Genomic DNA, 115,172 nt, shown 5'->3' on the forward strand with positions numbered 1-115,172 from the left:
GTCGCGCCACATACCAGAATCGCGCCATCCATCTGCGCCGCACCAGTGATCATGTTTTTCACATAGTCAGCGTGCCCTGGGCAGTCAACGTGCGCATAATGACGTGCTGGCGAATCATACTCAACGTGAGAAGTCGCGATAGTGATACCACGCTCACGCTCTTCTGGCGCATTATCAATACCATCAAACGCAACAGCGTTACCGCCCCATACTTCTGCGCATACGCGAGTCAGTGCTGCGGTCAGGGTAGTTTTACCGTGGTCAACGTGGCCGATAGTACCTACGTTTACATGCGGTTTGGAACGTTCAAATTGTGCTTTAGCCATGATCCATTCTCTACGTTTGAGTTGCGAAGCGCCAAATATAGCAAAGGGCAGATATATTGCTATATCTACCCTTCAAATATGGAGCTCAAGAGCGGAATTGAACCGCCGACCTCACCCTTACCAAGGGTGTGCTCTACCCCTGAGCTACTTGAGCATAAAGTGCTGGAGCGGGTAGCGGGAATCGAACCCGCCTCTTCAGCTTGGAAGGCTGAGGTAATAGCCACTATACCATACCCGCCTTGCTGTCGAATGGTGGTGAGGGGTGGATTCGAACCACCGAAGCTCGCGCGTCAGATTTACAGTCTGATCCCTTTGGCCACTCGGGAACCTCACCATCGTTTCGATGCTTCGTTGTTGAAATGGTGCCGGCACCAAGAGTCGAACTCGGGACCTACTGATTACAAGTCAGTTGCTCTACCAACTGAGCTATACCGGCTCACAACAACGAAGTGGCGCGTATATTACTCAGTACGTTTCAGGCTTTCAACCCCTGCACACACTTTTTTTCGAATTTTTAGCTCAACCAACTCGGATGCAACTATTTCTTTGATTTTATTGAATAAAATTTCATCAATCCCCGAATCAAACAGCACCTTAAAAGTCACCGCATAAGGACTGTCTGACACTACCGACGGCTGCACATCCAATAATCCCAGCAAGGCTCGGGCCTGATCTGCATCACGCTCAGAATCATACACCGATAGCGTCCGACGCATACCAGACATGTCCGCCTGAACACCTGCCAAGTCATGCTTTCTTAATGCATCCAGCAACCTCAGCCGCTCAGAGATCGAAACGCCCGCCGGCAACTGCAGCAAGTAACGTCGCTGCAATTCAGTACGTTCTGACTCAACATAGGCGGTAACCTGCCTGTCCTGAAGCCATTGTTGCTGGGCCAGCGCCCTGCTTTGCCGCTGGTAACCACTGATCTCATAACACCAGCCTGAGATATTACCCTGCGCAACTTCTGCCAATGGCTCCTGCTTGGGTTGCAATTCCGTTGCCTGAATCTCATCCAGCAAGCGCAACCGCTGCAAGTCTGCCGCAGCCCGTTGCGCCTCCTCATTGCTGCCTGCCTGCATAGAGAACCAGAAAAACAGCATACAGTTGGCCAGCAATAACAACAGCAAACCCCAGCGCAGCAAAATCATGCCTGGCACCAACGTAAACCATCCAATACCAGATGCTCCCGCAGCTCACCGTGATTGGCCAACTGACGAAACAGCAAACCATCGCCGCCGGTAATGAACAATGTCATTTCAGCCGACAATTCCGACAGTACCTTCTCCTGCAGTGCCGCAAACAAAAAATTAACCCCGTGCCCCACCGCGCTAGCGGTGTCTGTCCCCGGTGTTGTCAGGTGCGCTGTCATCTCTTGCTCTGCAAACCGTACCCCGGCTGTATCTTTAAGCAAGCTCTCGGTCATCAGCCGGATACCCGGCAATATATAACCACCCAGATGCTGACCTTGTGCCGAAAGATAATCCACCGTGACCGCGCTACCACAATCAACGATACAACAGGCACCACGACATTCATTAAACGCCGCTAGCATCGCCAGCCAACGATCGACACCCATACGGGACGGATCAGCATAACTATTCGTCACACCGGCACAGACCGCACTGGTATGGGCGAAATATAAAGGAGAAACAGTGAGCGGCTGCAGCCATTGCCGTAAAGAAGACTCCACAGCCTCCCCTGCCACTGAAGCAATCCTTACCAAATCGAACGTAGTAGACCACGCGTCAGGACGACGCTGTAATAGAGATGTATAAGTCTCGCGACCACTCGAAACACCGCCATCAGATGTAGTGCAGCGCCATTTGAGAAAACTGTTGCCAGCATCAATTTCCAGAATCATAAGCTACGCTGAATACTGATTTCGCCGCCATGATAAGTCTGAACTCCCTGCCCCGTCTCCAGCAACAGGGCTCCGGAAGCATCGACACCCTGACAGACGCCTGCAACCTCTTCTTCACCCACCTTCAGAATAATCGGCTGACCCTGATGCGCATTGTAATTCTGCCAGTGCTCGGCAAACTCGACAAAACCACGTTCACTGAATTGCACCAACAGAGGAATCAACTCATTCAGGCATGACGCCAACACCTGATTACGCAATAAACCCTCGCCACGCATTTCTGTGGCCAGGTCGGTCCATGGCTGATCAATCTGCTCGCCTTGAACATAAGGCATGGCGACGTTAATACCCACACCTATCACCACCTGGCAAGCACCAGAGGTTTCGCCGTTAATTTCCAGCAGAATGCCCGCCAGCTTACGGCCGTTAACCAACAAGTCATTAGGCCACTTAAGTTGAGCACCAGACAAACCCATTCGTTCCAGCGCCTGAACCAATGCCAGGCCCACCACTAGGCTTAACCCTTCCAACGCCCCGATACCCTGATCAAAGCGCCAGACCAGCGAAAAATACAGATTGCGACCAAACGGACTGACCCAGGTACGCCCCCTGCGGCCACGGCCTGCGCTCTGCTGTTCAGCAAGATAAAGATTGCCGTGACAATTCCCACGCAAACAATCACTCATGGCCGCCGCATTGGTGGAAGCCGTATTCAACTGCAGATCAACCTGACCTAATTGCTGACGCAACGCAGGTGCCAACAGCTGATCCAGCTGCCCAGTATTAAGCAGATCCAGTCCGCCTGGAATTCGATAACCGCGCCCTTTGACGCTGTAAATCTCCAGGCCGTCTTCTTCCAGCCGACGCATATGCTTCCAGATTGCGCTGCGACTGATTCCCAGGTGTTCACCCAGCTCCTGACCGGAATGAAACTTACCGTCAGACAAAATGGATAACAGTGATCTGACTGTCATGGCTGTTAGCTAGTCCTTTTCATAAACCAAGAAACTGTAGGCATAGGGATTATCCCCGGAAGGGGCAAAATCCTCACGCGCCACCTCCTGCCATAGTGAATAATCAACTTCGGGAAACCAGGCATCGCCTTCAATATCCGCATCTACCTGGGTTATATAGAGCCGATCCGCCTGCGGCAGCGCCTGACCATAAATTTGGGCACCGCCAATTACCATAACTTCATCCTGCCCATTAATCAGACAGATATCTTCTGCCAAGGCGCAGGCCTCCTCTATGGATGGCACAACCCGCACCCCAACCGGGGCATAATCTGCTTGTCGACTGATAACAATATTTTCCCGGCCCGGTAACGGCCGACCAATCGACTCATACGTTTTGCGCCCCATGATAATCGGTTTAGCCATGGTAACCTGTTTGAAATAACGCAGATCCTCTGGCAGGTGCCACGGCAACGTATTGTTGACACCGATAACCCGGTTTTTTGCCTGAGCGACAATAATCGCCAGTTTCATAAACACTCCTAACAGGGCAAAACTCTGACTTGACCATCACCAATCCGGCCTTTGTCAAAGCAAAGAGCTTTGGTAACATGGCGGGGCAAACGTAAATTTAACCACAGGTGTTAATAACAAACCAATGAGACAGTACCTAGATCTTTGCCAGAACATAATTGATGAAGGTGTCTGGGTTGAAAACAAACGCACCGGAAAGCGCTGTTTGACTGTTATTAACGCTGACCTGACCTACGACGTAGGCGCAGGCCAGTTGCCAATGGTAACCACCCGCAAAACCTTCTATAAATCAGCCATCGCTGAAATGCTGGGTTATCTGCGCGGCTATGACAATGCCGCTGATTTTCGCAATATTGGCACTAAAACCTGGGATGCCAATGCTAATGAAAACACTGACTGGCTTGCTAACCCCTACCGCAAAGGGACCGATGACTGCGGTTTTATCTATGGCAAGATCGGGCGCAATTTTCCTAAGCCTGACGGTGGTAGCATTGACCTGTTGCGCAAAATAGTTGATGACCTGAGTCAGGGCATTGATGATCGCGGTGAAATCTACACTTTTTACCATCCAGGCGCTTTCCATATGGGTTGCCTGCGCCCATGCATGTACAGCCACCACTTCTCCCTGCTAGGAGACACCCTGTATCTGAACAGTACGCAAAGAAGCTGCGATGTGCCGCTGGGCCTCACGTTCAATATGATCCAGGTCTATTTCCTGTTGGCAATCATGGCGCAGATTACCGGACACAAACCCGGCAAGGCGTACCATAAGATTGTCAACGCACACATCTATGAAGATCAGGTGGCACTGATGCGGGATGTTCAGTTGCAACGGGAACCCCTCGACCTGCCGACCTTAAAGATCAATCCTAAGATCAAAACACTGGAAGACCTGGAGACCTGGGTCACCGTGAACGACTTTGAAGTTGAAGGTTACCAACACCACGACCCTATCCAGTACCCCTTCTCTGTATAGATAGCGCCTGTACCGCATAATCTCCTAACAGCACCTGATTAGGCTTGCTGCTGTGCCCAATCAACCTCTGGCAACCCAAAATCATTTCCGGTTCCTACAATATTTACCGGAAAAACTCTCAAGTCGGCACCCCTCCTTACGCTTGCTAACACACCACCCGGTTCTAAACTAATATTCAATAAAGCTAATAGAAAAGCTTATTGCAGCGATGTTAGGCGTGAGGATAAAAACAATGAAAGCCATCGACAACACTGAAACCGCAAGCTGCTTAACCAACCCTGGACGACGCAGAGTTTTACTGGGAGGAGCGGGTACTTTTGCCGCGTTGAGTTTAATCCCTCTCTCTCCGTTGGCACGCGCAGAAGAAAAATTGGCGCTGCCCGATTATGCCGTCTGGAAAGAAGCTGATGCGGTTATTGTTCACAGTAAAAAAACCATTGAAACCAAGCGCGATGCCATTGGTAGCGGCGGCATCACATCCACTGACAGGCTATATGTGCGTAATAACCTGCCGCCACCAAGCGCCGAGGTCATGACCAATGCCGATGCATGGGAAATACGCATAGAAGGGGTCAACCGCCCTGCCACCTTAACCGTCGCAGAGCTTAAAAAGATCGGTGTTGAGACAGTGGTTGCTGTTTTGCAATGCTCAGGCAATGGCCGCGCCTTCTTTGAACATGGCCCCGGGGGTACGCAATGGGCTACAGGCGCAGCCGGGTGCGTTGCCTGGACGGGTGTGCCCTTAAAACAAGTGATCGACAGACTGGGGGGGTATCAAGCCGGCATGCAATATATCACCAGCACCGGCGGAGAAACCCTGCCAGAAGGGCTTGATCAAAAACTCGTGGTAGTCGAACGCTCAGTTCCGCTTCGTGCGCTGGATCATGCCATCCTTGCCTGGGAGATGAATGATGAACCCTTGCCCCTGGCTCATGGTGGCCCGTTACGGATAGTCATACCGGGATACTTTGGTGTTAATAACGTCAAATATGTAAAACAGATCGCCTTCACTGAACAACAAACCACCGCAAAAATTCAGGCCTCTGGCTACCGCATCCGCCCCGTTGGCGAAAAAGGTGCACCAGACCAGCCTTCCATGTGGGAAATGCCGGTGAAATCCTGGGTGACATCACCGGTTAGCCGCAGCAAAGCTGGCATCAACATGATCTACGGTGTCGCTTTCGGGGGCACCGTTCCACTCGAGAAAATCGAACTCTCTATGGATGCAGGCAAAACTTGGCAGGCAGCACGTTTTCTCGGTGCTGATATGGGTCCTTACGCTTGGCGGCCCTTTGTTTTTGCCACTGACCTGAAGCCGGGAACCTACGAAATTGTCAGCAGGGCAACCGATATAAATGGGCAGACTCAGCCCAAGCATCGCACAGACAACGAGCGAGGCTATGGCAATAACAGCTGGTCCGACCACGGTCTTTCATTACAAGTCAGCTGAAGTTCACATGCCTGAAGATGGCATCTTCCAAGCAGGTGCCATCTTCAGGCAACTTTATAGAGGAACTCGCATGCGCACATGCCTATTGCTCGCAAGTACCGCTGTTGTTTGGACTGGCCAACTAGCGGCAGGTGATGCTTTTCAGACGGGACGAGCCCTGTTCACCGCAGTCGCCAGTCCTTCATGCAGCATCTGTCATACGCTGAAAGATGCCGATGCCAGTGGCGATATAGGCCCCAACCTGAATGAGCTGAAACCGACTGTGACTCAAGTGATCAATGTGGTAACCAGTGGCAGCGGAGTCATGCCATCCTTCAGCGAGTCCCTTACCCCAGCGCAGATCAAGGCCGTTGCACACTACGTCGCAACCGCCAGCCGTCTGGAGTAGCAAATGACAGGCGAGGGGTGTTACAGAAACGAATACAGCTTATGTAGAAGTGTCCGCCGATTGCCGATAAGCCAGCACCAGAAGTACCACGCCTAGCACAATCATCGGTAATGAAAGTAACTGGCCTTGGGTAACCCAATCCAAAGCAACAAAACCCAATTGCGCATCGGGTTCGCGGAAGAATTCAACAACGCTTCTGAAGACCCCATACAACAACAGAAACAAGCCTGAAACCGCCATCACAGGACGCGGCTTATGGGAAAACCACCACAGCAATAAAAACAGACAAACACCTTCCAGCGCAAACTCATAAAGCTGTGACGGGTGCCGCGCCAAACCATCACCTGCGCGAGGGAAAACCACCGCCCAGGGCACTTCAGCCGCGCGTCCCCAGAGTTCGCCGCCGATAAAGTTACCAATTCGCCCCGCACCCAAGCCAATAGGCACCAACGGCGCGAGAAAATCGGTCACCTGCATCCAGGTTTTCCCCTGTTTGCGGGCAAACAGAAACATGACACAAACCACGCCAAGCAAGCCGCCATGAAAAGACATACCGCCCTCCCAAATAGCGAACAGCCAGAGCGGTTCCTGCAGAAACTGGTCAAAGTTATAAAACAGCACATAACCCAGCCTGCCCCCTAGAATCACCCCGATGGCACCCCAGAAAATCAAATCAGATACCTGATCTTCAGTCCAACCTGAGCCTGCACGACGAGCACGACGAGCCCCCAACCACCAGGCAGCAGCAAACCCCAACAGGTACATCAGGCCATACCAGTGGATCTGCAGAGGCCCCAGGTTTAAGGCAACAGGATCAATGTTATGCACCCACACAATCACACTCCATTATTATCAGATGTTGGTGATCAAAAATCGCAAACCAACCACAACCAAAAAGCCTGCAAAAATCCGTTTGAGTAGCAGCGGAGGCAGGCTGTGCGCCAGCTTCGCGCCAAACCCGGCAAACAGCGAGCTGGTTAACACAATACCCATAAACGCTGGCAGATAAATATAACCCGCACTCCATTCAGGCATCTGCGGTGCGTGCCACCCGACCCATATATTGGTAATGGCCGCCGCAATCGCAATTGGCAAACCGCAGGCCGCTGAAGTCGCCACCGCGTGTTGCATGACTACCCGCCGCCAAGACAAATACGGCACCGTTAAAGTCCCGCCGCCAATACCAAAGATGCTCGAGACCCAACCGATAACCGCACCTGCGACCGATAGCCCCGGCTTAGAAACGGCTGTTTCACCTGCGTCTGGCTTGAGGTTCAGCGCCATCTGCACGGCAACGGTTAAGGCAAAGCAACCCAGTGCTATTTGCAACCAGCTGCCCGGCAACTGCACCGCCGTATTCACACCCAACACTGCCCCCAGCAAGATACCACCTGTCAGCGGCCAGAATATATCCCAGCGCACCGCTTGTTTTTTCTGGTGTGCCCGCATGGAGCTGATGGATGTAATCACTATGGTTGCCAACGAAGTGGCAACCGCCGCATGGGTAAGCACCTCTGGCGGCATGCCCTGAGCCTGAAACGTAAAAACCAACACCGGGACTATCAGCAAACCACCGCCAATACCAAACAAACCCGCCGCCGTTCCGGCCAGTGCACCAAGCACCAGATAAGTGATAAGGGTCAGCAGCATAGGAGATACCTGTAATAAGGGGGTCAAAAATTGTATCGCTCACTTAGCAGTGATGCGTGCTATCTTATCGGAAATATGCTGATTTTACTTCTGCCATGTGCCTCATCGTCTTCGCTTACCGCTGCCACCCTGATTACCCCTTAATACTGCTGGCAAACCGGGATGAATTTTACGCCCGTCCCACCCGTGCCATGCAATTTTGGCCGGAACAACCTGACTTACTGGCAGGCAAAGACTTACAAGCCGGCGGCACTTGGATGGGCATCAATACACAAGGGCGTTTTGCCGCAATCACTAATTATCGACAGGGCAAAGCAACCAGCATTGAAGGCTACTCACGAGGGCAGTTGCCCGGAGATTTTCTAACCGGCAGCCAGAATTGCACCGACTACCTGACCCAGCTACAGACGACTGCGCACCATTTCCCAGGCTACAACTTACTGCTGGGAGATACCTATGGCTTGTACTATCACTCCAACCAAAACTCCGCGATTAAACAATTAACGCCAGGCGTTTATGGGCTGAGCAATGCTTTACTAGACACACCCTGGCCCAAACTTGAGTTAGCCAAGCAGCGATTTGCTGAGTTACTGAATCAGAAGCTGTTAGACAGCGACTTATTATTAAACCTAATGACAGACCGACACCAACCCGATCCTGGGCTACTACCTGACACTGGCGTAGGGGCAGAGCTGGAACACTTATTGGCACCGGTTTTTATCCAGTCAGAACTGTACGGCACACGCTCTACCAGTCTGTTAGTGCAACACACTTCGGGCCACACAGACCTATATGAAAAGACATACCCCGCTGCGTCATACGACGAGCCTGTGCATTTCACATTACAGGTTCCGCCACTGGGGTAATTAAGAAGGGGCTAAGCTTGGCCTAGCCGGGGATAAAGGGCAGGTAACGCTGGGCAACACCCTGCTCTGCCAGACGCCGGGCAATTACCTGCTGAATCATCTCGGCATCGTCCATCGACATGACCTCTTTCAACAGTGCCTGAGCATCGGTCAGGTTAATCTTACGAATCGCTGCTTTCACTTTCGGTAGGTTAGTGGCGTTCATCGATAATGTGTCGTAGCCCATGGCCATGAGCAACAGCGCACCACCGGGCTCACCCGCCAACTCTCCGCAAATGGATACCGGCACCCCCTCTTTATGCGCTTCTCGAACGACAAAACGTAGCGCCTGCAACACTGCAGGATGATAGCCATTGTACAGATCGGATACCCGCGGGTTATTGCGATCCACTGCCAACAGGTACTGCGCAAGGTCATTGGAGCCAACCGAGATAAAATCTACCAACCGGGCAATTTGACGTATCTGATAAACGGCCGCAGGCACCTCAACCATGACACCAACTTCAGGTCGCTCAATGGCACAGCCTTCCTCTTGCAGCTCCAGCACCGCACGACCAATCTGACGGCTAGCTTCCTGAATTTCATGCATGCTGGTAACCATCGGCAACATGATACGCAGATTATTCAGCCCCTCACTGGCCCGTAACATGGCCCGCACCTGCACCATGAAGATCTCCGGATGATCCAACGTAACACGGATACCACGCCAGCCAAGGAAAGGGTTATCTTCTTCTATCGGGAAATAGGACAGGCTCTTATCACCACCTATATCCAGGGTGCGCATGGTCACCGGCCGTGGACTAAACGCCTTCAACTGGCGATGATAGGTCTGCCGTTGCTCTTGCTCACTAGGAAAGAAGTCGCGGGTCATAAACGGAATTTCGGTACGATACAAACCAATACCTTCAGCACCGCGCTCCAGAGAACGACCAATATCCGCCAACAGGCCCGTATTCACCCACAACGGGATGTGGTGCCCATCTTTCGTTTCAGCAGGCAGGTTTTTCAGCGTTTGCAGTTCTGCCGCTTGCTCTTTTTCATCCCGCAGAATCTCTGCATATGCCGCCCGCAGCTCTTCGCCTGGCTGCACATACACGCGCCCTGAATAACCATCCAGCACCAGTTCACGACCATCCATTTTGGTATAGGGAAGGTCGACCACACCCATAATGGTCGGAATGCCAAGCGAGCGCGCCAAAATAGCGGCATGCGAATTACTGGAACCATGCACAGAGACCAATCCCACCAACTTATCAGTGGGCACTTCACCGAGCATGGCGGGCGTAAGCTCATCCGCCACCAGAATAGTCGTATCGGTAAATTCCTGGGGGCGGGTATTAGACTCCTGAAGATAGGCAAGAATGCGGCGGCCAAGATCACGTATATCGGTAGCACGCTCACGAAGATAGGGGTCTTCCATCATGGAAAACTTACGCACGTGTTCCAAGATAACGTCGCGCAATGCAGATTGTGCCCACACCCCTTGCCGGATCCGTGCCACCACCTCACCCGCCAGGGCGTTGTCTTCCAACATGCGCAGATATACATCAAACAATGCCTGTTCCTGCGAACGCAGGCGCTTAGCCAGGCTCAGGCTGACTGCACGCACATCGCTGCGCACCTGCTCCAGCGCTGCAGCAAAGCTCTCAACCTCTTCCTCAATATCACCCGCAGGTTTATCCGGTACAGAGTTAAGGTCTGCCGGTGGAGCCACCACCACACCCTGACCTATGGCAACACCTGACGAACCCGGTACACCATCAAAATGCAGTTCAACCTTAGTGGCTTCAGGTTCACCGATTCTACCCAGCGAACCCGTGGCTTCAGCATGGGCAATGGCGCCTGCCAGCTGCGCTGACAAGGTGACCAGAAACGCTTCTTCGCTTTCGTCAAAGCGGCGCTGCTCTCTCTGCTGCACAACCAATACACCCAGCACATCGCGGTGATGAATAATGGGCACACCCAGAAATGAGCTGAAGCGTTCCTCTCCGGTGGTTTCAACATACTTAAACGCAGGGTGTTCGTCAGCTTTTTCCAGATTGATAGGCTCAGCGCGCTGCACCACCATACCGACCAAACCTTCACCGGCAGAAAGGCGAACACTGCCAATCGCTTCCTGATTCAGGCCTTCGGACGCCATCAGCACATAGCTGTGCTCATCCGCATCAAACAGATATACCGAGCAGACTTGAGTCTGCATCGCATGCCGAATGCTTTTTACCAGCATATCGACCACTGATTTTAGATCGGGCGCGAGGCTTACCTCTTGCACAATCTTTCTCAGCACTTCCAGCATCTGCTTCGTCCCGGGTTAAAAGTTATGGAAGCGAGTCAACTTCGGAGACAACTCCTTCATGGCTTTACGATAGACCTCTCGCTTAAAAGAGACCACCTGTCCCAATGGATACCAATAACTAACCCAACGCCAGCCATCAAACTCCGGCGAGTCAGTATGATCTATTGTTACTGCACTGTCGGCACTCAACATGCGCAACAGGAACCACTTTTGTTTCTGGCCCACACACACTGGTTGGGTATGGCGCCGGATCATGCGTTTGGGCAGACGGTAGCGCAACCAACCTCGGGTTACCGCTACAACTTCTACATCCTCTGGAGACAGCCCAACTTCCTCACGTAGCTCTCGATACATTGCCTGCTCAGGGGTTTCATTTTCATTGATACCACCCTGAGGGAACTGCCACGCATCCTGTCCAATCCGTCTTGCCCAAAGAACCTGACCCAACGAGTTTGCCAGAATGATACCGACATTCGGTCTGAACCCGTCTGAATCAATCACCGTTGATATCCTAACAACTGTTTTAAAACCTATTGTTCCACATTTCATTATTTTTCAGCAAATTAACTTCACATCAAGCATTTCTCCTAGGGTCACGCCCTGCATTCTCCACATTGCAATACGCCAACAAGCACCCTATGCTTGCCGCGTCTGCAGCATATAACGGGTAGGAGAGCACCTTGGCACTGGCAATATTTGATCTTGATAACACCTTGTTGGGCGGCGACAGTGATCACGCCTGGGGGGAGTTCCTGTGTGAACAGGGTATCGTGGATACCGATGAATACCGCCATGCCAACGATCACTTCTACCAATGCTATCAACAGGGTACGCTGGATATTAATGAATTTCTGGAATTTGCCCTGCGGCCACTGGCTCAGCTCGGCATGAACCAGCTGCAGACCCTGCATCAACAATTCATGCAACAAAAAGTGGCGCCAATGATGCTGGAGAAGGCAGAGGCACTACTGCAGAAGCATCGCGATCAGGGTGACTTTCTACTTATCATCACCGCTACCAACCGATTTGTTACCGGACCTATCGCAGCGAAGCTGGGCATTGATGCGTTACTGGCCACCGAGCCGGAGCAAAATGCCGGAGGCTATACCGGAAAGGTTACCGGCACCCCCTGCTTCCAACACGGCAAGGTTACCCGGTTGCACGAGTGGCTGGATGAAACCCAGCATTCGCTGGATGGCAGCTATTTCTACAGTGACTCAATAAACGATCTGCCCCTGTTGGAGCAAGTGACATTCCCAGTGGCTGTCGATCCCGATGCGAAACTGCAGGACACCGCAACCTCCCGTGGTTGGCCAGTCATTAGCCTACGCTGAGACTCAGGCAACAACTTTGCAGTGTTTCAGGGAGCTATTTAGCTCCCGCATCACCATGCTGCGGGTAATCAAACCCACCAGCCGACTTTCCTCGACTACTGCATATACCTTCGGCCGGTTTAGCCCCATCTCTTGTGCCAGGTCGACAATACTCTTGTTGGGCGACACGGTCAGCGGCCTGTTATACATGATGTCACTCACTTGAATACGACTGTCGCAGTGATAACTGCCGGTCACCAGAAACGGCAGACAATCGTGCTCCGATAAAAACCCTACCACTTGATGGTCATGATCGACCACCGGCAAGCCAATCACACCGGCATCGAGAATGCGATCCACCGCCTCAACCAGTCCCATGTTGGGCGCAAGCGGTTGGTTCACCGGATACATGGCATCCTTTACCTGTAACATGATGAAACCCCATATTTGCTTAGCTCACTTACAGTGTGGCAAATAACCTGATAACCGCCAGCCATGACTAAGCAGAGTGAGCAGGTGATTTATGGACAAGGGTTGGAGTAACGCTGATGAATCAGCTCCAGCCGCTCCAGCAGATCTTCTGACAACGAGTAATTAACCGAGTCCAGATTCTCTTTTAACTGCTCCATCCGGGTCGCACCAATAATATTACTGCCAAGAAACGGGCGACTGTTCACAAACGCCAAAGCCAATGTCGCGGGCGAGATACCGGCGTCCCGCGCCAGATTCACATAGGCGGCAACGGCCTGCTTGCCTTGCTCTTTCTGATAACGGGTATATTCAGGAAACAGAGTAAGACGCGCGCCTTCTGGACTGGCACCATTGAGGTATTTACCGGAGAGGGTACCAAATGCCAACGGAGAATATGCCAGCAAACCCACCTCTTCCCGCTGCATCACTTCCGCCAGGCCAACCTCTGCCGAACGGTTAAGCAGACTATATGGATTCTGTACCGAGATCACACGCGGCAGACAAAGTTGCTCCGCGTATTTGAGAAAGGTCATGCAGCCCCAGGGTGTCTCATTGGACAACCCGACATAACGCACCTTGCCCTCTTCTACCAGCTCTTTCAGCGCCTGCAGCGTTTCCAGAATCGGCGTGCCGTCTGACTCCGGCTGATGCTGATAGCCCAGCCGGCCAAAGAAGTTGGCTGCCCGGTCTGGCCAGTGCAGCTGGTAAAGGTCGATATAGTCCGTTTGCAATCGGCGCAGGCTATCATGAACCGCTTGGCGAATATTATCTCGATCCAGGTGCATATCAGGGCGGAGAAAGCTCACCATCTCGCCCGGTCCAGCCACCTTGGTGGCAACAATGACCTTGCTGCGATTCTGCCGAGCCTGCATCCAGTTGCCGATAATAGTTTCGGTCATACCCTGATGTTCAGCACTCACCGGCACCGGATACATTTCAGCCGCATCGAGAAAATTCACGCCCTGCGACCAGGCATAATCTAGCTGCTCAAACGCTTCTGCCTGATTATTCTGGCACCCAAAGGTCATGGTACCCAGACAGATACGGCTGACCTTCAGCGCAGATCGACCCAATGACTGATACTGCATCTCATACCCCCTGTGCTGCAATAGCCCGGGGCAGGTTAGGACCGGCTTTAGAAAGCAGGCAACACCCGGGCAAAGTAGGCTTTCAGATAATCCGTTTCCGGAATGGCAGGATGGATCGGATGGTCCGCTCCCTGATGCCCCTGATCAAAGATCTGCACCATACGATCAAGTTCGCGGCCATTGGCACGAATAATGTCCACCAGCCGGTCTCGTTGCAAGTGCATGGAGCAGGATGCAGAAATCAGGATGCCGTCTTTATTCAACAACCGCATGGCAAAGTTATTCATGCGGGCATAGGCTCGTTCACCATTCCGAATATCTTTTTTCTTCTGGATAAATGCTGGCGGATCCAGCACCACCACGTCAAACTTGCGCTTCTGCTCAATCAGCTCCTTGCAGGCATCAAACGCATCGCCATGCAGGGCATCGAATCGAGCAGCGGCATTATTCAGTTTGGCATTTTCCAGCGCCACATCCAGTGCCACATGCGACGCATCCACACAGGTCACCTGCTCTGCCCCAGCTGCCAGCGCCTGCACACCCCAGCCACCGACGTAACTAAACAAGTCTAAGACCTGTTTATCCTTAACCAATGACTGCATCCGAGCGCGGTTAGTACGGTGATCATAAAACCAGCCGGTTTTCTGGCCATGCTCCAGCGGTGCCAGTAATGACACCCCGTTTTCGGTTAATGGGCACAGATCCGGCAGCACTCCCTGAGCCACCTCAATATAGGTCTCCAAACCCTCAAGATCGCGCATTTTACCGTCATTTCGCAGCAAAACAGCTTCGGGAGTAAAGACCTTATTCAATGCTTCCAGTATCTCCGGAATCACCTGCTCCATGCCGGCAGTTGAGACCTGTACTACAAAAATATTGTAAAAGCGGTCTATCACCAGGCCAGACAAACCGTCACTGTCACCAAACACCAGACGGTAGCAATCTTCTTTAAAATTACGCTGCCGCAGGGAGAGTGCAATATTAATACGGTGGATTAACAGGGAACGATCCAGTGGATATTTCAGGTCACGACTGATGATACGACCACAAATCAAGGTATTCGGGTTCACATAGGCGATTCCCAGCGGTTTCCCCTTGTCGGTCTCAACCACTACCTGCTCGCCCGGCGCAAACGCCTTTAGCGGGGTCGCCTTGTTATCCACTTCGTTGCTGTAAATCCAGACATGACCACCACGCAAGCGGCGGTCAGCACCACTGTTCAGCTTAAGAGTTTGCAAAGACATAAGTTTCCGGTGTTAGAGACGCTTGTCCCGGCGCAGGGCCGGGACAGCTATATTTCAGATCAAGACTGCTGACCAGTGGATCAGGCGTCGGATTCGCAGTGCTCTGCGTAGCCTTCAGCATCCAGCAGTTCAACCAGCTCATCAGCATCAGTCAGTTTCAGTTTAAAGAACCAACCATCGCCGTATGGGTCAGAATTTACCAGCTCTGGTGAGTCCTCCAGTGCTTCATTCACTGCCACGACTTCACCTGCAATCGGCGCATAAATATCCGATGCCGCTTTTACAGATTCAACGACACCCGCCTCTTCACCTGCGGCAATTTCAGCGCCGACTTCAGGCGATTCAACAAACACCACATCACCCAGCAGATCCTGAGCATGGTCGGTAATGCCTACGGTAACAGTGCCGTCGCCTTCGACGCGCACCCACTCGTGACTGGCAACATATTTCAATTCAGATGGGATATTGCTCATGATTATGTCCTACCGTTACAGCCCAGTTTAACTTATTGGAACACTTTTTTACCGTTACGCACGAATGCTGGTTTCGCCAGCACCCGAACCGGAATCAGTTTACCTCGCATCTCAACAACCGCAGTATCAGCCGTTGCCGCTGGCACTCGAGCCATGGCGATGGAGTGACCAAGGGTTGGCGAGAAGGTACCACTGGTAATTTCCCCGTCGCCAACGCCATCAATAATAACCTTCTGATGACCACGCAATACACCGCGACCTTCAAGCACCAGCCCTACCAGCTTTTGCTGGTTACCGGCAGCACGCTGTGCTTCAAGTGCACTGCGGCCAATAAATTCACGCGTTTCTGGCTCCCAGGCAATGGTCCAGCCCATGTTTGCAGCCAGTGGCGATACGCTTTCATCCATATCAGAACCATACAGATTCATACCTGCCTCAAGCCGCAGCGTATCGCGAGCACCCAAGCCACAAGGACTGACCCCCGCATCTGCCAGTGCTTGCCAGAAAGCATCTGCTTCATCATCCGGCACCATGATTTCCAGGCCATCTTCTCCGGTATAACCCGTGCGGGCAATAAACCAACCCTGCACTTCCTGGCCCTGAAACACAGTCAACTGGCTAGCGACTTTAGCGCGGGATTCCGTTAGCACCGTGCTGGCCAACTCGATCGCTTTCGGCCCCTGAACAGCCACCATCGCCAAGTCCGGTTGCTCAGTCAGCGCAACATCAAATTTGGCGGTTTGCTCGGCCATCCAGCGTAAATCTTTTTCCCGGGTAGCACAGTTAACCACAACCCGGAACCATTCACCGGAAACACCCGGTTCGGTCATCAGATAGACAATCAAATCATCTATCACACCAGCGTTTTCATTCAGCATACCGCTGTAGAGTGCTTTGCCCTTGGTTTTCAGGCGGGCGACATCGTTCGCCAGCAAATTACGCAGATAAGCTTTTGCATCGGTGCCTGTCACATCTACTACCGTCATATGCGACACATCAAACATGCCAGCAGACTGCCGTACCTGATGATGTTCCTCAACCTGTGATCCATAGTGGATGGGCATATCCCAACCACCAAAATCAACCAGTTTGGCACCCATTTCCTGATGTTTTGCGTACAGTGCGGTTTTGCTACCCATGCTTTAATAACTCTGCTGAATACGGTCTAAACGCCTCAGGCATACACTTAAAACAGCCTGAAAATGCAAAAAAAGGGATGACAATTTATAGGGATTCTTGGTTTAGTTCAATCTTTGATCGCAGAAGGCCATGATATGACAGCATCCTTGCGACCAAAGAATTAGCCTTACTCAGGCTTAACCACTTGAATACATTATAGTTTGACCGGTCTTTTCGCCAACTCAGGCAAGGCGCCACGCAGCCCCATCGCTTGTAAGACCAGATGATTTTTCACCGACGGTGCCCGTTGAAATACATGCATCCCGGTGTTTCGCAGCAAACCCAGCCAGCCATTTTGCTGACCAAACAACTGCTTAAAACCTTCCATGGCGGCGGTCATTTTTAGATTTTCACTCTGCCGTACCCGCTGAAAACGACGCAAAACTGTGACACTGCCGATATCTTCACCACGCTGCTTCGCCTGCTGCACAACTTCAGTTAACTGAGCAGCATCCAACAAACCTAGATTTACGCCCTGCCCCGCCAGCGGATGAATGGTATGAGCTGCATCGCCGATAACAGCAAAAGCCGGCTTAATATAGTATTGTGCATGGCGCTGGCGCAGAGGCACAGCATAGCGTTCAGCCGTCGCTTCCACCTGTCCTAAGCGGTGCTCGAACGCCTTGCCCAGTACCTGACAAAAAGCAGAATCATCCAGCGCCATCAACGCATTAGCATGCTGCGGTGACGTCGACCAGACAATCGAACTATGCTGATTGACACCGCCGTCATTGAGCGGCAGAAAGGCCAGGGGACCATCCTCTGTAAAGCGTTGCCAGGCGGTTGTCTGATGCGACCGCTCGGTTTCCACCGTAGTCACGATGGCATGATGGCCATAGTCCCATTCGCACATAGGCAAACCCGCCAACTGACGAATATGGGAGTGGGCACCATCCGCCGCAACCACCAGCTGCGCCGTGAGTTCTCTGCCATCATCCAGCACCAGCGTCCGGCCCGCTGCATGCTGGCGCATCGTGCTGATGGTTATTTCGGTTAATAGCCTTATACCAGTCAGCTCGAGAGCCTGGCACAGTCCGGCCACCGTCACTCGATTCTCGACGATATGGCCAAGACAGGGCTCATGCAAAGCGGCAGCAGAAAACTGCACCTGGCCGGTTCCCTGCCCGTCCCATACATCCATATCGGTATACGGACTGACTCTCAAGGCTTGCATCGTTGGCCAGGCACCCAGTGCCGAAAATATTTGTTGTGAGGCACAGGTAAGCGCACTGACTCTGGGATCGAAGCCCTGCTGACTGGCGGCCTCAACATCAGCCACTGCCTGCTCCGGCTGCAGGGCTCGCTGCTCCAGCAGCAGCACGTTGAAACCGGCCTGATGCATTGCCAAGGCAGCGGTCAGCCCCACCATACCGGCACCCACCACAATTACATCTGCATCCAGCGCTGCTGTCATATTCGTCTCTTTCGCCTTATTTTAACCGGGGAGCCGGCGTATCCAGTCCCATAGCACCTCGGGCAAACAGCGTTTTTATCGGCGGACATATATCCAACAACTGCAAGCCCAGGCTACGACCCGCCGCCAGCAGTGGTTGCCGGTTGGAGAACAGCTGCATGGCTTGATCGCTCAGGTCGATGGTACGCTGCTGGTCCCGCTTTTGCTGGTCATAAAAGTCCTGTAATACCTGAAGATCACCCAATGTTTTGGCTTGTTCTCGTGCCTGGATAAGCTGCTCTGCCAATGCTGCCACGCCGCGCAACGCCAGGTTATAACCCTGACCTGCGATCGGGTGTAATGCATGGGCAGCATTGCCTAACACCACCAGCCCTCGCCGCACCTGCTCTTCTGCGACAACCAGCTTTAGCGGGTAACAGGCACGCTGCCCGGTTTTGATAATACGCCCGGCACGATAGCCAAAACGTTCCTGCACCTGAGCGATAAACTGTTCGTCAGACAGCGCCTGTATGCCATCCAGTTGCTCAGACGGCAAGGTCCAGACCAACGCTACCCGGGACTCACTCGCCAGTGTTGTTAGTGGCAGCAAAGCCATCGGACCAGTATCAGTAAAGCGTTCATAAGCCACTGCACCGTGTGGCCGATCAAGGGTCAGGTTAGCAATCAAGGCATGTTGTTGATACGCATGCTCTTGATAATGAATCCCCAGCTTATCCCGCAGGGGCGAGCGCCCACCATCAGCCATCACAACCAATTCCGCCTGCAGGGTCAATGCTGATCCATCCATCTGCAGATCCACGCTATTACCCTCAGGAGTAAAGCGAATATCGGTCACTTCCGCCGGACAAAGAAAATCAACCCGCTCGGCGGATGTCTGGTGTGTCAGGTGATTCAGTAGCACCGAGCCCAGCCAGTGGTTCTCAATCACATAACCCAGTGCCGGAAGCTGCTCATCACTGGCACGCAGGTGGGCCGTCCCAAACTGACCACGGTCGGAAACATGGATATGCTCGATCGGTGCCAGATGCTGCGATAGCGCAGGCCAGACCCCCATCGCCTCATAAATGGAGCGACTACCATAAGCCAGCGCTGTGGCTCTAGCATCATAACTGGGCTGATATTCCAGACTATCAGCCTGAGGCATAGGGTGCGCTTCTATCACGGCAATCTTTAGGCCAAGGCGTTCACTGGCGGGCAATAATGCACATGCCAGACTGGCACCCACCATACCGCCACCAATGATCACCAGGTCATAGTGCTGTTTCATTGTGCCGCCATTAACGCTTCAATATCGGCAACGTGCTTGGGCACCGCTGCGGTCAGTACTTCACAACCCTCAGGCGTGATCAGCACATCGTCTTCAATGCGAATACCGATCCCGCGCCAGCGCGGTTCTACAGCTTGGTTATCCGCTGCCACATATAGTCCCGGCTCAACCGTCATCACCATACCCGGTTCCAGCGGCCGCCATTCGTCATCAACTTTGTAGTCGCCAACGTCATGCACATCCATGCCTAGCCAGTGGCCGGCCCGGTGCATGTAAAAATCACGATAGGCACCCTGTTCAATCAACTCGGCCACCTCACCCTGCAATAGCCCCAACGCCACCAGACCTTCAGTCAATACCTGCACTGACGCCTCATGCACTGCATTCCACAGTACACCGGGGCGAATCATCTCAATACAGTGCAGCTGCGCTTGCAACACCAGCTCGTACAATGCTTTTTGTTCCGGGCTGAACCGCCCGCTAACCGGAAATGTACGGGTGATATCACCGGCATAGTAATCCAGCTCGCAACCGGCATCGATCAACACCAGGTCACCCTCCATCAAGGGTTCACTGTTCTCGATATAATGCAGTACACAAGCATTGGCTCCACCGCCAACAATTGAACTGTATGCAGGCTGCCGGCAACCTTGCTGCATAAAATAATGCAGAATTTCTGCTTCCAGCTGGTATTCATACACCCCCGGACGGCAATACTGCATAGCACGAATATGCCCCTGAGCGGAGATTTCACCCGCCCGACGCATCAGGTCCTGCTCTTCCGGCTGTTTAAATAAACGCATCTCATGCAGCAGGTGGTCCAACATCACCAATTCACTGGGTGCAACCGCACCCTGTCTGGCCTGGCCGCGAATCAGGTTGAGCCAGTGGCGAATCTGCTGATCAAGTTGTTCGTCCTGACCGATGGCGTAATAGATACGCTCAACGCCATCCAGCAATTGCGGCAGCAGCTCATCGATTTGCTCGACCGGATGCCCTTCTGCCATACCATATTCAGCCTCAACGCCTTCAGGACCTGCCCGATAACCGTTCCAAATCTCCATCAAAGGATCACGGTTACGGCAGAACATCACGGTATTACCGGCATCTCTCTCCGGCAACAGGAGCAATACCGCATCAGGCTCGTTAAAGCCGGTCAGGTAATAAAAATCGCTGTCCTGGCGGAACGGATATTCAACATCACTATTGCGGGACTGCATCTGCGCCGCAGGAATAATAGCCAGACTATTGGCCGTCATTTTCTGCATTAAACGCTGGCGACGTTCAGCAAATACGGCTTGGCTTAATTTCATTTAGTGCAACCTGCCCTTGCCTGGCTGCGCATCAGCCAGAGCCTGCGCCTGTTTAACCAGTGCCTGATTACATTCGGTGAACAGCATTAGCACGACCATGCGGACGTATTCTTCGATCTCCATCAGGTCAGACTCTTCCTCCTCTGTACCCTCAAGGTCCAGTGAGATCTGCGCGATATTCGCCAAATCATGCAAGGTTTCTTTGGCCTCCGTAGAAAGCGATTCTTCCGTATGCTTGCCATACAAGCCGAATCCGCTCAAAAAACCTTGGCACCAGCAGCCCAGCATCTCAGCGCGCTGCTCAATATCGTCATCATCATTAGGCAATAACAGGGTGAAATCCAAGTCCGTGCCTTCCAGCTGTCCGCAGCTAGCCAGGTACAGGTGTTGCAGCAAACCGGCACTGCCTGAGTCAGCCAGCGCGGCAATATCAAGCAGTTCACAGGCAATACCCTGCAAGTTTGCCGGTTTCATGCGGGCACCTGCCGCAACATGCCCGGTAATATGCCCATGAAGTTCAGCAGGTGACACATCCATCACCGACTCGGCCACCAACATATTGGCGACCTGATCAAACGCAGGCATTTGTAGAATTGGCTTATCCATCAGAATCCGTCTTATCGTTCTTAACTGTGCCTGCTTGTCAGGCGCAAATCTGCCCTAATCCTAGCATGACCGCCCAGCCCATGCAGCGTCATTGACCCCGCCTGCGCCGCTGATTATAGTCAGTGGGAAACAGTCACCCTGAAGGGAGCCACCAGGCCCGATGACCGAGCATTATTTCAACGCCCTGGAGTACAAAATTGACCGGTTACTGGAGCATTGCGCCCGCCTGGAGCAGGAAAATGCCCAGCTGCGCGATCGGGAGCAAATGCTGAAAGAGGAACGCGCGCAGCTGATTCAGCTAAACGAGCAAACTCAGAACAAAATTTCAGCCATGATTCAGCGCCTTAAAACACTGGAGCAAAACGCATGACACCCTCAGGCTCACAGGCAGTGACCATAAAGCTGCTCGGCAAGGAATACAGCATTAACTGTCCGGCTGATGCGGAAGCAGAATTGCTCACCTCTGCAGTGCTACTGAATGAAAAAATGCAGGAAATCCGCAAAACCGGCAAAGTGCTTGGCCTGGAAAGAATTGCCATCATGGCCGCCCTGAATCTCGCCCATGAGCTGCTGCAGACCAAGCATGACGTCAATGCAGATGTCGAAACCCGCCTTAAAGTGCTTGGCCATAAAGTCGATCAGGCTCTGCAGCACCTCGATCAAGATTAAAAATTAAGTTATTTAAAATCATAAACTTAATGCGCCGTTAACAGATATCACAGATTTTTCAAGACCTGACACCCGGTCAGGATAGGGTATAATGGTGACAGCCCTGGGGTGTTCGACAGTCGGTTAAGTCCCTCGAGCCGATAATCACACCCTTGGCAGCGGTCTGCAGATTCAAGTGAGCATGTCCGAGCTTCGGAAAGCCTTATGAGTTTCAACCGCCGCCTCCTTGAACCTTCGGGTTCAGGGCCATGACTGACACCGGCACCCCGGGGACCTTTCACCATGGAACGCACAACCCTTCGTCAAAAAATACGCCAGGCGCGCCGTAGCCTGAGCACAGCACAACAGCACCGTGCAGCAGAGGGGTTGATGCGCCAGCTGCGCAACCATCCAAGATTCATAAACGCCAGACATATTGCCTTCTACCTGCCCAGTGATGGGGAGATTGACCCACGGTGCTTATTACGACTGTGCTGGGCACGCGGCAAGACCGCATATCTGCCTGTACTCCACCCGATTCGCCATAATCAATTATGGTTTTTACCTTATCGCGCCAGCACTAAGCTGCATAAAAACTGTTACGGCATTGATGAGCCTATACTCCGCCCAAGACGGCTTCGCCCTGCCTGGGCACTCGATCTTGTTCTGCTGCCATTGGTCGCATTTGATGCACAGGGGAATCGCATGGGGATGGGGGGCGGCTATTATGACCGAACGTTTGCATACAGAAATCAGACACGCGGCATCGTAGGGCCTAGGCTGATTGGCCTGGCACACGAACTACAAAAAGTAGAGAGACTAGCGGTGGAGAGCTGGGATATCCCACTCGATATGATAGCGACTGATCAACATCTATATCCCGGATCGGGATAGAATAATCAGCTATTAAATACCTGTTGGATCAGGGAGGTAAACTGGAAATCGGCGTGAGATACCCCGGTCATTACCGAGCCAAGTACAAAAACTATTACCAACACCATAACCAGGTCAGGGCTCTTTTTCATAATTATGCCTTAACGTCCACGTTATTTAGCAAACATCCGTTTAAGTATGCTGCGAGCTAGTGTTCCATATTTCAGTTTTTTTGCAAGCCACTTTTTAACGGAATCACCATCTTTATCGGCAATTTAGCCGAAAATATTAAGAAAAACATACAAAAGTGCCAGTTTAACGGCTGATTTATATCGGTTTTCCATAATTATTTTGCCTGCTAATAGGCAACAAGCAAGTAAAGCGCGGCGACAGGCTGCGTTATAACCACTGCGCCAAAAGCCCCAACAACAAAGGCATTGTCAGCATGGCCAACAGGGTCTGACCGGTAATAATGCCAGCCATCAGTTGCGCATCCCCCCCCATCTGTCGAGCCAGGATATAAGCCGAACTCGCAGTTGGCAGTGCCGCAAACAACAGCAGTAATTGTGCACTCAGCGCCGGCAAACCCACCAGGTTTGCCAAGCCGACCGCCAATAAGGGGAAGACCAGTAACTTGATCAGCGTCGCCAGCAACACGGGCTGCCAACTTCGCAGGAGAAAATGAAAACTCAAACCTGCCCCCACTGCCAGCAAACCCATTGGCAGCGCCATCTGTCCCAGCAATCCCATCACTGGCTGCAACGCCGGATGTAAACCTAGATCCGTCAGGTTTAGCCCCAGGCCCAACAAAGATCCGACAATCAACGGGTTGGTCAATAATGTTTTGAGGACATTCATCCAGCTGGCATGGCCACCAACAAAAACCACAAACACCAGCACACAAAACAGATTGAGCAAAGGAATCATAAACGCCGCGATCACGGCAGCCTGTGCCAGGCCAGGGTCACCATAGAGCACTGCAGCTGCCGCTAGGCCAACATAGGTATTAAATCTCACTGCCCCCTGATAAACCGAGGTAAACGCAGCTGCCCCAGAGATCAGTTTACGGCAGGCAAGCACCGCCGCGCTGCCCAGCAGCAGTAGCAACAGCACCGCCGTACCGGTCTGCCACAGATCGATCTGGTCGATAGGGGCCGTGCTAAGTTTTTCCACCAGCATGACCGGAAACAACACATAATAAGTGCCTTTTTCAGCTTGCTGCCAGAAGCCTGGACCAGGAAAATTCTGCCTTTGTGCCCAATATCCCAGCAACAAAAGCATAAACACCGGCCACAGGGCACTGATTATTTCATTCATGATGGTATATTGGGCCAAACAACAATAACGCGAAAGACGGAGTACGCCACGATGATGACATCTTTAGTATTAACAGTCATCGGTCCCGACAAGCCTGGCCTGGTAGAGATGCTGGCTAAAACCATTTCTGCACACAATGGCAATTGGCTGGAGTCGGGCATGTCCCGCCTGGCAGGCAAGTTCGCCGGCATTTTGGTAGCACAAGTGCCTGAGGCCAGTGCCGATGCGCTTATTAACGCCCTGCAGCAACTGGAAACGCAGGGCCTCAAGGTGCTGGCAGAGCGAGCCTCTGACCATCCAGACAGCGCCGCCACAGAAACCGCCATTCTGGAACTGGTAGGTCATGACAAACCCGGTATAGTCCGCGATATATCTCAGGCGCTGGCCAGCCGTAATATCAATGTCGAACGTCTGAATACCGAACTGGTCTCTGGCTCCATGTCAGCTGAACTGCTGTTTAAGGCCCGCGCCGAGCTGCACCTGCCCACCAACACGGATCTGGATGACTTGCAGGAAGCACTGGAAGCGATCGCCAGTGACCTGATGGTAGATATTACGCTGAACTGATCGATTCAATCCGACAGATAATATTCTACCGTAGAGACAACCCGGACTTTTTTAATGTGCGGGTTGTTATGGTCACGGTCGGTAATACTGAATTGGCCCTGTGAAGCGCGCCGAATTTTGCCCAGCTGGCTACCCGAGTCTGCAGCAAACTTGCTGGCCACCTGCCGAGCATTGCGCGTCGCCTCTTCCACCATCTGCGGTTTGAGTTCATTTAACCCGGTATATAAATACTCCGGCCGACCCTGATAACTCTCGCCGGTGAAAACGATCCCTTGCTTGCCCAGTTGAGACAGGCGGCTCATCACCTGCCTGACCCGGCCTACATCAGCAGAATAGACCGTTACAGTCTGCCTTGCGGTATAACGAAATTCGGCTCGTTGCTGCGAGCCATACTGCTGCGCAGATTTATCCGTAATTGCCGGAGCCGCGCTACTGATCGCCTCGACCGGAAGCCCCTGCTGCTGCAAAAATTGCTTTACCAAAGCATTGTTCGCCTCAAGACGGGCATACAGCTGGGTCAGGTCATTATCAGCTACAGCAAACTGGATCGGCCAGATCACCAGATCGGCCGGCAACTCCCGCTCAGCCAGTCCCTTGACCGTCACACTGCGTTCCAACTCTTTAAAACGTATTGCAGCATCGCCCAACTGATAGCCCAGTAGCGCCAGGCCTAAAACCAAGCCCAAGCTAAGCACCACTGCTGAAATAGATTTCTGACCGGTCATGATGATTCCTTGCTAGCTGCATTTCACGTAGCCCCAGAGTGCCGGGAGGCAGCTGAACATGATCTGAAAAGAGGTAAGAATCTGGAATATCTCGACCAGATACCATAAAAAAAGCCGCTGCCGCAGAACGGCAACGGCTTTCAGATATAGATAAATTTAACCCCGTTGCGCGAGTTTTTCCCGGCCTCGAGCCACGGCTGCACGCACCTGGGCCGGTGCGGTGCCACCAATATGATTGCGGGCGGCCACCGAACCTTCCAACGTCAGCACTGCAAATACGTCGTCACCAATCACATCGGAAAACTGGCGTAGCTCATCCAGACTCATTTCACCCAGATCCTTGCCTGTCTGGATGCCGTAAGCCACGGATTTACCGACAATTTCATGGGCATCACGAAACGCGACACCGGCCCGCACCAGGTAATCTGCCAGATCAGTTGCTGTGGAGAAGCCACGCAGTGCCGCTTCACGCATCTGATCAGGCTTGGCTTCCAATGCCGGCACCATATCAGCGAAGGCACGCAGGCAGCCTTTCACAGTATCAATGGCATCAAACAACGGTTCCTTGTCTTCCTGATTATCCTTGTTATACGCCAGCGGTTGAGACTTCATCAGAGTCAACAGGCTGATCAAATGGCCATACACCCGACCACTTTTACCACGCACCAGCTCAGGCACATCCGGATTTTTCTTCTGCGGCATAATCGAAGATCCGGTACAAAAACGGTCCGGTAAATTGATAAAGTTAAACTGCGCAGAGGTCCACAACACCAGCTCTTCAGACATTCGGGTCATATGCATGAGAAGAATACTTGAAGCCGCGCAGAACTCGATGGCAAAGTCACGATCAGACACCGCATCCAGCGAATTTTCTGCCGGTGCTGAGAAGTTAAGCAGCTCACAGGTGTAATCACGCTCAATCGGATAAGTGGTACCTGCCAGAGCAGCCGCACCCAAAGGCATAATATTGGCGCGCTCACGACAATCTTCAAACCGGCCATAGTCACGGCTTAGCATTTCAAACCATGCCATCAGGTGGTGGCCGAATGTCACGGGCTGTGCCGTTTGCAGATGCGTAAAACCCGGCATAATGGTATCGGCTTCCGTTTCAGCCAGCGCTAACAAACCTTGTTGCAAGCGGCTGATCTCGGCCAGGATCAGATCCACTTCGTCACGCAGATATAGACGAATATCAGTAGCTACCTGATCATTACGGGAGCGACCGGTATGCAGTTTTTTGCCGGTGATGCCGATCTTTTTGGTCAGTGCTGCCTCGATGTTCATATGCACATCTTCCAATACCACTGACCATTCAAACTCACCCCGCTCAATTTCGATACGGATTTCGCCCAAACCGCGGATAATGTCATCCCGCTCCTGCTCTGTCAGCACCCCGACCTTAGCCAGCATTTTGGCATGAGCAATGGAACCGCGAATGTCCTGCAAATACATACGCTGATCGAATTCTACCGAAGCAGTAAAGCGCGCCACGAAGGCATCAGTCGGTTCACTGAAACGTCCACCCCATTGCTGGTTGGTCTTGTCACTCATCGGGATAACCTCTACTTGACGGCAAAAAAGCCGCTCTGAATCAAAATCTGGCGCGGATTATATCATGCCGCCTTCCTGCGCCGCCAAGGAAGCTCTGATACAATTGCCACAACCCGCAGTCAGGGCGTTAAAAACGAGTCACAGGACCCCGCAGAGATGAACAGAACCCTTCGCATCGCCACCCGCCAAAGCCCTCTCGCCCTCTGGCAAGCCGAATTTGTCAAAGCTGAATTAGAAAAGCACCACCCAGAATTGACGGTGGAATTGCTGGGCATGACCTCACGCGGAGACAAGTTACTGGATGCCCCTCTGGCCAAAGTCGGAGGCAAGGGCTTGTTTGTTAAAGAACTCGAAGAAGCCATGCTGGCGGGCGAAGCGGATATTGCCGTGCACTCCATGAAGGATGTTCCCATGGAATTCCCGCCAGGCCTTGGCCTGGCTGTCATTTGCGAACGTGAACAGCCGACCGATGCTTTTGTATCCAACCGTTTTAATAATATTGATGAGCTACCACCAGGCAGCGTAGTGGGCACCTCATCACTGCGCCGCGAATCCCAGCTAAGCGAACGGCGCCCGGATCTAGAAGTAAAATGGCTGCGTGGGAACGTGAATACCCGGCTACGCAAACTGGATGATGGCGAATACGACGCCATTATTCTGGCAACCGCAGGCCTGATGCGTTTGAAAATGCATGACCGTATCCGCTGCGAAATCACACCTGAAGAGAGTCTGCCGGCAGGTGGTCAGGGTGCTGTTGGTATCGAATGCCGCACAGATGACAGCGAACTCATGGCGCTGTTGCAGCCACTGCACCATCAGGATACCGCTTATCGTGTCACCGCCGAGCGGGCCATGAACCGCCGTCTGGAAGGCGGTTGCCAGGTACCAATCGCCTGTTACGCCACCCTGAACGAAGATAACAGTGAGCTGTATCTGCGTGGCCTGGTTGCCCGGCCTGATGGCACTCTCGTGCTACGTGACGAAATTACTGGCCATCCAGACCAGGCAGAGCAACTCGGCATCACCTTGGCTGAGCGACTTCTGGCCGCCGGTGCCAAAAAGATTCTGGACGCTGTATACAACAGTGACGACGCCTAAACCGCTTGCCAACTGCCGGGTGCTAGTCACCCGGCCCGCTGCCCAGTCCGGGGGACTGCTGAAGCAATTGAGAAGCCTCGGGGCAGACGCAGTATCCTTGCCATTAATCAACATCAGGCCCCTGCAGGACTGCGCAAAAGACTACCTGCTGGCAAAGCAACAGATTGTTGATCTGGACCTATATCAACATGTCATTTTTGTTAGCAGCAATGCTGCCACACTGGCCGGAGAGCTGATCGATCAGTACTGGCCGCAGCTTCCCATCCGAATACAGTGGCTGGCCATTGGCAAACAGACCGCCAGCCGCTTGGCCGACTATGGTATCCAAGCGTTTCATAGCCCAATAGGCTACGATTCAGAGGCACTACTGGCATCGGAGGCGTTGCAACAGATCGAAGGGGATAAGATTCTGATCTGCCGTGGCCGGGGCGGCCGGGAAAAACTGGCACAGGAACTGAGTGCACGTGGCGCGCTGGTCAGTTATGCTGAACTCTATGAGCGCTGCTGTCCTGACTACAGTCAGGAACAATTAGCGCAGTCTCTCTATCAGCAACTACCGGATACGATTTTACTGACCAGTTCTGACGCATTAAAAAATCTGCTAGAACTGGTTGATGACGGGCACCGTAAGGCGATCTTACAGATCCCCCTACTGGTACCCAGCAAGAGGACAGCACAGGAAGCCTGCCAAGCAGGGTTCACAACGGTTATTAGCACTGCCGGTGCCGACGATCAAACCATGATCAGGGCCGTGCAGCAGACATTGTCGGAAGTCGGAAGATGAGCGAAAAGAAGCAGCCACCCGAAGCCCAACCTATCACGGATACAACCGAATCCTCCCATGACCCCAGCCCAACAGAAACGGACGTGACGGAAACACTGCAAGCCACCCCGGACGACCTGGAGCAGGCTGCTGCAAGTCTGGAAGCAGAAAAGTCTGCAGATGCAGATCAAACGCCTCCACCTCCCGGCAATACTGCTCAGCAAACAGCATCCAGCAACAAACCAGCCGCCAGTTGGCCCGGCAAACTGGCACTACTGTTGGCGCTGCTTGCGCTAGGACTTGGCGGTTACCTGTTCTGGCTGAACATGGGACAAACCCAGCACCAAGCCGACACCCAGGCCTCTCTGCGGCTGGCCCTCGACACTGCCATCACAGAAGCCCGCGCTGCAACTGACCAACGGGTCAACCAGTTACAGCAGCAGCTACAGCAAATACAACAGCAATCTGCCGCAGACAAACGCAATGTCGATGAACTGCAACAACGCCTGACCCAAAGTATTCAGCAAATCACGGCCCAGCAGCAAACCGACCGCGGTGACTGGCTTCTGGCCGAAGTGGAATACCTGTTGCGCCTGGCAAATCAGCGCGTACTGATGGAGCAAACGGCTACCGGTGCGCTGACCCTGCTTAAATCAGCTGACGAAATCCTTAAAGAGACTGATGATGTCGGCATCTATGAAGTACGCAAGGCATTGGCAGAAGATATTGCCGCATTGGAGGCGGTTCCTCGGCTCGATACCGAAGGGGTTTTCCTGCAACTAGGCGCTCTGAACGGACAGGTAGAAAAGCTGCCTTTACTGCCGGTATCCCAGCCCCACGAACTGCCTGAACTGTTGCAAAAAGTTACCCCAGAAACGGTTGCGGAATCCTGGCATAGTGATCTTAAAGCGGTCTGGAACAAACTGATTACCCAGTTCAACACCCTGATTGTGATTCAACACCGGGATGAGCCGGTAGAACCCCTGCTTTCACCGCAGCAAAATTATTACCTGCAACAAAACCTGCACCTTATGCTGGAACAGGCTCAACAAGCACTGCTGTTGCGTAAAGCGGTGTCCTACCGTGCCAGCCTGGATAAATCCTCACAATGGATTGAAAGCTACTTTGACCCTGACAGCAGCACCACCCAAAGCCTGCTGCGCAGTCTTGATGAATTGAAGCAGATCAATGTCGCGCCGGTCATGCCTGATATTTCCGGTTCGCTGAAAAGCCTGAAAACCTATCTCAAGCAGATGACCGCACTTAAACAGGAGGCACAGGCACAATGAAAAAACTGTTCCTGCTGTTGCTGGTACTGCTCGCTGTCGGTGCGTGGCTGGGGCAAAAGATGGTGGAAGACAGCGGCTATGTGCTGCTGGCTTACAAAAACACCACCATTGAAACCAGTATCTGGGTGTTGCTGTTGGTAGTAGTCGTGGTGTTTATGACGCTACATGCCAGCATCAACCTGATCAATCGTGGCCGTCAGCGCAGCTGGCGATTCACCGCCTGGCGCGAACATCGCAACCAACGGATCAGTCGCCGCAAAACCCTGAAAGGGCTGACCGCGCTGGCGCAGGGCAATTGGGCTCAGGCGCAAAAACAGCTGGTACAGGCAGCTGAACGCTCTGACCTACCAATGATCAACTATCTAGCGGCCGCCAAAGCGTCCCATGAGCAGAATAATGAGGTCGCTACCGATGAGTTGCTGCAAAAAGCACGCAGCAGCACACCTGAAGCTGAAGTGACAGTCGCCATTTCACAGGCAGAGATCCAATTATCACGCGGCCAGCTGGAGCCAAGCCTGGCGACCCTACTGCGCTTACGTAGCCTGGCGCCCAAGAATACCTATGTAATGAAACTGCTGAAGGATGTCTATCTGCGGCTGAATGACTGGCCAGCGCTGGCTGACCTGCTCCCAGTACTACGCAAAAATCAGGCACTACCTGAAGAACAGGTCCGCGCGCTTGAACACCGGTGTTACACCAAGTTACTGGAGAGCACAGCCACCGGAAGCAACACAGATCATGATATTCAGTTAAAGCAGCTGGGACGGATCTGGCACAGCATACCCTTGGAGCGGGCCCGGGATATCGAACTGGTACAACGTTACACCGAGCTACTGATTGAGATGGGTGCCGAAGGGCGGGCAGAACAAAATCTGCGCGACCTGATCAAGCGGCATTGGGATGAAAAGCTGGTGGCACTCTATGGTCGGGTACTGGGTGACAAGCCCAGCAAGCAACTGCAGCAAGCACAAAGCTGGCAACGCAAACATGCCGACAGCCCGGCTCTGTTACTGACCCTGGGGCGGCTATGTCTGCGTAATGAGAAGTGGGATGAAGCGGTCGATTTTTTTGACCAAAGCCTGCAGCTGGAGCCCAGTCGCGAAGCACTGGCAGAACTGGTGCGGCTGCTACGCCATCTAGGACAGCAGCAGCAGGCCCAAAGCCTGCTAGATCAGCACATGCAACTGATTGCCACGGATCTCCCGCTACTGCCCATGCCGAAACAAGCAACAACGCAGGCCTAGTGCCCTAACCGACACTAACCTGCCGTTAACCTTTACTTGGGCGTGGCGCGTAAGCAAATACGTCCGAGTGCATCTTCTGCGCACTGAAACCACGCGTTTCACAGGCATCCAGTAGCGCATAAACCATCGCTGGCGATCCGCTGGCAAACACTTCAATGCCTTCAAAGTCAGCAAAATCCTCCAGAAGCGCATCACTCAACAGACCACAACGCCCCTGCCAGCCGGGACTGTTCTCCGGCTCACTGATTACCGGTACAAAATGCACATTGGTGTGTTCACTGGCCCACTGCTGCGGCAGCCGCTCTAGATACATATCTTCTTCAACGCGCGCGCCCCAATAGATATAAATCGGATTGCCATACTGGTTTGCCAACAGGTGCTCAACCACACTTTTCACTTGGGCAAAGCCGGTGCTTGCAGCCGCAAAAATCAGCCGGGTTTGGGCATTAATCGACTGCGCCTGCAAATAACAGGTGCCTTTAGGTAGCTCGATTTCAACCGAAGGATTCTGTTGCAGATGGGCCAAAATTGCATTGGACATTTCACTGCCCGGCATGTGCCGGATATGCAACTCCAGATCACGCCCCTGATCAGGTGCAGAACCAATAGAGAATGAAGCCTGACGGCCATCAGGCAATACTATGTCCAGATATTGCCCTGCATAGAACTCTGCTGCCAGGGATCCGGTCGCTGGCAGATGCAACCGCACTCGATAGACATCGCTGTTTAACTTTTCAATGGTGGTAATATCACACCGCAATTTTTTCACAACTAACACTCCGGGAGGTTGAACTCCCTCTATTTGCACCCTAACGTCAGAAAGTGGCCGGCTAGTGCAGGCCAGAATGGGCTTTCCGCCCTGATTATCCATCTCTGTCAGGCAGAGATGTCTTTTTGGATACCGCTGCTCAACCTCTCCGGCCAGCAGCTGAACTTCACAAATTTGACACACCCCATTGCGACAACTCACTCGCAGCCGATACCCATAGCGTTGCAGGGTGTCATACAAGGTCTCTTCGGGAAGGCTTTGCAGGCAGACATTCTGATCTGCAAGGGTTATGCGCCAGGCCACCGGTCAGTCCAGTATGCCCAGCTCATCCCAGAGCGCATCAACCCGTTGCTTTACCTCAGCATCCATTTCGATCGGCTCGCCCCACTCCCGGTTGGTTTCACCCGGCCATTTGTTGGTAGCGTCCATGCCCATCTTGGACCCCAGCCCCGATACTGGAGAAGCAAAATCCAGATAATCTATCGGGGTATTGTCGATCAGCACGGTGTCCCGCTGAGGGTCCATTCGCGTGGTGATTGCCCAGATAACATCCTGCCAGTCGCGGGCATTAATGTCATCATCACAGACAATGACAAACTTGGTATACATAAACTGACGCAAAAACGACCAGACACCCAGCATCACCCGCTTAGCATGTCCCGGATACTGCTTTTTCATGGTAACGACTGCCATACGGTAAGAACAACCTTCCGGCGGCAGATAGAAGTCGACGATCTCAGGAAACTGCTTTTGCAGAATCGGTACAAACACTTCATTCAGCGCCACCCCCAGCACCGCAGGCTCATCCGGCGGACGCCCAGTGTAGGTGCTGTGATAGATCGGGTCCTCGCGGTGGGTAATCCGTTCTACGGTGAATACCGGAAACTGGTCCACTTCATTGTAATAACCGGTATGGTCGCCAAACGGCCCTTCATCGGCCATTTCACCCGGCTCAATATAACCTTCTAAAATAAACTCGGCACTGGCTGGCACCTGCAAATCATTGCCGATACAGCGTACCACTTCTGTTTTACCACCCCGCAAAAGACCGGCAAAACCATATTCAGACAGGGTATCCGGTACCGGAGTGACCGCGCCTAATATAGTTGCCGGATCGGCACCCAAAGCCACGGCAACCGGGAAGCGTTCGCCCGGGTGTTGCTGCTGCCATTCACGCAGATCCAGCGCACCGCCGCGATGTGCCAGCCAACGCATAATCAACTTATTTCGCGCAATCAGCTGCTGGCGATAAATACCCAGATTCTGCCGTTCTTTATTTGGTCCCCGGGTTATCACCAGCGGCCAGGTCACCAACGGGCCCGCATCACCCGGCCAGCACGTCTGGATCGGCAACTGATACAGGTCGACATCATCACCCTCTATCACATGCGCCTGGCAAGGGGCAGACTTAACCACCTTCGGCCCCATGTTCAGCACCTGCTTAAAGATGGGCCACTTATCCCAAGCATCTTTCATGCCTTTTGGCGGCTCCGGCTCTTTCAGTTGCGACAGTAAGACACCCACATCACGCAGTGCTTCAACCCGCTCCTCACCCATGCCTAAAGCAACCCTTCCTGGCGTACCAAACAGATTAGCCAATACCGGGGTGGTAAAACCTTTGGGGTTTTCGAACAGCAATGCGGGGCCACCGGCACGCAGGGTACGGTCACAGATTTCGGTCATTTCCAGATAAGGATCAACCTCTTGTCGGATACGCTTCAGCTCACCCCGAGCTTCAAGCATCTGTATAAAGTCGCGCAGATCTCTGTATTTTGGTGTGGACATAAAGACTTGGCGTTGGTTATCCGTTCATAAAAAAGGGTAAGCCACAGGCTTACCCTTCAATGTTGCTCTCCAGTTTACTTGCGTTTCATGGAGAGGAAGAATTCATCATTGGTCTTGAAGTCTTTCAGCTTATCAATCACAAACTCAGTGGCTGAGGTATCTTCCATTGAGTCCAGCAGCTTGCGCAGAATCCACATCCGCTGCAGTTCATCTTCAGTGGTAAGCAAGTCTTCACGGCGGGTGCCAGAGCGGCGGATATTGATGGCCGGGAATACCCGTTTTTCTGCAATCTTGCGATCCAGATGCACCTCAGAGTTACCGGTACCTTTGAACTCTTCAAAGATAACCTCGTCCATTTTAGATCCGGTATCCACCAGCGCAGTGGCAATAATGGTCAGGCTGCCGCCCTCTTCAATATTACGCGCGGCGCCGAAGAAACGCTTTGGACGTTCCAAGGCATGGGCATCCACACCACCCGTCAGTACCTTGCCGGAGGATGGAATAACTGTGTTGTAGGCACGCGCCAGACGGGTAATAGAGTCCAGCAGGATAACCACATCTTTTTTGTGTTCTGTCAGGCGCTTGGCTTTTTCCAGCACCATCTCAGCAACCTGTACATGGCGGGATGGCGGTTCATCGAAGGTCGATGCCACGACTTCGCCGCGTACGGTACGCTGCATGTCAGTCACCTCTTCCGGGCGCTCATCAATCAGCAGCACAATCAGGTGGGTTTCCGGGTTGTTACGGGAGATACTGTTAGCAATATTCTGCAGCATCAGGGTTTTACCCGCCTTCGGCGGCGATACCAGCAATGCGCGCTGGCCTTTACCCATTGGGCAAACCAGATCAATAACCCGAGCCGTCAGGTCTTCAGTACTGCCGTTACCCAACTCCATCCGCAGGCGATCCTGGGCAAACAGTGGCGTCAGGTTCTCAAACAGTATTTTGTTTTTCGCATTTTCCGGCTGATCGTAGTTAATCTCATTAACTTTCAGCAAGGCGAAATAACGTTCGCCATCCTTGGGAGGTCGGATTTTGCCGGCAATCGTATCACCGGTACGCAGGTTAAAACGGCGAATCTGGCTAGGCGACACATAGATATCATCGGGGCCAGCCAGGTATGAGGAATCAGCGGAGCGCAGGAAACCAAATCCATCCTGCAGAATTTCAAGGACACCATCGCCATATATATCCTCACCACCTTTTGCGTGGCGTTTGAGGATCGCAAATATTACATCCTGCTTGCGGGAACGGGCCAGATTGTCCATGCCCATGCCTTTCGCAATCTCAAGCAGTTCGGGAACACTTTTTGTTTTTAATTCTGTCAGATTCATAATAGGAGGGAATAAGCACTAGGCTGATTTATATTAAATAGAAATTTGGCTGGAAATAGGAGATATCAGACGGATAGCGGGCGCTGCCGTGTAACAGGGAGAGATGGCGGCCAACTAAACTGACCCCACTATAAAAGGTTGCTCTATGGCTGTCTATAGCCGGAAAGAAGGAATGGGTAATGTTTTTTAGTCATTACCCATTCACACACACCTGATTACAGGTTTGCTTCAACAAATGCAGACAGCTGAGACTTAGACAGCGCACCTACTTTGGTTGCTTCGACGTTGCCGCCCTTGAATAACATCAGGGTTGGGATACCACGAATACCGAATTTTGGCGGCGTTTCGCTGTTTTCATCGATGTTCAGTTTGCAGATCTTCAACTGACCCGCATATTCTTTTGCGACTTCTTCCAACACCGGAGCGATCATCTTGCAGGGACCACACCATTCTGCCCAATAATCAACCAGCACCGGACCTTCTGCTTTAATCACTTCATCTTCAAAGGAATCGTCAGTGACATTAACAATGTTTTCGCTCATGGGGACTGTTCTCCATTGCACCCAGAATTGATACAGACAGCGATAATAACACCCAAGGCCATAAATTTGTAACACCCAAAACAGATAATCCCCAGCGGCCTGCCACTCTGGAACCGGTATAAGGCATAAAACAGCCTGCACCTGCGGCAGGCATCTGGTAGTCTTATACCAACACGCCCCACTGCCCCGCAGAGCCCGCTAGAGCTGCAGCCTGAGGTATTACGTTTAATGACAGATAACACCCCAGTCAGCCAGAATGAAGACTCCCAGCTTCTGGCTGCAATCGATCTGGGTTCCAATAGCTTCCACATGGTGGTGGCACAACTGACCCAGGGCGAGATCCGCCCTCTGGATATCCTCTCCGAAAAGGTCCAGCTTGCCGCTGGCATTGATAGCAACAAAAAGCTGCTTGATGATGCCTGGCAGCGCGGATTGGACTGTCTAGGCCGGTTTGCCCAGCGAATTAGTGAATTACCAAGCGATAACATCCGCGCCGTAGGCACCAACGCCCTGCGGGAAGCCAAAAACAGTCAGGCTTTTATTGAAGCCGCCGAAAAAGTCATAGGCGCATCGCTGGAAATCATTTCAGGCCGGGAAGAAGCACGCCTGATCTACCTGGGTGTAGCCCACAGCCTGTCGGATGACCATGGACCACGCTTGGTGGTCGACATTGGCGGCGGCAGTACAGAGTTCATTATCGGCGAGCGGTTTGAGCCAAAGCTCACCGAAAGCCTGCATATTGGTTGCGTCAGCTACAGCCAGTATTTTTTCCAGGAAGGCGCAATCAGCCCTGAGGGCTTTCGTCGGGCTTACACGACCGCCTGCCGGGAGCTGCTAGCAATTCGCGCCGCCTATCAACAGCATGGTTGGAGCAGCAGTGTTGGCGCGTCCGGCACCATCAAAGCGATTCGCAACGTATGCAAGAATTTCGGCTGGTGTGAAGACTCACTGACAGTAGAAGCACTGCATACGCTGCGCGACCAGATCCTCAAAGCCAACCACTATGAAAAATTGGAAATGCCTGGCCTGAAGGCCGAGCGACTCCACCTGCTACCGGCCGGCTGCGCTATTCTCTGTGCCATTTTCGATACGCTGGAGATCACCAGCATGGAGTTTTCCGACGGAGCACTACGTGAAGGCGTGCTTTACGACATGGTAGGTCGCCTGCAGCATGAAGATGTCCGCGACCGTACCATCAACGCGCTGATGCAGCGTTATCATGTTGACAGTGAGCAAGCCGAGCGAGTGGAACAAACCGCCTTAATTGCCTGGGGGCAGGTCAAAAATGACTGGGGATTAAGCGCTGAACATTACGACATACTCAGCTGGGCCGCCCGCACCCATGAAATCGGCCTAACCATCGCCCATAGCCAACACCACAAACACAGCGCGTACCTGCTCAACAACTCAGACCTGCCCGGCTTTACCAACCAGAGTCAGTTACAGCTGGCGACTCTGGTTCGAGGCCACCGCCGCAAGTTTCCCAAAGAGGAATTCAAAACCCTACCCGACCGGCTACAGGAGCCTTTTACTCGCTTGTGCGTGCTGTTGCGACTAGCCGTTGTGCTGAACCGCAGCCGTACCAAAGACAGGTTACCGGGCATTGAGTTTCAGGCCGACGGCAAAAAACTGGGGCTGAAGTTTCCGGAGGGCTGGCTGGAACATCACCCATTAACCCATGCCGAACTAGAGCAGGAAGCGGAATACCTCAGCGCTGCCCATATCAAATTGAAATTTTTCTAGCGCTTGCAGCCAGATAAGCCCTAGTGCGCCTGACTTGCAGGCGTAATCCTGCTGTACTAAAGAATTTCAATAGGTTTGACCCAGCTCAGTAGACTACGGCTTGGATAGGGCATCATGCTTTACCTGAGCGCTTAACAGTTACGGCTTTGCTATAGTGCCTACCATGATGCTTAGCACCTCAACTGCGACTTTTATCTCACGGCGCTAACGAGGTTTGAGTGGCATCTGTGCGTTGATAGCGAATGGTTAGTCGTGCTCGCAGGCCCTGGGTAAAACAAAAATGACAGCCCAAACGCCAACCGTTTAACTGATGCCTGTCAGCAACGAAATACTGTCCGGATGTAGAGTTCACAATATGGCCACGATACTTTCTGTTATCTCAATTTCGCTATTATTGATAGCAACCGGCTTAGCCTTCCGATTCAGTCAGGCCAGCATAAGCCAGAAAGCACGACTATTTATTGTTCTTGGCCTGCTATTGCTGACAGCATTGCAAGGCATCATCCTCGTGCCAAACATCGATATCCATTTACCTGTCCAACCGGGCTTAATATCTGGACTAATTTTGTCGACCGTCAGCCTGCTGCTGGTGTCTGGGGTATTTATAATCAGCCGCCAGGTACAACAACTGCAAACATCTAACAAAGCCCTGCTGTATAAAAAACAGTCTTTAGACCACAGCAACGAAGCCATCATCTGGATGAATGCAACGGGGCAATTTCTGGATGCTAACGTCAGGGCCTGTGAATTACTCGGCTATACCCGCGAGGAGTTGCTCGATTTAGATATTGCAGACATTCAGGACAACCTACCAACAGCAGAATTTTCTGATCACTGGCAGGAGTGGCATTCCGTCGGTAGCGCAACGATCAGCGCTGACCTCAAAACTAAAGCAAACATATTCGTTCCGGTTGAAATTTCATTAAGTTTTTTATCCTACGGCAGTCAGGACAGTGCTTGCGCATTTATCCGGGATATTAGTGAGAGCAAACTTGCTAAAGAAGAACTCAAGTCGGCAAACACCAAATTGAATACCATTCTGGAATCCGAGCCAGAGTGCGTAAAGACGGTTGCTCGTGATGGCACATTACTCAGCATGAACCCGGCTGGCCTGGGGCTGATCGAAGCCCCCACGTTTGACGAAGTCGACGGCGCATTGGTTTATGACCTGATAGCCCCTGAACACAGAGATCAGTTTATCGAACTGAATAAAAAGGTGTTTGATGGGCAATCCATCATCATGGAGTACGAAATTATCGGCCTACAAGGTGGCCGTAAATGGGTGGAAACACACGCCACGCCGCTCAGAGACAAATCAGGTGACATCATTGCCCACCTTGCGGTGACACGTGACATTACCGAACGCAAGATGGCGGACGAATCGTTGAAAAAACTCTCCCGCGCGGTTGAGTCGACATCAACCACCGTCATTATTACTGACTGTAACGGCACCATTGAATACGTGAACCCCAAGTTCACCGAAATTACTGGCTACCATAGTGACGAAGCTATAGGTAAAAATGTCAATATCTTGCGCTCAGCACAAACACCCAGCGACACCTATCAAGAATTGTGGCAAACAATCACTGCCGGTGATGTATGGCAAGGTACAGTTCTAAACCGCAAGAGAGACGGAGATACATACTGGAGCCGGGTGTCTATTTCCAGTATTGAAAATAACCAAGGCGAGATTACCCACTATATCTCGACCCAAGAAGACATCACCAAAGAGCATTTACTCTCTAACAAACTGAACCATCAGGCTCGCCATGATGCGCTCACCGGCATCCTCAACCGCAGTGAATTTGAGCATCGAGCAAACAGACTGATAACAAAAGTCCGAACAGAAAAGAGTGTTCACGCCTTATGTTTTATGGACCTGGACCAGTTCAAAATCGTCAATGACACAGGAGGTCATATCGCCGGTGATGAACTACTGCGCCAGGTAGCCATGATCTTGCGCGAACAAGTGCGGCAACGAGATACGCTAGCTCGCTTAGGCGGAGACGAATTCGCCATTCTTATGGAATACTGCAACTTAGAGCAAGCCCAACGCATCACTACTCTGCTGCACGACGCAATCCAGAACTATCAATTCAGCTGGGAAGGTCACACCTTTAAAATTGGCGTGAGTATCGGGCTGGTCGCTATCAACGAAACAACACCCAACTTCACCGAACTATTACGTCAAGCAGATGCTGCATGTTATGCCGCTAAAGACCTGGGGCGAAATCGTATCCACCTTTATGAAGAGGATGATGTCACAGTTACCGCTCGTGAAGGCGAAATACGCTGGGTACCCCGCATACATAAAGCCCTGGAAGAAAACAGATTTTGCCTCTTTGCTCAAACCATCAAGCCGCTTAAAAATTCTACCGATATACATTACGAACTGCTGGTACGGATGATTGACGAATCAGGTAATTTGGTTGCCCCTGGCTTGTTCCTACCCGCAGCAGAACGCTATGACCTGGCAGAGAACATTGACCATTGGGTCATTTCCAACGCTTTCCGAACCATTGCCGCGAACCCCAGCTGCGCCACCCGCATCAAATTCTTATCTATCAACATCTCAGGCCAGTCCATCGCCGCGCCGAACTTCCTGGACTTTATTGTTGCAGCACTGAAAGAGCACAATATTGATGGCAAGATGATCTGCTTTGAAATAACCGAAACAGCTGCCATTTCTAAATTAAGCATGGCGGTGCAGTTCATTAAAACCCTGAAGCAGTTTGGCTGTCAGTTTGCACTGGATGATTTTGGCAGCGGCTTATCTTCATTCGGCTATCTGAAAAACCTGCCAGTGGACTACCTGAAAATAGACGGTATGTTTGTTAAAGATATAGCTGAAGACCCTGTATACCATGCGATGATCAAATCCATTAATGAAATTGGGCAAACCATGGGCATGCAGACCATTGCCGAATATGTAGAAAATGACGAAATCATGAGCATGCTGCAGCATATCGGGGTCAATTTTGCCCAGGGTTATGGTATCGACAAGCCGCAACCTTTCAGCGAAATTTTAGCGCGACTTAAGCAGAGTAATCCGCCCTTAGTCACGCCATCGATAAAAACAATACCGACAACCGCCGAAGCGCCATAAACAACCTCTGATAGGCGCTCAAAGACAACGCATTGCAGACACAATTATTTGATTTGCGTGTAGCATCTAGCGGCAAAAAAACACAACTAACAGACAAAAAAAAGCCCCGCTATCGCGAGGCTTTTTAACTAATTTTGCCTGATTACAGCTGTGGACCTGCAGCCACAATCTCTTCGGACACACCTTCAAATTTCTTGAAGTTGTTAACGAACTGACTGATCAGGTTCTGCGCAGCATCATCATAAGCCGCTTTATCGGCCCAGGTATCACGCGGATTCAGCAGACTGTTATCCACACCAGGCACTTCTGCCGGAATTGCAATATTCAGGCCTTCCAGCTTAATAGCCGCCACATCTTTCAAGGCACCATTCTGAATGGCGCTGATAATGCCACGGGTAGTCGGAATACTGAAACGCTCGCCCACGCCGTATGAACCACCGGTCCAGCCGGTATTGACCAGATACACTTTGGAACCAAATTCTTCAATCCGCTTCATCAGCAGGTCAGCGTAAACATGTGCCGGACGCGGGAAGAATGGTGCGCCAAAACAAGTAGAGAAAGTGGATTTGATACCACCACCAGAACCCATTTCGGTGGAACCCACCAGAGCAGTGTAACCAGACAGGAAGTGATAAGCCGCCGCTTCCTTAGTCAGGATCGATACCGGAGGCAGAACACCGGTCAGATCACAGGTCAGGAACACGATAGAATTTGGCTCTTCACCCATATTGGTCGCAGAGCGCTTATCAACATGCTCCAGCGGATAAGCGCAACGACCGTTTTCAGTCAGGGAAACATCGTTGTAATCCGCGCGACGCTTGTCATCCAAAACCACGTTTTCAACGATGGCACCAAAGCGGATTGCATCCCAGATAATGGGCTCGTTCTTCTTGCTCAGATTGATGGTTTTGGCGTAGCAGCCACCTTCAATGTTGAACACAACACCTTTACCCCAACCATGCTCGTCATCACCGATAAGATAACGCTCAGGATCAGCAGACAAGGTAGTTTTACCCGTACCGGACAAGCCAAAGAACAGAGTCGTGGCACCGTCTTCACCAATATTGGAAGAACAGTGCATTGGCAGTACGTCTTTTTCCGGCAACAGGAAGTTCTGCACAGAGAACATCGCTTTTTTCATCTCACCGGCGTAGCGCATGCCTGCAATCAGCACCTTGCGTTTCACAAAGTTAATGATTACTGCGCCATCGCTATTAGTACCGTCACGCTCTGGGTCACATTCGAAACCAGCAACGTTCAGAATCTGCCACTCTTCCTTGCTTTTCGGGTTGTACTCGTGAGGACGAATAAACAGGTTCTGGCCAAACAGGTTCTGCCATGCAGTCTGAGTGGTCATTTTTACCGGCAGGTAATGATTATGATCGGAACCTACGTGTACGTTAGAAACAAAGTGTTCTTTGTCTGCCAGAAATTCTTCTACCCGCGCCCATAATGCATCAAATTTTTCTGCATCAAACGGACGGTTGATATTGCCCCAATCGATCGCATCTGCTGTGCTTGGCTCTTCAACAATAAAACGATCCATTGGCGACCGGCCAGTACGCTTACCGGTGGTCACAACCAGCGCGCCAGTATCGGCCAGTGTTCCCTCGCCGTTCTGAATCGCTTTTTCAACCAGCTGTGCTGGCGTCAGGTTAATTTGGGCAAAAGTTTCGCAATCTTTGGTCATTACTGGGTTCCCTTGGCTTAGGCGCCAATAACGTTACCTATTAACTTATGGTGTAGGTGCCGGAAAATAAGGAGGCGTATTATGCACAAAAAAAGCGCAAAGTACCATCCAATAATCTTGGCTCTGCCCCGGCATACGGCAGGCCATAAGATTCAATGTAACTGGCCCGATGAGTCGCTGACACCATCAGGTGAAAACAGCGCCTGCAAATCAGCTGCATCAAAGCTGTAGTGTGCATTACAAAACTGACAGTCGACGGCAATTTCACCCTGTTCTGCCAGTACTTGATGCAGTTCATCCAAATCGAGCATTTTCAAAGATGCCGCACTCCGCTCCCGAGAGCAAGTACATCTGAAACACAGTGACTCCGGCTCATACAGACGGCAATCTTCCTGGTGAAACAAACGATACAGCAAATTCTGATTATCCAGCTCGAGTAACTCCTGGGATTTCAGCGTAGCGCCCAACTGGCTGATATGTTGCCAGTCCTGTTCTGCTGTACCCGCCGCGGGCAAAACCTGAAGCATAAAGCCAGCGGCACGCGCACCATCGCAGGCAAGATGCACCTGAGTAGGTAACTGCTCAGATGCGACAAAATACGCCTCGAGGCACTGCGCCAGGGTTTCACCTTCCAACGGCACCACACCCTGATAACGGCTACCCTGCTCTGGCTCCAACGTCAGAATTAACTGACCGTCCGTCAGCAAATCAGTAAAACTGCTGTCATCAGCAGGTGCCTGATCAAACCGAGCGATCGCCCGTAGATTATTTTGATGGGTGCATTCCGCCAGCAATAACCGCACATTGCCAGCACCCTGCGCCTGCAGAATCAATCGACCTTCGAATTTAAGATTGGAACTAAGCAGGCTGACAGCAGCCAGCATCTCACCCAAAACCTGCTGGATTCGCTGCGGGTAATCATGATTCCTGAAGTTATCAGTACACGTTTGTTGCAAGCCTGTAACCACGCCACGTACATCAAGGTTATCAAACAGGATTCGCTGAATCTGATCTGGGTTGCTCATATCGGGTTTCAATTACCAATAAAATTGCGCAAGATTTTACCATAAGCCAGAACATAGCCGGCAGTCATATCGGTTTAACCTGCCTTATCTTTGAACGACACTATCTGACGTCGTTCTTTTTTATTAGGGCGATGCCGCGGATTCAAATTGCTACCCGAAACTTTTCGCTCCAGCGCATGCTGCTCCCGCCGCTGTTGGCTTTTATCGGTTTCCTGATAAAGCTTTTGCGCTTCGGGTGCACCGCGACGCTGATCGGACAGCGCTTTCACAACCACCGTTTTTTCTTCAAATCCCTGGCGCACCTGAATCTCGGCTCCCAGCTCTACATGTCGGCTGCATTTGGTGCGCTGACCGTTATAGTGGACCTTGCCGCCCTCAATCATCTGTTTGGCGATGGCACGCGTTTTATAAAACCGCGCCGCCCAGAGCCATTTATCGAGACGAATCTTCTCTTCGTGTTCGCTCATTCAGGTTGTCTTATCCGGTGTAATTTCATCAAAGTGATGGATCGCAGCAAACTGATCAATCTGCCGCTTTGGCTGTGCGCTGTCTGGCTGATAGATCGATAACAAATAACGAATACCGTACTGCCGGGCACTCTCTAAAACGGGCAAACTGTCATCCACCAACAGCGTATGCTCAGGCATAAACGACTCCTGCTGCTGCAGGTGCTGCCAAAATCGAAAATCTTCCTTGGGCAAGCCCAGATCATGGGAACACACTACTGCGTCGACCAACTGATCAAGTCCGGTTTTGCGAATTTTCAGCATCAGGCTGTCTTGGTGCGCGTTTGTGACAATCACCGTACGGATCTGCTGTCGGCGCAACTGGGCCAGAAAATCCTGCACATGGGGTCGAAAAGCGATGCGATCAGCCACTTCAAGTTTCAGCGCATTGATCGGCACATTCAGTTCGCGGGTCCAGTAATCAATACAGTACCAGTGCAGATTACCCTGCTCCTGAACAATACGCTGATGCAGCCAGTCCCGGGCTTCAGCAGGATCAAGCTGATGGATCTCAGCGTAACGGAGGGGTAAGTGCTCCAACCAGAAATGACTGTCAAAATGCAGATCAAGCAGTGTGCCATCCATGTCCAGCAGCACTGTATTTATCTCTTGCCAGTCAACCATGGCGATCAATTCGATATATTTGCATAATTGCAGTATACCTCTGCCCTGCGCTATTAAAAGTGAAAAACACTCTCGGTTTCAGCATGAGTCCCGGACAACAACTATGCTTACTCACATAAGCGTTACACTGTTTTATGACACCATTTCAGGACTGAGATTCGTGCACTACGAGGTGTCCCATGATTGATCATGCCACGCTGATTGAGCCACTGCTGGAGATTTGCCAACAGGCGGCCAAGGCTATTCTGGCGGTCTATCGCCAGCCGGACTTTGCTGTCCAGACTAAATCCGACCACTCTCCCGTCACCGCTGCCGATCTGCAGGCCCACCAGATTATTCATCAAGGTCTGCTGCGCCTGACACCAGAGATTCCTCAATTAAGTGAAGAAGCCGCAGACATACCCGCGAGCGAGCGGCAGCAGTGGCCCTTATTCTGGTGTATTGATCCATTAGATGGCACCAAAGAATTTATCCAGCGCAATGGCGAGTTCACTATCAATATCGCCCTGATCGAAAACAACGCGCCAGTACTGGGAGTCATCTATATCCCGATGAGCGACACAGCATTCTGGGGCAGTCGGCAGCTCGGTGCTTTCAAACATGAGCCGGGGCGGGAAACGGCGCATATTCGCAGCCGTCTGTTAAGCGACAAATTGATCGTCGCGGAAAGCCGTCGTCACGGCCAGACCGCCAACGCTGCGCTACTTAAGCCGGTGCAACAGCAATTCCGGCATATTGACTCATTGCATGCAGGCAGCGCCCTGAAATTCTGCTTGCTGGCAGAAGGCAAAGCGGATATCTATCCACGCTTATTCCCCACCAGCGAATGGGATACCGCGGCCGGACAAGCCCTGTTGGAAGCAGCCGGCGGAAGCCTGGTCAATGCAGACACGCTACAACCCCTTAGCTACAACCAGCGAAATACCCTGCAAAACCCCTCTTTTTTTGCCGTCGCTGATCCGTTGTTTCCACTGGAGCTGCTACAGCAAACACATCACTCTTCGGCAGCGCAGGACTGAAAACCATTCGAGATGACCTCGTTCACCTTCTCCTGGAAAATCGGGTCCTGCACCTGATTGGCCATAATCAGTTTCACCTCGTTGTCACTAAAATGCTTGTGAACATAGCGGGATAAGCAATCACAACGACTTTCAGTGGCGCCCTCTATCTGCATGCAACTCTGTTTAAACGGGGTAAATGTGGTGGAGGTAAGAAACTGAGTTTTGATAACCAGCACCCCCAGCGCAACGGTGGCAATCCAGATAAGTGCTTTATACATAGGTTGTTTTTCCTCAAAGCGGATTCACAGACAGACCCGGCATTCTAGGTGGATTTAACCGCAGACTGCAGCGAACTTTAGTCGCAACTTGATTTTGCGGCGCAATAGACACACTTTTTGTGGCATGAAAAGCCTCTGACAGGGTGCTATTATTTGCTGACCCATAAGAAGTCTGGTAATTGACCTTGAATGTCATGCAACCGGGCCCCATAACGGTATTAGATAACTCGATCGTTCCGTCTACGACTGATTCTAAGGTGAAAATATGAGCTTTGAACTGCCGCCGCTGCCCTTTGCAAAGGACGCACTGGAACCACACATCTCTGCTGAAACACTGGACTACCACCACGGCAAACACCACAACACCTACGTGGTAAAACTGAACGGCCTGGTCCCTGGCACCGAATACGAAGGCAAATCTCTGGAAGAGATCATCACTTCCGCGCCTGCTGGCGGAGTGTTCAATAACGCTGCCCAGATCTGGAACCACACGTTCTACTGGAACTGCCTGTCACCAAACGGTGGTGGCGAACCAACCGGCGCTGTTGCTGATGCAATCAATGCCAAGTGGGGGTCTTTCGCTGCATTCCAGGAAGCGTTCAACGACAAGGCTGTGAACAACTTCGGTTCCAGCTGGACTTGGTTGGTTAAAAACGCTGACGGTTCTGTCGACATCGTCAACACCAGCAACGCTGGCACGCCGATGACTGCCGGCCAGACGGCTCTGTTGACCTGCGACCTGTGGGAGCACGCTTACTACATCGACTACCGCAATGTGCGTCCAGACTACCTGAAAGCATTCTGGGCTCTGGTTAACTGGGATTTCGTAAACGAAAACCTGGCATAAGCCCTACTGCACAATCAAAAAAGCCGCGGTTCGCGGCTTTTTTTGTATCTTCAATTCAACAATGGTTCCAAGTGTGGCCAAACCGTATCAAGCAGCACAGGCTGACCGTCGGCATTGGGATGAATACCGTCCTCTTGCATCAATTCAGGCTTAAGGGCGACCTGCTGCATAAAAAACGGCACTAGCACAACGTCATAATCATCGGCCAGATCAGGGTAGATGGCGGTGAATTGGCGGGTATAAGCAGGGCCGTAATTGGTTGGAACCTGAATCCCCAGCAACACCACCTCGGCGTCAGCCTGCTGCGCCATATTGATCAGTTTTTGCAGGTTCCGCCGGATCAAAAAAGGCGGCAAGCCGCGTAAACCATCATTGCCACCCAGCTCAATCACCACAATCTCCGCCGGGTGTTTTTCCAGCAGCCGCGGCAACCTCGCAATGCCGTTCTGTGTAGTGTCTCCGCTGACACTGGCGTTCATTACCTCCACATCATACCCTTGCTGTTGCAGACGCTGACCCAGCAAAGCAACCCAACCCCGCTCTGCGGGCATCTTATACGCGGCAGAAAGGCTGTCACCCAACACAATCAGGGAACCAGCGTACACTTGGCCAGTCACAGCTAAAACCATCAGGAATAACAACGGACGTAGCATGGATCACTCCAAAACAGTGGATTATCAGTGTGTTATCAATGCTCAGGATGTCGCAAAACGCTTTGCTTCTCAAGCCGGGGACATCCACCTCTTCAGTCAGATTAATCTGCAAATAGTTCAGGGAGAGAGCGTCGCCATCACCGGACCCTCGGGTGCCGGTAAATCTTCACTGCTCAGTCTGCTTGCCGGACTCGATGAACCCAGTGCCGGTAGCATTGAACTCTGCAGCAAAAACCTTTCCACACTCAGTGACAGTGAACAATCCGCATTTCGCGCCAGTAACATCAGCTTTATTTTCCAATCGTTCCACCTGCTGCCGGAGCTGGGTGCGCTCAGTAATGTCATGCTGCCACTACAGATTCTCGGCCAGCCAGATGCCCGTCAAGTCGCCACTACCCGACTGGATCAGGTGGGGCTGGGGCATCGCCTGCATCATAAACCAGCCCAACTCTCGGGTGGCGAGCAGCAGCGAGTGGCCATTGCCCGCGCATTTGCCACCAACCCAGCTCTGCTATTTGCCGACGAACCCACCGGCAACCTTGACCAGCACACCGGGGAACAGATCATCGACCAACTGCTGGAACTGAACCGCGCTGAAGCGACCACGCTGATTCTGATTACCCATGACCCGGCACTGGCGGCACGTTGCCAACGTACCTTCCATCTGGATAACGGCCAGTTACAGGAACGCCAATCATGAAAGCCCTGTTCAGCCTGGCGTTGCGTCAGGCCATCACCGGGTTGCAGCTGTCTGAATGGCGTGCTCTCATGCTGGCACTGCTACTGGCCATCTTCAGCGCCAGTCTGATGGCAGTACTCAGTGATCGTCTTGATCACAGCCTGAACCGTAAGGGCGCTGACTTACTGGGTGCCGATCTGATTTTACAAAGCAGCCGCCCCCTCAGCCAGGAACTGATAGCAGCAGCGGACGCGCTGCAACTGCGCCACTCCGGAGTAATCCAACTGGCCACCATGGCCAGTGACAACACGCAGTTTCTACTCATCTCCCTGCGCGCAGCCCAGGCTAATTATCCACTGCGGGGGGAAATCCAGCTGGAGCCCAGCATGACATCCAGCCAGCCCGGCCTCGATGAGATCTGGGTGGAGCAGGCCATACTGGAACGGCTGAATCTGACCCTGGGTGATTCGATCACACTTGGCGAGTCCAGTTTCACGATCAGCCATATTCTGCTTAATGCACCTGATCGCGGCCGGGGTTTTGTCAGCTTTAATCCCCAGGCGATCATCAACCAACAAGCCTTACCAGCAACCGGCCTGTTGCTACCAGGCTCTCGCGCACAGTACCGACTCCTGTTTGCTGGAGCGCCTGATGCCGTGACACAGCTAAAAAAGCAGTTCCAACGCGAGCTGAAAACCGGCGAGCGACTGGTTTCTGTCGATGCCGAAGAGGATCGCCGTGGCAGCGCCCTGAGTCGGGCTTCCTCCTATTTGCGCCTGGTGGCATTCTTAACGCTGCTGCTGGCGGGTCTGACCATATTCCTCAGCCTACGCCGGTTTACCCGGCAACAGAACCGACGCGCAGCATTGCTGCGTACTTTGGGTCTCAGTCGGCAGCAACTTGCACTCACCTATCTGCTGCAACTGGGGTATTTATGGCTAGCATGCTCATTGGTCGGTATCGGTCTGGGGTGGCTGGCCGAGCAGGGGCTGTTCTATCTGTTGCGCGACCTGTTACCGCAGCCAGTACCTGCCGCCCGAACCGTGCTGTATTGTGCCGGCCCCACGTTGGGGCTGTTTCTGGTGCTGGGACTGGCTCTGCCTGCCCTGAGTCAATTAACCCGCACCTCACCCGCCGATCTATTCCACGAACAGGCGCAGCACGCCAGCTACCCGGCGCGTATCAGTTACCTGATACTGGCAGGGTTCCTCCTGTTATGTGGGCTGTTTTATCTCAACAACCTGATGCTCAGCATCGCGCTATTACTGGTACTGCTGCTTACCTCATTGGGCATTGCTCTGCTGGGCGGAAAACTCATGCAAGCACTGGGCATCTGCCTGCAATCCCGACTGCGACTAGGTGCCCTACTGCAAAGTAGAATCCAGCAACAACAGCGCTGGTACCGGTTACAGATACCCGTGACCTGCCTGCTATTGAGTCTGCTCAGCATTAACTACCTGGCACTGACCGACCTAATGCAGCGCTGGCGCACCGAGTTACCCGCCAATACCCCTGATCATTTCCTGATTAATGTACAACCCTGGGAAACAGAGTCAGTGCAGCAGATTCTGCAGACTGCGCGCATAGACAGCCAGCTATGGCCTATTTATCGGGGTCGGTTAACCGGCCTGAATCAGGCCACCCTCGCAGAACAACTGAATCCAAAACAGTTATCCCACGGCTCACTCAACCGTGAACTGAACCTGACCTGGGCGGCACAGCTACCTGAGCACAACACCCTGTCAGCGGGTCAGTGGCAACCCGACCAACCCGGCGTTTCCGTTGAACACAAGCTAGCCAGTGAGCTGGGGCTCAGCGTGGGTGATACCGTGCAGTTTGATATTGGCGGCAACAATATTCAGGTGCCGATCACCAGCCTGCGCGAATTACGCTGGGACTCGTTCCAGCCCAACTTCTTTTATATCTTCTCTCCGGGGGTCTTAAGTGACCTACCCGCCAGTTACATCACCAGTTTCCATCTGGGCGAGCGCGCCGGAGAACTGAGCAGAGCATTACTGAACGAGCATCCAACCCTGACCCTGATTGATGTCAGGCAATTATTGAATCAGCTACAGACCTTATTGCAGCAACTGGGACAACTGACGACGTTACTGCTGATGCTGGCCGCGCTGGCGGCACTGTTACTGGTCTACACCACCCTGCATCAGGAGCTGGAACAACGCCAGAAAGAGAATGCTCTGTTACGCACGCTAGGGGCGAGTGCTGCCAGTTGCCGCCGCCTGGATCTGCTGGAATTGAGTCTGACGGGGTTGTGCAGTGGTGTTCTGGCATTACTGATTACAGAATTCAGTCTGTGGCCAATACACCATTATCTCTTACAACTGGAGCCCGTATTGCATCCGACATTATGGCTGTTCATGCCACTCGGCAGCATGCTGCTGTTTGTGGCGGTTGGCTGGTTTAGCCATCGACCACAAAGCCTAAGTCAGAGCTACCGGCGACTGCGTCAGCAGTTTTAAAGCCCCAAACGGGTCAGCGGTTCTCCGGCCGCAGCAGGGTCTACCTGCGGATAACAGGTAAACAATCTCTCAACACTGACCTGCTGTTGCGATAACGCCTCTTTGACCTGGTCACCCCGGGCAACCGCCAGTGTCTGTAATTGATCGATCAGCAGGGCCTGCAACGCTTCTGCAGAGGCTTTTTTATTGTCATCGGCCAGTTGCTTACGCAACGGCTCAGCATCCGCCGCGACAACTTCGCCGCAGATATTAAGACGCATCGCCGGTCGTTCAGTAAGCATTCCCGCCAATTTGCTCATGTAGGCCTCTGCCGTGGAACTCAATTCCGATGACAGTGGCTCAAACTGCACAGGTTGCAACTGAATAAAGGTGCCTTTTTCCGCGGCATCCATAGCCATCTGGGCCACCGTTATCAGCGCACCAAAGGGCTGCAGAGACTTTGTCAGGTAACCAAACGCGGCATTCTTCAGTCCCTTGCCCGCCAGCTTATTGATGACCGTCTGGTAGCCAAACTGCGGATCATCCAGCGAACCGTTCAACGGTACATCAAGGTGAATATTTTCATCCTTGTCCTGCAGTACCATCAGTGCTGTTTCCAGCGGCATTGTGACCTTCTTATTAAACGCCTCGCTGCGATTACTCTTATCCCGTTGCACCGCAATTCGGTTGAGCTGAATATCGGTTTTACCATCCAGTTTCCGCCCTGCCACAGAACCAGAACTGCTGATATTCAATTGACCATTACGCAATAGATAGCCGGTGTAATGACTGAAGTAAGGGCTTACCAATGGCAGATCCAGGGCTTTCAGGTCCAGCGCCCAGTTACCGCCATAGTTACCACTGAATAGCTCTAACGAGCCATTGGCATCAAGCTGGGTAAACCGCCCCAGTCGGCTTTGCAGGGCAAACCCCGTCGCCTGGTCTGACGCGGTATCAAAGGCTTCCAGTTCCAGTTTCTGCAGTTCCAGTTCAGTATTCAGCGGTGGTTTTACCCCCTGATCAATAAGCGCCAGCTTGTTATCACCGCTGACAATCAGGCGATTAATGCGGACATGGAAAGGCTTCGCTTCAGACTCTGTCTTGGTTTCAGCCTGCGGCTTGGCCTGTGTTGCCGCCGACTCCGGCTGCAGGCGTGTCAGTAGCCAATTAAATTCTGCCGGCTGCCGCTCAGCGGACAATAGCAGACGGTTTGTGCCGCCGCTGAAGCGCACCTGATCAATCAACAGACGGCTCATCTGGTCTAGCTGCAGTGCATCCAGTTCGATTGTCTGCCACTGACTAAGAGTGTGTGCCTCACCCAACACTTGTAGCTGCTTGAGCTGCGCCCCAGCGACACTGACTACTGCAGCATTATCTTTTACCGACACACCTTGCCCCGTTAGGGTTTGCAGGTCGACCAAGGTGCTACCCTGGCGGTTTAACTCGGCATTCTGCAGTTCGATACTGGGCAGGTTTACCTGCCACAGCTTGCCATCACTAGTGTCCACTGAGCCCCGCGCTGCGGCAGTGGCCAGGGTGATGTTGTAAGGATTAACAGCGCCTTCCGCGACGGCCAGATTCTGCAAATTAAACGCATCCAGCTGAATATTCCGCGGCACACCTTCGACCAATTTCACCAGCCCTTGCAGGCTGGCCTCTGCCAACTGATAGGATTGCCCCGGGCGGTTAAACTGCAACGCGCTCAGCGACAGTGCCGAAACGGTGGTTTGTAGCTCGGATAGCGAGCCCTCGACGACGGCAGCCACACTGCCACCGTCCAGACTTAGCTGCTGTTGATCCTGACTGACATTGAGACCCGCGACCGACAACGTACTGTCAGTTTTCAACTGTTGAAGCGCGCCACTGTGCCAGAGCAGAGAGAGCTGCCCCTGCCACGCCAGCGACTGCTGCTGCACCGCCAACTGATCCTGAGTAAAGCTGAGATTTTTCAGATGGATTTTGCCCTGCTGGGACAGGGTGAAAGTCTGCTCCTGTAGATGACTGCCCGCCTGAATCTGCAGATCAAGATCAACCCGCGCCCTCAATCCCGGCACCCAAGGCGCAGCCAAACTGTGTACAGGAAAATCGCTGAGTTTGATCGTAAGCCGGGTGGTTTTCTGCTCTGGCAAAGGCAATGCTTCAGAGCTCAGCTTAATGGGCGCGCCATTGATTTCCCCATCCAGTTGCAGCAGCGTTGCCTGATCCGGTGCCCATAACAACAGATCTTGCACCTCCGCCTGATTCACCTTCAACTGGTGAGTCTGTCCTGGCAGCTCTGCCCGCCAATTGATATCACTTAACTGCATGCGCTTCAGGCCAAAACTCCAGGCACTGGCAGCAGTGTTCGGGGAAACAGGCTCTGTCGGCTCTGCACCTTGTAACGCGAGTAGATCAATCGGCCCGAGCCACAATGCCTCTGGCTGTTGCCGCACACCGATATCGACGCCAGACAGCGAGATTTCGTGTAATAGGATATGTTTCAGTGCCAGGGCGTCATAGTCGAGCCCAAGTTTCAGGTAATCAATGCGCAACGTTGGCTTACCCTTGGCGGTTGCCGCTAAGCCGCGCACAGTGACGTCCCCCTTAAGCCAGTTCACTTCCAAAGCCGTCAGCCTGGCATCTTCTGCACCCTGAGCACGTAACCACTGCACCGCCTGATCTCTGATCAGATATGGCAGGTTATGCAAACCAAGCAATACCAGCACCACAAGGGCGAGTAACCAACGTAACATCCTGTTTCCTTTCGCAACTGAAGATCGCTAGCGGCGCATAAACCTGTCAGTGCAGGTAGCCACTGCTTAGCGTTATTGTAATAGACGCAGGCCATTTGTGCGGCCAACCGTTGTCAGCGCCTGACTATACAGCCGATGAGGCGACTGATAAAATCGGCCAAATTTTATTCTATGCATAGTTTGTTGGCATCACAGGTTGTCGTCAGAACAACGGGCCAACAAACACTAAACCGATTAACTTTCTCTTTAAGGGTGACACTCATGGCACATGATGAAAACTACCGCGATCCAGCGGGCTTTAGCTGGATTATTATCAATCTTATCGCTATCGCCTGGATTACTATGCCCGCCAGCATTGCCATCAGCCGCCTGAGTTTCTGATACCTTAAACGGTATTCAGTTCCCGCTGATAAAAAAGGCCCCGACATTATGCGGGGCCTTTTTTTATGCTGGCAGCGACATCAGCGTCAGTATTTCAAGGTTTCCACACCCTGCTCGGTACCCATCAAAATCAGGTCAGCGCCACGCTGTGCAAACAGGCCGTTGGTAACCACACCAACAATATTATTCAGCTCTGCCTCCAGTTGCTTAGGGTCTAGAATTTCCAGATCGTAAACATCCAGAATGCAGTTGCCGTTGTCAGTGACAAAACCTTCACGCCAAACCGGCATGCCATCCATTTTGACTAACGCTCTGGCCACCTGCGAGCGTGCCATCGGGATCACTTCGACTGGCAGCGGAAAGGCACCCAGCAGATCGACCTGTTTACTGCTGTCGACGATACAGACAAACTCTTTGGCCACCGCCGCAACAATCTTTTCGCGAGTCAGTGCACCGCCGCCACCTTTTACCAGGTGCAGACGCGGATCAAATTCATCGGCACCATCCACATAGACTTCCAACTCATTGACCGAATTCAGATCGTAGACCTGAATACCATGCCCCTTAAGTCGTTCAGCAGTCGCATCGGAGCTGGCCACAGCCGCCTCAAACAAGTGCTTAATTTCAGCCAGAGCATCAATAAAGCAATTCGCGGTAGAACCTGTACCAACCCCAACAATGCTGTCCTGTCCGAGGCGGGGTTTTATGTAGTCAACTGCGGCCTGCGCCACTGCCTGTTTCATTTCATCCTGAGTCATGCTGAAGTCACCGTGGATTAAAGCTTGCCATCGCCGGTATCGGCAGGGCTGAAACAAGTAATTATACGCGTCTGTCCGGCCTGCTTGTAGACGCAAACCCACATAACCTTTACCATTTCCGCCTTTAATCATCGTTGCAACCCGGCCGGCCGATGTCATTCCATCGACAACGATTCCGGTCCGCAAAACAGCAGAAATCTTATGCCGCACCGTTATATCAAGAAAATTCTGGAAGCCCGCGTATACGACGTAGCCGTGGAAACCCCTCTGGATGAAGCCCGCGGGCTGTCTGAACGGCTGCACAACCGAGTTTTGCTGAAGCGCGAAGATAAGCAACCGGTGTTCTCATTCAAGCTGCGTGGTGCCTACAACAAGATGTCCCAGCTCACCGCGGAAGAGCGGGAGTGCGGCGTGGTTGCGGCATCGGCCGGCAACCATGCCCAGGGTCTGGCCTTGTCCGCCCGCAAGCTGGGTGTCAAAGCCACCATCGTCATGCCAAAAACCACCCCCGACGTTAAGGTCAACAACGTGCGCCGGTTGGGCGGTAAAGTGGTGTTGCACGGTGATGCCTACGACGAAGCTGCGACATTTGCCCAACAGCTGGTGCAGGAAAAAGGTATGACGTACGTGCATCCCTTTGATGACCCGGATGTCATCGCCGGTCAGGGCACCATCGCCATGGAGCTGTTACGTCAGGAATCCGGGCCGATCAACGCGATCTTTGTCCCGGTAGGTGGCGGCGGTCTGGTGGCCGGCATCGCCACTTACGTTAAATACTTGCGGCCTGAAACCAAGGTGATCGGAGTTGAGTCCGAAGAATCCGCCTGCCTTAAAGCGGCCATGGACGCCGGTGAACGCGTTGTGCTGCCACAGGTTGGTATCTTTGCCGATGGCGTTGCTGTGGCGCAAATTGGCAAAAACACTTTTGAGCTGGCGCAGAAATATGTCGATGAAGTGATCACTGTCAGCATCGACGAGATCTGTGCCGCGATCAAAGATATCTACGATGATACCCGCTCCATCTGCGAACCCGCGGGTGCGCTGGGGGTGGCCGGTCTAAAGAAATACTGCCAGCGCGAGCAGCTGACTGATCAGACCCTGATTGCCATCGACTCCGGTGCCAATGTCAATTTTGACCGTTTACGTCATATTGCAGAGCGTTCCGAATTGGGCGAGAAACGTGAAGCAATTATTGCAGCGCGTATTCCTGAAAAACCGGGCAGCTTCCGCAAATTCTGCTCGGCATTGGGTCGACGTAATATTACCGAGTTCAACTACCGCTACAGCGACAATGACAGTGCCATTGTGTTTGCCGGCATCCAGATAAAACCCGGCGGCTGCGACCGGGAAGAACTGGTCACTCACCTGAGTGAAAAAGGTTATACGGTAGAAGACCTGACGGATAACGAAACCGCGAAACTACATGTCCGTTATATGGTCGGCGGTCACGCCCCGGCGGCAGTGGGTGATGAAGTTGTATACCGCTTCGAATTTCCTGAACGTCCCGGCGCACTGATGAACTTTCTCAGCCAGCTGGGTAGCCGCTGGAATATCTCCATGTTCCACTATCGGAACCATGGTGCGGCTTATGGCCGGGTATTGGTTGGCATGCAGGTCGGTTCTGATGACCAGAAACTGGTCGAGCAGTTTCTCGATGAGATCGGTTACAACTACTGGAACGAAACCGATAACAACGCCTACCGTTTATTCCTGGGCTGACACCTGGTGGTCACACCCATGCTCCGGCAATGCGATTGCATTGCCGGACAAGCTGATCGCATAGACATCCACCCGCGCCGTACTCTAACCAGCGGTTGAAACTCACCCCGTACACATCCCTTTTTAACTGACTCAGGCCATGGTTTAAGCAGACAGACACGCCTTATTCTGCCTGCTCAAGCATGAACTAAGATGGACGAAAGGTGGATCATGATGCACTCACCAGTGTGCGTCCCTACAAACCCGCCTGGACGTTTGCTGTAGCACTAGGTGCACTTGATCGCATGGAAGCTGCAGGAAAAATTGACCTGACTATGTTGATATCCTGCACCGGGAACAACCCGAAGTGCGGCGCATTTTCGAACGATACGCGCACCGGACCCGGATTAAATCTGATTACGAGGCTTCAACTGCCCCATCTGGCATCTCAGGTGAATGGTTAAAGTCCTGACCAAAAAATGCCTGCCAGACAAACACCAGCAAAGATGCCATACCCCAGATCAGGCCAGTGACCACCCCCAGATCAATGATACCTCGCCAAGGCTGACTCAGCTGATGCACCAGCAACACCATACAAATAATGCCGCCGGTCAGACAGTAAGTCACAATCATGCGGCGACGTTTGATGGCGAAGAAACCCATACAGAACAGGGGTGCCAGCAGGAAACGTAACGGTGACACATTACCTGACAGGAACAGCACTCTGGCGGCGACACGGGGCGACCAGGCCTGCTGAAAACCGCGGTAGCCTTCGGCAAACCCCATAAACAGCACACTCACCACCAGCGCCACCCAGTGGTACCACAGCAGTGAGACGCTAAAGGTTTCCAGCGCAATTCCGCTTAATCGGTAGATGGCACTGCCAAGTATCAAACAGATACCGGAAAGTCCCCAGATTGCCGCAACATTACCCAGCACAATGTATTCCTGTGATTGATTCAGGGCGCACATTATAGCCTCTGTCTTGGCTTAGCCAAAGGGCAAAAAAAAGACCACCGCAAGCGGTGGTCAAAACACGATAAGTGCGAGAGCAAGTAACATCCTGTTACCTGCCTGCGGACTCCTGTTCGCAATCGTTAATAACCTTTCAATTCATCAATATATTCAGGCAGGAACAATGAGATTTCCGGCACATAGGTAATCAGCATCAAGAAGCCAAGCAGCAACATCAGCCATGGCAGACATGCCTTGATTACCCAGAGCATGTTCTCACCCGTTATCCCCGCCGTAACAAATAAGTTAAGTCCCACAGGCGGCGTCAACATACCAATCTCCATATTGACCACCATGATGATACCCAGATGAATCGGGTCGATACCCAGCTTCATAGCGATCGGGAACAATATCGGTGCCATGATCAGCAGAATCGCGGATGGCTCCATAAAGTTACCCGCAATCAGCAGCAAGATATTCACCACAATCAGGAAGCCCCAAGCTGGTAACCCCCACTCAATAATCGCTTCAGCGATACCGTGCGGGATACGCTCAGTGGTCAAAACATGGGCAAACAACATGGCATTGGCAATGATGAACAGCAGCATCATGGATACCTTGGCAGCATCCAGCACCACCTTGCGCACGTCTTTATCGAAAATAGAGCGCGGCAGGGCCCAGACAATCTGCCAGCTATTGCGTACCACAGCAGCAGACACCGCTTCTTCCGTTTTACGCCACGGGCTGTTCTTCAGCGGGCCAATATCACGGTAACCCACAACAGCGATCAGGAAACCATACACCGCCGCCACGGCTGCAGCTTCAGTCGGGGATGCGATACCACCATAGATAGAACCCAGCACAATGATGATCAACATCAGACCGCCCAGGGCAATCAAGCCAGACTTGGCAAGCTTACGGAAGCCCGGGAACGGCTGTGATGGCAGACCTTTGATACGCGCCACAATATAGATGGCGATCATCAGAATCAGACCCATCATCAGGCCCGGAATAAAACCGGCCATAAACATACGCGAAGCCGACACTTCTGTTGCCGCCGCATATACCAGCATCACGATAGAAGGTGGAATCAAAATACCCAGCGTACCGGCGTTAGCGATAACCCCGGCAGCAAAAGCCTTGGGATATCCAGAGCGCACCATGCCGGCGATAACAATGGTACCGATGGCAGCAACCGTTGCTGGAGACGAACCCGATACGGCAGCAAACAGCATGCAGGCCATAACCGATGCCATTGCCAGGCCGCCCTTGATGTGACCGACGGTATCCACCGCAAAGTTGATCAGGCGCCGCGCCACCCCACCCGTGGACAGGAACGAAGACGACAGAATAAAGAACGGAATCGCCAGCAGCGTGTAGTGTTCCGATGTCGCTTCAAACAGCTTCAGGGCAATCGATGCCAATGAGTCATTGGAGAACATCAGAATGGTTGTCACCGACGACAAACCCAGTGCGATCGCAATCGGCATACCCATCAGCATGCAGGCGAACAGAGTAATAAACAGAACTGCTATAGTCATGATTTTTTCTCCCCATTCGCAGCATCATCTGCATTGGAAAACTCAGTCTGTTTCAGCTCATTAGCCAGCTCCATCGACTCTTCCGCTTCGTCTGCAAAATGGAAGCCCTCCGCTTCACCAACGACGACTTTCCAGCCCAGCTGCAAAAACCGCACAATCAACAGCACAAAGCCAATCACCAGGATGGTCATCACCGTCCATTTCGGAATCGGTACATCTTCCAGTTCGATGCCGATCATCTTCATCTTGCTCAGATAGATCCACGAGCCGTACAGGAACATGCCGCAGTAGGCCAGGCAGAACAAAATCGCTAACACCGTGACCGCACGATGCATGCGGTGCGGCAGCGCTTTAACAAACACGTCGACACCAATATGTGCACCGACTTTCACGCCATAGGAAGCACCAAACAGCACAAACCAGGCTGACAGCAGCAGGGTAACTTCCTGCGCCCAATGGATACCGGCACCAAAGCCGAATCTGGCCACTACCTCTACGAAGACCAGCAAGGTCATCGATACCAGCAGCAAAGAGAGAAAACCCTCTTCTAGTTGGGTAATGAAATTTCTCACCATGGGAAAACCTCAGCGGGATAGCCCCGATTATTGTTATAGCTACTCTGACCGGCCGCAGCCGCGCGAGCATAAATACTCACTGGAGAATCAACAGACCGTCACCTCTCCAGTCAATACTGAGTGGATGGGCAGGCCAGGCCTGCCCATCACTGCAGGTATTACTGGTTAGCAGCTTCAGCCGCTTTGATCAGATCAGCACCGATATCCTTTTCAAACTGTTTCCATACCGGCTTCATCGCTTCAACCCACTGCGCACGCTGCTCAGCAGTCAGGGTCAGCACTTCAGAACGCCGAGAGTCGATAATCTGCTGCTTATCTTCTTCGGTCTTCTTAGCGGCAATGTCATTACCGTAAGCGATCGCTTCATCCAGCGCCTTTTTCAGCTCTACCTGGACCGGCTCATCCAAAGACACCCAGAACTCAGTAGAGGTTACGACCAGGTAATCCAGCACACCGTGGTTGGACTCGGTGATGTAAGGCTGTACCTCAAAGAATTTTTTCGAGTAGATGTTGGACCAGGTGTTCTCCTGACCATCAATCGCTTTGGTCTGCAGCAGGGTAAAGACTTCAGAGAAAGGTTTTTTCAGTGGGACCGCATCCACCGCTTCAAACTGCGCCTGCAGCACATCAGAGGTCATGATGCGGAATTTTTTACCTGACGCATCAGCAGGCACCTGCAATGGGTCACTGGCAGACAGCTGCTTCATACCGTTGTGCAGGTAACCCAGACCCACCAGGCCTTTTTTACGCAGAGAGCCCAGTAATTTCTGGCCTTCTTCGCCCTGCTGGAAACGCTCAACAGCAGCCATATCCTTGAACAAGAACGGCAGGTCAAAAATCTGCAGGACATCAGTATATTTCTGGAATTTAGACAGCGCCGGTGCAGCCATCTGCACATCGCCCAGCAACATCGCTTCCAGCACTTTGTTATCGCCAAACAACTGCGAGTTAGGGAACACTTCGACGACTACTTTGTCGCCCATACGTTCCTGCACCAGTTCTTTAAACTTAAGAGCCATCTGGCCTTTAGGGGTGTTTTCCGCAACGACATGGGAAAACTTGAGTTCAACCGGGGCAGCCATGACAGCCTGAGCCCCAAAAGTCATTGCCAATGTAGTGACAGCGGCGGCAAGTAAACGCATAAGTGATCTCCTGTTTAATCTTTGTTGTTATCGTCCGGCTCCACAGTGAAGTCCCGGCACGTTTTTACGAGAGTGTAGTAAACAGAGCAAAGACAAGGCCAAACACAAAAATTAAACAGAAATAATTTTTTATTTATTTAAAAAACATAGTGTTAAAGCATAATTAAAAATAAAAAAGACGACGCAGCAGACTTTTCAATGGGTGGGTTTCCACCCATTTATACTTTTTCATCGGGTCATTTCCACCCAAAATTTGACCCAGATTAAGGAAGCACCAGCAATTATTTGAGAAATTGCGCCCACAGCCGACAGTACTTAAATTCAACAGACCCTTGCCCAGCGATGCTGCCAGGAGCAGAACAGCATGAAAACCAGCCTGTCGATTCAAACCAAGGTGAACGCCTCACTGGCCATTGGGTTCTTACTGATACTGCTCAGCTCTTTGTGGATTATCCATCGCAGCGAATCAACCCTGGCACTGGAAGTGGCATCACGCAATACACAGGAAACCGCCGACGCCTACTTTGACAGCATTAATATCCTGATGATCAGCGGTGCCATGAGTAACCGCCAGACCCTGCAAAACAAGATCCTGTCGAACGAAGACATTACTGAGGCTCGCATCATCCGCAGTCCCTCTATCATCAAGATGTATGGTGCCGGACTGGAAGATGAACAGCCGCTGGATGATCTGGACCGCCGGGCGCTGCAAGGTGAACAGATCATCACCGAACTTGACGATGACAACGGCCATCGCCTGACAGTGGTCACACCGCTCAGGGCAGAAAGCGATTACAAAGGCACTAACTGTCTACTCTGTCACCCGGCAACAGAGGGCTCCGTGCTAGGCGCAGTGCGTGTCACCTACTCCTTTGCCAATTTGGACAGTCGAATTCAAAAAAACTTGCTGCAAGTCGGTTTTGTGCAGCTGGCACTGTTTATTGCTGGCCTGCTGATGGTCAGCTATCTGATGCGCCATCTGGTTGTCGGCCCCGTTAAAAAGATGGCCGCCACCCTGAATGTGATCCGCGAAAATGACGACCTGACCCTGCGCATCCCAGTGAATGCCGATGACGAAATCGGCGCCATGTCCACTTCACTGAATGAGATGCTGAGTGAATTCCACCAGAACCTGCAACGGGTCAGCAGTACCGTAGAACAGCTCAGCACCTCCAGCGTGGAGATCAACGGCATCGCCGACATGGCCAATACCGCCGTCAGCGGCCAGCAGATACAAACCAGTTCGGTGGCAACCGCCATGGAGCAGATGGAAGCCGCCACCCGCAGCGTCTCCAGCAGTGCGGAAAATACTGCCAATGCCTCCGATCAGGCCCTGCGCCAGAGTGAAGCAGGTACCCGCATTACCGCCGAGGCAATCGCCGCCATCGAGATACTGAAACAGCGCATCGACAACGCCCTGACAGTGATTAACAAACTGGATCACCAGAGTCAGCAGGTGGGCACCGTACTTGAAGTGATCGAAAAAATTGCTGAACAGACCAACTTGCTGGCATTGAATGCCGCCATCGAAGCAGCCCGCGCCGGCGAACAGGGCCGCGGCTTTGCCGTGGTGGCAGATGAGGTCCGCGCCCTGGCCAGCAAAACCCGACATTCTACCGAAGAGATCAACAGCATCATTCAGGAGCTGCAAACCGATGCCCGGGACGCGGTGCAGGTGATGCAAGCCGCGCACAACAGCGCAGAAGAAGGGGTCAGCAAAGTCCAGAATACCGCCGATGCCCTGGGCAAAATCGCCAGCGAGGTTCGCTCAATCAACGATATGAACCATACCGTTGCCGCCTCGGTAAAAGAGCAAAGCGAAATGGCGACGAGCGTTGAGCACAGCGTACTGGAGATCGCCAACGCTACACAGCACACCTCCTCCCGCGCCGGTAAGCTGAATCAGGTGGCACACGAGCTGAACACCCTGGCAGGACAACTGGAAAACATGGTGCGCAAGTTCCGCCTCTGACTACCCTGCACTCTCATGCAAAAAGCAGCCTAAGGGCTGCTTTTTTTGTGCCGGCCTGATACCCAAGCGACCCGCATGCGCGGGCCGTTAATCAACCTGAGCAAACGCTATTTCCCTCTGTGATAGGTGAAGCACCATTTTTGTACCGTGTTCCATGCAACGTAAAGCTGCGCAAGTATTGTCGTCCACTGCAATGGATCGCTAAAGCACCTACCTATTTAAGGCAGAAAAATGAACAGCCAGAATTTGTTCATACCCAGAACCCGCCAACGACCAGATGGGATATCACAACACGCTGTCGTAAATGCCCAAAGCAGATAAACGGCTTAAAGGCCAACTAACTACCTTTAAATCAATGACTTGTTATGGAGAAAATTAACGTTTAAGTTTGTAGATATACGACTCGGTTTCGTAAAGTTTTACGACATCGTGTCGTATATTTAGCTGTGAGCACTCTAACCGGAGCTGTCATCATGGGCATGGATTTAGTCAAAATAATCATATCTATTTGCATTCCAATCAGTTCGGCGGGGTTCTTTATGGCTTATAGCCAGCCTCATGTTTTTCTTAAGGCTGCTCCGAGCGTCAGGTATTCCTCTCTGACTGGGTTCGGTGCTGGAGTAGCTGGTACTTCGGTTCAAGCTTGGCTCAAATGAGGCTCACTCGTATTGCTGGCGATATGATGGGGATCCAGTACCTTAATGCCGCACCAGAAGAAGGTGATCTCACCAGCGTCGTTTTTGAAAAAAACGTTATGGGTAGCGAGCCCATTATCTATGGGTCTGTATATGCCTCTGCTTTCTTCACATATTTGCTTTTGCTGGAAAGTATTTTGGCATGGTTAGCCAGTCACATGATTCTTTCCGCCGACCGTTCCCAGAAGGAACCCAAGCATGAAGATACTTAACAGCGCGAAAAATTTGTACGAATGCGGGAATATGGGAATTAATAACTCTCTCATCTTTTACCTTCCATCAATTATAGTGCTAACCAGCAAAGGCATCCAACGCATACTACGCGGCTGCGTTGGGCGTTATTATGAATACATACGATTAGAGAGTGGACCCGGAAATGAGTGAAAAAATTAATCAGTCTTCTTTAAACGCATTGAAAATTGCGTTTACTTATATGCCAAAATCAATTGAAGTAACCAAATTTGAGTATGGTGATCGTTACCAAAAAATATTGGATCACATCGAAACCGTTAGAGAAATTTTATTGCTGAATGACGTTGATCCTGATGAGGTTTCTGGCGAAATAAACCCCGAGAATTCCCCTAACTCAACATATTAATTTAGTCATAGCAGTGCGATTATATAATGAGCGTTACCGGTATTATGTGCATGCGAATCCATAACAAGTCGCCACTGAACGGGGCGTTAAACCCAATCATGATGAAAAGACAGTAATGCAGAAGCTACTCATCCTACTAATGACCCTGATATTTGCGGGCTGCTCGGCGGTGACTGGCGAGAAACCCACCATCGCCCTACCCTTGCTGGAAGGCTGGTTTGAAGCACAAAAAGTCTACTACATCACGACCGATGTCTCTGATCCCGTCATGGCCAGGCAGATGCAGGCGAATTACGCCCCACGACTCAGGGATGCGGTGCCCGATTATCCCAAACCACCGACACAAAAAACCGTGTTAGAGCGTGTTTATACTTTTCCAACCGGACAACAGGCCAGCAGCGTATTTGCTTCAGTGCCAAGCCCACTCGGTCATGGGAGTCAGGACAAGCACTACAGTCCTCTCTGGCTGATCTACACGGTAGAGTGGCGAGTTAAAGACCAGGAAATAGAGCTGCGTTCTGAGGCTGAAATTTTCAAAGCCGAAGCACAGGGCTGGGTACAAATTGAGCGCACCCCTGTGGTGGTAAATTGCCCTGTCGTCAGCATTGACGGCACGCAGTTTCTGCCAACCCCTTAACCAAGCCCGCCGTTAGTGTCCCAGTGCCGCTTTTTGTTGCGATTGCACCGGCCAAGCATGTCACAGACAGCACCTTGGCGCTTAACGGTCTTTATCTCATAACGCTAATTTGTCCTTCACCGCTATTGTGTGTGGGGGGCATTACGCCAAGTGCTTTTGCCGCACGGCCGCTGCATAGATACAGCGGTGCCAGGATCAGAAAAAACAGGCCGCCCGAAGGCGGCCTATGGATGCCCCGAAGGGGTGAGGCATCTTTAACTGGCAAAGCCAGTCGAGCTGTCACACAGCTCGGAGAGAGATCAGAACTTAGCGGTAGCAGTCAGCCACAACTTAGATTTGTCCGCTTTGGCAATGTCATCACCCGCATCGTAGCTGGCATATTTCAGACTCAGACCGTAGTTTTTGCCGAATTTCTTCGCCGCAACAAAGCCCCACTCGTCACCAAAGTCCAGAGAACCTTCTTCAGACTCGTAGTCATGGTAAACCGCCATCAGTTTGATACCGGCCAGTTTGGTGGCAACAGTCACGTAAGTATCTTCAATACCTGCACCCGGCGTACCCAGGAACATATCCGCCCAACCCTGGAACTTATGCTTGGTTGCCAGTGGCGTGTTGAAACCAACACCTTCATCAGAACCCAGCACTTCATAACCCAGTTTGGCAGTTACACCGGCAATGCTTACACCACCTTCAAGTACATAGTAATCAGGCTCTGCCGTACCGCCGACGTTTTCCTGAGTCGCGTATTCTGCAGTGTAAAGCAGCTTAGCATCGCCAGCAGGCTGGCTACCGGACAGACGCACACCGTAGGTATCCAGGCTGTCGTCAGCATCTTCCAGTTCAACACTGTAGTAGTACGCACTCAGGGCACCAATTGGCAGGCCCGTGTATTTAGCGTTAACCAGATGCGTTTCGTGTTCAGTATCAGTACCGGTAATGCCGTTTACAGAAGAGATATAACCGTAGAACAGAGTGGTATCCGACAGGGATTTATTGGTCACTGTAACGGCATCATAGGTCTGTTCATTCTGACGGAAGCCTACGCCACCAACAAAACGCTGGTTGTCCAGCAGGATACGCTGACGACCCAGTTTTACCGTGGTCGCACCCGTGCTGTATGCCAGGTAAGCCTGGTTCACATCGGTATCTTCCGGATCAACGATCGGCGTAGTCCCGCGAACGGTCACACCGTCGGTGTAATCAACATTATCCAGCGCGGTCACATCATCGACTTCCAACAGGGCAGAAACGCCTTTGTAGCTGTCAGTAGTAAACGTGATACGGCTTTTCAGGGTCAGGGCTTCTGCATCAGTCGCGCCATCGTCATTCACATCTTCATACCGCAGACGAAAGCTGATATCGGTTTTACCATTTTCAAATGCTTCTGCGATCGACTCTGCAGCCTGAACCGGGGTCAGTACAACTGATGCGATAGCGGCAGCCAGAATCATACGGGGGGGGAAGTTGATCATGGATTGCTCCTTGTTAGGTTGATAATTAAACCTGAAGGAGCAAGGGGCATGCCAATTAGATGTTTTATGGATACATCTTTAAGAAAAACACCTAAAAGTATATTTTTTGCACATCTTTAGCGCCTGCATGTTTTGCTGTGGTGCAACATAAATGCAATGCGTGTGTAATAAAAGTGCAACTATGCATCAATTTAATGCATATAAAATACATTATTATAGCTGTGACAAAGGTTTACTCGGCGGGTTCCCCTTTAAAGTCACTTTTATCCAGGCCGTACTTCTTCATTTTGTCGTACAGGGTTTTTCGCGGTAGCCCAAGACCTTGCTGCGTCTCTTTAATAGAGCCGCCACAGCGCGACAGCTCGGCCTGAATCAGCAGTCGTTCAAACTGCTCAACCCGTTCCGACAGGGTCAGATCTACCTGATGATCCAGCTCAGTAATGGGTCGGTTCTCAAAATCGAAGGTGCAGTTTTCACCCAATAACACATACCGCTCGGCCAGGTTGCGCAGTTCCCTGACATTACCGGGCCAGTCATAGGTCATCAGGCTGTGCATCCGCTCCGGTGACAACAGCGACACCTCGCGGCTATATTGTGAAGAAGCAATCAGGGCAAAGTGCTGGAACAGCATACCGATATCTTCACGCCGCTCGCGCAGAGGCGGAATATCCACCCGCACCACATTCAATCGATAATACAGGTCTTCGCGAAAGGTTCCCTGATCTGCGGCCTCTCGCAGATCCACCTTGGTGGCGGCGACCACCCTCAGATCGAGTGGAATACTGACGTTAGCGCCTAACCGCTCAATGCTGCGTTCTTCCAGTACCCGTAACAATTTAATCTGCAGCGCCAGTGGCATACTTTCGATTTCGTCCAGAAACAGGGTGCCGCCATTGGCATACTCAAATTTCCCGATGCGCTGGCTGCGGGCATCGGTAAACGCTCCTTTTTCGTGGCCGAACAGTTCTGACTCGATCAAATTTTCCGGTACGGCCCCGCAGTTGATCGCGACAAAATTATGACCACGGCGGGTACTGTGCTCATGAATATAGCGCGCCAGCAGGTCCTTGCCGGTGCCGGTTTCACCGAGAATCAGAATATCCGCTGGAGTATCGGCGATACGATGTACTATCTGCCGCAGCTGGGCGATTTGTGGCGTATTGCCGATAACACGCGGACCGGGAGCACTCTGCGCTTCCAGCTCCTGTTTCAGCTGACGGTTTTCCGTCACCAGACTGCGCTTTTCCATCGCCCGGCGCACCACATCCAACAGCAGTTCAGATGAAAACGGTTTTTCTATAAAGTCGTATGCCCCACCCCGCATGGCATTCACAGCCATGGAGATATCGCCGTGCCCGGTAATTAAAATAACCGGCAGGCTGTCATCCAACTTTTGCACCGCATCCAGCAATGCCAGTCCATCCATACCGGGCAGATTGATATCAGTGACCAGCACCCCGGGCCAGTCTGCACTGAGCTGTTCCAACGCGGTTTCGGCACACTCGTGCAGGTGTACGTCATAACCACCCAGCTCCAGTGTCTGGCCGGCTGCCAGACGAATATGTTGTTCATCATCCACCAGCATGACTGGTAACTCAGTTTCTGTATGCATCAATCGGTGTCCTGCACGTCAGCTATTCAGTTCATTCTGCCCAGCGGCACTGGGTAACCCAAGCAAGAATATCGCGCCGCCTTCCGGGTGATTACGGGCACTTAAGCTGCCCCCCAGATTGGCCACAATCCGATGGGAAATGGATAACCCCAAACCCAGCCCCTGACCCGCTTTTTTGGTGGTATAAAAGGGCTCAAATACCCGGCCAAGTTCCGCTTTCGGGATGCCTGGCCCATAGTCCCGCACGGCGATTTCAACGTCGTTGCCCCGCTGCTGCAGGGTGATTTCTATGTGCGGCCGGTCCTGATCTTCCATGGCCTGCAGGGCGTTGCTGATCAAATTGACCAGTACCTGCTCAAGGCGCACAGTATCCCCCATCACATAACAGGCCTCCAGATCCTGCGGCCAGTCCACCACCGCGTTCACCTTGCTCAGTTTGCCATATAGAATCGACATGGCACCATCGCGCACGTTTTTCAAACAAACCGGCTCTGGCGCACCGGAGGTTTTGCGGGAGAACTCTTTCAGCGGGTGAATAATCTTGGCCATACGCTCGGTCAGGTCGCTAATCTCCTGCAGATTGGTTGCTGCGGTTTCATGCTTACCCATCTGGAGAAAGGCGCGGGCGTTATCGGCATACGTCCGGATCGCTGTCAGCGGCTGATTAAGCTCATGGTTGATACCCGCGGACATTTGTCCCAGCACCGCCAGTTTGGCGGTCTGAATCAACTGATTCTGGGTGTTTTTATGCTGCGCCGCCTCTTCCCGCAACTGCAGGTTCGCCCGGGTCAGGTCTGCCGTGCGCTCTTCTACCCTCAGTTCCAGCATCTCCCGGGTGTGCTGCAATTCATCTTCAAACTGCTTACGCTGAGTGATGTCATGAATGGTGACCAGAAAGCGCTTGATCATGCCGTAGCGCATTTCACCGATAATCAGGTCTACCGGAAAACCGGACCGGTCGGCCCGCACCGCTCTGGCTTCGATCTCCAGTTCAGTCGGCCGCTGGTCCGGCTCAGCAGTCAGGTAGTGCCAACACACAGCACGATCATTTTGCGACAGTAGCTTACTGAAATAAGCACCGGCAATCTGCTGCTCGTCATAACCAAACAGGCGTTTGGCCATACTGTTGCAACTCTCAATGCGCCCCTGACTGTCCAGCGTAATCAGGCCCGCCTGGGTACTGTCGATAATGGCCCGCACCCGTTGTTCATTGGCTTCCAGGGCCTGCGTTTCTTTCTGCTTAAAGCGCTGACGTTCCCGCTGAATACGGTGCCGGGTCGCCAGAAACAGAATTAATAGCACCAGAGCAATAAACACAAACCCGCTGGTAACTGCTGCAGATAGCATTCGCGATGATATCGGCCGGGTGCTGGCCAGAGACACCACATTCAGGCCGGCGTCTTCCAGCCGTCGACTTTGCAACAGGTACTCACTGGCGCTGACCCCGTCCAGCGCCTGACTTTTAATGCGCTCACCTTCTACCAAGGTAATCAGCTCACTGCCATCATCACGGTTTTTTCGCTCCACGACGTCCAATGCAGTCAGGGTATGGTCGCCATAACGCAAGCTGGCAAGAATGCGCTGCAGGTCAGCCTGACTAAGCGGTTTAAGGGTTCTGAACTTCCACGCGTCACGGGTCGATATAAAGATAACGCCATCTTCATCTGTCACCAGCAGATCTTGCTCCGGGTCGGTCCAGTCGGCTTCGATATCATTCAGATCAATCTTCACTACGACGACACCAACCACCTTCATATCGGAATACACCGGATAGGAAAAATAGTAGCCGCGTTTTTTCGATACCGTTCCCAACGCAAAATATTGCCCTGGCCGCCCCTGAATCGCCTCCTTAAAGTAGGGACGAAAAGCATAATTACTGCCCACAAACGAATTCGCCTCGGCCCAGTTACTGGCGGCCAGCGTGGTGCCGTCGGATGCCATCACATACACATCAGCAGTACCCACGGTGTTGTTCACATACTCCAGATAAACACTGGCATCTGCGGCAGCCAAATAGTTGGCTGGCTCCTGCAGCGCCTGAACCAACAGCGAATGAGTCGATAACAGACTGGGCAGGTCACGGTAGCGTTCGAGTTTTTGCTGCAGACTGATCAGGTAACGGTTGAGGTTGGTGGCGCTGCGCTGTTGTAACTCGGCATAGGCACGATCCCGGCTGATCTCTGCCGTTTTGCCCACCACCACCAGAAATAACAGCGCCAGTAACAGCAACATCAGGTTGCGATATGGCTTCCAGTCAAAGGCTGTTTCCTGTGACATATATTATGGTTACCCTGCTGTTGCGATTGATACTTTGGCCACGCCTGACAAGCCCGATAAAGGGTAGTATCGTAATGCCCTGCTAAAGAGTCTAACCCTTATGCCTTATGGAGCAAATCAACCCCATGCTGAAACGTACTAAGATTGTTGCCACGCTAGGTCCGTCAACTGACAAAAGCGATGTGCTGGAACAGATTCTGCGCGCCGGTGTGAACACTGTTCGGCTGAACTTTTCCCATGGGGTTGCGAATGATCATCGTCGCCGTGCAGAAGAGGTGCGCAACACCGCCCGCAAGCTCGGACTATCCATCGCGGTACTGGGTGATTTACAGGGGCCAAAAATCCGCATTGCCAAATTCAAAGGCGATAAGATCCAGCTAGCGCCCGGCGATGCCTTCGCGCTGGATGCCAGTCTGGGCACAGTCTCTGGCGACCAAAATCAGGTGGGGCTGGATTACAAAGACCTGCCAAGAGACTGTGAAACCGGCGACATTCTCATGCTGGATGATGGCCGTATTCAATTACGGGTAACTTCGGTGGCGGGTAGCCGCGTCAATACCGAAGTCGTGATCGGCGGCACACTATCCAACAATAAAGGCATCAACCTGCAAGGCGGCGGCCTCTCTGCTGCGGCACTCACCGACAAGGACAAGCGAGACATTAAGCTGGCCGCAGAACTGGATATGGATTACGTTGCCGTATCATTTCCCCGCTCGGCTGATGACTTGAAAGAAGCTCGACAACTGCTGAATGCCGCCAACGGCCGGGCCGAAATTATTGCCAAGGTTGAGCGTGCCGAAACCGTCACCAGCAGCGACGCACTGGATGCCATTATTCTGGCCAGCGACGGGGTGATGGTTGCCCGGGGAGATCTTGGCGTTGAAATTGGTGATGCCGAACTGATTGGGGTACAGAAACATATTATCAAACGCGCCCGTGAGCTGAACCGGGTTGTGATCACTGCGACCCAGATGATGGAAAGCATGATCGAAAATGCCATGCCCACCCGGGCCGAAGTATTCGATGTCGCCAATGCCATTCTGGATGGCACTGATGCGGTGATGCTGTCCGCCGAAACCGCCGCCGGTAACTATCCAGTTGAGGTTGTGAAGGCGATGACTTCCATCTGCCAAGGCGCGGAAAAACACCAACTGTCCCGGCCCAGCTCAACAGCAAGCTGCCAACCACTGGCGCGTTTTGACGAAGCTATTGCCCGCTCGGCCATGTATACCGCCAACAACCTCGACGGTGTAAAAGCAATTATCTGCCTGACAGAATCCGGCTCTACCCCACTGTGGATGTCGCGTATTCGCTCAGGACTGCCCATTTATGCACTAAGCCGCAACGAGCAAACCCTCCGCCGTGTCGCCCTGTACCGTGGCGTTGAAGGGCTGTTGTTTGATGCCACGGCCATTGCCAAAGAAGCACTATACAAGGAAGTTCTGGCCGGTTTAAAAGCCCGCGGCCTGCTAAATACCGGTGCCCGAGTGATCCTGACCCACGGTTCAGTACTGGGTGAGCATGGCGGCACCAACACAATGCAGGTACTGACGGTCGAATAGTCTCTGTCAGAAATCGGGCGTTTAAACGTAGAGTATTTAAGCGCCCCTCTACTATAATGCACCCCTTTACTGCAGGTTCAGAGGAATTACGTTTGGCACGTTCACTCGCCCAGTCACTGGCATGGTTACAATCATCCGGCCACCAACAGCTACTCAGTCAACTACAGCACGGTATCGAGAAAGAGGGGTTGAGGGTAACTGCTCAGGGTGAACTCTCACAACAACCGCACCCGAAAGGGCTCGGTTCTGCTCTGACCCATAGTCATATCACCACCGATTATTCTGAAGCCCTGCTGGAATTCATTACCCCGGTCTTCAGCCAGCCGGAAAAAGGCATTGAGTATCTCGCCAACCTGCACCGCTACGCCTTCAGCCAGATAGGTTCTGAGCAGATCTGGAGTGGCAGCATGCCGGGTGAACTGCCCAACGCCGAACAGATCCCCATTGCTGAGTTCGGTAGCTCTAACATTGGCCGTCTCAAGCATATCTATCGCGTTGGGCTGGAGCATCGTTATGGTCGAGCCATGCAGACCATTGCCGGCATCCATTATAATTTCTCGATGCCCTGTGAATTCTGGTCACATTACCAGCAATACAAGGGTTCCAATACACCGATACAGGGCTTTCGGTCTGCGGCCTACTTTGCACTGATTCGTAACTTCCGCCGCTATTCCTGGCTATTGCTTTACCTATTTGGTGCCTCACCGGCATTATGCAGCAGCTTTCTCAAGGACAAGCCCCACGCGCTGGAGCATTTTGACGAGCAAACCCTGTATCTGCCGTGGGCTACGTCTTTGCGCATGAGCGACCTTGGCTATTCCAACAAGGCGCAGTCCAGCCTGGGTATCTGCTTTAATCATCTGAACACCTACCTCAACTCTCTGCATCAGGCGATCCATACGCCCCACCCACCTTATGAGGAGATCGGTATCAAGGTGGATGGCAGCTATCGCCAGCTGAACAGCAATGTCCTGCAGATCGAAAACGAGTACTACAGTGATATCCGCCCCAAGCGCGTCACGCGTTCCGGTGAAAAACCGATCCACGCACTGATGAATCGGGGGGTCGAATATATTGAAGTGCGCAATATCGATATCAACCCATTTCTGCCTGTGGGTATTGATGCGATCCAGGCCGATTTCCTGGACCTGTTCCTGCTCAGCTGCCTGCTGCTGGGCGACGACGAGATCAGTAACGGTGAGTGCGGCGAAATTATGGAAAACCAGCAGCAGGTGGTTAACCGGGGACGGGAACCCGGCCTGCAACTGGTCAACAAGGGCCAACCGGTCGGCCTGCAACAGTGGGGGCTGGAACTGATGGATCAGCTCGCGGCAACCGCAGAAGCACTCGATAGCGCCAACAATACCCAGCGCTACACTCTGGCGCTGCAAGCTCAGCGGCACAAACTCGAGGACAGCGAGCAAACGCCATCGGCACAGATTCTAAACGTGATGCGGGAACAGGGGCTAAGTCATGCCGCATTTATTCAGCAACAGAATCAACTGCATGAAAAAACTCTGCAAGCAGCGCCGTTAAGCGAATCGCTGTTTAATTCACTGCAAGAGGAAGCAGAAAATTCGCTGCAGGCACAGGCCGACTTGGAAGCCACCCCGGCACCTGATTTTGACACTTTCCTGGCCAGCTATCTGGCAAACTAACCGCTTTATTGGACAACAAAACTGGTGAAGAAGAGGTCAGAGACGTAGGTCTCGCCCTCTTCATCCAGCAGCAGGTCCTGCACCTTTGACAGCGCCTTTCTAGACAGTTGCTGCTGGGCTTCCACCGTATTTACGCTATCTTCTGTCTGAGCACTGAGCAGAAACACCAGATCATTGCGAATATTAGCCATGTGGTGGTTCACCGCATGATGCGCATCCGGGCTACCTACCTGAATACTGATTTCACATTTCAGAAAACGCGTTTTACCCGGCCCGCCAAAGTTAGTGATAAAAGGCTTCAGCTCAATATAACTGACGTAATCACTATCTGGCTGTGCCTCCGCCATCGCAGTCACGGGTAACAGGCTTAACATCAGACAGATCAATAAACGCACTAGCATTTCAGCCTCCTAAGGCAATCAGTAATGGCAGTATACCCACAGCTATTCTCCACGCAATACTGCGCTGTGAAACCAATTTTCGCTACCGTTAGCATTGCCCGGAATATGTCATGGGCATATGATGGGGCTAGGACGGCTTGTCTGCCAACACAGACACCAGTAGATAAACCAATAATAAAAACTAGAAAATCCGGAGCACACCATGTTGGAAAAATGCAAAGATGCCAAGGAGCGTTGGGGTGGTGTCAGCCAAATCATTGATAACTGGCTGGATGAAAGGCAATCACTGATCAGTCTCTATGTGCACCTGCCGGAGCACCCGATTGATGACCAGTTAAACAGCAGCATTGCCGGTTTCTGTCAGGTCTTGATGGATTACCTATCGTTTGGCCATTTTGAGGTGTATGAGCAGCTACTGCTGGAAGGCACCGAGTTTAACGATGGCAGCGTAGAGAAGGCTCAGGCACTGCTGCCGAAAATTCAAAACACCACTGACCTGGCACTCGATTTCAATGATGCCTGCGCCCAACAGGGCCAGTTTACTGTGCAAAAAATCCGCGAATTCTCAGAAAAACTCTCTCGTTTGGGTGAAGCGCTGGAAGAACGTTTTGCACTTGAAGACCAGATGATCAATATTCTCCATACATCCCATCAGGATACCGTTGCGAGTTAAGCCAATGTCAGCCACCTATCGTGCCGCTGCCTTGATGCTCACCAGCCTGGTATGGCTACCTGGCTGTGACAGCAGCAATGCTCCACAGAGCTGGCAGGAATATGCGTTAGGTGGCGCCTACAGCGCTGCGTTATCAGATGACGCCCGGCTAGCCATTGTCGGCTCTTTCAACCATGGTGGCAGCCTCTGGGAGGTCAACGCCCAGGCCCGTCTATTTGACTGGAATCATGTTACCCCAGGCTACAGCATAATCTCTGCCGCAGGCTTTTCCCCCAATGCCGATTACGCCGTCACTGCCACCCAACAGGACTTGGTATTGTGGGACGTAACCTCAGGCCAGGCGCGGGCCTACTGGAGTGCGCCTGCAGAGATCATGCAGCTTGACCTGTCCCCGGATGGTAACTTTGCACTGCTTGGGCTGGCAGACCACACCGCTGTGTTGTTTGATGTAAAACGTGGTGGCGTCCAGCGTTCACTCCGGCATGATGCCCGGGTGCGCAGTGTCGACCTGAGTAATGACGGACGTTACGCTGTCACCGGCTCTGACGCTTACAATACCCACTTTTGGGATATCCAGCAGGGTACTCAGCTACAAAGCATAAGCCTCGGCAACGTCGTAGACACGGTCGCTCTCTCTCCTGATGCCCAGCGCGCCTTCAGTTCAGGCAGCCTGGACAAAGCGATTATCTGGAATACCCAAACTGGCGAGATTCTGCATACTCTTAGCGACATTAATAGCCTGAAACAGCAACGCATCAGTTACCTGAGCGCACGCTTTTCCAATGATGGTGAGCAATTACTGACCGGGACAGCTTCAGGCCTTGTGCAACTGTGGAATGTCGCTAGCGGCGAGGTTCTAAATAGCTGGCGGGTGCATAAACGCGATCCATACGGACCTGTCCATGCGGGTGTCTATGCTGTCGCGTTTGGCGCTGATGGCGATTACTACGCCCTCGGCTCCAACGGGATACTCAACCAACTCCGCTAAGGCAACCGCCAGACACAAAAAAAGGCCGGTTTAAACCGGCCTTTTTTGCACAGAATGAAGCTTATTCAGCCGCTGGCTCGCCCGCTGCTCCTGCGGTCGCTTCTGTTGGATTAACCTCCAACAGCTCAACTTCAAACACCAGCGTTTCATTTGGACCAATGGCATTACCCATGCCACCTGGACCATAGGCCAAGTCAGATGGAATCACCAGGCGTGCTTTGCCACCTTCTTTAATCAACTGCAGACCTTCAGTCCAGCCAGGGATAACGCCATCCAGTGGGAAGGACACTGGTTCGTTACGCGCATAAGAGCTATCAAACTCCTTACCATCGATCAACGTACCGCGATAATGAACTTTAACGGTATCGGTTGCTTTTGGCATAGCGCCTTCACCGGCCACCAGCTCTTCATACTGAAGACCTGTATCAGTGGTTTTTACGCCTTTTTTCTTACCATTTTCAGCCATATAAGCCTGGCCTTTTTGCATGTTATCTTCGCTCAGTTTAGTAAATTCAGCCTTTTTCTCTTCCATTTTACGGTCTTGGAAGGCCTTCATTACAGTGCGAACCTCTTCAACTGACATCTGAGGTTCTTTATCCTGATACACAACTTTGGCTGCGGCCAAAAATGCTTCGAAATCAAATTTTTCGATGCTCTTAAGCTGTTCACCTACCATCAGGCCAACACTGTAGCTGACTTTCTGTTCCTCTGTTTTCAGTTCCACTGCATTCACCAGAGGGGAAACCATGCCTACACTCAGGGCAACGGCCAGCATTGTTTTTTTCATGATTAATTGAATCCTTTAATACTTATATTTGAAAAAAAACCCGCTTAAGCCTGCGGGGTTCGAGGTTCAAACATCTGCCTGCATCCGAACAAAAACAGATTCGATGGTACCTTAGTGGCCGATTAAACCGTAAAGTTCAGCCGCTGGCCAGTATTAGTCAGAATCAGGATCCGCCAGCGCCGCATATAACGGTGCCAGTAAAGCAGAAACGCCGGCCACTGACTGAGACTGGGTTTGCAGATAGCACGCCAGGTTTTGCTGCACCAAGTCTTCCGGCGGCGACACCTGCCGACGCTCTGCAACCGCTGCATACAGCAGCGCCAGTTCCACCTGTTCACAACACAGCTCGGCTTCACGCAGCGCCTGATAGCAGGCATCCAGTGTGGCGTGTTCCTGATGTTTATGCCGCACTTGGTAACGAGCAGCCCTGACAGGCAGTGTCACCTGCTGCTGCCACGCCAGTGCCGGTGAGTCGGCAAAATCCGTAGCCCTTAGCACAATGCCCTGTTGACCCGCCCAGCACGCCAAAATAAGTCGATTAACACTCAGTCCAAACTGATCCTGCAGAGCAAGGCAAGCCGCCTCCACACCGGGACGGGAATAAAAAAACAGGGCAAAACGCCAAAGTTCGTTTTCCAGATGCATTGCTGTTGTTAAAATCCGCGCCATGATTCAAATACAGAACCTCAGCTTACAACGCGGTCGTAACCCATTGCTAGAGCAGGCCAGCCTGACTTTGCATGACGGCTGGAAAATCGGTTTTGTCGGTGCCAATGGTGCCGGCAAGTCTTCGCTGTTCAAACTACTGCTGGGGGAACTGCACCAGGACCAGGGCGATCTACTACTGCCTGGCGGTTTGCGTATCGCGCATATGGCACAGGAGGTGCCCGCCACAGAACGCTCTGCACTGGATTATGTACTGGATGGTGACATCGAACTGCGCCGCATCCAGCAGGCACTGGCCAATGCTGAAGCACAGGAAAATCACAGCCAGCTCGGTAGCCTGCATGCCGAGCTGGATACACACAACGGTTACAGTGCCGAAGCCCGAGCGGCACAACTACTGGATGGGCTGGGCTTTGCCCCGGCTGATATCAGCCGGCAAGTGAAAGATTTCTCCGGCGGCTGGCGCATTCGCCTGAATCTGGCACAAGCTCTGATGCGCCCTTCTGACCTGTTACTGCTGGATGAGCCCACTAACCATTTGGATCTCGATGCCACTATCTGGCTGGAGCAATGGCTGCGCCAGTATCCCGGCATGCTGATGCTGATCTCTCATGACCGTGACTTCCTCGACAATGTCGTCACCCATGTCGTGCATCTGGAACAACGCCAGTTACTGCTCTACAAGGGTGGCTATTCCAGCTTCGAACAACAGCGCGCCGCCCGACTGGCACAGCAACAATCGGCTTTTGATAAACAGCAGCAGCGTATCGCCCAGATAGAAGACTTTGTCCGGCGTTTCCGTGCCAAAGCCACCAAAGCCAAACAGGCGCAAAGCCGCCTGAAAGAATTAGAGCGCATGGAAACCATTGCGCCAGCACACATAGACAGCCCTTTCAGTTTCCGTTTCGAAGCCAGCGACAAACTTTCCAACCCGCTACTGACCCTGAATAAAGCCGTATGCGGCTATCCGGACAAGGCGATACTGGAGCAGGTGAAACTCAACCTTGCCCCCGGTTCACGTATCGGCCTGCTGGGCCCTAACGGCGCCGGTAAATCGACCCTGGTAAAAACCCTGGTCGGAGATCAGCCTTTGCTGGCAGGCGAACGCAATTGTGGCGAGCACCTGCGGGTCGGTTACTTTGCCCAGCATCAACTGGAAGCACTGGACCTGAACGCCTCTCCTGCCCTGCACCTGAAACGGCTGACACCGCAAAAAACTGACCAGGAAATCCGCGATTTCCTCGGCAGCTTTGGCTTTCATGGCGACCAGTCATTGGAGACGGTCGCCACCTTCTCCGGCGGCGAAAAAGCCCGTGTTGCGCTGGCCATGTTAGCCTGGCAAAAACCCAACCTGCTGCTGATGGACGAGCCAACCAACCATTTAGACCTGGAGGTTAGGCACGCGCTGACACTGGCGGTACAGAGCTTTGAAGGTGCCCTCATTCTGGTATCCCATGATCGCCACTTACTGCGCAACACTGTGGACGAATTCCTGCTGGTTGCCAATGGCGAGGTCGCATCGTTTGACGGTGATCTCGATGACTACCAGCAGTGGCTGATCCAGCAGAAACGTCAGGCAAGCAATGAGCCCGCCGCGCAAGCGACCAGCACTGGCGACAAACGTTCGGTCAGCGCTGCTGAGCGTAAGGAGCAAAAGCGGTTAGCAGCCGAACGGCGCAATCAGCTGCGTCCCCTGCGCAAAGCCATCGAAAAACTGGAGAAAACTCTGGACCAGTGCCATAGCCAGCAGGCCGATATTGAGACCCAGCTGGCCGACAGTGATTTGTATACTGATGGCCAGAAAGACCGGTTGAAGGCACTGCTACAACAACAGACTGAACTGAAGCAGCAAGCAGATCAGACAGAAGAGGAGTGGCTCAGCCGGCAGGAGGAACTTGAAACACTGCAGGCTGACGTGGAAGCAGAAACCACCGGCTAAGCAGCCGGTGCCTGTTCCAACATAGTAGAGAGTGAACGGATCGCTTCATCTTCGATCAGTAATTTATCCAAAGCGACTTGAGCAATTTCCGGTGTCAGGCCCAAAGCTTCATATACTGCCGGTTCCGGCGCTTCCAACGGACCATCACTTAAGCCCTCCTGGCGCAACAAACGGTTGGTAAGATAAAGAATCATCGCCATGACTGAATGCTCACCGGTGTAACCCGGTTGGTTCTGATGACGAATCGCGGTGCATACTGACTCCGGCAGCGCCCAGCTCGATAACAACCAGCCCCCAATCTGTTCACGGGTCACATTCAATACCTGCTGTTCAACCTGATTCAGCGGAAAATGTGGATTCGCCTCTATATAGCGCACCAGCAACGAAAATTGCGGCGCGAACAGATGCGCCAGCACCAAGTAACCAAAGTTATGCAGCAGCCCAGCGAGATAAGCCATGCCGGGCACAGGACGAATATCGGTGGTGATCTGCCGACACAGCTTTTCCGCCAGACACGCACTGTACACTGACTGTAACCAGAAAGGCGTTCCCCCCCGCGGCCCATCTTTAGGCACCCGCAGCACCTTCCCCATACCGGTACCCAGTGCCATATTCACCACCAGATCAAATCCGAGCACCCGGATTACTGCATCATCAATCGAACTGACATCGCCGGGAGCGGCATAGTACGGTGAGGCCGACCAGCTCATCACCTGCGCCGACAGACTTGGGTCTACCTTCACGACCGGCACCAAATCCGCGACCCCCGCATCCGGGTCTGACCGAAGCATAATGATCTGCTGTACCGTGGGCGACAGGGAGGGCAGGTCAAGCGTATCTTCCAGGCGCTGCTTGATACGTAACGCAGTGAAACGCTCAACTGCCTTGCTGATGACAACCTCATCATCACCTCTGGGCTGTTCAGCCTCAATTTCATCAGTTGTTACCGATAGCTGACAGGGTACCGCACCGGCAAAATCAGCCCGTACCGCGGGAAAGCTTAACCCAGAGCAAAGTTCAATCAATGTGCTGCTGTCATACCTGAGGCACTGGGGGTCCACCAGCAAAGGCAGAGACAATAATTTTTTTTGCCCACTAGGGCGCTGCAACGCTTCCTGACTAAAAAATCGGCAGACATCTTCATGCCTTACCGGCTGTAACTGCCGGTGCGTCTGCTTCCAAACAACGGTTAAATTTAACAGTGAACGGGCGGGCATGATCGCTAATACCTTGCCATCACTGTCATGCAACAGCACCATGCGTAACATATTATCCGCATGGTCTTCCGGAATTCTGACGCCGAGTGCCAATTTCATTCTCCCTCTATGGTCATGACGCAATCTAAAGCGTAGATTAGTAAAGAAATATCCAACACCGCTTTGACCGGATCGCTGCCAAAACATGGATTTTCATAACTTGCGCGGGCTAGTGCGCTACGCTTGCTGGCTGGGACTAAGCTTATTATTTTCTTCACAGCTCATGGCTGTGGATGAGAACCTCGCCCCGGAGCCTGCCACAGATAGACAGACCCATAGCAGGGTTATCGGCCACCAATCCCTTGTCGTTAGTGCCCATCCACTTGCCAGCCAAGCGGGTATGACCCTACTCCGTCAAGGCGGCACGGCGGCGGATGCGGCAGTCGCAATCCAGGCAATGCTGACACTGGTCGAGCCCCAATCATCCGGCATCGGTGGTGGTGGCTTTATGTTGTATTGGGACGCCAAACAGCAAGCCCTGCATGCCTATGATGGCCGGGAGACGGCGCCTGCTTCGGTCAGTGAAGCACTCTTCCTGGAACAAGGCAAACCCATCAGCTGGCAGCACGCATTGGTTGGTGGGCGCGCAGTGGGGGTACCCGGAGTATTGCGCATGTTGGAAATGGCGCATCAACAACATGGCAAACAGCCCTGGAATAGCCTGTTCCAACCCGCTATTTCTCAATCTCACTTCGGTTTTTCCGTCACACCTCGCCTGCATAAACTGATCGCCAGCGGCATTAATCCCGGCCTGAACCGTTATGAAACCAGCCGTGAATATTTCTATACCGAGAATGGCAAACCTCTGCCTGTCGGCTACCAACGCAAAAACCCGGCACTCGCCTACAGTCTGAGTGAAATTGCCCGGCAGGGTGCTGATGCCTTTTACACCGGACCATTGGCAGCGGCGATCAGTAAAACCGTACAAGAGGTGCCAGATAACCCTGGCATGCTGAGCACAACAGATCTGGCCGCATACCGCGCTATCAAACGCAGTCCACTGTGCCAGCCCTACCAGCATTATCGGCTCTGCGGTTTTCCGCCACCCACCTCTGGTGGCACCACGGTTTTACAGATCCTCAAACTGCTGGAACAGATCCCGGATCTAACGATTAGTGCTGATGACCCCCGCTTCAATCATCTGTTTACTCAGGCCTCCCGCCTCGCTTTTGCCGATCGGCAACGCTATCTGGCCGATGCGGATTTTATTCCGGTTCCGGTATCCGGTCTGCTGGATATGGACTACCTGAAACAACGCGCTGCGCTGATCAATCCCCATCTGGATAGCGGCACCGCAGCAGCCGGTACTCCGCCGGGTACCACAGAGGACTGGTTAGACCAAACGTCCCCGGAGCGCCCTTCTACCAGCCACTTTGTGGTGGTTGATCAGTGGGGTAATGCCGTATCTATGACCAGCAGTATCGAAATGGCGTTTGGCTCAACCCTGATGGTAGGCGGCTTCCTACTGAATAATCAGCTGACCGATTTTTCCTTCGCCCCCCGGCACCGTGATGGCAAACTGGTTGCCAACCGGGTCGAGCCAGGTAAGCGGCCGCGCAGTTCAATGTCACCCTTTATGGTCTTCCAGCCGGATAATCAGTTGCATGCGGCAGTCGGTTCGCCTGGTGGCAGTCGGATTATCAGTTATGTCGCGCGCAGTCTGCTACTGATGCTGAACACGCCCCTTACCCTGCAGGAAGTGATGACTCAACCCCATATCAGTAACCGCAATGGGCAAACCGAACTGGAAGCCGGCACCGCCGCCGAGCAGTGGGCAGATACATTACAAGAAATGGGTCATGACATTCGTATCCGTGACCTTAACAGCGGCCTGCATGCGCTACGGCGGCTGCCGCAAGGGGGCTGGGAAAGCGGGGTTGATCCTCGCCGGGAAGGTCGGGCGATAGGCGAATAGTCCGGGTTATTCGCTACGGCTGATACGCGCGACGCTCGGCAGGCTACGCAATTTTTTCATCACCTTGGCAAGGTTGATTCGGTCTTTAACGCTGACCTCCATCTTCACCTCGGCTAACTCGCCTTCATTGCCACCTAGATCAATAGACAGCACATCGGCACCCACACCTGCCACGGCCGAGGCCAGTTCAGCAATGACACCTCGATGACTGGTCACCTGACAATACAGATCAACCGGGAACTCTTTGTCATGGGTTTCCGACCATTCCAGGTAGACACATTTTTCTGGATCATCCCGCATATAGTCGATATTACGGCAGTCCACCTGGTGCACTACCAGGCCACGTCCGGCGCTAATATGACCAACGATGACATCGCCGGGTATTGGTCGGCAGCATTTTGCATAATGCAGCATGGTGCCTTCAGTACCCTTAATTGGCATCGACACATTACTGGTTTGTTCATCACCGCCTTCGGATTCATCCGGTCGCAACAGTCGTGCCACCACATAGGCCATCCGGTTGCCCTGGCCAATGTCTTCCAACAGGTCATCCAGGGTTTTCAGGCCGGTCTGCTCCAGTACCCGTTCCAGCTTCGTTGGAGAGACCTCGGCCAGAGTAATGCTGTAATTGCCCAGGAACTGATTCAGCAAACGGGTACCCAACGCCACTGACTCATGGCGCTGCTGATTTTTCAGATAATGCCGAATGGCAGAACGCGCCTTACCCGTGACCACGAAATTAAGCCAGGCCATATTGGGTTGCGCCGCCTTAGTCGTAATGATTTCTACCGTCTGACCATTGAGCAGGGGTTGAGATAAAGGCGCCAGACGCCGATTAACCCGACAGGAGACACAGGAGTTGCCCACCGCCGTATGCACCGCATAGGCAAAATCCACTGCGGTTGCGCCACTCGGCAGTTCCATGATTTTGCCTTTCGGGGTAAACACATAGACTTCATCCGGGAACAGGTCTGATTTAACGCTGTCGATGAACTCCATGGAATCACCCGCACTTTTGTGCATCTCCAGCAGCCCTTGTACCCATTTCCGAGCGCGCAGGTAAGAACCCTGAGCACTTTCTGAGTCGGCCTCGCCATCTTCCCGATTGGCCTTGTACATGCTGTGTTCTGCAATCCCCTGACAGGCCACAGCATCCATCTCTTCGGTCCGAATCTGCACCTCGATGGTGATGTCATGGGTACCAAACAGATCAGTATGTAACGACTGATAACCATTGGCTTTAGGGATCGCGATATAGTCTTTGAAGCGGCCCAGTACCGGTTTATAGAGGTTATGCACTGAGCCGAGAATACGGTAACAGTCATCCACGCTGTCGGTGACAATTCTGAAGGCGAATACATCCATGATTTCCGAGAAGGACTTACGCTGCGCCTTCATTTTGGAATAGATGCTATAAAGGTGTTTCTCCCGGCCAGTGACCTGCCCGCGCATGCCTTCCTGCTCCAACCGCTGCACAATCACCTGCTGAATACCGGTAATCACATCTTTACGCTGACCACGTGCCTTAACCACCGCACGCCGGATGTATTTGGCCCGCATCGGATAGTGGGCCTGAAATGCCAGGTCTTCCAGCTCAACCTGCAGATCCCGCATCCCCAAGCGCGCAGCAATGGGCGCATAGATGTCCAGGGTTTCTCGTGCAATACGGCGTTGTTTTACCGGCGGCATGGCACCCAAAGTACGCATATTGTGCAGCCGATCAGCCAATTTCACCAAAATGACCCGGATATCCTCGGCCATCGCCAGTACCATTTTCTGGAAATTACTGGCCTGAGCTTCAGCCCGAGTTTCAAATTCAAGATGGGTTAGTTTGGAAACGCCATCAACAATCCCCGCCACAACGGTACCAAACTGCGATTCGAGGCCCTCATAGGTAATCTCGGTATCTTCAATCACGTCATGCAGCATGGCAGCCATCAGGCTCTGATGGTCCATCTTCATTTCTGCCAGAATACCGGCGGCCGCCAGCGGATGTGTCACATAGGGTTCGCCGCTTTTACGTTTCTGGCCATCATGTGCCTGTTCAGCGTAAAAATAGGAACGACGGACCTGCTGGATCAACGTGGGATCCATATAGGTATTTAATTGATGTGACAGGTCGTCAATGCTGGACATTATTCCTCCGGGGCGGCTACTACAAATTTGCCCTGATACAAGGATGATGCCGTAATCGACGCTAGAGGGGAAGTGGTTGTGCAGAGACAGCAACGCCCGAGCGGGCGTTGCCGGTATTATTTACTCTGGCTCGATATCATCAAGCACAGAACGGCCTACCAGGCCATCAGCAATTTCACGCAGTGCAACAACGGTAGGCTTGTCATTTTCCCACTCAACTTGTGCCTCTTTGCCGCCGGTAGCCAACTGACGGGCGCGTTTAGATGCAACCAGCACCAACTGGAAACGGTTGTCGACATTTTCCAGACAATCTTCAACGGTAACGCGTGCCATAGAGACCTCAATCTTAAAATCGTTACGAAAAGGAGACCGCGCAGTTTACTCTCCGCGCCCGGTTATGACAAGAGTGCCTGCAGCAATCCGCCATGCCGAAACTCCTGCAGTTTAATCATGGTGCGGCGGGCAACAAAAATCGCCGCCAGTTCATCCAGCGCCTGCTCGAAATTATCGTTGATCACCAGATAATCATACTCTGGGTAGTGGCTCATCTCGTTGACCGCCTCGCGCATACGCAATTCGATCACATCTTCACTGTCCTGGCCACGACCAGTAAGCCTGTCATGCAGTGCTTCGCGACTAGGAGGAAGAATAAACACCGACTGGCTATGCGGCATCAGTTGGCGTACCTGCGCTGCGCCCTGCCAGTCAATTTCGAGGATCACATCCACGCCGTTATCCAGCTGTTGTTGCACCCACTGCTGAGAGGTACCGTACTTATTAGTAAAGACTTCAGCGTACTCAAGAAATTCACCGGCGGCGATCATCGCATCAAACTCGGCATGTGCCACAAAGTGATAATCACGACCATCCTGCTCGCCTGCCCGTTGAGTCCGAGTGGTATGCGAAACAGAAACCACCACCTGATCATCGCGCTCCAACAGCGCTTTCACCAAACTGGTTTTACCGGCACCGGACGGTGCGGAAATAATAAACAGAGTGCCTTGGGCATTATTCATATCAGATTTTCAGCAGACTGATTAAAGGTGGCGGCATTATATACCGTGGTAACTGCACTTGCATGGCCGCATGGGGTCACTCACCGAGGCGTGCCACATCCACTGAAACATTCAGCTTCTGGGTCTTACCACCGTCAAAAATAACCCCCCTAAGCGGAGTGACATCAGAATAATCCCGCCCCCAGGCAGTAGTGATATGCTGCTCGGTGGGCATGTTGTCATTGGTCGGATCAAATTCAAACCAGCCTTCTGTTGGCGAGAACAGCGCAAACCATGCATGGGACGCATCCGACCCGACCAGTTTTTCCTGACCTGGTGGCGGCAGAGTTTCCAGATAACCACTGACATAGCGCGCCGGATAACCCAGCGAACGCAGGCAGCCAATCGCCAAATGGGCGAAATCCTGACAAACGCCACGCTTATGCTGCATGACTTCAGCAATCGGCGTTGCCACTGTGGTGAATGCCGGGTCGTAGGTAAATTCTTTGAATATTTTACTGGTCAGTTCCCGCGCAGCGGAAAGTAACGGCCGGTCCTCTACAAACAACGACCGGGCGTAATCCGCCAGTTCATCGCTACCACGCACCATGGGTGAATCCAGCAGATATTCCCGCGCCAGCAATATCTCTTCAGTACGGCCGCGGCGGATCAAGTTAAGTGCCTCGGCACAGGTCACACCCAGGTCCAAGTCAAATTCGTTTATCTGCGGCCGCTCTGTCACCTCGATGTCTGACTCAACATCAATGGTCAGAGAGGTATGTGGATCTTCCAGTGCAAAGTGGTAGGTATTATTGCCAAAGTAATCGACACGCTGCTGCGCCGTTGCCGGCAGCGGTGATATCCGCACCTGAGTGTTCAGGCACGTCTGAGAAGCGGTATCACGAGGCAGCAGATGAGCACGGTTGTAGCACTGGCTCACCGGTTTCTGGTAATCATAATGGGTCACATGACGGATGTGGTATTTCATGCTTCAATCTCCCAGCCAGTCTGAACCAACTGCTGCGGGCCAGCGGTATGATCAAAGTAGCGATCGCTGATCAGATCTGCCGTGATACGCAACCGTTCCTGCAAAGACTTGAGGAATGCATCCAGTGTTGTCCGCTCGATGCCCTCTTCGTCAGCTTTCTCCAATGCTTCGATATCCGCCAGCTGTAACTCAGTGGTCGCGGACAGCAACTGTTTTTGCTCTGGCGTGAGGGATTGGGACAACAAATCGGACTCCAGTGTATCGAGATGTTGCGTCAGCTCCTGCATCAGGAACAGCATCGAGCGCGGGTTACTGCGATCCATCAGCATCAGTTTCAGACCATCACCAATATCCAGCTGTGCCAGATAACGCCGCCGGTAGGAGATCAGGGCTTCGGTACTCAGCAGCAGAGTTTCCAGCAGCAGGTCCTGTGACCGGCCCTCGAAACAACTCACCAGCAACGAGCGAATCATGCCTGCACTTTGATGAGCTTTTTCGAGCCGCCGCCCCATCTCCAGGAAGCGCCAGCCAACACCACGGAACATGCTTTCATGTGCCTGACCGGCCAACGCCAGCAAGGCTGTGACCAACGGATCCAGTGCTTCCTCTGGCGCAGAGCCAAGCCCACCCGCCAACGCAGCATCCAGTTGATTAAGCTCGTCACGGATATCGTTGACAATGCGCTGGGCATCGGCAGACAACTGCTCTTTGACCTCTTCCGCACAGCTCAACATGGCATGCAGGTCATAACGTAATGAGCCAGGACGGGTAGTGTCGAGAATCACCGATAGCAGCTCTTTTTCCGGCGCATCAAACAACCGTGCCGCGTCTGGCCCACGGAAGCCAGGTCGGGTATTGGTCACATCAGTGACCGCGATCAGCATCAGATGGCGCGCATCCTTAGGCAACTGCAGGGTACTGTTTAACTGCATAAATACAGTACGTAACATGCGCGCTGATGTTTCCGCCCGCTCGGCATAACGCCCCATCCAGAACAGGTTTTCCACCGCTCGGCTTGGCAAGTTTGCTGGCATGTCTGTATCGCTGTAGGTTTTGTCCCGTGCCACTTGCTGCAGAGAGAATTGCTTCTCCGGCTCAGAGGCCAATACCCAGGTATCTTTGCTCAGCGAGCCTTGCCCCTGCACCACCCTGCGCGAGCGCATATCCGGTGCAATACGTGCCATGCAGCCCGGCATTACATTAAACGACTGCTCAGAGGCAACCGCAAAACTGCGAAAAATAACCCGACGTGGCTGCAAATCACCATCCACCAGCGTTGGGCACTGCGAAGGCTCCAGCAGATCCTGAGCCACCCACTTGTTCGGCTCCGCCTGGATACGCGCCAGCCATTTGGCCCGTTCTTCCGGCGATAGCTCAGCAACAAACACACTTTGATTATCGTGAGTTGGGTTGACTGCCTTCAGCACCATTTCATCAAAATGAGCCAGTATGAATTCGAGGGCTTTTTTATCACCGCACCAATAACTGTTAACTGATTTCAGTTGCAGTGGGCGACCCAAAAAGAATTCACTGATTTTCGGCAGATAGCATTGCAGCGCGGGGTTTTCCAGCACACCTGAACCCAGTGGGTTCACCACCGCGACACCACCACTGCGCACCACTTCCAGTAACCCGGGCACCCCAAGATGGGAATCACTGCGCAGTTCAACCGGGTCACAGAAAATGTCGTTAACAAAACGGATAATCACATCCACAGGGTGCAGACCACCCACCGACTTCATCCAGACCCGGCCACCACGTACGGTCAAGTCACCGCCCTGTACCAGCGGATAACCAAGATAATTAGCCAGGTAAGTATGTTCGAAATAAGATTGGTTGAATGTACCGGGGGTCATGACCACGACCCGGGGACGCCCGTCAGGGGCGTAGGGCACCAGTTCATTCAGTTTCTGGCGCAGAGCCTGATAAAACAACGCCAGACGATGCACCTGACTGTCGCGAAACAAGCTGGGGAACACACGCGACAGTACCGTGCGGTTTTCCAGCGCATACCCGACGCCTTTAGGCATCTGGGTGCGATCAGTGAGCACACAGATCGACCCATCCTGGGTGCGGATCATGTCAGCTGAATGAAAAATCAGCTGCTGTTCACCCGGCATAAAAACATCATGGCAGGCACGAATAAAGCCTTTATGATCAAACAGCAGCTCCGGCGGCAGGATACCGTGGCGGATCAATGCACGTTCGCCGTAGATATCCTTGAGGACCAGATCCAACAGCTCTGCACGCTCAATTAACCCGGCTTCAATGCTACTCCACTCTTCACTGTCGAGTAGCATTGGTACAGGATCCAGCTCCCAAATATTGCTCTGGTTCGGGCGTTCAGCAGAGCTATAGGTCGCACCGTCATCCCGCAGGATTCGCTGGGTTTTGAGCTGGCGTTGCGCCATCTCTGACTGACCCAGCGTTGCGAGACTGTCCAGCAGATACTGCCAATGAGGGCGCACCTTGCCCTCTGGGGTATACACTTCATCATGCCGCTTCGCGGCAGACGGATACAGCAGGCTATCCTGCTGCTGTTCCGCCACCCCTGATGTCTTCATGGTCTGGTTCCGCCAATATTACGCTGTCATAACTATTCGGGCTGCCGCCGCAGATCCAGAGTATGCGGATATTCTCCAGTTCGTTCCTCACGAGGCGGCTCCATCGGCCGAGGGAGATGTTCATGAGGGTAGAAACTACGGAGAAGCTCCTGAGGTGACTGCACCGGCAAGGGACCGGGAGTATGGCCAAAGCTGTCATAACGCGCAACCCTACGTGCCTCTGCTTCATAACTATTGACCGGGAATGTGTCATAGCTACGACCACCTTTATGACTGACACTGTAGGTACAGCCACCGATGCTGTGGCCATTCCAGGTATCGATCAAATCAAACACCAGTGGCGCATGCACACCGATGGTCGGATGCAGCGCGGAAGGCGGCTGCCATGCCCGGTAGCGCACCCCCGCCACATATTCACCATGGCGACCTGTGTTACTCAACGGTACACGGCGACCATTACAGGCCAGCACATAACGATCAGGGTCGAGGCCGGTGGCACGCACCTGCAGACGCTCTACTGAGGAGTCGACATAGCGCGACGTACCAAAACTGCTCATCTCCTCACCCAGCACATGCCAAGGTTCAATCGCCCAGCGCAGTTCAAGCTCGACATCATCAATGCGCACCCGGCCATAATGCGGATAACGAAACTCTTCAAATGCCGCCAGCCACTCTAACTGGAACGGGTAGCCATTGCTTTGCAGGTCTTTCACTACATCGCGAATATCAGACCAGGCGTAATGTGGCAGCATAAATTTGTCATGCAACTCTGTACCCCAACGCGCTAACGGCTTGTGGTACGGGCGTTTCCAGAATCTGGCCACCAGACAACGAATCAGCAACGCCTGCACCAGCGCCATGCGTGAGTGAGGGGGCATTTCGAAACCACGGAATTCCAACAGGCCCTGACGACCACTGGAACTGCCCGGGGCATAGAGCTTATCAATACAAAACTCAGAACGGTGGGTATTACCCGTCATATCCACCAGCAGGTTACGCAACAGGCGATCCACCAGCCAAGGCTGTTCAATCACACCATTTGGCATCTGCTGGAAGGCGATCTCCAGCTCATACAGAAGCTCGTTACGCGCTTCGTCTACCCTGGGTGCTTGGCTGGTTGGGCCAATAAACATCCCCGAGAACACATAAGACAGACCCGGATGGTGCTGCCAATATGTCACCAGACTCCGCAACACATCAGGACGACGCAATAATGGACTATCCGCCGGCGTGGTTCCGCCGATGGTGATATGGTTGCCTCCGCCGGTTCCGGTATGGCGACCATCCAACATGAATTTTTCCGTACCCAGTCGACTCTGAAACGCCGCGTCGTACAGTGTCTCAGTGATATTCACCAACTCATTCCAACTGGAAGACGGGTGAATGTTCACTTCGATAACACCCGGATCCGGGGTCACCAGCAGTTTTTTCAAGCGGAAATCTTTGGGCGGCTCATAACCTTCCAGCACCACAGGTAAGGACAGCTCTGCCGCAGTCTGTTCAATGGCCGCAATCAAATCGACAAAGTGTTCCAGATACTGCATCGGAGGCAGGAACAGGTGCAGCTTGCCGTCACGTGGTTCGATACATAGCGCAGTACGAATGACATCCGTTAGCACCGTATCCATCTTGTCAGCTGCAGCCATTTGCGGTGGCCGCGGCGTCGTCGCAGAGATGTCACTCGGTGGCAAGGGTTCGCGATGAGCCAGAGGATCTGGCTCATGCGGCATCTCTTTGTGATGTTCTTCAGCAACCGATGGCAGTGAGTTCAACGGCAAGCGCAACCCCATCGGCGAGTCACCCGGTATCAGAACCACATGCTCACGCCGCATAGGCCAAGGGCTACTACGCCAGCTTGAACTGAAATAGTTCCATGCCAACGGCAGAATATAACCAGATGCCTGATTGAGACCACGCTGCAACACTTTTGCCAAGCGGCGACGTTCCAAACCATCTTTCAGGTTGAATTCCAGTGGATCGACGTTTTCCGGCAATGATTGCTCGGTCATCAGGTAATACAGTGCATCCTCATAGGCGTTCAGGACATAGTCCGTACTCAGGCCCAATTTTCCTGCCAGACAATCACTGAATTTTTTCGCCTCTTCAGGACCATGACCATATTCCTTGTCCACCCGAGCCAGCAGATCAGGGTTATGCCAGAGGTTATGTCCATCTTCGCGCCAGAAACAGCCCAGCGCCCAACGTGGAATTTCCTCACCGGGATACCATTTACCCTGGCCGTAATGTAACAAGCCCCCCGGGGCAAAGGATGTACGCAGCTTCAGTAGCAAGTCCTTGGCCAGTTTCAGCTTATCGGCGCCCAAGGCTTCGGTATTCCACTGCGGCGATTCCATATCATCTATGGAGACAAAGGTCGGCTCGCCACCCATGGTCAGGCGGACGTCCAGTTGCTCCAGGTCCTCATCCACCTTGTCACCCAACGCCATGATATTCAGCCACTGATCATCGCTGTATGGCTTGGTTACCCTTGGGTCTTCATGTATTCGAGTCACTTCGTTGGTGTAACTGAACTCCACTTCACATTCGTCAATTGCACCGGTAATTGGCGCAGCGGAAACAGGATCGGGAGTACAGGCCAGCGGAATATGCCCCTCACCGGCAAAGAGTCCGGACGTTGGATCAAGCCCAACCCAGCCAGCACCCGGCAGAAATACTTCACACCAGGCATGCAGGTCAGTGAAGTCTTCTTCTGGACCTGAAGGGCCATCCAGTGATTTAACATCAGCCACCAGCTGCACCAGATACCCGGAAGCAAAACGCGCTGCCAGACCCAGGCTACGCAGAACCTGCACCATCAGCCAGGCCGTATCACGGCAAGAGCCTTTCTTCAGAGTGAGGGTTTCCTCACAGGTCTGCACTCCCGGCTCCATCCGGATACCGTAGTCAATCGCCTGCTCCAAAGACTGGTTCAGCTCCACCAGAAAATCGATGATCCTGATTTTTTTAGTCGGTACTTTAGCCACCCACTCTTTCAGCAGGGGGCCAGATTCCTTCACTTCCAGATAAGGGGCCAGCTCTTTAAGTAGCTGCTTGTCGTACTTGAAGGGATAGTCTTCGGCGTATTCTTCAACAAAAAAGTCAAACGGATTGATCACCGTCATATCGGCGATCACCTCGACTTCGAAGCTCAGTTCCGTGGTTTTTTCATTGAAGACCAGTCGCGCCTGGTAATTGCCAAACGGATCTTGCTGCCAGTTAAGAAAGTGATCTTCCGGCAAAACTTTAAGCGAATAACCATGGATATGAGTACGTGAGTGTGGTGCCGGACGCAGGCGCAAAACATGCGGTGACAGGCCTACCCGACGATCAAACTTGTAGTTCGTTTTATGATGAATGGCAACACGAATTGTCATGCCGTTCCTCCAGCTAAAGAGTTATTCCGCCGCAAACCAGCAATGTGCAAACTGGCCATGCAGATCGGCCAGTACTAGTTGCAATTCATTCAGATGATCCCGGAAGCTTTCTCCCAGTTGATCATCATGATCAATCTCTATTTCTATCAAACGATTAAGCTCTTCGATCTTATCTACACAACATTCAGGTAACGCCTTAATTGCATCCTGCATCTGCTCGGTACAAAACAGCAGAGAGCGAGGGAACGCAGGGTCCTGCAGCAGAAACGTTGCCACATCGGGTCCGGTAACCTGGGAACGCACTGTACGCCGGTAATTCATCGCTGCACTACAGGAGCGCAACACATTGCCCCAAATCAGCTGCGAGGTGTCTAATTGGTCCTCTTCGGTATTACTGAGCAATGCAGCACTACCCGCATCCAGCAGCCGGGTGGTCATATCAGCCCGCTCCAAGTTGCGACCCAGACGGATAAACTGCCAGCCGGCATCTTTGCTCATGTTCGCCGCCAGCAAACCCACCATCTGCTGACAGCTTTTGATAATGTGATCGAGAAAAGCATGGCGATAGGTACGGTTAATGCCGGACTGGACATGTTCTTTCACGTACAGATATAGCTCGTTGACCTGCTCCCACACTTCTTCAGGCAACACTTCACGGGTCGTACGCACATTCTCCCGCGCCTGAATCAGGCTGGTCATCATCGAGCTGGGGTTGTCATCATCCGCCAGCAGGAATTTAACGACATTTCGCTCATCCTGAACCTTATAACGGGTCGCATACTGCTCGCTGGACGAGTTGATAACCACCAGGTTGTACCAACTGATGGAGTAATTACGTGGTAAGTCGAACAACAGACTGTCATACACACCCACCAGACGGGCGGTGTTCTCTACCCGTTCAAGATAACGGGCAAACCAATACATCCGCTCGGCAACTTTTGACAGCATTACAGGCACTCCTCTTCCACGATCCAGGTGTCCTTACTGCCCCCGCCCTGGGAGGAGTTCACCACCAGCGAACCTTTTTTCATTGCCACACGGGTCAAGCCGCCGGTCGTGACGTAAGTCTCTTTGGCTTGCAGGATAAAAGGGCGTAAATCAAGGTGGCGAGGCTCAGGCACACCACTTCCCACCAAGGCCGGGGCGGTCGACAGACTGAGCGTAGGCTGCGCAATATAATTACGCGGATCCGCCTTGATCAACTCAGCAAATTTAGCCTGATCTTTTTTCGTCGAATGAGGTCCCACCAGCATGCCATAACCGCCGGATTCATTGGCAGGTTTCACCACCAATTTATCCAGGTTATCCAGCACATACTCACGCTGTTCCGGATCATCACACAGAAATGTTTCAACATTAGGCAACAGCGGTTCTTCATTCAGGTAATAGCGGATGATGTCCGGCACATAGGCATATACCACTTTGTCATCGGCCACACCGGCACCCGGCGCATTGGCCAGCGCCACGTTACCGGCTTTCCAAGCACGCATCAGACCCGGCACACCCAGCATAGAGTCTTTACGGAACACGTCAGGATCGATAAAGGCGTCATCGATCCGACGATAGATCACGTCAACCCGCTCCAGGCCGGAAATAGTCTTCATGTATACACAGTCATCGTCCTGCACCACCAGATCGTTACCCTCAACCAGCTCAGCACCCATCTGCTGCGCCAGAAAAGCGTGTTCAAAATACGCAGAATTAAAGATACCGGGCGTCAGCACCACAATTTCCGGCTGCTTGACCCGGCGCGGCGACAGTGACTTGAGCATATCGAACAACGCTGCGGGGTAGCCGTCCACCGGCAGGATCGAATCATTTTCAAATAATTCAGGCAGTACCCGTTTGGTAATTTCGCGGTTTTCAATCATGTAGGATACGCCGGATGGCACCCGCAGGTTGTCCTCCAGCACATAGAATTCACCATCAACATCCCGTACCAGGTCGGTACCACAGATATTGGCCCACACACCATGCGGCGGTGTTATACCTACGCATTCAGGGCGAAAGTTAGCGGACTCTTTGATGATGGCCTCAGGTACGACACCATCTTTGATGATCTCCTGCTTGTTATACAGGTCATTGATAAACATGTTGAGTGCCGTCAGCCGCTGTTTTAGACCGGCTTCGGTTTTGCTCCACTGGCTGGCGGAGATCGTGCGGGGAATGATATCGAATGGCCAGGCCCGGTCGATATTACCTTCGTCGGTGTAAACCGTAAAACTGACCCCCATCTCCTGCACGGTAGCCTCAGCCAACTGCTTGCGCCTTTTCAGCTCTTCTGTTGAAAGCGACTGCAGATATTCCACCAGTTTTGTCGCCGTCGGACGCGGTTTAAGCTTCGCGTCAATCAGCTCGTCAAAGAAATCTCCTGGCGCATACTTGGACCAATCAATACTCATTACGACACACCTTATTTCTGGCCTGTTTAGAAGCGGCAAAATGCACTTAAAAGGTGCTGCTACCCCAAGTGAGATCGATACGGCGCGGTTTTGGGGCAGTTGAAGCGACCAAATGGTGCTTTTCCTGCAATGAATTCCTTTTAAAGGCTTAAAGCAATTAGCAGGCCAGCGCACAAAACTAACGGCTAAAGTGGCATGCTCGTGCAAGCCTAAAAATGCACTCAACTCAAAAAAGCTAGACCCGATCCGGTGATTTTGCGACCAAATCGAGCAAAATGACGCTCATTCAGAAAAAACCGGCAACCAAGAGAAGGGGACTCGTGTCAACCGGGGAGAACCCTATCAACCCGGTAAAGAATCGCCATAATAGAGCACAGCTTCCGCCGTAGTACCGCCGTTACTGAACGCCAGATACTGGCAAATATTCTGGACTAGCGTGATGCCCCGACCGGAAAACTGCTCTTGAGATGCTCTGGCAGCCTTTTCTAGCCACCACGCATAATCAAAACCTTTCCCACTATCCTCGACCCTGATCATCAACCGCCCACCACCAGCAAGCCGGGTGTGCTGCAGGTAGATAGCCACCCTGCCGGACTCCAGCGCCTGCAGGCGTCGCTCCCGTTCGTCAAAATAATCGGCAAAGCCTTCCGGCGTCCGCTTCATACTTGAATCCAGTCCCAGCACGCCATGATCAAGGGCGTTGACATAGAGTTCCGTGATGACAGTGAACACTTCCTGCCATTCATCACGCTGCCCTTCTGTCTCGTGCAACCGGCTTAGCGCCTGTGCCACAGGACTGATACGTAATAAGCTCTGGCCCTGTAGTTCAGTTTGCCAGCTCCAACTATCAAGACTCGCCTCTTCATCAGCAAGACTGGCAATAGGGTGCTCTGAATAGACCCGCGTGGGTGTCATCGATTCCAGCCAGCCCGGAACTGCAATTAACGAAATATCATCCTTCTGCACCTGACCGTGCATGAATTTTTGCAGGCTGGAAAGGACCGCACCGATCAGGTCAAAACCAGCGGCATTACTCTCAATCGCACTTTCCAACCGTGCTTCACCAAACTGTTCATCTGCTTCGTTGACCGCCTCAAGCACCCCGTCGCTAAGTAACAAAATTCTATCTTGCGGCGCAACCTTGAACATTTCACAGTGGGAGATATTCAAATGACGAATAATACCAAGTGGCGGGTGACTAGATGATACGCGCTGTACGATTCGGCCATCAGAGACAACCAGTACATCGGGCAAACCGCCATTCCATATTTTCACCGTGCCTTCTGCGGTAAGCGTCAGCATAGCGGCCGCCAGAAACATACTGGTTGGCAATAATTGGCACAGTTTACGGTTAATCTGCGCAACGATCTCTTCCGCCTCATAGCCTTTTGCCGTCATGGCGCGAAAGGTTTCTGACAGCGGCAGGGCCCCCACTGCAGCGGTCAAGCCATGGCCAGTAAAGTCACCCAGTAGTACATTGAGTTCACCATTAGGACGATACGCACTGAGCAGCACATCACCACTGAAAGTTTCCGCAGGCTGTTTATGCATCTGCACCTGGCTGAGCGAGACATTGCCCGATTCGACCGCGTTACTCAGCAGTTCCTCGGCCAGCTCGGCCTCCTGAGCACGCAGCGCGTTTAACTGAACAAGTTCAGTATACAGCTCAGCATTACGCAGCAGGGCAATCACTTTGCCTTCCAGCAACTCGAAGGGAAATGGCATCTGCACAAAGTCGTCACCACCGGCATCAATCGCACTGCGGATGGCATCCAGGCCCACGGCCGCAGAGACAAACACAATGGGGACAAACCGATCGGCTGCATACTGTTTGATCAGTTTGGTAGCTTCAACGCCGTCCATCTCAGGCATACTGATGTCCATCAGTATCAGATCGGGCTGGTGCGCTTTATATTGTTCAATGGCTTCGCGGCCATTAGAAGCGAAGATCGAATCATAGCCCATATTTTTAACCATATGAGCCAGTAGTTCCCGGTTAGGCGCTACATCGTCTACGATGAGAATCTGGGTCTCACTACTACCCACGCGAACCGCATTTGGCATACCTATGACTCAATGGTGACAAACTGGTTGAAGTTGGCAATGTTGAGAATTTTCGTGACCGCCTCATTCGGCTTCTGCAGAATCACACAGCCACCGATCTTATCGGCATGCTCTTTTAACAACAGAATCATACCCAGAGCGGAGCTGTCCATGTGCCGTGCCTTAGACAGGTCAACCCGAAACGAGGTACCTGGATTTTTTGTCTCCGCATAGGCGTTACGAAAAGCCTGATGCAGTGCATAATCAAATTGCGCACCGACTGCAATCACCACATTTTTATCGTCAATCTGTCTTACTGTCACACTCATAAAGTTGCCTCTTTGCGGAATTCTATTGGGGGCATTGCTGCCGCTGAAGCGGTATCACTGGGCATTAAAACAGCTCCACCTCACCTTCATCCATTGTCTGCTGGGATACTGTGCGCTGCTGGTTCCGACTGCTGGTTGCAGCCGTAAGCTGACGGCAACGTTTGATCGCCTGATCCGCCGATTCTGGGCTCACCCGGCCCTGACTGTCAGCAATCTCTGTCAGCATTTGGGAGAACTCATACATAGCGTTGACGTTATGGTCCATGGAACCGAGGGCCTGAGACGAAATATCTTCAAACTGCAACGACCGAACCGCATCATCAACCGCGCCACTCAACTGACCACTGATGTTGGAGATCTGCATCACTTTGTCATTCAGGAACACATTCATACGCCCCATAAATTCCAGCATACGGGTCATTTTATCTTTGGTAGCAATGGTATCGCTCATATCGGCGGAAGCCATGCTTCCCACGGTATTACGCAGGACTTCGATCGTGCCTTTGGCACCGGCAATCTCTTCACGAATCTGGTTGTTCAATTTTGCCGAATTAATAGACAGTGAGCGCACCTCATCCGCCACTACAGCAAAACCGCGACCGGCATCCCCCGCTCTGGCCGCTTCAATACTGGCATTCAGTGCCAACAGGTTAGTCTGGCTGGCCAGGTTCTCGACATTTTCAATCAGGCCAAAAATACCATCCAGTTTGGTCACCATATCATCGATGTGATGCACTGTTTCCAAACTGTGCTTACTCACATCCACCATCATTTTCACAAACATATCCAGCGTGGTACTGGTGGCCCGAATAAACTTCTGCATGCTGAAGTTATCTTCTAACTGATCATCGCTATCATCAGCACTTTCGCCCACAGACTCATGGGTCTGATTGATAATTTCAGCCGTCAGCTCCCCCTGCTGGCTCGCCAGAGCATGCATATTGTGGAAACTCTGCCCCATCAGCTCAACCGCTTCTTTAATCAGCTGATCGACCCGGTTCGCTTCCTGTTTGATGATGCTGGCCTCGTGCGACAGGCTTTGTGCAATCTCAGATGTCGCTGCAGGCAAGGCAACACTATCAGTGTCTGCTGCCTGGTCGATGACCGATGGTGTTGCTGCTTCAGGCGTCTGTTGTTTCGGCAGGCGAGTCAGCACCAGCACTTGGCACAGAACAATAAGGGCGACACAAATCCAGATAAGGGAAGCCCCCAGGCCCAACCCCTGTACCACGACAAGCCCAAGAGCCAGCAGTAGCGTCAGGACAGACAGTTGTTTCAGTTTCATAGCTATTCCTCTTTTCCAGACCTAGCGGGAAAATAATCGCACCAGCCGATCGGCAATTTTATCCAGTGCTACCAGTTCTTTGGATGCACCATAACGGTAGGCAGCACCAGGCATACCCCAGACCATACTGGTTGCTTCATCCTGAATTAATGTACGTGCACCGGCATCCGCCAGTGCTTTCATCGCCTTGGCACCATCCTCACCCATACCCGTGAGCATAACGGCCACGACCTGTTCAGGATAGATATTCAGTAACGAATTAAACATCACTTCTACTGACGGTTTATGCCGGTTGACCCGGTCTGCATCACTCAGGTGACAATAGAGCTGATCACCGCGCTTTTTAATTTGCAGGTGATGCGACCCCGGTGCCACATAAACATGTCCGGGTTTTAACACTTCATTTTCCGTCGGTTCTTTAACTGTCAGGGCAGCCAAATCATTTAAACGTTTGGCAAACCGTGTGCTGAACGTCTCCGGAATATGCTGCGTCACCACAATAGGCGGCATCCCCCCGGGCAGATTACAAATCAACTCACGCAGTGCTTCCGTGCCACCGGTAGAGGCACCGATGGTGACCAGTGCATGCTGACTAAACACCAGAGGTTTAACCGACTGCACTTTGGCTGTCGTCACTGCTGCAGCAGGGCGACGGAATTTAAGTTTTGCCGCTGTTGCAGCGGCAGCTTTAACCTTCCCTGTAAGATCACGCTGAAAGTGCTCAAGGGCGGCATCCGAAGCCGACACGGTAGGTTTGGAAATAAAATCGACAGCACCAAGCTCTAGTGCCTGCAGCGTCTCATCTGCGCCCTCATTGGTTAACGAAGACAGCATTACCACCGGCATTGGATTGAGGCGCATCAGGTTTTTCAAAAACGTCAGGCCATCCATACGCGGCATCTCGATATCCAGCGTTAATACATCAGGCCGCAACGCTTTAATCTTGTCCCGAGCCACATAGGGGTCCTCTGCTTCACCGACGACCTCAATACCAGGATCCATACTCAACAGCTCTGACAATACACTCCTGACAACAGCGGAGTCATCTACAATCAGCACCCGAACCTTTGCCATGTATCCGATTTTCCTTAGAACAGTTCTACATCATTATTATCGTCAAGCTCATGCTCAACCTGAACGCCGAACGCACGCTCAACCAGTGCCAGTCGCTTGTCTTCCTGGTGACCAAGTTTATTCACCAGCATACGGCCTTCTAATGGCAGATAAACCAGCCGCCGGGCACTGGTACCGCCCACATCTGATGCCAATAGATTAAGCCCTTCATCCCGGATATAACGGGTCACAAAATCGATATTCTGGCGGCCAATATCGGTCATACCCGCCAAAATTTTGCCACCGCCGGAAATCTTCACCTGCATATCTCGGCGCTGGCTACCAAAACGCATCAGACCGTTGATCAGTTGCTCCATTGCGAACAAACCATAACGCAAGGAACGCGATGACTCGCCTCGTGTATCACTGGGGGGCAGCATAAAATGGTTGACGCCCCCCATACCAATCACCGGATCATAAATACACGCAGAGATACAGGACCCCAGAACCGTGGTGATGACCATATCATCGCAGGCAACATAGTAGTCGCCGGGACCAATTTTGGCCGAGTATTTACCCCACTTTGGGTCCCAGTACAGGGAAAAATGCTCAAACCCCTCAACCAGCCGTGGTTTGTTAGCCAAGGCACTCATGTTGACACCTTTCGGTAGGTGGTTCCTCCCACCAGTTCAAACTCAGTGGTGGTACGTGCCAGCGATTCAGAATGGCCAACAAACAGATACCCTCCGGGCTTGAGCAGGTTTGCCATACGACTCAACAGCCGGGTCTGAGTTGCCTGATCAAAGTAGATCATTACATTACGGCAGAAGATTACATCGAACTGCGCTTTCATTGGCCATTCGTGCATCAGGTTAAGATGACGAAAAGCAATCATCTCCTGCAATGCCTGACGCACTTTAACCTGACCCGATTGCTGCCCTTTACCTTTCATGAACCACTTCCGCACCGTGGGTTCAGGTAAGGTCTTCACCCGGTCATAGCTATACACACCGGCCTGAGCGTTTGCCAGCACTTTGGAATCTATGTCCGTGGCCAGAACCTTCATATCCCAGCCATGGGTCAGTGCAGAATCCTGCAAAGTAATGGCGATACTGTAGGGTTCCTCCCCCAAAGAGCAGCCCGCTGACCAAACCCGTAGGGTCTTTTTTCCCTGAGCCGCCAATTGGGGCAGAATTTTTTGATTGATAAAATCAAAATGATGGCGCTCCCGGAAGAACGCCGTCAGGTTGGTGGTAAGTGCATTGATGAACTGAGTAAACTCCTCGGGGTGCTGGTCTAAATAGACAAAATACTCATTAAACCCTGCGATTTTCAGCTCCCGCAACCGGCGTACCAGCCGGTTGTAAGCCATATCCATCTTGTGTTCAGCAAGCACAATACCGGCATAGTCGTACAGTTCGTCTCTTACTTTTGCAAAGTGCGCACGGCTAAACTCGAACTCACGATCTTTCTGCTCTTGCTCAGCCACTGCCTGACTATCACCAATATCTGCCACAGGTTTATGCACCCCCCTGCGCGGGAGAGTTCACTAGAACTCTTCCCACTCATCATCGCTTGCGTTTGGCTGTACCAGCGGTGGTGCTTTGCCTGCTGGTTTGCTTGCCTGCGGTTGCTTGCGTGCAGATACTGGCGCAGGTGCGGTCTGTGTCGCCAACTTGCGGATCTTGGCAATCTCACCCATGGCAGAGGAGGCTGCAGCAGTTACTTCAGCGCCCGATACCTTGAATGCATTGACCAGGCCATCCAGCTGAGCCGCCTGCTCTTCCATTGAAGAGGACGCGGCAGCGACCTCCTCAACCAGTGCCGCGTTCTGCTGCGTACCCTCATCCATCTGGGTCACCGCAATGTTCACCTGTTCAATGCCAGTGGCCTGCTCACGGCTGGCCGAGGCAATCTCATTGATAATATTGGACACATTCTTGATTGCGGCCATGATCTCGGACAACGCTTTGCCCGATTCATCAACATAAGCACCGCCCTCTTCGACTTTTTTCACACTGTCACTGATCAACTCCTTGATCTCTTTAGCCGCAGAAGCACTACGTTGCGCCAGGCTGCGTACTTCAGATGCCACCACAGCAAAACCGCGACCCTGCTCACCAGCACGTGCCGCCTCTACTGCCGCATTAAGTGCCAACAGGTTGGTCTGGAATGCGATTTCATCAATAACACCGATGATCTCAGCAATCTTGGTGGAACTGGCACTGATATCGCCCATGGAGCGCACAACACTGGTGGAAATATCGCCGCCTTTTTCAGCCAGCGTCTGCGCTTCAGATGCCAGCTTACGGGCCTCATCGGCATTATCCGCATTCTGCTTAACCGTGCTGGTCATCTCTTCCATGCTGGCTGCAGTTTCTTCCAGGCTAGCAGCCTGTTCCTCTGTACGCTGACTGAGGGTGGTATTACCACTAGCAATTTCACTGGCACCAGTGGAGATACTGGCACCGGCCGAGCGAATCTCGCTCACCATTTTATTCAAATTGTCCAGCGAGCTATCCAATGCTTGATTCAGCTCGGCAAACTCACCATGGAAATTACCTTCCATTTTCTGGGTCAAGTCACCATCAGACAGAGCCTGCAGAACCCGCTTAACCTCCCGCATGGGCTCGACAACTGCATCCAGCATCTGATTGACGCCATTAGCGATCTGGTTCATGAAACCAGTGTAGATAGACGCATCAAGGCGCTCATCCAATTGCCCCATTGAAGCCTGGTTAATCAGATTCTCAACCTGATCTTCGGCAATCAGTTGGTCAGTCACATCAACCCACTCAACCACTGTGCCGAGACGCGCGCCAGCATCATCCACTACTGGGTTAGCAGTCAAATCGAAGGTACGTCGACCGACTTTGATCCGGCCGCGATGAGTGTCTTTCAGGGCATCCAGCATACGTCGCTGGTGCTCAGGTTTTTTGTGGAAAATGTCAAAGTTAGAGCCAACAATGCGGTCAGCCTCAAATTCAGGCAACTGCTCACGGATATCAGATTCAGCTATACGCATCATCTCCACCACCGCTTCGTTGCAGTAGATAATCTCTCCATCCGGGGTCGCCATCATGACATTGGAGGAGACGTTATCCAGCGCCACTTTAATCCGCTGGGAACGACGGGCCGCCTCTTTGGCATCATTGACCTCAAAGCCCATCTGCTGCGAGAGCATTTTCACGTAACGCATCAGCTCGCCGATTTCACCGGGATCTTCGATCGCAATATCGATTTTATAGTCGCCCTCCATGATTTGCTTCATGTAGTTTTGCACCTGACGCAGGGGTCCAATGACCTTTTTCGTCATAATGTTCTGGGCGCCAAACAGCATAATCAGGAATGCCACAATGGGACCCGCAATGGCCCAAGCACCCGTTAAGCCCAGCGCAGCTTCAGCCAGATCAACCGCCACACCGACACCCACGGCCACTGCAGCAACCTGGAATAACGATTTACCAAGATTAGTAGTTGCGATGCGGTTAGGTGAAGGCAGGGAAGCTTCGTTGCGCTTGAGCTTGGCGTACAGCTTGGTAGAGGCATCAATCTCATCCTGGCTCGGCTTGGTACGCACTGACATGTATTCGACAATTTCACCATTGCGGAACACCGGTGTGACATTAGCCTTAACCCAGTAGTAGTCTCCGCTTTTACAACGGTTTTTTACCAATTTCGACCACGGACGACCCAATTTCAGAGTTTCCCACAGATCCTTAAAAGCCGCTGGTGGCATATCGGGGTGTCGCACCACATTATGGTTCTTGCCCACAAGCTCTTCCCGAGAGAAGCCACTGACCTCGACAAAATCAGGGTTGGTATAGGTAATTATCCCTTTCAAATCGGTTCGGGTAACCAGTTCCTGGTCTTCCCGCATTCTGACTTCGCGATCCGTTACCGGCTCGTTAATTTTCATTTTCTTACCTCCACACCTGCTCTACAGTGCTTATGCCTGAGTCTCTGCCAGACCTTTGGTCGCCAGGTCTTCAATTGCCAGCTCATCGGAATTTAACAACGCATCTAGGTCAATCAATACAATCATCTTGTCATCCTGTGACGTCAGCCCGGTGATATATTCGGAATTGACCACGCCACCGAAGTTCGGCGCGGGCTGAATCTCGTTTTTCTCCAACGTGTAGGTTTCAGCAACGGCGTCCACGATAATGCCCATCGCACGCTCGGCTTTGCCAGAATCCACCTTCACTACAATCACCACCGTGGTCGGCCCGTATTCACGCGCGGGCAAACCAAAGCGGGCACGCAAATCCACCACCGGAATAATGGCACCACGCAGGTTTAACACGCCCTGCAGATAATCCGGCATTTCCGGAATCCGCGTCACCGGTGTCCAGCCTCTTAACTCCTGCACGCGGAGTATGTCGACGCCATATTCTTCGTTATCCAATAGAAAACTGAGGTACTGGCGGCTATCGGAACTGTTTACCACTGCGGAATCCTCCGACTGCCAGGCGCCAAGGCTCATGCGACACCTCCAAGGTTAGTGTTTTGTTTGAAAATTTTACTGCGTTTTTCTGCAGCTTCAGCTGTTTCCCGGTCCAGGCCACGTTTAACCAGACCGGCAATATCAAGAATCAGAGCGACATTGCCATCACCTAGGATGGTGGCCCCGGAAAATCCGTCTATACGCTTGAAATTCACTTCCAGGCTTTTAATGACAACCTGCTGCTGACCAAACAGTTCGTCGACCATAATGCCAACCTTCTGGCCACCATTTTCAACAATCGCCACCAGGTTATTGTGTGTCACCGGCGCATGTTCCAGATCGAACAGCTTGCGCAAATTGATCAGCGGGATATATTCGTCACGGAAGTGCAAAAGTTTGTTTTCGCCGGCCATGGAGCTTAGTGCCGCCGGTTTGGCCTGCATGGTTTCCACGATTGACACTAACGGAATGATATAGGTTTCCGGGCCGACGCCAATCAACTGACCATCCAAAATCGCCAGAGTCAGTGGCAACTTCACACTGAAAGTAGACCCCAGACCCGGCTCAGAATTGAGGCTGACATGTCCCCCGAGGGACTCAATATTGCGCCGTACCACATCCATGCCCACACCACGACCAGACAAGTCGCTAACCGCATCTGCAGTTGAGAAGCCTGGCCGGAAGATCAAGTCATTGATCTCCTGATCGGTCATCGACACATCGGCATTTACCAGGCCTTTTTCGATCGCTTTTTGATGAATTTTCTGGGTATTCAAACCGCGGCCATCATCAATAATATCAATGATGATAAAACCACCCTGATGATAGGCATTCAGCTCCACCCGGCCGGTTTCTGGCTTACCCGCTGCAACCCGCTCGTCCGGCGTTTCCAGGCCATGATCCAACGAATTACGAATCAGGTGCACCAACGGGTCACCGATTTTTTCCATCACAGTTTTGTCGATTTCAGTTTGCTCACCGGACAGCACCAGCTCAACCTTTTTACCCAGTTTGCCGCTGACATCGTGCACCAGCCGGGGGAAGCGGTTAAATACAAAACTGATCGGCAGCATGCGCACCCGCATGATGTCTTCCTGCAGATCACGGGTATTGCGCTCCAGCTGCTCCAGGCCAGCCTGCAACGCCTCCATTGCAGAGCCCTGCACACCGATTTGCTCGCCAAGTTCAGAGCCAATTTGACCCAGCATTGCCTGAGTAATAACCAACTCACCCACCCGATTAATCAGCGCATCAATTTTGTCGGTATCAACACGCACCGAACTGGCCTCAGCTGCCGCTTTAGGCTTTCTGGCAGGTGAAGTGGTCTGTTTCCCGGGTGCCGCCGCCGTTGCAGCAGGTGATGCGGCCGGAGCGGCTGCCACCACCGATACGTCTACCGGGCGATCTGTTGGAGTTGCTGCCTGCAGCGGAGTCACTTCCAACAAGCATTCATCTTCGACCCACTCAAATATTTCTTCGACCTCGGCCTGACTACAATCCGACTCAAGGGACAAATTCCAGGAAAGGTACAGCAACTCGGGATCAAACTCGGCAAACGCCGGTAACGCTTCGAGCTCCGCTGTAACCGTCAAACTGCCAAGGTCAGCCAGCGCAGCAAACATCAGTAGCGGTTCGTTGCCGGTTTGCAGCAACCCGGGTTTAGGGGCAAAACGAATTGACCAGCCCGCTGCTTCAGGCGCACTTCCGCCATCAGCTGACTTAATGGTTAACTGACAGTCATCTTCCACCCATTCAAAAACTTCACGAACTTCCGCTTCTGAGCACTCGGACTGCAAGGTCAACTGCCAGGCAAGGCTAACCGTCTGGGGATCCAGATCGGCCAGAGACGGCAACCCCTCAGTTTTCGCCACAACCGACAGACTCCCCAGCTGCGCCAAAGCCTCAAACATAAAAGCCGGCTCATGCCCCGCCTGCAATAAATTAGCATTGGGGATAAAGTCGATCTGCCAGCACCCACCAGTGGTAGCTGGCATAGCTGCTGCGGCTTCTGTCTGGTCTGGGGTTGAAACATCGGAGAGAGCCTGCTGAAGCCGCCCACGCACATCTTCGACCTTATCCATTTCCGCTTCGGGGCCATCCTGAGCAGCTTCGAGCAGTGCCAGAATGCAGTCAACCGACTCCAGCAGCAGATTCACCAGCGCAGTAGTTACGGCCTGTTTGCCACTGCGCATTTCGTCCAACAGGGTTTCAACGACGTGGGTGAAGTTGGCCACCTCGTTAAAACCAAAGGTTCCAGCGCCCCCTTTGATTGAGTGCGCTGCACGAAAGATCGTATTAATCGTCTCTTCATCTGCCGCTTCAAGGTTCAGCAGACTGGACTCCATGATCTCCAGGCCTTCGTAACTCTCTTCCAGGAAAGTCGCGACAAATTGGGACAGATCAATACTCATCTGTAATTACCTTACGACACGTTTAATGGTGCTGAGCAGCTTTTCAGGATTAAACGGTTTCACCAGCCAGCCGGTCGCGCCAGCGGCCTTGCCCTGCTGTTTCATTGCATCTGAGCTTTCAGTCGTGAGCATCAACACAGGGGTGAACTTGAATGCCGGCAATTTACGCAGTTCGGCACAGAACGTTATGCCATCCATAATTGGCATATTCACATCGGTTAAAACCAGATCAAAACGCCCGGATTGGGCCTTGGTAAGAGCCTCCTGACCATTACTGGCCTCCTCTACCGCATAACCTTCCTGTTTCAAAGTGAAGGTCACCATATTGCGCAGAGATGCGGAGTCATCAACCACCAGAATTGTTGCCATTCGAACAATCTCCAGGATTTAAAGATAAAAATTTTATCGCTTAATTGAATACAATCTGTGTCAGGCCCAATTGGGCAACAGTGTCCTTCAACGCGTCGGACGGGCGCTGCCAACTAAGCGGCTTGCCTGCCGCTTTGGCAGCCATAGCTGCGACAGCAAATAGCTGAATTCCTGCGGTATCTACTCGACTGAGTGCACCAGCGTTAACCTGTACTGAACTGCTTCCCTGCAAGACTTCGGTAAACTTTTCCTTCCACTCGCAGACATTTTCAATTGAAACCTCTTCGGGTAGTTCAAGCGTCATTTCGACAGTCATACGCATTCCTTCCCTTCTCATTTTTCCAAACAGAAGGTCAGCAGTTATTTCGATGTGATTTATTGGATGTACCTGGCAGGGCAGGTGCTCGTGTCAGATAAAATCTTATGTGGCATCAGCCAAGCTCTGCTTGCTTATCCCACACTCGCCATAATGTTTTAATCGGCACCCCCAGAACTTACTTAAGCACAATATAATCTAATAAAGCATATTTTTTGAAACCCTACTTTTGGTTAGAGTTTTTTGCCTAAAAATCATCATAATATTGATTTTTATCGACTTTTTTCGACTATGGTATAAAAGAAAATAATCTCATATCTGATAATGGGGATAACCTCAGCCTGCTGACAGCCAATAAGTCAGAGTTTTTGCCTTTAACAATCGATGGTTTCTGATAAAAGTAGCAAGCAAGCCTCATGCAGCAACTGAGAATGGACAGGGCAGCCACTCAACTGCAGGCAAAACCAACGTTCTGATGACACAAAGCACCGACTCTGCTGTACCTAAAGCCTCTTCTGGCATTGAAACCTGAGTGATGACTGCAGACTTGCTTGCTGCCAGCGGCGCAGATCTACCTTCGCTGGCAGCATAGGTGTTACTAATAAAAGAGGAGCTACACATGAAACAGATAACTATCTGCAGGCTTTTGTTTATATCCAGTTAATAAAAACAACATCCTTCAATAAGCATCATTCAATATTCTGGATCTGCTCACGCATCTGCTCAATCAATACCTTTAATTCAACTGCACTCTGGGTGGTATTGGAGACAATCGCCTTGGATGACAGGGTATTGGCCTCACGATTAAGCTCCTGCATCAAAAAGTCCAGACGGCGGCCAATAGGGCCGTTCTGCTGCAGCACCCGACGCACTTCCTGAATATGGGTATTTAACCGGTCCATCTCCTCATCAACATCGGCTTTTTGCGCCATCAGCACAACTTCCTGTTCCAGCCGAGCATCATCAAGATCAACCTGAAGCTCGGCCAAGCGCTGCTTCAGGGTATCGCGTTGCGTCGCCAGAATTTCCGGCATCTGGCTGCGGACCTGCGCCACGATATCGCTAATGGCAGCCAGGCGTTGCTCAATCAACAGCGCTAGCTCTTGCCCTTCACGGTGACGCCCGGCGCTGAGATCAGTTAACGCCTTATCAAACAACTCCAGAGAAGCCTGTTTGACCTTATCCATATCCAGCTTCACATCCTGCAGCACCCCAGGCCAACGCAAAATTTCCAGCGCATCCAACGGCTGTGGCGTTTCCAGTAGAGACTGTACATGCTCCGCTGCCGACACCACCTGACGTGCATAACTCTCATGAATGACCAATTGCTGCAGACTCGCTTCGGGAAAGAAACGCAAAGTACACTCGACTTTCCCCCGACTCAGGTTTTTGCGCAGGCGCTCTCTGATCAGGGGTTCGATCTCTTTCAGGCTATCCGGCAAGCGCAGATGCGGCTCAAGGTAACGATGATTTACCGAACGAATTTCCCAGCTCAGTGACCCCCAGGATTGCTCAGCTTCCTGCCGGGCAAAGGCTGTCATACTTTTTGTCATGCATCACTTCTCTTGTTTTTCAATCAGTTACAGCCCAATAAACAGGCTCAAATGGCTGTTTATTAGTGTATCAACAGTCACCCATAATTATCTAATCCAGCGTGTTACTCAATGCTACGGTGCCAATATGGACGTTTCTGCTTTAAAATGCCGCCATTAATAGTAAGCGATTCGCTACCAGCCTCTTGGTAACGAACAAACTGAAGGGAACCGCATGAGTTCGACAATCTCTGACCAGTTGCAAAACCTCGGCCTGTCCAAACTAAGACCCAGCCAACGTCAACCAGATCAACTTAGACCGGTGAAAATTACCCGACACTTCACCAAACATGCGGAAGGGTCTGTGCTGGTAGAGTTTGGCGATACCCGGGTACTCTGTACTGCCACCGTGGACCGGGGCGTGCCCCGCTTCCTGCGTGGGTCTGGACAGGGCTGGGTAACGGCTGAATATGGCATGCTACCGCGCGCGACCACCACCCGTAACGACCGAGAAGCAGCGCGTGGCAAGCAAGGCGGCCGCACGGTAGAGATTCAGCGCCTGATTGGCCGTTCTCTGCGTGCAGGCATGGATCTGAACAAACTCGGTGAAAACACCATTACGATCGACTGTGATGTACTCCAGGCTGACGGGGGGACACGTACGGCAGCCATAACCGGCGCGTTTGTTGCACTGCAGGATGCGATCAACGTGCTGAAACAAGACAAACATGGCGCGATGAAAGGCAATCCTATCAAGTACCCGATTGCGGCAGTTTCCGTTGGCATCTTCGAAGGAGAGCCGGTGCTGGATCTGGATTATGCCGAAGACTGCAAAGCTGAAACTGATATGAATGTGGTAATGACCGGGCAGGGTGGCTTTGTCGAAGTCCAAGGCACAGCGGAAGGCCAACCTTACAGTCAGGAAGAACTGACAGCGATGCTTGGCCTGGCTCAGAAAGGCATTCAGGAGCTGATCGCCCTACAACAGGCAGCACTGTCTGAAGGCTGACCTTCGCAAACCATCAAAAAAGGAGCCAACTGGCTCCTTTTTAGTTTCCCGCTGCGGGTTACGGCATGGGGACATCGTAATCAATGATCAGCGGCGCGTGCTCACTGAACGGTTTTTCACGGTAAATACGTGCATTCTTGATCGTCTTTTTCAAATTGGCTGTGGTGATCTGATAATCAAGCCGCGCGCCCTCATTAAGAGTACGTGCCCGGTTATAGTCCGGCCACCAGGTAAACTGCCGTTCGGCCTTGTTCAGTTCACGGAAAGCATCAACAAAACCTAATTCTTCAAAGATCTCATCCAGCCACTCACGCTCGTGGGGCAAAAAGCCGGAAACCGTCTGATTGGCATACCAATTACTCAGATCCATCGTTTTATGCGCAATATTCAGGCTGCCGCAAAAGATAAATTCACGTCGCTTTCGCAGGGTTTTACGAAAATGCCCCAGTAAACCTTCCATGTAGGCTTCTTTCGCCGCTTGAGCATCTTCGCCTTTCAAACCAGACGGCACACTCATGGAGCAGACACTGACATGCTCGAAGTCAGCTTGAATAAAACGCCCGTGTTGGTCACATAACTCAAAGCCCAGGCCGGTCATAATGGCTTTTGGCAGGTGGCGGGTATAGATGGCAACGCCGCTATAACCATCTTCCCAGGCATCAAAGAAATAAGCATGATAGCCTTCGAGATGGTACCGCTCATCATCCAACTGATATTCTTTGGCCTTTAGGTTCTGCAAACAGATCACATCTGCATTTTGCTGCTCCAGCCAGTCGAATAAGCCATACTCAGCTGCCTGTTCAATACCCTTTGTATTGAAAGTGATGACTCGCATATATTTCTGATCCTGTCCCAATGTCTGAGGAGTATGATCCTTCTGGTCATTTTTTTCACACGGGTTGTGAGCACCGCGCGATCCAAAAATCTCTCAGAGCGTCCCGATAAAGCCACTGTAAATAAAGGGTTATGTGTTCCCCTCATTGCAGATTGTATAGTGAACCGCCCTAAATTGAAATTTTTTGCCACGGCCGTCATGCCGATTGCCCCTTTGGGCTGTTAGAATAATGCTTTCCCCTATTTCAGCCGCCAGGAGTAGCACCATGCATGATTATCAGCGAGAATTTATCAAGTTTGCCATCGCCCAGAATGTGCTGCGCTTTGGCGAATTTACGCTGAAATCAGGTCGTACCAGCCCTTACTTTTTTAATGCTGGATTATTCGACAGTGGTGCCGCACTAGCCAAACTGGGTCGGTTTTATGCACAAGCCATTACCGATGCGAAACTGGATTTTGACGTGCTACTTGGCCCCGCCTATAAAGGTATTCCTCTGGCCGCAACCACGGCAGTTGCCTTGTATGACCAGCATCAACGCGACGTGCCCTATGTCTTTAACCGGAAAGAAGCCAAAGATCATGGTGAAGGCGGCACACTGGTAGGCGCGCCACTGAAAGGCAAAGCCCTGATCATTGATGACGTCATAACCGCAGGCACCGCAATTCGCGAAGTGATGGCCATCATTAACCAAGCGGGAGCGCAGCCGGCGGGAGTTGTCATTGCTCTTAACCGCCAGGAACGCGGCAACGGGGAGCTGTCCGCAATCCAAGAAGTCGAGCGCGACTACAGGATGCCAGTGGTCAGCATTATCACCCTGGCTGACCTGATTCAGTACCTGGAAGAAACTGGCGCACCCAATGAGCAGCTTACCGCTATTCGGGCATATCGCGACCAGTACGGCATCTAAAATCAGCCGATAATATTCACGCCATGATCAACATAATGGATACTGCCTGTCACACCCCGTGACAGGTCACTGAGAAAGTACAGCGCAGCACCACCCACCTCTTCAATCGTAGGCAACTGCTGATCAACCGCGCGGTGCTGGTTATATTCCAGCATCGCTTCAAAGTCCTTAATTCCCCCGGCAGCCCGAGTGGGAATGGTGCCGGGTGATATACAGTTCACCCTAATCCTATCCGCACCCAAGTCTCTGGCCAAATATCGGGTAGCCGCCTCCAGCGCGGCTTTGGCACACCCCATAATGTTGTAATCGCCGGTTGCTAAAGCACTGCCAAGGTAAGAAAAGTTGATCATCGAACCGCCGTTTTGCATTAATCCCTTTGCGCGGGCAGCCAGATCAATAAATGAATAACAGGAGACATCCATCGCTTGCAGAAAGCCGTCCCGACTACAAGCGGAGATGGGCGCATGCAAATCTTCCAGCGGGCAAAACGCCAGTGAATGCACCAAGCCGTCCAGAGTACCCCACTGCTGCTGTATTTTAGTAAAAGCAGCATCCATCTGCTCCGGAACCGTCACGTCCAACGGCAAGATAATCTCAGCCCCAAGTTCTTCAGCCAAGGGGCGGACATATTTCTCGGCTTTGTCATTCAGGTAAGTAATTGCCAGCTGAGCGCCATGCTGCTGCAATAATTTTGCACAGCCATAAGCGATGCTTTTATCGTTCGCGATCCCGACCAGCAGGATTTTTTTACCGGTCATTAACTGTGCTGGCATTGCCCGCTCCTCGTTACCTTATGTAGTCGCAGTGCTTTTATTTTACGCAATTGCGCACAACAAATGCATTACAGCATATAAATCAATTGCATTATTTTATATGCAAAGCAACAAGGAAGAGGACTCGTGTGCCTTTTCGCTAGACTCCAGGCATCGCAACGAACCCAGGCAACTGCTTAATACGTTCAATCCATGCTCTTACCGCAACATAAGGCTCCAGGGAAACACCCCCTTCAGGCGCCAATGCGACATAAGGCATTACGGCACAGTCAGCAAGAGTCGGGCGTTCCAGCGCCAACCATTGGTGTTCACACAGGTGCTGCTCAAGCAGACCAAGTATCCGCTCTGAGGTATGCAATGTGGTTGCCTTATCCAGCTGATACCCAAACTTATCAACCAGACGGGCGGCATTGGGGCCGTGCTGAACTTCATTCGCTGCGGTCGAAATCCATTGCATCACCTCTGCCATAGCGGCAGGCTCCAGCGGTAGCCATGATTCTTTAGCACAACGTCGGGCTAGATAAACCAAAATTGCCTGAGAGTCCCGTAGAACAACCTCACCATCTTCTAGTATCGGAATCTCTCCCCAGGGATTCAGTGCCAGCATAGCAGACTGCTTGTGCTCTCCGGCTAGAAAATCTACCGGAATAATATCCAACGGAATACCTGACAGGGCAGCAAACAGGCGAACCTTGTAGCAGTTGCCGGAAAGCTCCAGATCGTAGAATTTCATTGTGTGCTCCTTTTTATAAGTAATGTACTGCTCCACTCAGCGATTAAGCAGATCCAGTTGCGCTTCAAGTTGCTGAATACGTTGCCGCAAAGGCTGCAATTGCTTTTCAAGCTCCTGCTCCCGAAAGCGCGGCCAGATAAACTGCGAACAGTTCCAGTCAAATGCAACCAGATCGATACAAATCAGTCGATCAGTTGCTTCATTTACAAACGGTTCTCGCGCAGCATCTGACAGTTCCGCCATATCTACGACGTGGGCCCGACCAAATATTTTAAGCCGCCTACGGTTTGGGTAATCAACCAAGATCATGGCTACCCGATGATCTTGTGCAAGGTTCCCCAGGGTCAGGTATTCACCATTACCCTGATAGTCTGCAAATGCCAGTCGGGTGGGGCCTATAATCTGTATAAACCCGGTCTTTCCTCCCCTATGTTGCACATAGGGCCAACCCGTTTCATTCACTGTTGCCAGGTAAAAGCTGTCCCGGTCGGTAATAAAGCACCGTTCTTTATCCGTAAAATGGTCACTGGCCTGTGCACCACTAATACGCTTTTGTACCCGTGTATCACTGCCCCGCTGCTGCTGAGTCCGCAACACACTGGGCGTAAAACTGATATCACTGAAATGCATAGGCCAATTCTCTGACGGATGATCTGGCGGTTGGTAGCTGGAACACAGTATGGGCTATTACATAATTCGGATTAAATAGACAAAAGATGATAGATATAGTGCTTTTTTCGCACTAATCTAAATGCATGATTAATAAACTTAAAGCGATGCAAGTATTTGTGCAGATCGTCCAGTCAGGCAGCCTGACCCGAGCGGCCCAACATCTTGATACGTCATTAACCTCTGTCGTGCGCACCCTCGCAGCATTAGAGAATGAACTCAGTGTACGTCTGCTCAACCGCAGTACCCGGCATATAGCGTTAACAGATGAAGGTCGGGAATATATCGTGCGCTGCCGCCATATACTGTCAGAGGTTGCCGAAGCCGAGGCGCTGTTGGCAGATCGTCAGCTTGAACCAGCGGGCAAAATCACGTTGACTGCCCCTGCCACCTTCGGGCGCATCCATATTGGACCGCTCATAAATGATTTTCTGCAACAGTTCCCTAAAACTCAGATTGAGTTACTGCTCCTGGATCGTCCAGTTGACCTGCTGGAAGAAGGTATAGACTTAGCATTACGTATAGGCCACCTCACCAACAGCAACTTGATTGGTCGCCATGTAGGAGAGATGCCTCAGGTGGTATGCGCCAGCCCACGCTACTTGGAACAATGCGGCACACCCAATACACCTAATACCCTTTCACAGCATGACTGCATCCATCTGACAGCGCTGAACCCTACTGCCGAGTGGCATTTTTTAGACAACGAAAAAACCATCACCACACAAATAAGACCGCGACTCATCACCAACCAGGTTGATAGCGCGCTGGATGCCTGCAAAAAAGGCCTCGGCTGTGGGCAATTCCTCTTATATCAGGTCAGTGATGCCCTCAAACAACAGGAATTGACGCTGCTGTTACAAGACTATCAACCAGAGTCCATGCCGGTACACCTGCTGTACCCACACTCTCGGTTATTATCCAAGCGCACCCGATCGCTGATTGACTGGCTGTTACCACGCCTACAACACAGGCTAACAAAAATTTAATTATGACTGGGTATCAATCTAAATTCGGAAACCAAAAGAGCTTCGCCTTGTAAGTCACCTAATTGCACCACTCTTGCTGCAATGCAATAAATTTACACTGCAATTTTAATTCACCCGCAATACACTATCTTGGAGACCAGTCGTATATACCCTTAACAAAGCCCATGCAATCTGAGTCATCTACAGCTGTGCGCACTTTACATAACCTTATACAAGCTGTTGAATTTGCAAACTTATTGACTGGCAACAAGGCAACTTTATAAATCATTTTTATAGGAAGCATCAGCATGAGTACTATTCATTTTGTCGGTGGCGAAAAAGGCGGTGTAGGCAAATCCGTGCTGTCTCGCCTGTTGTCACAATACTTTATCGACCGGAACCTACCATTTGTAGGCCTCGATGCAGATCAGTCACACGCCACACTCAGCCGCTTTTATGCTGAGTTCAGCCAGCCGATCAATCTTGATTATTTCGAGAGCACCGATGCAATTATGGAGGTTGCCGTAGAAACAGATCACCACGTTGTCGTTGACCTACCGGCACAAAGTGAACGTTTTCTGGATAAATGGATAGAAGAAAACGGTGTACTGGAAATGTGTGAAGAAATGAACCTGCCTTTTGTCTATTGGTACATCGTTGATGACGGGATGGACTCTGCCAAACTGCTGGAAAATTTCCTGCAGAAATATGGCTCACGCATGCGCTGCGTCGTAATCAAAAACAAAGGCCGAGGCAATAGCTTTGGCGCCGTCGATGCCGTCGTTAACAGCGCTACGGGGGCAATCGCCGACAGGCTGCTACAGGGCACATTGCCTGCACTGCATGCTGAAACCATGCACAAAATAGACGAGCTGAATTTTAGCTTTTGGGGTGCTGAAAACCTGAGGGACAATAATATAGAGCACCTCAGCCTGATGGAGCGCCAGCGCACAAAAGTCTGGCTGCGTAAGGCCTATGCTATTGTCGATGACGTATACGCCAACCTATAAGCGGCAGGAACTGACAATAAGCCCTGGACGATACCGTTCAGGGCTTTTTTATTTGGCTAGTGACTAATGTTTTTCCGGCATGAATGCTCTAGTAAAGGCATGGCGATTTCTCGGGCTACACTGCCCTGCCCTATCAGAACAGCTTGGAACCTATAAAAACAGGCGTTGTTCATGTATTGCTTGGGTACATGAACCCCTATGTGAGCGCCTGGGTCCAACAGGCCATAAAAAAAGGCCCATCCGTGAGGATGAGCCTTCTTTTATAATTAAGTGCTTGGCGATGACCTACAATAAGTTGAAAGCAGCACTTCCAATCGCTTCGCGACGCCCTTGGCGCTTCCACCCTCG

General features: G+C 52.3%; 103 protein-coding genes, 4 tRNA genes and 1 other RNA gene. 35 read left to right on the plus strand and 73 right to left on the minus strand.

What is annotated here, in order from left to right; all coding sequences use genetic code 11:
* The 9 genes from ACFVYJ_RS12180 to ACFVYJ_RS12220 form a co-directional block, all read right to left on the minus strand.
* Positions 1 to 326 (minus strand): GTP-binding protein (locus ACFVYJ_RS12180; protein WP_419415448.1); only part of this gene is annotated, 326 nt, incomplete at its 3' end.
* 79 nt (positions 327 to 405) lie between these two features.
* Positions 406 to 480: transfer RNA gene (locus tag ACFVYJ_RS12185), tRNA-Thr, on the minus strand.
* Between the two features lie 9 nt (positions 481 to 489).
* A tRNA-Gly gene (locus tag ACFVYJ_RS12190) sits at positions 490 to 564 on the minus strand.
* A 12-nt stretch (positions 565 to 576) separates the two neighbouring features.
* Positions 577 to 660, minus strand: a tRNA-Tyr gene (locus tag ACFVYJ_RS12195).
* 26 nt (positions 661 to 686) lie between these two features.
* Positions 687 to 762 (minus strand) — tRNA-Thr (locus ACFVYJ_RS12200).
* A gap of 25 nt (positions 763 to 787) precedes the next feature.
* The gene (locus ACFVYJ_RS12205; RefSeq protein ID WP_419415447.1) at positions 788 to 1,477 is read right to left on the minus strand and encodes a hypothetical protein; all 690 of its coding nucleotides are present in this window, start codon (positions 1,475 to 1,477) and stop codon (positions 788 to 790) included.
* Positions 1,474 to 2,190, minus strand: a complete 717-nt coding sequence (locus tag ACFVYJ_RS12210; RefSeq protein WP_419415446.1) for a type III pantothenate kinase — start codon at positions 2,188 to 2,190, stop codon at positions 1,474 to 1,476. The genes ACFVYJ_RS12205 and ACFVYJ_RS12210 overlap by 4 nt, the downstream gene beginning before the upstream one ends.
* Positions 2,187 to 3,164 (minus strand): bifunctional biotin--[acetyl-CoA-carboxylase] ligase/biotin operon repressor BirA, encoded by a 978-nt coding sequence (gene birA, locus ACFVYJ_RS12215; RefSeq protein WP_419415445.1) that lies wholly within the window; start codon positions 3,162 to 3,164, stop codon positions 2,187 to 2,189. The genes ACFVYJ_RS12210 and birA overlap by 4 nt, the downstream gene beginning before the upstream one ends.
* Before the next feature lie 9 nt (positions 3,165 to 3,173).
* Complete coding sequence (locus ACFVYJ_RS12220) at positions 3,174 to 3,677, minus strand: dihydrofolate reductase (protein WP_419415444.1); 504 nt, start codon at positions 3,675 to 3,677, stop codon at positions 3,174 to 3,176.
* A gap of 124 nt (positions 3,678 to 3,801) precedes the next feature.
* Between ACFVYJ_RS12220 and ACFVYJ_RS12225 the strand changes: the two genes are divergently transcribed.
* The 3 genes from ACFVYJ_RS12225 (at position 3,802) to sorU (ending at position 6,491) form a co-directional block, all read left to right on the plus strand.
* Positions 3,802 to 4,653 (plus strand): thymidylate synthase, encoded by an 852-nt coding sequence (locus ACFVYJ_RS12225; RefSeq protein WP_419415443.1) that lies wholly within the window; start codon positions 3,802 to 3,804, stop codon positions 4,651 to 4,653.
* Between the two features lie 232 nt (positions 4,654 to 4,885).
* Complete coding sequence (gene sorT, locus ACFVYJ_RS12230) at positions 4,886 to 6,103, plus strand: SorT family sulfite dehydrogenase catalytic subunit (RefSeq protein WP_419415442.1); 1,218 nt, start codon at positions 4,886 to 4,888, stop codon at positions 6,101 to 6,103.
* Positions 6,104 to 6,173: 70 nt separating this feature from the next.
* The gene (sorU, locus tag ACFVYJ_RS12235; protein WP_419415441.1) at positions 6,174 to 6,491 is read left to right on the plus strand and encodes a SorU family sulfite dehydrogenase c-type cytochrome subunit; all 318 of its coding nucleotides are present in this window, start codon (positions 6,174 to 6,176) and stop codon (positions 6,489 to 6,491) included.
* Between the two features lie 39 nt (positions 6,492 to 6,530).
* Here the strand turns inward: sorU and lgt are convergent, their stop codons facing one another.
* Together lgt and ACFVYJ_RS12245 are read right to left on the minus strand one after the other, a co-directional pair.
* A complete protein-coding gene (lgt, locus tag ACFVYJ_RS12240) occupies positions 6,531 to 7,325 on the minus strand; it encodes a prolipoprotein diacylglyceryl transferase (protein WP_419415440.1) in 795 nt (264 codons plus the stop codon).
* An 18-nt stretch (positions 7,326 to 7,343) separates the two neighbouring features.
* Complete coding sequence (locus tag ACFVYJ_RS12245) at positions 7,344 to 8,141, minus strand: sulfite exporter TauE/SafE family protein (RefSeq protein WP_419415439.1); 798 nt, start codon at positions 8,139 to 8,141, stop codon at positions 7,344 to 7,346.
* A 56-nt stretch (positions 8,142 to 8,197) separates the two neighbouring features.
* On the opposite strand from ACFVYJ_RS12245, the gene ACFVYJ_RS12250 reads away from it, so the two are divergent.
* On the plus strand, positions 8,198 to 9,007 hold the full coding sequence (locus tag ACFVYJ_RS12250) for an NRDE family protein (RefSeq protein ID WP_419415438.1): 810 nt from the start codon (positions 8,198 to 8,200) through the stop codon (positions 9,005 to 9,007).
* A 22-nt stretch (positions 9,008 to 9,029) separates the two neighbouring features.
* Here ACFVYJ_RS12250 and ptsP read toward each other — a convergent pair whose 3' ends face one another.
* Both ptsP and ACFVYJ_RS12260 read right to left on the minus strand, forming a co-directional pair.
* On the minus strand, positions 9,030 to 11,303 hold the full coding sequence (gene ptsP, locus ACFVYJ_RS12255; protein ID WP_419415437.1) for a phosphoenolpyruvate--protein phosphotransferase: 2,274 nt from the start codon (positions 11,301 to 11,303) through the stop codon (positions 9,030 to 9,032).
* Positions 11,304 to 11,318: 15 nt separating this feature from the next.
* Positions 11,319 to 11,804 carry an RNA pyrophosphohydrolase gene (locus ACFVYJ_RS12260; protein ID WP_419415436.1) on the minus strand — a complete coding sequence of 162 codons (486 nt, stop codon included), beginning with the start codon at positions 11,802 to 11,804 and terminating at the stop codon, positions 11,319 to 11,321.
* A 179-nt stretch (positions 11,805 to 11,983) separates the two neighbouring features.
* Here ACFVYJ_RS12260 and ACFVYJ_RS12265 point away from each other — a divergent pair, with 179 nt between their 5' ends.
* Positions 11,984 to 12,637, plus strand: coding sequence for a histidinol-phosphatase (locus ACFVYJ_RS12265; protein ID WP_419415435.1), 654 nt, complete (start codon positions 11,984 to 11,986; stop codon positions 12,635 to 12,637).
* Between the two features lie 3 nt (positions 12,638 to 12,640).
* Here the strand turns inward: ACFVYJ_RS12265 and ACFVYJ_RS12270 are convergent, their stop codons facing one another.
* From ACFVYJ_RS12270 to ACFVYJ_RS12310, 9 genes are all read right to left on the minus strand, one after another.
* Positions 12,641 to 13,048, minus strand: coding sequence for a CBS domain-containing protein (locus ACFVYJ_RS12270; protein WP_419415434.1), 408 nt, complete (start codon positions 13,046 to 13,048; stop codon positions 12,641 to 12,643).
* An 89-nt stretch (positions 13,049 to 13,137) separates the two neighbouring features.
* On the minus strand, positions 13,138 to 14,175 hold the full coding sequence (locus ACFVYJ_RS12275; protein WP_419415433.1) for an NADP(H)-dependent aldo-keto reductase: 1,038 nt from the start codon (positions 14,173 to 14,175) through the stop codon (positions 13,138 to 13,140).
* A gap of 47 nt (positions 14,176 to 14,222) precedes the next feature.
* Positions 14,223 to 15,419: a class I SAM-dependent rRNA methyltransferase gene (locus ACFVYJ_RS12280; RefSeq protein WP_419415432.1), complete on the minus strand. Its 1,197-nt coding sequence runs from the start codon at positions 15,417 to 15,419 to the stop codon at positions 14,223 to 14,225.
* 80 nt (positions 15,420 to 15,499) lie between these two features.
* Positions 15,500 to 15,892: a glycine cleavage system protein GcvH gene (gene gcvH / locus ACFVYJ_RS12285; protein ID WP_419415431.1), complete on the minus strand. Its 393-nt coding sequence runs from the start codon at positions 15,890 to 15,892 to the stop codon at positions 15,500 to 15,502.
* A gap of 32 nt (positions 15,893 to 15,924) precedes the next feature.
* Entirely contained in the window at positions 15,925 to 17,031 is a 1,107-nt protein-coding gene (gene gcvT, locus ACFVYJ_RS12290; protein WP_419415430.1) for a glycine cleavage system aminomethyltransferase GcvT, read from the minus strand.
* A gap of 194 nt (positions 17,032 to 17,225) precedes the next feature.
* A complete protein-coding gene (locus tag ACFVYJ_RS12295; RefSeq protein WP_419415429.1) occupies positions 17,226 to 18,485 on the minus strand; it encodes an FAD-dependent oxidoreductase in 1,260 nt (419 codons plus the stop codon).
* 16 nt (positions 18,486 to 18,501) lie between these two features.
* Positions 18,502 to 19,752 carry a 2-octaprenyl-6-methoxyphenyl hydroxylase gene (gene ubiH, locus ACFVYJ_RS12300; protein WP_419415428.1) on the minus strand — a complete coding sequence of 417 codons (1,251 nt, stop codon included), beginning with the start codon at positions 19,750 to 19,752 and terminating at the stop codon, positions 18,502 to 18,504.
* Positions 19,749 to 21,065 (minus strand): Xaa-Pro aminopeptidase, encoded by a 1,317-nt coding sequence (gene pepP, locus ACFVYJ_RS12305; RefSeq protein WP_419415427.1) that lies wholly within the window; start codon positions 21,063 to 21,065, stop codon positions 19,749 to 19,751. Before pepP ends, ubiH begins: the two co-directional genes overlap by 4 nt.
* On the minus strand, positions 21,066 to 21,671 hold the full coding sequence (locus ACFVYJ_RS12310) for a UPF0149 family protein (protein WP_419415426.1): 606 nt from the start codon (positions 21,669 to 21,671) through the stop codon (positions 21,066 to 21,068).
* 160 nt (positions 21,672 to 21,831) lie between these two features.
* Between ACFVYJ_RS12310 and ACFVYJ_RS12315 the strand changes: the two genes are divergently transcribed.
* The 4 genes from ACFVYJ_RS12315 (at position 21,832) to ACFVYJ_RS12330 (ending at position 23,213) form a co-directional block, all read left to right on the plus strand.
* On the plus strand, positions 21,832 to 22,041 hold the full coding sequence (locus tag ACFVYJ_RS12315; protein ID WP_419415425.1) for a TIGR02449 family protein: 210 nt from the start codon (positions 21,832 to 21,834) through the stop codon (positions 22,039 to 22,041).
* Positions 22,038 to 22,340, plus strand: a complete 303-nt coding sequence (locus ACFVYJ_RS12320; RefSeq protein WP_419415424.1) for a cell division protein ZapA — start codon at positions 22,038 to 22,040, stop codon at positions 22,338 to 22,340. The genes ACFVYJ_RS12315 and ACFVYJ_RS12320 overlap by 4 nt, the downstream gene beginning before the upstream one ends.
* Positions 22,341 to 22,437: 97 nt before the next feature.
* Positions 22,438 to 22,617, plus strand: a non-coding RNA gene (gene ssrS / locus ACFVYJ_RS12325) — 6S RNA.
* Between the two features lie 5 nt (positions 22,618 to 22,622).
* The gene (locus ACFVYJ_RS12330; RefSeq protein ID WP_419415423.1) at positions 22,623 to 23,213 is read left to right on the plus strand and encodes a 5-formyltetrahydrofolate cyclo-ligase; all 591 of its coding nucleotides are present in this window, start codon (positions 22,623 to 22,625) and stop codon (positions 23,211 to 23,213) included.
* 5 nt (positions 23,214 to 23,218) lie between these two features.
* On the opposite strand, the gene ACFVYJ_RS12335 is transcribed toward ACFVYJ_RS12330, so the two are convergent.
* Both ACFVYJ_RS12335 and ACFVYJ_RS12340 read right to left on the minus strand, forming a co-directional pair.
* Positions 23,219 to 23,344, minus strand: coding sequence for a hypothetical protein (locus tag ACFVYJ_RS12335; RefSeq protein ID WP_419415422.1), 126 nt, complete (start codon positions 23,342 to 23,344; stop codon positions 23,219 to 23,221).
* Between the two features lie 247 nt (positions 23,345 to 23,591).
* A complete protein-coding gene (locus tag ACFVYJ_RS12340; protein WP_419415421.1) occupies positions 23,592 to 24,509 on the minus strand; it encodes an AEC family transporter in 918 nt (305 codons plus the stop codon).
* 51 nt (positions 24,510 to 24,560) lie between these two features.
* On the opposite strand from ACFVYJ_RS12340, the gene ACFVYJ_RS12345 reads away from it, so the two are divergent.
* Entirely contained in the window at positions 24,561 to 25,076 is a 516-nt protein-coding gene (locus ACFVYJ_RS12345; protein WP_419415420.1) for a glycine cleavage system transcriptional repressor, read from the plus strand.
* A 5-nt stretch (positions 25,077 to 25,081) separates the two neighbouring features.
* Here the strand turns inward: ACFVYJ_RS12345 and ACFVYJ_RS12350 are convergent, their stop codons facing one another.
* Together ACFVYJ_RS12350 and argH are read right to left on the minus strand one after the other, a co-directional pair.
* Positions 25,082 to 25,801: an SIMPL domain-containing protein gene (locus tag ACFVYJ_RS12350; RefSeq protein WP_419415419.1), complete on the minus strand. Its 720-nt coding sequence runs from the start codon at positions 25,799 to 25,801 to the stop codon at positions 25,082 to 25,084.
* Between the two features lie 156 nt (positions 25,802 to 25,957).
* Positions 25,958 to 27,352, minus strand: a complete 1,395-nt coding sequence (argH, locus tag ACFVYJ_RS12355) for an argininosuccinate lyase (protein ID WP_419415418.1) — start codon at positions 27,350 to 27,352, stop codon at positions 25,958 to 25,960.
* A 156-nt stretch (positions 27,353 to 27,508) separates the two neighbouring features.
* Between argH and hemC the strand changes: the two genes are divergently transcribed.
* From hemC to ACFVYJ_RS12375, 4 genes are read left to right on the plus strand one after another with little or no spacing between them, the layout of a single operon-like run.
* A complete protein-coding gene (gene hemC, locus ACFVYJ_RS12360; RefSeq protein WP_419415417.1) occupies positions 27,509 to 28,450 on the plus strand; it encodes a hydroxymethylbilane synthase in 942 nt (313 codons plus the stop codon).
* Between the two features lie 19 nt (positions 28,451 to 28,469).
* A complete protein-coding gene (locus tag ACFVYJ_RS12365) occupies positions 28,470 to 29,234 on the plus strand; it encodes a uroporphyrinogen-III synthase (RefSeq protein ID WP_463255360.1) in 765 nt (254 codons plus the stop codon).
* A complete protein-coding gene (locus tag ACFVYJ_RS12370; RefSeq protein WP_419415415.1) occupies positions 29,231 to 30,502 on the plus strand; it encodes a uroporphyrinogen-III C-methyltransferase in 1,272 nt (423 codons plus the stop codon). Before ACFVYJ_RS12365 ends, ACFVYJ_RS12370 begins: the two co-directional genes overlap by 4 nt.
* On the plus strand, positions 30,499 to 31,746 hold the full coding sequence (locus ACFVYJ_RS12375) for a heme biosynthesis HemY N-terminal domain-containing protein (RefSeq protein ID WP_419415414.1): 1,248 nt from the start codon (positions 30,499 to 30,501) through the stop codon (positions 31,744 to 31,746). The genes ACFVYJ_RS12370 and ACFVYJ_RS12375 overlap by 4 nt, the downstream gene beginning before the upstream one ends.
* 25 nt (positions 31,747 to 31,771) lie before the next feature.
* Here the strand turns inward: ACFVYJ_RS12375 and ACFVYJ_RS12380 are convergent, their stop codons facing one another.
* From ACFVYJ_RS12380 to trxA, 4 genes are all read right to left on the minus strand, one after another.
* On the minus strand, positions 31,772 to 32,818 hold the full coding sequence (locus tag ACFVYJ_RS12380) for a 2Fe-2S iron-sulfur cluster-binding protein (RefSeq protein WP_419415413.1): 1,047 nt from the start codon (positions 32,816 to 32,818) through the stop codon (positions 31,772 to 31,774).
* 3 nt (positions 32,819 to 32,821) lie between these two features.
* Complete coding sequence (gene ubiD / locus ACFVYJ_RS12385) at positions 32,822 to 34,300, minus strand: 4-hydroxy-3-polyprenylbenzoate decarboxylase (RefSeq protein WP_419415412.1); 1,479 nt, start codon at positions 34,298 to 34,300, stop codon at positions 32,822 to 32,824.
* A gap of 74 nt (positions 34,301 to 34,374) precedes the next feature.
* Entirely contained in the window at positions 34,375 to 35,634 is a 1,260-nt protein-coding gene (rho, locus tag ACFVYJ_RS12390) for a transcription termination factor Rho (RefSeq protein WP_419415411.1), read from the minus strand.
* A 215-nt stretch (positions 35,635 to 35,849) separates the two neighbouring features.
* Positions 35,850 to 36,176, minus strand: a complete 327-nt coding sequence (trxA, locus tag ACFVYJ_RS12395) for a thioredoxin TrxA (protein ID WP_419415410.1) — start codon at positions 36,174 to 36,176, stop codon at positions 35,850 to 35,852.
* Between the two features lie 228 nt (positions 36,177 to 36,404).
* Here trxA and ppx point away from each other — a divergent pair, with 228 nt between their 5' ends.
* Together ppx and ACFVYJ_RS12405 are read left to right on the plus strand one after the other, a co-directional pair.
* A complete protein-coding gene (gene ppx / locus ACFVYJ_RS12400; protein ID WP_419415409.1) occupies positions 36,405 to 37,919 on the plus strand; it encodes an exopolyphosphatase in 1,515 nt (504 codons plus the stop codon).
* A 355-nt stretch (positions 37,920 to 38,274) separates the two neighbouring features.
* Positions 38,275 to 41,025, plus strand: a complete 2,751-nt coding sequence (locus tag ACFVYJ_RS12405; protein ID WP_419415408.1) for an EAL domain-containing protein — start codon at positions 38,275 to 38,277, stop codon at positions 41,023 to 41,025.
* 142 nt (positions 41,026 to 41,167) lie between these two features.
* Here the strand turns inward: ACFVYJ_RS12405 and ACFVYJ_RS12410 are convergent, their stop codons facing one another.
* From ACFVYJ_RS12410 to yrfG, 4 genes are all read right to left on the minus strand, one after another.
* A complete protein-coding gene (locus tag ACFVYJ_RS12410; protein WP_419415407.1) occupies positions 41,168 to 42,715 on the minus strand; it encodes a phosphoenolpyruvate carboxykinase in 1,548 nt (515 codons plus the stop codon).
* 152 nt (positions 42,716 to 42,867) lie between these two features.
* Complete coding sequence (gene hslO / locus ACFVYJ_RS12415) at positions 42,868 to 43,740, minus strand: Hsp33 family molecular chaperone HslO (RefSeq protein WP_419415406.1); 873 nt, start codon at positions 43,738 to 43,740, stop codon at positions 42,868 to 42,870.
* Positions 43,741 to 43,814: 74 nt separating this feature from the next.
* Positions 43,815 to 44,207, minus strand: a complete 393-nt coding sequence (hslR, locus tag ACFVYJ_RS12420) for a ribosome-associated heat shock protein Hsp15 (protein ID WP_419415405.1) — start codon at positions 44,205 to 44,207, stop codon at positions 43,815 to 43,817.
* Positions 44,208 to 44,870 (minus strand): GMP/IMP nucleotidase, encoded by a 663-nt coding sequence (gene yrfG / locus ACFVYJ_RS12425; protein ID WP_419415404.1) that lies wholly within the window; start codon positions 44,868 to 44,870, stop codon positions 44,208 to 44,210.
* Positions 44,871 to 45,049: 179 nt separating this feature from the next.
* Here yrfG and cysQ point away from each other — a divergent pair, with 179 nt between their 5' ends.
* A complete protein-coding gene (gene cysQ, locus ACFVYJ_RS12430; protein ID WP_419415403.1) occupies positions 45,050 to 45,889 on the plus strand; it encodes a 3'(2'),5'-bisphosphate nucleotidase CysQ in 840 nt (279 codons plus the stop codon).
* On the opposite strand, the gene ACFVYJ_RS12435 is transcribed toward cysQ, so the two are convergent.
* Positions 45,865 to 46,149, minus strand: a complete 285-nt coding sequence (locus ACFVYJ_RS12435; protein ID WP_419415402.1) for a hypothetical protein — start codon at positions 46,147 to 46,149, stop codon at positions 45,865 to 45,867. The genes cysQ and ACFVYJ_RS12435 overlap by 25 nt on opposite strands.
* Positions 46,150 to 46,414: 265 nt before the next feature.
* Here ACFVYJ_RS12435 and ACFVYJ_RS12440 point away from each other — a divergent pair, with 265 nt between their 5' ends.
* Positions 46,415 to 46,996, plus strand: a complete 582-nt coding sequence (locus ACFVYJ_RS12440; RefSeq protein WP_419415401.1) for a superoxide dismutase — start codon at positions 46,415 to 46,417, stop codon at positions 46,994 to 46,996.
* Between the two features lie 50 nt (positions 46,997 to 47,046).
* On the opposite strand, the gene ACFVYJ_RS12445 is transcribed toward ACFVYJ_RS12440, so the two are convergent.
* Complete coding sequence (locus ACFVYJ_RS12445) at positions 47,047 to 47,649, minus strand: arylesterase (RefSeq protein ID WP_419415400.1); 603 nt, start codon at positions 47,647 to 47,649, stop codon at positions 47,047 to 47,049.
* Between ACFVYJ_RS12445 and ACFVYJ_RS12450 the strand changes: the two genes are divergently transcribed.
* Positions 47,648 to 48,349, plus strand: coding sequence for an ABC transporter ATP-binding protein (locus tag ACFVYJ_RS12450; protein ID WP_419415399.1), 702 nt, complete (start codon positions 47,648 to 47,650; stop codon positions 48,347 to 48,349). The genes ACFVYJ_RS12445 and ACFVYJ_RS12450 overlap by 2 nt on opposite strands.
* Complete coding sequence (locus tag ACFVYJ_RS12455) at positions 48,346 to 50,808, plus strand: ABC transporter permease (RefSeq protein ID WP_419415398.1); 2,463 nt, start codon at positions 48,346 to 48,348, stop codon at positions 50,806 to 50,808. Before ACFVYJ_RS12450 ends, ACFVYJ_RS12455 begins: the two co-directional genes overlap by 4 nt.
* On the opposite strand, the gene ACFVYJ_RS12460 is transcribed toward ACFVYJ_RS12455, so the two are convergent.
* Positions 50,805 to 53,519 carry a DUF748 domain-containing protein gene (locus tag ACFVYJ_RS12460; protein WP_419415397.1) on the minus strand — a complete coding sequence of 905 codons (2,715 nt, stop codon included), beginning with the start codon at positions 53,517 to 53,519 and terminating at the stop codon, positions 50,805 to 50,807. The two genes, ACFVYJ_RS12455 and ACFVYJ_RS12460, sit on opposite strands and share 4 nt — an antisense overlap.
* A 467-nt stretch (positions 53,520 to 53,986) precedes the next feature.
* On the minus strand, positions 53,987 to 54,658 hold the full coding sequence (gene rpiA / locus ACFVYJ_RS12465; protein ID WP_419415396.1) for a ribose-5-phosphate isomerase RpiA: 672 nt from the start codon (positions 54,656 to 54,658) through the stop codon (positions 53,987 to 53,989).
* Positions 54,659 to 54,859: 201 nt separating this feature from the next.
* Between rpiA and ilvA the strand changes: the two genes are divergently transcribed.
* Positions 54,860 to 56,377, plus strand: coding sequence for a threonine ammonia-lyase, biosynthetic (gene ilvA / locus ACFVYJ_RS12470; RefSeq protein WP_419415395.1), 1,518 nt, complete (start codon positions 54,860 to 54,862; stop codon positions 56,375 to 56,377).
* Between the two features lie 396 nt (positions 56,378 to 56,773).
* On the opposite strand, the gene ACFVYJ_RS12475 is transcribed toward ilvA, so the two are convergent.
* The 4 genes from ACFVYJ_RS12475 to ACFVYJ_RS12490 form a co-directional block, all read right to left on the minus strand.
* Positions 56,774 to 57,328, minus strand: a complete 555-nt coding sequence (locus ACFVYJ_RS12475; RefSeq protein ID WP_419415394.1) for a hypothetical protein — start codon at positions 57,326 to 57,328, stop codon at positions 56,774 to 56,776.
* A 125-nt stretch (positions 57,329 to 57,453) separates the two neighbouring features.
* The gene (locus ACFVYJ_RS12480; RefSeq protein WP_419415393.1) at positions 57,454 to 58,851 is read right to left on the minus strand and encodes a TRAP transporter large permease; all 1,398 of its coding nucleotides are present in this window, start codon (positions 58,849 to 58,851) and stop codon (positions 57,454 to 57,456) included.
* Positions 58,848 to 59,426, minus strand: coding sequence for a TRAP transporter small permease (locus ACFVYJ_RS12485; protein WP_419415392.1), 579 nt, complete (start codon positions 59,424 to 59,426; stop codon positions 58,848 to 58,850). The genes ACFVYJ_RS12480 and ACFVYJ_RS12485 overlap by 4 nt, the downstream gene beginning before the upstream one ends.
* 158 nt (positions 59,427 to 59,584) lie before the next feature.
* Positions 59,585 to 60,568, minus strand: a complete 984-nt coding sequence (locus tag ACFVYJ_RS12490; RefSeq protein WP_419415391.1) for a TRAP transporter substrate-binding protein — start codon at positions 60,566 to 60,568, stop codon at positions 59,585 to 59,587.
* A 364-nt stretch (positions 60,569 to 60,932) separates the two neighbouring features.
* Between ACFVYJ_RS12490 and ACFVYJ_RS12495 the strand changes: the two genes are divergently transcribed.
* From ACFVYJ_RS12495 to ACFVYJ_RS12510, 4 genes are all read left to right on the plus strand, one after another.
* A complete protein-coding gene (locus ACFVYJ_RS12495; protein ID WP_419415390.1) occupies positions 60,933 to 62,540 on the plus strand; it encodes a methyl-accepting chemotaxis protein in 1,608 nt (535 codons plus the stop codon).
* Positions 62,541 to 63,183: 643 nt separating this feature from the next.
* A complete protein-coding gene (locus ACFVYJ_RS12500; RefSeq protein WP_419415389.1) occupies positions 63,184 to 63,447 on the plus strand; it encodes a hypothetical protein in 264 nt (87 codons plus the stop codon).
* A gap of 164 nt (positions 63,448 to 63,611) precedes the next feature.
* A complete protein-coding gene (locus ACFVYJ_RS12505) occupies positions 63,612 to 63,833 on the plus strand; it encodes a hypothetical protein (RefSeq protein WP_419415388.1) in 222 nt (73 codons plus the stop codon).
* Between the two features lie 115 nt (positions 63,834 to 63,948).
* Positions 63,949 to 64,470, plus strand: coding sequence for a DUF7482 domain-containing protein (locus tag ACFVYJ_RS12510; protein WP_419415387.1), 522 nt, complete (start codon positions 63,949 to 63,951; stop codon positions 64,468 to 64,470).
* A 299-nt stretch (positions 64,471 to 64,769) separates the two neighbouring features.
* Here ACFVYJ_RS12510 and ACFVYJ_RS12515 read toward each other — a convergent pair whose 3' ends face one another.
* From ACFVYJ_RS12515 to ACFVYJ_RS12525, 3 genes are all read right to left on the minus strand, one after another.
* Positions 64,770 to 65,942, minus strand: a complete 1,173-nt coding sequence (locus ACFVYJ_RS12515) for an alginate export family protein (RefSeq protein ID WP_419415386.1) — start codon at positions 65,940 to 65,942, stop codon at positions 64,770 to 64,772.
* Between the two features lie 232 nt (positions 65,943 to 66,174).
* Positions 66,175 to 67,554, minus strand: a complete 1,380-nt coding sequence (locus ACFVYJ_RS12520; RefSeq protein ID WP_419415385.1) for a sigma-54-dependent transcriptional regulator — start codon at positions 67,552 to 67,554, stop codon at positions 66,175 to 66,177.
* 18 nt (positions 67,555 to 67,572) lie between these two features.
* Positions 67,573 to 69,831: an ATP-binding protein gene (locus tag ACFVYJ_RS12525; RefSeq protein ID WP_419415384.1), complete on the minus strand. Its 2,259-nt coding sequence runs from the start codon at positions 69,829 to 69,831 to the stop codon at positions 67,573 to 67,575.
* 125 nt (positions 69,832 to 69,956) lie between these two features.
* Here ACFVYJ_RS12525 and pyk point away from each other — a divergent pair, with 125 nt between their 5' ends.
* Positions 69,957 to 71,393: a pyruvate kinase gene (gene pyk / locus ACFVYJ_RS12530; protein WP_419415383.1), complete on the plus strand. Its 1,437-nt coding sequence runs from the start codon at positions 69,957 to 69,959 to the stop codon at positions 71,391 to 71,393.
* A 92-nt stretch (positions 71,394 to 71,485) separates the two neighbouring features.
* Positions 71,486 to 73,051 (plus strand): glutamate--cysteine ligase, encoded by a 1,566-nt coding sequence (gene gshA, locus ACFVYJ_RS12535; RefSeq protein ID WP_419415382.1) that lies wholly within the window; start codon positions 71,486 to 71,488, stop codon positions 73,049 to 73,051.
* A gap of 5 nt (positions 73,052 to 73,056) precedes the next feature.
* On the opposite strand, the gene ACFVYJ_RS12540 is transcribed toward gshA, so the two are convergent.
* Positions 73,057 to 73,452, minus strand: a complete 396-nt coding sequence (locus ACFVYJ_RS12540) for a flagellar basal body-associated FliL family protein (RefSeq protein WP_419415381.1) — start codon at positions 73,450 to 73,452, stop codon at positions 73,057 to 73,059.
* A gap of 202 nt (positions 73,453 to 73,654) precedes the next feature.
* On the opposite strand from ACFVYJ_RS12540, the gene rsd reads away from it, so the two are divergent.
* A complete protein-coding gene (gene rsd, locus ACFVYJ_RS12545; protein ID WP_419415380.1) occupies positions 73,655 to 74,125 on the plus strand; it encodes a sigma D regulator in 471 nt (156 codons plus the stop codon).
* A 4-nt stretch (positions 74,126 to 74,129) separates the two neighbouring features.
* The gene (locus tag ACFVYJ_RS12550; protein WP_419415379.1) at positions 74,130 to 75,113 is read left to right on the plus strand and encodes a WD40 repeat domain-containing protein; all 984 of its coding nucleotides are present in this window, start codon (positions 74,130 to 74,132) and stop codon (positions 75,111 to 75,113) included.
* Positions 75,114 to 75,174: 61 nt separating this feature from the next.
* Here ACFVYJ_RS12550 and ACFVYJ_RS12555 read toward each other — a convergent pair whose 3' ends face one another.
* Complete coding sequence (locus tag ACFVYJ_RS12555; RefSeq protein WP_419415378.1) at positions 75,175 to 75,900, minus strand: FKBP-type peptidyl-prolyl cis-trans isomerase; 726 nt, start codon at positions 75,898 to 75,900, stop codon at positions 75,175 to 75,177.
* Positions 75,901 to 76,053: 153 nt separating this feature from the next.
* A complete protein-coding gene (locus ACFVYJ_RS12560; RefSeq protein WP_419415377.1) occupies positions 76,054 to 76,569 on the minus strand; it encodes a TIGR02444 family protein in 516 nt (171 codons plus the stop codon).
* Between ACFVYJ_RS12560 and ACFVYJ_RS12565 the strand changes: the two genes are divergently transcribed.
* Positions 76,568 to 78,505 (plus strand): ATP-binding cassette domain-containing protein, encoded by a 1,938-nt coding sequence (locus ACFVYJ_RS12565; RefSeq protein WP_419415376.1) that lies wholly within the window; start codon positions 76,568 to 76,570, stop codon positions 78,503 to 78,505. The two genes, ACFVYJ_RS12560 and ACFVYJ_RS12565, sit on opposite strands and share 2 nt — an antisense overlap.
* Here ACFVYJ_RS12565 and ACFVYJ_RS12570 read toward each other — a convergent pair.
* On the minus strand, positions 78,502 to 79,821 hold the full coding sequence (locus ACFVYJ_RS12570; RefSeq protein WP_419415375.1) for an HDOD domain-containing protein: 1,320 nt from the start codon (positions 79,819 to 79,821) through the stop codon (positions 78,502 to 78,504). The genes ACFVYJ_RS12565 and ACFVYJ_RS12570 overlap by 4 nt on opposite strands.
* Positions 79,822 to 79,906: 85 nt before the next feature.
* Here ACFVYJ_RS12570 and ggt point away from each other — a divergent pair, with 85 nt between their 5' ends.
* A complete protein-coding gene (gene ggt, locus ACFVYJ_RS12575; protein ID WP_419415374.1) occupies positions 79,907 to 81,676 on the plus strand; it encodes a gamma-glutamyltransferase in 1,770 nt (589 codons plus the stop codon).
* 6 nt (positions 81,677 to 81,682) lie between these two features.
* Here the strand turns inward: ggt and spoT are convergent, their stop codons facing one another.
* The 20 genes from spoT to ACFVYJ_RS12675 all read right to left on the minus strand — a co-directional run bounded on the left by spoT (position 81,683) and on the right by ACFVYJ_RS12675 (position 107,941).
* Positions 81,683 to 83,812 (minus strand): bifunctional GTP diphosphokinase/guanosine-3',5'-bis pyrophosphate 3'-pyrophosphohydrolase, encoded by a 2,130-nt coding sequence (spoT, locus tag ACFVYJ_RS12580; RefSeq protein WP_419415373.1) that lies wholly within the window; start codon positions 83,810 to 83,812, stop codon positions 81,683 to 81,685.
* 120 nt (positions 83,813 to 83,932) lie between these two features.
* On the minus strand, positions 83,933 to 84,145 hold the full coding sequence (gene rpoZ / locus ACFVYJ_RS12585) for a DNA-directed RNA polymerase subunit omega (protein ID WP_419415372.1): 213 nt from the start codon (positions 84,143 to 84,145) through the stop codon (positions 83,933 to 83,935).
* A gap of 62 nt (positions 84,146 to 84,207) precedes the next feature.
* Positions 84,208 to 84,828 (minus strand): guanylate kinase, encoded by a 621-nt coding sequence (gene gmk, locus ACFVYJ_RS12590; protein ID WP_419415371.1) that lies wholly within the window; start codon positions 84,826 to 84,828, stop codon positions 84,208 to 84,210.
* A 76-nt stretch (positions 84,829 to 84,904) separates the two neighbouring features.
* Positions 84,905 to 85,795, minus strand: a complete 891-nt coding sequence (locus tag ACFVYJ_RS12595) for a transglutaminase family protein (protein WP_419415370.1) — start codon at positions 85,793 to 85,795, stop codon at positions 84,905 to 84,907.
* The gene (locus ACFVYJ_RS12600; protein WP_419415369.1) at positions 85,792 to 88,359 is read right to left on the minus strand and encodes a circularly permuted type 2 ATP-grasp protein; all 2,568 of its coding nucleotides are present in this window, start codon (positions 88,357 to 88,359) and stop codon (positions 85,792 to 85,794) included. The genes ACFVYJ_RS12595 and ACFVYJ_RS12600 overlap by 4 nt, the downstream gene beginning before the upstream one ends.
* A gap of 32 nt (positions 88,360 to 88,391) precedes the next feature.
* Positions 88,392 to 91,733, minus strand: coding sequence for a transglutaminase family protein (locus tag ACFVYJ_RS12605; protein ID WP_419415368.1), 3,342 nt, complete (start codon positions 91,731 to 91,733; stop codon positions 88,392 to 88,394).
* 21 nt (positions 91,734 to 91,754) lie between these two features.
* Positions 91,755 to 92,681, minus strand: a complete 927-nt coding sequence (locus tag ACFVYJ_RS12610) for an alpha-E domain-containing protein (RefSeq protein ID WP_419415367.1) — start codon at positions 92,679 to 92,681, stop codon at positions 91,755 to 91,757.
* Positions 92,681 to 94,135, minus strand: a complete 1,455-nt coding sequence (locus ACFVYJ_RS12615) for a circularly permuted type 2 ATP-grasp protein (RefSeq protein WP_419415366.1) — start codon at positions 94,133 to 94,135, stop codon at positions 92,681 to 92,683. Before ACFVYJ_RS12615 ends, ACFVYJ_RS12610 begins: the two co-directional genes overlap by 1 nt.
* A 342-nt stretch (positions 94,136 to 94,477) precedes the next feature.
* The gene (locus ACFVYJ_RS12620) at positions 94,478 to 96,199 is read right to left on the minus strand and encodes an ATP-binding SpoIIE family protein phosphatase (RefSeq protein WP_419415365.1); all 1,722 of its coding nucleotides are present in this window, start codon (positions 96,197 to 96,199) and stop codon (positions 94,478 to 94,480) included.
* Positions 96,200 to 96,201: 2 nt separating this feature from the next.
* Positions 96,202 to 96,507 carry an STAS domain-containing protein gene (locus ACFVYJ_RS12625; protein ID WP_419415364.1) on the minus strand — a complete coding sequence of 102 codons (306 nt, stop codon included), beginning with the start codon at positions 96,505 to 96,507 and terminating at the stop codon, positions 96,202 to 96,204.
* A 64-nt stretch (positions 96,508 to 96,571) separates the two neighbouring features.
* A complete protein-coding gene (locus tag ACFVYJ_RS12630) occupies positions 96,572 to 97,792 on the minus strand; it encodes a methyl-accepting chemotaxis protein (RefSeq protein ID WP_419415363.1) in 1,221 nt (406 codons plus the stop codon).
* 21 nt (positions 97,793 to 97,813) lie between these two features.
* On the minus strand, positions 97,814 to 98,866 hold the full coding sequence (locus ACFVYJ_RS12635) for a protein-glutamate methylesterase/protein-glutamine glutaminase (protein WP_419415362.1): 1,053 nt from the start codon (positions 98,864 to 98,866) through the stop codon (positions 97,814 to 97,816).
* A gap of 14 nt (positions 98,867 to 98,880) precedes the next feature.
* Positions 98,881 to 99,498: a chemotaxis protein CheD gene (locus ACFVYJ_RS12640; protein ID WP_419415361.1), complete on the minus strand. Its 618-nt coding sequence runs from the start codon at positions 99,496 to 99,498 to the stop codon at positions 98,881 to 98,883.
* Entirely contained in the window at positions 99,495 to 100,361 is an 867-nt protein-coding gene (locus tag ACFVYJ_RS12645) for a CheR family methyltransferase (RefSeq protein ID WP_419415360.1), read from the minus strand. The genes ACFVYJ_RS12640 and ACFVYJ_RS12645 overlap by 4 nt, the downstream gene beginning before the upstream one ends.
* A 33-nt stretch (positions 100,362 to 100,394) precedes the next feature.
* The gene (locus tag ACFVYJ_RS12650; RefSeq protein WP_419415359.1) at positions 100,395 to 102,764 is read right to left on the minus strand and encodes a methyl-accepting chemotaxis protein; all 2,370 of its coding nucleotides are present in this window, start codon (positions 102,762 to 102,764) and stop codon (positions 100,395 to 100,397) included.
* 30 nt (positions 102,765 to 102,794) lie between these two features.
* Positions 102,795 to 103,331: a chemotaxis protein CheW gene (locus ACFVYJ_RS12655; protein ID WP_419415358.1), complete on the minus strand. Its 537-nt coding sequence runs from the start codon at positions 103,329 to 103,331 to the stop codon at positions 102,795 to 102,797.
* Positions 103,328 to 105,703 (minus strand): chemotaxis protein CheA, encoded by a 2,376-nt coding sequence (locus ACFVYJ_RS12660; protein ID WP_419415357.1) that lies wholly within the window; start codon positions 105,701 to 105,703, stop codon positions 103,328 to 103,330. The genes ACFVYJ_RS12655 and ACFVYJ_RS12660 overlap by 4 nt, the downstream gene beginning before the upstream one ends.
* 6 nt (positions 105,704 to 105,709) lie before the next feature.
* Entirely contained in the window at positions 105,710 to 106,072 is a 363-nt protein-coding gene (locus tag ACFVYJ_RS12665; protein ID WP_419415356.1) for a response regulator, read from the minus strand.
* 40 nt (positions 106,073 to 106,112) lie between these two features.
* Positions 106,113 to 106,388 (minus strand): STAS domain-containing protein, encoded by a 276-nt coding sequence (locus ACFVYJ_RS12670; protein WP_419415355.1) that lies wholly within the window; start codon positions 106,386 to 106,388, stop codon positions 106,113 to 106,115.
* 689 nt (positions 106,389 to 107,077) lie between these two features.
* The gene (locus ACFVYJ_RS12675; protein WP_419415354.1) at positions 107,078 to 107,941 is read right to left on the minus strand and encodes a YicC/YloC family endoribonuclease; all 864 of its coding nucleotides are present in this window, start codon (positions 107,939 to 107,941) and stop codon (positions 107,078 to 107,080) included.
* 214 nt (positions 107,942 to 108,155) lie between these two features.
* Between ACFVYJ_RS12675 and rph the strand changes: the two genes are divergently transcribed.
* A complete protein-coding gene (gene rph / locus ACFVYJ_RS12680; protein ID WP_419415353.1) occupies positions 108,156 to 108,929 on the plus strand; it encodes a ribonuclease PH in 774 nt (257 codons plus the stop codon).
* Positions 108,930 to 108,987: 58 nt separating this feature from the next.
* On the opposite strand, the gene ACFVYJ_RS12685 is transcribed toward rph, so the two are convergent.
* Positions 108,988 to 109,764, minus strand: coding sequence for an exodeoxyribonuclease III (locus ACFVYJ_RS12685; RefSeq protein ID WP_419415352.1), 777 nt, complete (start codon positions 109,762 to 109,764; stop codon positions 108,988 to 108,990).
* 265 nt (positions 109,765 to 110,029) lie between these two features.
* On the opposite strand from ACFVYJ_RS12685, the gene pyrE reads away from it, so the two are divergent.
* A complete protein-coding gene (pyrE, locus tag ACFVYJ_RS12690; RefSeq protein ID WP_419415351.1) occupies positions 110,030 to 110,671 on the plus strand; it encodes an orotate phosphoribosyltransferase in 642 nt (213 codons plus the stop codon).
* Between the two features lie 2 nt (positions 110,672 to 110,673).
* Here pyrE and fabI read toward each other — a convergent pair whose 3' ends face one another.
* From fabI to ACFVYJ_RS12705, 3 genes are all read right to left on the minus strand, one after another.
* Complete coding sequence (gene fabI, locus ACFVYJ_RS12695; RefSeq protein ID WP_419415350.1) at positions 110,674 to 111,444, minus strand: enoyl-ACP reductase FabI; 771 nt, start codon at positions 111,442 to 111,444, stop codon at positions 110,674 to 110,676.
* Between the two features lie 139 nt (positions 111,445 to 111,583).
* Entirely contained in the window at positions 111,584 to 112,177 is a 594-nt protein-coding gene (locus ACFVYJ_RS12700) for a glutathione S-transferase family protein (RefSeq protein WP_419415349.1), read from the minus strand.
* Positions 112,178 to 112,213: 36 nt separating this feature from the next.
* Positions 112,214 to 112,807: a pyridoxamine 5'-phosphate oxidase family protein gene (locus tag ACFVYJ_RS12705; protein ID WP_419415348.1), complete on the minus strand. Its 594-nt coding sequence runs from the start codon at positions 112,805 to 112,807 to the stop codon at positions 112,214 to 112,216.
* A gap of 125 nt (positions 112,808 to 112,932) precedes the next feature.
* Between ACFVYJ_RS12705 and ACFVYJ_RS12710 the strand changes: the two genes are divergently transcribed.
* Together ACFVYJ_RS12710 and ACFVYJ_RS12715 are read left to right on the plus strand one after the other, a co-directional pair.
* Complete coding sequence (locus ACFVYJ_RS12710) at positions 112,933 to 113,835, plus strand: LysR family transcriptional regulator (protein ID WP_419415347.1); 903 nt, start codon at positions 112,933 to 112,935, stop codon at positions 113,833 to 113,835.
* 287 nt (positions 113,836 to 114,122) lie between these two features.
* The gene (locus tag ACFVYJ_RS12715; RefSeq protein ID WP_419415346.1) at positions 114,123 to 114,824 is read left to right on the plus strand and encodes a P-loop NTPase family protein; all 702 of its coding nucleotides are present in this window, start codon (positions 114,123 to 114,125) and stop codon (positions 114,822 to 114,824) included.
* Positions 114,825 to 115,172: the final 348 nt, after the last annotated feature.

The organism is Pontibacter sp. JAM-7 (genome assembly GCF_048548695.2).
GTDB lineage: Bacteria > Pseudomonadota > Gammaproteobacteria > Pseudomonadales > Balneatricaceae > Neptuniibacter.

Excerpts from the sequence above, each read along its gene's own strand:
- ACFVYJ_RS12270 (WP_419415434.1), bottom strand. The coding sequence starts at position 13,048 with ATGTTACAGGTAAAGGATGCCATGTATCCGGTGAACCAACCGCTTGCG.
- ACFVYJ_RS12565 (WP_419415376.1), top strand. The coding sequence starts at position 76,568 with ATGATTCAAATACAGAACCTCAGCTTACAACGCGGTCGTAACCCATTG.
- ACFVYJ_RS12275 (WP_419415433.1), bottom strand. The coding sequence starts at position 14,175 with ATGCAGTATCAGTCATTGGGTCGATCTGCGCTGAAGGTCAGCCGTATC.
- ACFVYJ_RS12435 (WP_419415402.1), bottom strand. The coding sequence starts at position 46,149 with ATGTATAAAGCACTTATCTGGATTGCCACCGTTGCGCTGGGGGTGCTG.
- ACFVYJ_RS12525 (WP_419415384.1), bottom strand. The coding sequence starts at position 69,831 with ATGTCACAGGAAACAGCCTTTGACTGGAAGCCATATCGCAACCTGATG.
- ubiD (WP_419415412.1), bottom strand. The coding sequence starts at position 34,300 with ATGTCCACACCAAAATACAGAGATCTGCGCGACTTTATACAGATGCTT.
- ACFVYJ_RS12710 (WP_419415347.1), top strand. The coding sequence starts at position 112,933 with ATGATTAATAAACTTAAAGCGATGCAAGTATTTGTGCAGATCGTCCAG.
- yrfG (WP_419415404.1), bottom strand. The coding sequence starts at position 44,870 with ATGGTTGACTGGCAAGAGATAAATACAGTGCTGCTGGACATGGATGGC.
- ACFVYJ_RS12655 (WP_419415358.1), bottom strand. The coding sequence starts at position 103,331 with ATGAGCCTTGGCGCCTGGCAGTCGGAGGATTCCGCAGTGGTAAACAGT.
- ubiH (WP_419415428.1), bottom strand. The coding sequence starts at position 19,752 with ATGAAACAGCACTATGACCTGGTGATCATTGGTGGCGGTATGGTGGGT.
- ptsP (WP_419415437.1), bottom strand. The coding sequence starts at position 11,303 with ATGCTGGAAGTGCTGAGAAAGATTGTGCAAGAGGTAAGCCTCGCGCCC.
- ACFVYJ_RS12295 (WP_419415429.1), bottom strand. The coding sequence starts at position 18,485 with ATGACAGCAGCGCTGGATGCAGATGTAATTGTGGTGGGTGCCGGTATG.
- rpoZ (WP_419415372.1), bottom strand. The coding sequence starts at position 84,145 with ATGGCACGCGTTACCGTTGAAGATTGTCTGGAAAATGTCGACAACCGT.
- birA (WP_419415445.1), bottom strand. The coding sequence starts at position 3,164 with ATGACAGTCAGATCACTGTTATCCATTTTGTCTGACGGTAAGTTTCAT.
- ACFVYJ_RS12505 (WP_419415388.1), top strand. The coding sequence starts at position 63,612 with ATGAGTGAAAAAATTAATCAGTCTTCTTTAAACGCATTGAAAATTGCG.
- ACFVYJ_RS12550 (WP_419415379.1), top strand. The coding sequence starts at position 74,130 with ATGTCAGCCACCTATCGTGCCGCTGCCTTGATGCTCACCAGCCTGGTA.
- ACFVYJ_RS12315 (WP_419415425.1), top strand. The coding sequence starts at position 21,832 with ATGACCGAGCATTATTTCAACGCCCTGGAGTACAAAATTGACCGGTTA.
- gcvT (WP_419415430.1), bottom strand. The coding sequence starts at position 17,031 with ATGGGTAGCAAAACCGCACTGTACGCAAAACATCAGGAAATGGGTGCC.
- ACFVYJ_RS12405 (WP_419415408.1), top strand. The coding sequence starts at position 38,275 with ATGGCCACGATACTTTCTGTTATCTCAATTTCGCTATTATTGATAGCA.
- ACFVYJ_RS12705 (WP_419415348.1), bottom strand. The coding sequence starts at position 112,807 with ATGCATTTCAGTGATATCAGTTTTACGCCCAGTGTGTTGCGGACTCAG.
- ACFVYJ_RS12450 (WP_419415399.1), top strand. The coding sequence starts at position 47,648 with ATGGATCACTCCAAAACAGTGGATTATCAGTGTGTTATCAATGCTCAG.
- pyrE (WP_419415351.1), top strand. The coding sequence starts at position 110,030 with ATGCATGATTATCAGCGAGAATTTATCAAGTTTGCCATCGCCCAGAAT.
- ACFVYJ_RS12475 (WP_419415394.1), bottom strand. The coding sequence starts at position 57,328 with ATGTGCGCCCTGAATCAATCACAGGAATACATTGTGCTGGGTAATGTT.
- ACFVYJ_RS12330 (WP_419415423.1), top strand. The coding sequence starts at position 22,623 with ATGGAACGCACAACCCTTCGTCAAAAAATACGCCAGGCGCGCCGTAGC.
- ACFVYJ_RS12600 (WP_419415369.1), bottom strand. The coding sequence starts at position 88,359 with ATGAAGACATCAGGGGTGGCGGAACAGCAGCAGGATAGCCTGCTGTAT.
- ACFVYJ_RS12620 (WP_419415365.1), bottom strand. The coding sequence starts at position 96,199 with ATGCCAAATGCGGTTCGCGTGGGTAGTAGTGAGACCCAGATTCTCATC.
- ACFVYJ_RS12665 (WP_419415356.1), bottom strand. The coding sequence starts at position 106,072 with ATGGCAACAATTCTGGTGGTTGATGACTCCGCATCTCTGCGCAATATG.
- ACFVYJ_RS12570 (WP_419415375.1), bottom strand. The coding sequence starts at position 79,821 with ATGAAATTGGCACTCGGCGTCAGAATTCCGGAAGACCATGCGGATAAT.
- ACFVYJ_RS12410 (WP_419415407.1), bottom strand. The coding sequence starts at position 42,715 with ATGACCAAAGATTGCGAAACTTTTGCCCAAATTAACCTGACGCCAGCA.
- fabI (WP_419415350.1), bottom strand. The coding sequence starts at position 111,444 with ATGCCAGCACAGTTAATGACCGGTAAAAAAATCCTGCTGGTCGGGATC.
- hslO (WP_419415406.1), bottom strand. The coding sequence starts at position 43,740 with ATGAGCAACCCAGATCAGATTCAGCGAATCCTGTTTGATAACCTTGAT.
- ACFVYJ_RS12225 (WP_419415443.1), top strand. The coding sequence starts at position 3,802 with ATGAGACAGTACCTAGATCTTTGCCAGAACATAATTGATGAAGGTGTC.
- ACFVYJ_RS12715 (WP_419415346.1), top strand. The coding sequence starts at position 114,123 with ATGAGTACTATTCATTTTGTCGGTGGCGAAAAAGGCGGTGTAGGCAAA.
- ACFVYJ_RS12440 (WP_419415401.1), top strand. The coding sequence starts at position 46,415 with ATGAGCTTTGAACTGCCGCCGCTGCCCTTTGCAAAGGACGCACTGGAA.
- ACFVYJ_RS12610 (WP_419415367.1), bottom strand. The coding sequence starts at position 92,681 with ATGCTGTCAAAAGTTGCCGAGCGGATGTATTGGTTTGCCCGTTATCTT.
- pepP (WP_419415427.1), bottom strand. The coding sequence starts at position 21,065 with ATGAAATTAAGCCAAGCCGTATTTGCTGAACGTCGCCAGCGTTTAATG.
- ACFVYJ_RS12445 (WP_419415400.1), bottom strand. The coding sequence starts at position 47,649 with ATGCTACGTCCGTTGTTATTCCTGATGGTTTTAGCTGTGACTGGCCAA.
- sorU (WP_419415441.1), top strand. The coding sequence starts at position 6,174 with ATGCGCACATGCCTATTGCTCGCAAGTACCGCTGTTGTTTGGACTGGC.
- ACFVYJ_RS12340 (WP_419415421.1), bottom strand. The coding sequence starts at position 24,509 with ATGAATGAAATAATCAGTGCCCTGTGGCCGGTGTTTATGCTTTTGTTG.
- gmk (WP_419415371.1), bottom strand. The coding sequence starts at position 84,828 with ATGAATAATGCCCAAGGCACTCTGTTTATTATTTCCGCACCGTCCGGT.
- ACFVYJ_RS12205 (WP_419415447.1), bottom strand. The coding sequence starts at position 1,477 with ATGATTTTGCTGCGCTGGGGTTTGCTGTTGTTATTGCTGGCCAACTGT.
- ACFVYJ_RS12660 (WP_419415357.1), bottom strand. The coding sequence starts at position 105,703 with ATGAGTATTGATCTGTCCCAATTTGTCGCGACTTTCCTGGAAGAGAGT.
- ACFVYJ_RS12350 (WP_419415419.1), bottom strand. The coding sequence starts at position 25,801 with ATGACCGGTCAGAAATCTATTTCAGCAGTGGTGCTTAGCTTGGGCTTG.
- ACFVYJ_RS12630 (WP_419415363.1), bottom strand. The coding sequence starts at position 97,792 with ATGAAACTGAAACAACTGTCTGTCCTGACGCTACTGCTGGCTCTTGGG.
- ACFVYJ_RS12540 (WP_419415381.1), bottom strand. The coding sequence starts at position 73,452 with ATGCTAGTGCGTTTATTGATCTGTCTGATGTTAAGCCTGTTACCCGTG.
- trxA (WP_419415410.1), bottom strand. The coding sequence starts at position 36,176 with ATGAGCGAAAACATTGTTAATGTCACTGACGATTCCTTTGAAGATGAA.
- ACFVYJ_RS12280 (WP_419415432.1), bottom strand. The coding sequence starts at position 15,419 with ATGTCTTTGCAAACTCTTAAGCTGAACAGTGGTGCTGACCGCCGCTTG.
- rsd (WP_419415380.1), top strand. The coding sequence starts at position 73,655 with ATGTTGGAAAAATGCAAAGATGCCAAGGAGCGTTGGGGTGGTGTCAGC.
- ACFVYJ_RS12625 (WP_419415364.1), bottom strand. The coding sequence starts at position 96,507 with ATGAGTGTGACAGTAAGACAGATTGACGATAAAAATGTGGTGATTGCA.
- spoT (WP_419415373.1), bottom strand. The coding sequence starts at position 83,812 with ATGTCCAGCATTGACGACCTGTCACATCAATTAAATACCTATATGGAT.
- ACFVYJ_RS12335 (WP_419415422.1), bottom strand. The coding sequence starts at position 23,344 with ATGAAAAAGAGCCCTGACCTGGTTATGGTGTTGGTAATAGTTTTTGTA.
- ACFVYJ_RS12615 (WP_419415366.1), bottom strand. The coding sequence starts at position 94,135 with ATGAGTATTGATTGGTCCAAGTATGCGCCAGGAGATTTCTTTGACGAG.
- ACFVYJ_RS12555 (WP_419415378.1), bottom strand. The coding sequence starts at position 75,900 with ATGAAAAAAACAATGCTGGCCGTTGCCCTGAGTGTAGGCATGGTTTCC.
- ACFVYJ_RS12310 (WP_419415426.1), bottom strand. The coding sequence starts at position 21,671 with ATGGATAAGCCAATTCTACAAATGCCTGCGTTTGATCAGGTCGCCAAT.
- ilvA (WP_419415395.1), top strand. The coding sequence starts at position 54,860 with ATGCCGCACCGTTATATCAAGAAAATTCTGGAAGCCCGCGTATACGAC.
- ACFVYJ_RS12510 (WP_419415387.1), top strand. The coding sequence starts at position 63,949 with ATGCAGAAGCTACTCATCCTACTAATGACCCTGATATTTGCGGGCTGC.
- ACFVYJ_RS12495 (WP_419415390.1), top strand. The coding sequence starts at position 60,933 with ATGAAAACCAGCCTGTCGATTCAAACCAAGGTGAACGCCTCACTGGCC.
- ACFVYJ_RS12345 (WP_419415420.1), top strand. The coding sequence starts at position 24,561 with ATGATGACATCTTTAGTATTAACAGTCATCGGTCCCGACAAGCCTGGC.
- ACFVYJ_RS12685 (WP_419415352.1), bottom strand. The coding sequence starts at position 109,764 with ATGCGAGTCATCACTTTCAATACAAAGGGTATTGAACAGGCAGCTGAG.
- ACFVYJ_RS12485 (WP_419415392.1), bottom strand. The coding sequence starts at position 59,426 with ATGGTGAGAAATTTCATTACCCAACTAGAAGAGGGTTTTCTCTCTTTG.
- ACFVYJ_RS12520 (WP_419415385.1), bottom strand. The coding sequence starts at position 67,554 with ATGCATACAGAAACTGAGTTACCAGTCATGCTGGTGGATGATGAACAA.
- ACFVYJ_RS12370 (WP_419415415.1), top strand. The coding sequence starts at position 29,231 with ATGAGCGAAAAGAAGCAGCCACCCGAAGCCCAACCTATCACGGATACA.
- ACFVYJ_RS12515 (WP_419415386.1), bottom strand. The coding sequence starts at position 65,942 with ATGATCAACTTCCCCCCCCGTATGATTCTGGCTGCCGCTATCGCATCA.
- ACFVYJ_RS12480 (WP_419415393.1), bottom strand. The coding sequence starts at position 58,851 with ATGACTATAGCAGTTCTGTTTATTACTCTGTTCGCCTGCATGCTGATG.
- ACFVYJ_RS12635 (WP_419415362.1), bottom strand. The coding sequence starts at position 98,866 with ATGGCAAAGGTTCGGGTGCTGATTGTAGATGACTCCGCTGTTGTCAGG.
- ACFVYJ_RS12675 (WP_419415354.1), bottom strand. The coding sequence starts at position 107,941 with ATGACAAAAAGTATGACAGCCTTTGCCCGGCAGGAAGCTGAGCAATCC.
- ACFVYJ_RS12560 (WP_419415377.1), bottom strand. The coding sequence starts at position 76,569 with ATGGCGCGGATTTTAACAACAGCAATGCATCTGGAAAACGAACTTTGG.
- ACFVYJ_RS12605 (WP_419415368.1), bottom strand. The coding sequence starts at position 91,733 with ATGACAATTCGTGTTGCCATTCATCATAAAACGAACTACAAGTTTGAT.
- ACFVYJ_RS12375 (WP_419415414.1), top strand. The coding sequence starts at position 30,499 with ATGAAAAAACTGTTCCTGCTGTTGCTGGTACTGCTCGCTGTCGGTGCG.
- ACFVYJ_RS12640 (WP_419415361.1), bottom strand. The coding sequence starts at position 99,498 with ATGAGTGCCTTGGCTAACAAACCACGGCTGGTTGAGGGGTTTGAGCAT.
- hslR (WP_419415405.1), bottom strand. The coding sequence starts at position 44,207 with ATGAGCGAACACGAAGAGAAGATTCGTCTCGATAAATGGCTCTGGGCG.
- ACFVYJ_RS12220 (WP_419415444.1), bottom strand. The coding sequence starts at position 3,677 with ATGAAACTGGCGATTATTGTCGCTCAGGCAAAAAACCGGGTTATCGGT.
- cysQ (WP_419415403.1), top strand. The coding sequence starts at position 45,050 with ATGATTGATCATGCCACGCTGATTGAGCCACTGCTGGAGATTTGCCAA.
- rpiA (WP_419415396.1), bottom strand. The coding sequence starts at position 54,658 with ATGACTCAGGATGAAATGAAACAGGCAGTGGCGCAGGCCGCAGTTGAC.
- ACFVYJ_RS12700 (WP_419415349.1), bottom strand. The coding sequence starts at position 112,177 with ATGAAATTCTACGATCTGGAGCTTTCCGGCAACTGCTACAAGGTTCGC.
- ACFVYJ_RS12460 (WP_419415397.1), bottom strand. The coding sequence starts at position 53,519 with ATGTTACGTTGGTTACTCGCCCTTGTGGTGCTGGTATTGCTTGGTTTG.
- ACFVYJ_RS12245 (WP_419415439.1), bottom strand. The coding sequence starts at position 8,141 with ATGCTGCTGACCCTTATCACTTATCTGGTGCTTGGTGCACTGGCCGGA.
- rho (WP_419415411.1), bottom strand. The coding sequence starts at position 35,634 with ATGAATCTGACAGAATTAAAAACAAAAAGTGTTCCCGAACTGCTTGAG.
- sorT (WP_419415442.1), top strand. The coding sequence starts at position 4,886 with ATGAAAGCCATCGACAACACTGAAACCGCAAGCTGCTTAACCAACCCT.
- ACFVYJ_RS12320 (WP_419415424.1), top strand. The coding sequence starts at position 22,038 with ATGACACCCTCAGGCTCACAGGCAGTGACCATAAAGCTGCTCGGCAAG.
- argH (WP_419415418.1), bottom strand. The coding sequence starts at position 27,352 with ATGAGTGACAAGACCAACCAGCAATGGGGTGGACGTTTCAGTGAACCG.
- ggt (WP_419415374.1), top strand. The coding sequence starts at position 79,907 with ATGGATTTTCATAACTTGCGCGGGCTAGTGCGCTACGCTTGCTGGCTG.
- rph (WP_419415353.1), top strand. The coding sequence starts at position 108,156 with ATGAGTTCGACAATCTCTGACCAGTTGCAAAACCTCGGCCTGTCCAAA.
- hemC (WP_419415417.1), top strand. The coding sequence starts at position 27,509 with ATGAACAGAACCCTTCGCATCGCCACCCGCCAAAGCCCTCTCGCCCTC.
- ACFVYJ_RS12595 (WP_419415370.1), bottom strand. The coding sequence starts at position 85,795 with ATGAAATACCACATCCGTCATGTGACCCATTATGATTACCAGAAACCG.
- gcvH (WP_419415431.1), bottom strand. The coding sequence starts at position 15,892 with ATGAGCAATATCCCATCTGAATTGAAATATGTTGCCAGTCACGAGTGG.
- ACFVYJ_RS12455 (WP_419415398.1), top strand. The coding sequence starts at position 48,346 with ATGAAAGCCCTGTTCAGCCTGGCGTTGCGTCAGGCCATCACCGGGTTG.
- ACFVYJ_RS12490 (WP_419415391.1), bottom strand. The coding sequence starts at position 60,568 with ATGCGTTTACTTGCCGCCGCTGTCACTACATTGGCAATGACTTTTGGG.
- ppx (WP_419415409.1), top strand. The coding sequence starts at position 36,405 with ATGACAGATAACACCCCAGTCAGCCAGAATGAAGACTCCCAGCTTCTG.
- ACFVYJ_RS12670 (WP_419415355.1), bottom strand. The coding sequence starts at position 106,388 with ATGACTGTCGAAATGACGCTTGAACTACCCGAAGAGGTTTCAATTGAA.
- ACFVYJ_RS12210 (WP_419415446.1), bottom strand. The coding sequence starts at position 2,190 with ATGATTCTGGAAATTGATGCTGGCAACAGTTTTCTCAAATGGCGCTGC.
- ACFVYJ_RS12650 (WP_419415359.1), bottom strand. The coding sequence starts at position 102,764 with ATGAAAATTAACGAGCCGGTAACGGATCGCGAAGTCAGAATGCGGGAA.
- pyk (WP_419415383.1), top strand. The coding sequence starts at position 69,957 with ATGCTGAAACGTACTAAGATTGTTGCCACGCTAGGTCCGTCAACTGAC.